This is a genomic window from Streptomyces sp. NPDC046939, assembly GCF_040644575.1.
GTDB lineage: Bacteria > Actinomycetota > Actinomycetes > Streptomycetales > Streptomycetaceae > Streptomyces.
In genome coordinates this window covers 25,901-136,862 of sequence record NZ_JBEYWV010000012.1, presented here as the reverse complement: position 1 = coordinate 136,862, position 110,962 = coordinate 25,901, and the positions used below count along the sequence as shown (strand labels likewise).

Below are 110,962 nucleotides of genomic sequence, written 5' to 3'. Positions count from 1 at the left end.
CCGGGAGCGGCTGGACCGAGCTGGCCGACCGGTGGGGGTTCTCCGTCGTGCTGCCGCAGCAGACGTCCGGCAACAACCTTCAGTCCTGCTTCAACTGGTTCCAGGCCGGGGACATCGCGCGCGGGCAGGGCGAGGCCGCCTCGATCGCGCAAATGGCCGACAAGCAGGTCGCCGACGCGGGCGCCGACCCGTCCCGGGTGTACGTGACCGGGCTCAGCGCCGGGGGCGCCATGACGGCCGTGATGATGGCCGCGTACCCGGAGAAGTTCGCCGCCGGGGGCGTCGTCGCCGGGCTGCCCTACGGCTGCGCGCAGGCCGCCGGGTCCCCGTACGTCTGCATGTATGTCGGGGCCACACAGAGCGCGAGGCAGTGGGGCGACCGGGTGCGGGCCGCGCGGCCCGGGTACGCGGGGCCCTGGCCGAGGCTCACCGTGTTCCAGGGCACCGCCGACTACACCGTGAAGCCCGTCAACATGACGGACCTGATGGAGCAGTGGACCGATGTGCGCGGCGCCGACCAGGTCGCTGACGCGAGCGACACCGTCGCCGGGTATCCGCACCAGGTCTTCCGGGACGCGTCCGGAGCCACCGCCGTGGAGACGTACAGCATCACCGGCATGGGGCACGGCCAGCCCGTCGATCCGGGGAGCGGGCCCACGCAGTGCGGGACCGCCGGGGCGTACCTCCTCGACGTGGACCTGTGCGCCGCGCAGGTGCTCGGGCACTCCTGGGGTCTTGGCTGATCCGTGGGTCTTGGCCGGGCCCCGGGCGTCCGGGATGCTCCTGTGGCATGAGCAGAGCTGACAGCGAACCTCGCAAGGCGTACCGGAGATGGGTCTGGCCCGTCGTCCTCGGTGTGGCCGCCGCCACGCTCTCCTGGGGCGGGAGCGCCGGGGCCGACGCCGACCCCAGCGGGCTGCCCGAGGCTATCGACACGATCCTCGGTGACCCGCGCATGGAGGGCGGCGCGGCCAGTGTCGTCGTGGCCGACGCCGCGACCGGCGAGACCCTGTACCAGCACAACCCGACCGGGCGGCTCATGCCCGCCTCCAACACCAAGCTCGCCACGTCGACCGCCGCCATGGACGTCCTCGGCCCCGGCTACCGGTTCACCACCGACGTGCTCGCCGCCGGGCGCGTGCGCGGCGGCGTCCTGCACGGGGACCTGTATCTGCGGGGGACCGGCGACCCGACCACCCTCGCCGCCGACTACGACGAGCTGGCCGCCGACGTCGCCGCCGCCGGGGTGCGGAGGGTCGACGGCCGGCTGGTCGCCGACGACACCCGGTTCGACGACCGCCGCCAGGGCGACACCTGGGGCGCCGACGACGAGTCCTCGTACTACGCCGCCCAGATCTCGGCGCTCAGCGTCGCGCCCGACACCGACTACGACACCGGGACCGTCATCGTCGAGGTCGCACCCGGGGCGAAGGCCGGGGACAGGCCGCGCGTCACCGTCACGCCGAGGACGGACTACGTGCGGTTCGACGTGCGGGCGCGCACCGTCGCCGCCGGGGGAGCGGACAGCATCGCCGTCGAACGGCAGCACGGCACCAACACGATCACCGTCAGCGGGACCGTGCCGGTCAGCGGGGACACCACCAAGGAGTGGGTCACCGTGTGGGAGCCGACGGGGTACGCCGCCGCCGTCTTCCGCGACGCGCTCGCCGCACACGGCGTACGGGTGAGCGGCGCCACCAAGCCCGGCCGTGCCACCCCGCCCGGCGCCAGGGCGCTCGCCACGCACACCTCCATGGCGCTGAAGGACCTGCTCGTCCCGTTCATGAAGCTGTCCAACAACATGCACGCCGAGTCGCTCACCAAGGCCATGGCGTACGAGGCGACGGGCCGGCCCGGCAACTGGGGCGACGGGATCGCGGCCATCGCCTCCTATCTGAAGGGCGCCGGGGTCGACGCGGGCAAGATCCGGCAGGTCGACGGTTCGGGCCTTTCGCGCAAGAACAACTTCGCCGCCCGGCAGATCGCCGACCTGCTGCTCTCCGTACGGGACGAACCCTGGTACGCCGACTGGTACCGGTCGCTGCCGGTGGCATGCGCCCCGGACCGGTTCGTCGGCGGGACGCTGCGGACGCGGATGTGCGGCACCCCGGCCGCGCTCAACGCCCGCGCCAAGACGGGGTCGCTGACCGGGGCCAGCGCCCTGTCCGGCTATGTGAAGGACGCCGACGGGCGCGAGCTCGTCTACAGCATCGTCCAGAACAACTACCTCGCCGCCTCGGTGAAGCCGCTGGAGGACGCGATCGTCGTGACCCTCGCCAAGTCGACCGCAGAGAAGGCGGCGGCGGGCGTCGCCCCGAAGGCGAGCAGGTCCGCGCCGCACGCGCAGGACGACGCGGACGGTCTGGAGTGCGCCTGGCGCAAGCCCGTCACCTGCTGACGCCGCGCACGCGCAGGTATCCGTAGAGCGCGAGCAGCAGCGCCGTCACCGCCGCCACGACCGGGACGGTGTACGCCGCGGTGGGGCCCCAGTGCTCCACCGCGGCGCCGCCGGTCGCGGAGCCGCACGCGATGCCGCCGAGCAGCCCGGTGACGGCGAGCGTCATGCCCTCGTTCAACTGGGCCGCCGGGGTGCGCTGTTGGACCAGGGTCATGCCGGTCACCATCGTCGGTGCCGTCGCCATGCCCGCGATCAGGAGCGCCCCGCCGAGCACGACGAGCGAACCGGTGAGGGCCGCCGCGAGCAGCGGCAGCGTCATGAGGGCGGCCATCGCGGCGACGCACACGGGGTGGCGGCGGTCGGCCGGGCCCGCCGGTCTCACCGCCCCGTAGACGAGGCCCGCCGCGCACGACCCCGCCGCCTGGAGCGCCAGGACGCCGCCCGCCCACGCCTTGTGCCCCTGCGCGTCCGCGAAGGCGACCGTGACGACCTCCAGGGAGCCGAAGATCGCGCCCGTGGCGAGGAACGCGACGAGGAGTGGCGGCATGCCACGCGCGCGCAGCGGCGTTCTCGTCGCCTCCGTACGGGCGTGCGGCGGGGGCTCCGTGGCGCGCTGCGCGGCGAAGATCAGGACGCCGGTCACCATCAGGACGGCGCTGACCAGCGTGCCCGCCTCGGGGAACAGGGTGCCGCAGAGGAAGGCGGCCACGACCGGGCCGAGCATGTAGCACAGCTCGTCGGCGGCCTGCTCGAAGGAGTTCGCGGTGTGCAGGGCGTCCGCGTCGCCCTTGAGGAGGTGCGCCCAGCGGGCCCGGGACATGCCGCCCGTGTTGGGCGTGGCCGCCGACGCCAAATAGGCGGCGAAGAGGGTCCAGTCGGCCGCGCCGAAGTGCACGCACAGGAGCAGCGCGAGCGATCCGCACGCGGAGACCACGGTCGCGGGGACGGCGACGCGGGCCTGCCCGTACCGGTCGACGAGGCGTGCCGTCCAGGGGCCGACGACCGCGTTGGCGACCAGGCCCGTCGCGGTGACGGCGCCGGCGAGCGCGTACGACCCCCGCGTCCCCGAGATCATGATGACCGCGCTGATGCTGAACATGCCTTGCGGGAAGCGGGCGATGAGGTTGCCGAGGGTGAAGGCGCGGGCGCCGGGCACGGCGAACAGCCGGGCGTAGGTCGTCCTCCGGGCGGTGGGCGCGGTCGCGGGGGCGGACGGGGTGGTTGTCTCAGCCATGCCAAGAGCGTCACCGCAGGTCCTACGTCCGGTCCAACACCTGCTCCGTACTGATTCACGCACCTGTGTTGTAAGTCGTTGTAGGTTCCCCGGATGGCAACCAGCATCGAGCCGCGCCTCCTGCGCGCCTTCCTCGCCGTCGCCGACGAGCTGCACTTCACGCGCGCCGCCGCCCGGCTCTACGTGGCCCAGCAGGCGCTCAGCCGGGACATCCGGCGGCTCGAACGGGAGCTGGGCGCCGAGCTGTTCGGGCGGACCACACGGCAGGTCACGCTCACCGCCGAGGGGGCGCGGCTGCTGCCGTACGCGCGGCGCGTGATCGAGGCGCAGGACGAACTGCTCGCCGCGTTCAAGGGCCCCGTGCCCGAGGTCCGGCCCCTGCTCGTGGACGTCAACAGCCCGGGGCTCGTGCACGAGCGGGTCCTCGCGCGGGCCCGCGAACTCGTCCCCGGGCATGAGCTGATGACGCGCTACGAGAGCGGCCTGACGCATGCCGCCGCCGAACTCCTCGCGGGCCGCATCGACGTCTCCTTCGGCCGGTTCGCGGGGCTCGACCCGGCCGTGCGGGAGCGCCTCGCCCAACAGCCCATGCGCTACGAGCCGATGGCGGTCGTGCTGCCCGAGGACCATCCGCTGGCCGCACTCGACGCCGTACCGCTGGACCGGCTCGCGGGCGAGACGATCTACGCGGGCGCCGGCAATCCCCGGACGCCGGAGTGGACCGATCTGGCCCGGCGGTTGTTCGACGGACGCGGCATCAAGATCGCGCCACCCGCGCCGCTCGCCATCGGCGAGGAAGAATTCCGGCGCATCATGTCGAAATATGGTAACCCGGTATTGACCGGCATCGACTTTCCGGCCATGCCCGGATCAGTGCTCCGCCCCCTCGTCGACCCCGTCCCGCTGTCCCCTGTGTCACTTGTCTGGCGAAAGGGTCAGAAGCACCCCGGCATCGACGCATTGCGAACCGCCGCGGCCGCGCTCGCCGAGGAGGAAGGATGGCTCGAACGCCCCGCGGACGCCTGGATACCGGCCGAGGACGCGCTCGTCATGCTGGACCGCGGGCGAGCCTCACCACCCGTCGCCCGCCCGGGTGAGAGCAACGTTCCCCGGTGGTCATCGCGCGCCACAGTCCGGTAATCCCGGCTTCCTACCGTCGGACGCGGAAGGCAGGAACCGTGACCCTGGAGGCGTGGATGGCAGGCTGGAGCCGGGATCGGGAGTGGGTCGAGCGGTGGGATCCCGAGGACGAGAGGTTCTGGGCGGAGACGGGCGCCAAGGTGGCGCGGCGCAATCTCGTCTTCTCCGTCCTCTCCGAGCACATCGGGTTCTCCGTCTGGTCCCTGTGGTCGGTGATGGTCCTGTTCATGGGGCCCGAGTACGGCATCGACCCCGCGGGCAAGTTCTTCCTCGTCTCGATGGCCACGCTGGTCGGCGCCTTCGCGCGCGTGCCCTACACGTTCGCCGTCGCCGTGTTCGGCGGGCGCACGTGGACGGTGATCTCGGCGAGCCTGCTGCTGGCCCCGGCCGCCTTGGCGTTCGTCGTGATGGAGCCCGGGACCTCGTACAGCACGTTCATGGTGTGCGCGGCGCTCACCGGTGTGGGCGGCGGCAACTTCGCCTCCTCCATGACGAACATCAACTCCTTCTTCCCGCTGCGGAAGAAGGGGTGGGCGCTCGGCCTGAACGCGGGTGGCGGCAACATCGGCGTCCCCGTCATCCAGCTCACCGCGCTCGCCGTCATCGGCGCGGGCGGCGGCCCGCGCGTCCTGCTCGGCGTCTATCTCCCGCTGATCGTCGTCTCGGCGGTCTGCGCGGCGCTGTACATGGACAACCTGGCGACGGTGAAGAACGACACCGGCGCCGCGCGCGACGCCGCCAGGGACCCGCACACCTGGATCATGGCGTTCCTCTACGTCGGCACGTTCGGCTCGTTCATCGGCTACTCGTTCGCCTTCGGTCTCGTCCTGCAGACCCAGTTCGGCCGTACGCCGCTCCAGGCGGCCGGTGTCACCTTCATCGGGCCGCTGCTCGGCTCGCTGGTCAGGCCGGTCGGCGGGCGGCTCGCGGACCGGTTCGGCGGGGCGCGCATCACGCTGGGGAACTTCGTGGCGATGGGCGCCGCGACCGCCGTGGTGATCCTGGCGTCCGTACGGGAGTCCCTGGCCCTGTTCACCGTCGCCTTCATCGTGGTGTTCGTGCTGAGCGGGCTCGGCAACGGGTCCACGTACAAGATGATCCCCGGCATCTTCCACGCCAAGGCGCTCGGCCTCGGCCTCACCGGCGAGGAGGCGGCCGCGTACGGGCGGCGGCTCTCCGGCGCCTCCATGGGGCTGATCGGCGCGGTCGGGGCGCTCGGCGGTCTCGGCATCAACCTCGCGTTCCGCCAGTCGTTCCAGACGGCGGGCACCGGCACCGGCGCCTTCGTCTCCTTCCTCGTCTTCTACGCGGTGTGCACGGCGGTGACGTGGGCCGTATACCTTCGGGGTTCGGCGGCGCGCTATGCGACGCCGCGGCTGAGCTACGCCGAGGTGTGAGCGCCGGGCCCGTAACACGTACGCAATCGCGCCGATCCGGGCCCGTCACGCCGAGTTGGCAGGCTCGGGCGGCACCGACACGACCGTCGAGCGGGACGAGAACCAGCATGGACGACGAACAGCAGGCCCCCGGGGCGGCGCGGGCGCACGGTCCGCTCGCCGGGTTCACCGTGGGCGTCACCGCCGCGCGCCGCGCCGACGAACTGGGCGCGCTCCTGAAGCGGCGCGGCGCCACCGTGCTGCACGCGCCCGCGCTGCGGATCGTGCCGCTCGCCGACGACAGCGAACTCCTCGCCGCGACCAAGGAACTCCTCGACCACGCCCCCGACATCGTGGTCGCCACCACCGCGATCGGCTTCCGCGGCTGGGTCGAGGCCGCCGACGGCTGGGGTCTCGGCGAGGCGCTGCTCGCCCGCCTGCGGGCCGTGGAGATCCTCGCGCGCGGGCCGAAGGTGAAGGGCGCGGTCCGCGCGGCGGGCCTCACGGAGGAGTGGTCGCCGTCGTCGGAGTCGATGGCGGAGGTGCTCGACCGGCTCCTGGCCGAGGGCGTGCAGGACCGGCGGGTCGCGGTCCAGCTGCACGGCGAGCCCCTGCCCGGCTTCGTGGAGGCGCTGCGGGAGGCCGGCGCCGAGGTGGTGGGCGTGCCCGTGTACCGATGGATGCCGCCGGAGGACATCGGCCCCCTCGACCGGCTCCTGGACGCGACCGTGGCCCGGGGCGTGGACGCGCTGACGTTCACCTCCGCACCGGCGGCCGCCTCGTTCCTGAACCGGGCCGAGGAGCGCGGCCGGCTCCCCGACCTCCTCACGGCCCTCGGGCACGAGGTGGTCCCGGCGTGCGTCGGCCCGGTCACGGCGCTGCCGCTCCAGGACCGCGGGGTGCCCACGGTGCAGCCCGAGCGCTTCCGGCTGGGCCCGCTCGTCCAGCTGCTCTGCCACGAACTGCCGTCCCGCGCCCGGACGCTGCCCGTCGCCGGGCACCGCCTGGAGATCCGCGGCCACGCCGTCGTGGTCGACGGCGACCTCCGCCCGGTGCCGCCCGCCGGCATGGCCCTCCTGCGCTCCCTGGCGCGCCGCCCCGGCTGGGTGGTGTCCCGCGCCGATCTCCTGCGCGCGCTGCCGGGCGCGGGCACCGACGAGCACGCGGTGGAGACGGCGATGACCCGCCTCAGGTCGGCCCTCGGCGCCCCGAAGCTGATCCAGACGGTGGTGAAGCGGGGCTACCGCCTCGCGCTCGACCCGGCATCGGCGGACGCCAAGTACGCCGACGGGTGAGCGGGGCGGCCCGGACCCCCGCGCGTACCGTACGCACATGCTGATCACCGACACCGTCGAGCTGCGGCCGGCCGTCCCCTCGGACGCCCAGGCTCTCGCCGACGCCTATCTGCGCAACCGGGAGCACCTGAGCGCCACCGAGCCGCCGCGGCGGCCCGAGTTCTACACGGCGGCCGGGCAGGCCGAGCGGATCACCGAGCCGAACAGCGCGACGTGGCTGCTGGTCGACGGGGAGCGGGTCGTCGGGCGCCTCATGCTGAGCGGGATCGTGCTCGGGCCGCTGTGCAGCGGAAGTCTCGGCTACTGGGCCGACGCCGAGTACACCGGGCGCGGGCTGGTCTCCGCGGCCGTCGAGGAGATCTGCCGCGCCGCCCGCGACGAGCTGGGCCTGCACCGCGTCGAGGCGAGCGCCCTTACCGACAACAAGGCGTCGCAGCGTGTGCTCGCCAAGTGCGGCTTCGTCGAGTACGGCAGGGCGCCCGCCTATCTGTTCATCGCGGGGGAGTGGCGCGACCACCTCCTCTTCCAGCGGCTGCTGCACACGGGCCCGCCCCGGCACCTGCGCACGTAGCCCGCCGTTACCGGGGGTTCCGGCGGGGCGGTGGGGCGGGCACTGTAGAGGGCATGGCAGCAGTACCCACAGGGCCCTCCCTCTCCCCGCTCCCTGAGTTGCGGTTCGACTCCGGACGCCTCTGCCTGGACCTGGTCGCCACCGCACACCCCGGCGAACGCCTCACCTCCCCCGACCGTCTGCGCGCCTGGCTCGTCGGCGCGGGCCTCGTCCCCGATCCCGCCGCGCTCGCCGCGTGCACCCCGGCCTGGCTCGCCGCCTTCCGTGAACTGCGCGTCCACATCGCCCAGTTGGTACGGGGCGAGCTGGCGGGCCGCCCCGCTCCCGCCGCCCTCGAACGCGTCAACCTGCTCGCCCGCGCCGCCCCGCCCGCGCCCCGCGCCGTCCGCACCGCCGACGGCGCCCTCGTCCGCGCCCTGCACGACGCCCCGGGCTGCCCGGCGCTGCTCGCGGCCGTCGCCCGGGACGTCGTGGACCTGCTCACCGACCCGGCCGTCCGCGGCTGCCTGCGTCAGTGCGAGGGCGACAACTGCCCGATCATCTACCTCGACACCTCCCGGGGCCGCAGGCGCCGCTGGTGCTCCAGCGAGGTCTGCGGCAACCGGGAACGCGTGGCCCGGCACCGCCGCAGGGCGGCCCTCGCGCGCGCCTGAGCGCACTTTGTCGAACTGCCCTTGAACGCACGCGCGTTCGTCTACGTATCCCTCCCGTGAACCCAGCCGAAAAAAGACGGCCGGATCGTCGAACCGGGGACACCGGAGGTAGGCGTGCGCAAGGATTCCGCCGTGGCCGATGAACGCCCTCCCCGGGCCCGGCATCGTGCGCCCCGGCCGCCGGAGCCGGACGAGGAGCTGATGCGCGCGCTCTACGCCGAGCACGCGCGGCCCCTCCTCGCCTATGTGCTGCGGCTGGTCGCGGGGGACCGGCAGCGCGCCGAGGATGTCGTGCAGGAGACGCTCATCCGCGCCTGGAAGAACGCCGGTCAGCTCAACCGTGCGACCGGCTCGGTACGCCCCTGGCTGGTGACGGTCGCCCGACGCATCGTCATCGACGGCCACCGCAGCCGGCAGGCCCGGCCGCAGGAGGTCGACGCGTCACCGCTGGAGGTCATCCCCGCGGAGGACGAGATCGACAAGGCGCTGTGGCTGATGACACTCTCCGACGCCCTGGAGGACCTGACCCCCGCGCACCGCGAAGTGCTCGTGGAGACGTACTTCAAGGGGCGTACGGTCAATGAGGCGGCCGAGACGCTCGGCATCCCCAGCGGCACGGTGCGCTCCCGCGTGTTCTACGCGCTGCGCTCGATGAAGCTGGCGCTTGAGGAGCGGGGGGTGACGGCATGACGTCGGCGTACGGGGCGAGCGGTCCGGCCGGGCACGGTCCGGCGGGTGACGTGCACGAGGCGGTCGGCGCGTACGTCCTCGGCGTGCTCGACGACGCCGAGGCGAGCGCCTTCGAGGCCCATCTCGCGGGGTGCGAGGTGTGCGCGGCGCGCCTGGAGGAGTTCGCGGGGATGGAGCCGATGCTCGCGGCCCTCGCCGATCTGCCGCCCCGGCGGGACGCGTCCGCCGTGCGCCGGGTCGGGGAGTCCCTGGCCGCGGCGCCCAGCCACCGGCTCGCGGAGTCGCTGGCCGGTGAGGTCGCGCGCAGGCGCGGGCGCAGGCGGCGCCGCTCCCTGTACCTGGTGGCGGCAGCGGCGGCGCTGATCATCGGCGGCCCGCTGACGGTCATGGCGGTCTCCGACGGCGGCGACTCCCAGAGCGTCGCGGAGCCGCACCCCACGAGCCCCGCCGAGGACGCCTTCTTCCACCACATGGACGAGAAGGTGTCGGGCACGGACGCGACGACGAAGGTCAGCGCGACCGTCGGGATGGAGGACAAGGCGTGGGGGACGCACACGGTCCTCCAGCTCAAGAATGTGAAGGGCCCGCTGAAGTGCAGCCTCGTCGCGGTCGGCAAGAACGGCTCGCGCGAGACGGTCACCACCTGGTCCGTCCCGAAGTGGGGCTACGGCATCAAGGACAGCCCGCACGAGGACGCCACCTACCCGCTGTACGTGCACGGGGGCGCCGCCTTCGACCGCGATCAGATCGCCCGTTTCGAGGTCGAGACGCTCGACGGGAAGCGACTGGTGGAGGTACGCGCGTGACCTCGCCGCCGGGTCGCCGCCCTCCGACGTAGCCGCCCGGCCCCCTTTCGCGTACCTTTGACGGCTGCCCAGCACGTCAGAAGGGGGCCCGGTGGCCGCTCAGGCTCAGCAGGATCCAGCGGTGGATCCGGCGGTGGACTCGGATACGGACTCCGTTCGTGACCGCGAGATCGGTGTCGAACAGCACCATCTCGACGCCGTCTACCGCCGTCTGGAAGAGAAGATCCACGAGGCGGAGTTCCTGATGGACGACGCCGCCAAGCGCGGGCAGGTCGGCACGCCCGGCGCGCTCGCCGAGCGGGACGCCCAGGTCTTCCGCGCCGGCATCCACCTCAGCCGGCTCAACAACGAGTTCGAGGACTTCCTCTTCGGCCGTATCGACCTGCTCCGGGGCAAGGACGGCAAGAAGGGCCCGGACGGCGCGTACACCGCGGTCGAACCGGCCGAGGGCGCCGTCCGCCCGGACAACACGGCCGACATCGCCGAGACGCTGCACATCGGCCGCATCGGCGTCCTGGACGCCGACTACTCGCCGCTCGTCATCGACTGGCGGGCCCCGGCCGCCGCGCCGTTCTACCGCTCCACACCGGTCGACCCGGGCCGCGTCGTCCGCCGCCGCGTGATCCGCTCCAAGGGCCGCAAGGTGCTCGGCGTCGAGGACGACCTGATGCGCCCCGAGCTGACCGCCTACCTGGACGGCGAGCGGCTCCCCGCGATCGGCGACGGCGCGCTGATGGCCGCGCTCGGCCAGGCCCGCTCCCACTCGATGCGCGACATCGTCGCCTCGATCCAGGCCGAGCAGGACCAGGTGATCCGCGCCCCCGCCGCCTCGGTCACGTACGTCGAGGGCGGGCCCGGCACCGGCAAGACGGCGGTGGCGCTGCACCGCGCCGCCTACCTGCTCTACCAGGACCGCCGCCGGTACGCGGGCGGCATCCTCATCGTCTCGCCCACCCCGCTCCTCGTCGCCTACACCGAGGGTGTCCTGCCCTCCCTCGGCGAGGAGGGCCAGGTCGCGATCCGCGCGGTCGGCTCCCTGGTCGACGGCGCCGAGGCCACCGAGTACGACAGCCCGGCCGTCGCCCGCGTCAAGGGCTCCTCGCGGATGCTGAAGGTGCTGCGCAAGGCGGCGCGCGGCGCCTTGGAGTCGGGGCGTCCGGCCCCTGCGGAACAGCTCAGCCTGGACGACTCCGAGGAGCAGGAGGCGGCCCCCGCCGGCACCCCCACCCGCCTCCGCGTCGTCGCCTTCGGCCGCCGCCTGGAGCTGGAGGCCGACCAGCTCAACCGCATCCGCCAGGCCGCCCTCAGCGGCACGGCGCCGGTCAACCACCTGCGCCCGCGCGCCCGCAAGCTCCTCCTCGACGCCCTGTGGGAGCAGTCGGGCGCGGGCAGCCGCCACACGGACCCGGAACTCGCCGCCGAGCTGCGCTCCTCCTTCGACGACGACATCACGGGCGAGGACGACTTCGTACGGTTCCTGAGCGCCTGGTGGCCGGAGCTGACGCCCCGCGCCGTCCTCACCGCCATGTCCGACGAGCGGCGCCTCGGCCGCTGGGCCCGGCGCGTGCTGAACCCGGGCGAGATCCGCAAGGTCGCCAAGTCCCTGCGGCGCGACGCCCTGTCCGTGCACGACGTGGCGCTCCTGGACGAGCTGAACGCCATCCTCGGCACCCCGGCCCGCCCGAAGATGAAGCGCGAGTACGACCCGCTGGACCAGCTCACCGGGCTTGAGGAGCTGATGCCGCAGCGCGAGGAGTCCCAGCGCGAGCGCGCCGAGCGGCTCGCCCAGGAACGTACCGAGTACGCGCACGTCATCGTCGACGAGGCGCAGGACCTCACGCCGATGCAGTGGCGCATGGTGGGCCGCCGGGGGCGCCACGCCACCTGGACCGTGGTCGGCGACCCGGCGCAGTCGTCCTGGTCGGACCCGGACGAGGCGGCCGCCGCCCGCGACGAGGCGCTCGGCACCCGCCCGCGCCGCCGCTTCACCCTGACCGTGAACTACCGCAACCCCTCGGAGATCGCGGAGCTGGCCGCGAAGGTCCTGGCGCTCGCGATGCCGGGCTCCCCGTCCCCGTCCGCGGTCCGCTCCACCGGCGTCCAGCCGCGGTTCGCGGTCGTACGGGACCGGCTCGGCGCCACCGTCCGGGAAGAGGCCCAGCGTCTGCTCGACCGGGTCGACGGCACGGTCGGTGTCGTCGTCGCGATGAACCGCCGCGCGGAGGCGGCCCGCTGGCTGGAAGGGCTCGGTGAGCGGGTGGTCGCGCTCGGCTCCCTGGAGGCCAAGGGCCTGGAGTACGACGCGACGGTCGTGGTCTCCCCGGCGGAGATCGCCGACGAGTCCCCGGCGGGCCTGCGCGTGCTGTACGTGGCGCTGACCCGCGCGACGCAGCAGCTCACCGTGGTCTCCGGGGAACGGGACGAACCGGACGCGAACGGGGTGCCGGACCTGCTGCGCGACTGACTCCGCGACGGACTCTTGTGTCGGGAGCAGCCGGTGTTACCGTTGAAAGCGGCACCGGCCCGATCCAAGCCCCCGGGCCCAACCATCGTCCCTTCGAGGGACCACTTGCCGCGAGGCGAGCATGGCGGGTCGGTGTCATGAACGGAGAGCGAGAGGCTCACGTCACTCAGTGGCGTGAGCCTCTCGTCGTTTCCGGCCCCTCTTCCTCTCCCGCCGCACTTCTCGTATGGTGGAAACTCAATTCCGAAAATACGGTGAACGTAAGGTTCACAATCCGATGCGGCTACCACGTACTCGGCGGTAGGTGGGAGCATCGGACGGCAACAGCTACACGGTGAAAGCAGAGGAAGTCGGCCATGGCAACGGCGCCCAGCGTCTCCTACTCGATGACGGTCCGGTTGGAGGTGCCCGCGAGCGGTACGGCTGTCTCGCAGCTCACCACCGCCGTGGAGTCCTCCGGCGGCTCGGTGACCGGCCTCGACGTCACCGCCTCCGGCCACGAGAAGCTCCGGATCGACGTCACGATCGCGGCCAGCTCCACGAAGCACGCGGACGAGATCGTCACGGAGCTGCGCGAGATCGAGGGCGTCACGCTCGGGAAGGTCTCCGACCGTACGTTCCTGATGCACCTCGGCGGCAAGATCGAGATGCAGTCCAAGCACCCCATCCGCAACCGTGACGACCTCTCCATGGTCTACACGCCGGGTGTGGCCCGCGTCTGCATGGCGATCGCCGAGAACCCCGAGGACGCCCGGCGCCTGACCATCAAGCGCAACACCGTCGCGGTCGTGACGGACGGCTCCGCCGTCCTCGGCCTCGGCAACATCGGCCCGATGGCCGCCATGCCCGTCATGGAGGGCAAGGCCGCCCTCTTCAAGCGCTTCGCCGACATCGACGCCTGGCCGATCTGCCTGGACACCCAGGACACCGACGCCATCGTCGAGATCGTCAAGGCGATCGCCCCCGGCTTCGCGGGCATCAACCTGGAGGACATCTCCGCGCCCCGCTGCTTCGAGATCGAGGCGCGCCTGCGCGAGGCCCTCGACATCCCCGTCTTCCACGACGACCAGCACGGCACCGCCATCGTCGTCCTCGCCGCCCTCACCAACGCCCTGCGCGTGGCGGGCAAGGGCATGGGCGACATCCGCGTCGTCATGTCCGGCGCGGGCGCGGCCGGCACCGCCATCCTCAAGCTGCTGCTCGCGGCGGGCGTGAAGAACGCCGTCGTCGCCGACATCCACGGCGTCGTCCACGCCGACCGCGAGGACCTCAAGGACGCCGACAAGGACTCGCCGCTGCGCTGGATCGCCGACAACACCAACCCCGAGGGCCTCACCGGCACCCTCAAGGAAGCCGTCGTCGGCGCCGACGTCTTCATCGGCGTCTCCGCGCCGAACGTCCTGGACGGTGACGACGTCTCCGCCATGGCCGACGGCGCCATCGTGTTCGCGCTCGCGAACCCGGACCCCGAGGTCGACCCCGCGGTCGCCCGCCAGACGGCCGCCGTCGTCGCCACCGGCCGCTCCGACTTCCCCAACCAGATCAACAACGTGCTGGTCTTCCCGGGCGTCTTCCGCGGCCTGCTCGACGCCCAGTCGCGCACGGTCAACACCGAGATGATGCTGGCCGCCGCGACGGCCCTGGCCGACGTCGTGACCGAGGACGAGCTCAACCCGAACTACATCATCCCGTCCGTCTTCAACGACAAGGTCGCGGGTGCCGTCGCCGGCGCCGTGCGCGACGCCGCGAAGGCCGCCGGGACCGTTGTGACGGGCACCACGACCGCCTGAGGCCCGGCGCGTCGCGGATCACGGGCCCCGCCGGGGCCCTTAGGGTGGCCGGGGAGCAGGCCCGACACGCCCCCGGCCCCCGGGCAATAAGGCTTTCCAGGTGATGCCGTCAGCGCCGGATTGGCTTTACCGCCGCTGGTGGGGGCAGGATGCATCCCCAAGGACGTGGTCCAGGGGGCGCCCCCAGCGGGCGCGAGGGTCCTGCGATACGGACCCCGGGTCCCGGGCCTGACCGAGACCCTGGCAGCATCGGCTTCGCTGTTGCCCCACATACGGCCCGGCCGTATGGCACGCCTCAACGGCAAGAAGAACACGGGAGTACAAACATGAACCGCAGTGAGCTGGTGGCCGCGCTGGCCGACCGCGCCGAGGTGACCCGCAAGGACGCCGACGCCGTGCTGGCCGCGTTCGCCGAGACCGTCGGCGAGATCGTTGCCAAGGGCGACGAGAAGGTCACCATCCCCGGCTTCCTGACCTTCGAGCGCACCCACCGTGCCGCTCGCACCGCTCGTAACCCGCAGACCGGCGACCCGATCGACATCCCGGCCGGTTACAGCGTGAAGGTCTCCGCGGGCTCGAAGCTCAAGGAAGCCGCCAAGGGCAAGTAGCCTTCGGCGATCTTGCGGCGGGCGGTCATCCGGGGTTCCGGGTGGCCGCCCGCCGGTTTTCCGGGGGTGCGTCTGCCGGATTCCGGTTCGATGCCGTCTGCGGCTCCGTCGGGGCTGGTCGCGCAGTTCCCCGCGCCCCTGAGGGCATGCGGCTTCGCCGCAGCCCCATCAGGGCGCGTTCCACGCGCCTTCTGAGATGGCGCACGAAGTGCGCATCTCAGGGGCGCGGGGAACTGCGCGACCAGCCACAGCGCACCCGCAGACGGCCGAGAAAGCCTCTGGGGCATCCTCTGAGCCGCCGGAACGGCGATGGGGCCCACCCGGATGATCCGGGTGGGCCCCATCGCCGTAGAGCCGGGGAACGCGACGACTAGCCGAGCGCCTTGCCAGGAAGTTCGACCTTCGCCCCGAGCTCGATGAGCTTGTCCATGAAGTTCTCGTAGCCCCGGTTGATCAGATCGATCCCGTGCACCCGGGACGTGCCCTGCGCCGCGAGCGCCGCGATCAGGTACGAGAAGCCACCGCGCAGGTCGGGAATGACCAGGTCGGCCCCCTCCAGCTTGGTCGGGCCCGAGACGACCGCCGAGTGCAGGAAGTTGCGCTGGCCGAAGCGGCAGTCGGAGCCGCCCAGGCACTCGCGGTAGAGCTGGATGTGCGCGCCCATCTGGTTCAGGGCCGAGGTGAAGCCGAGCCGGGACTCGTACACCGTCTCGTGCACGATCGACAGGCCGGTGGCCTGCGTGAGCGCCACGACGAGCGGCTGCTGCCAGTCCGTCTGGAAGCCGGGGTGGACGTCCGTCTCCAGCGCGATCGACTTGAGCTGGCCGCCCGGGTGCCAGAAGCGGATGCCCTCGTCGTCGATCTCGAAGGCGCCGCCGACCTTGCGGTAGGTGTTGAGGAAGGTCATCATCGAGCGCTGCTGGGCGCCGCGCACGTAGATGTTGCCGTGGGTGGCGAGGGCGGCCGAGGCCCAGGAGGCCGCCTCCAGGCGGTCGGAGAGCGCGCGGTGCGTGTAGCCGCCGAGCTTGTCCACACCGGTGATGCGGATGGTGCGGTCGGTGTCCATCGCGATGATCGCGCCCATTTTCTGCAGGACGCAGATCAGGTCCTCGATCTCCGGCTCGACGGCCGCGTTCGAGAGCTCCGTCACGCCCTCGGCGAGGACGGCGGTGAGCAGGACCTGCTCGGTGGCGCCCACGGAGGGGTAGGGCAGGCGGATCTTGGTGCCGCGCAGCCGCTGCGGGGCCTCCAGGTACTGGCCGTCGGCGCGCTTCTCGATCGTCGCGCCGAACTGGCGGAGCACCTCGAAGTGGAAGTCGATCGGCCGGCCGCCGATGTCGCAGCCGCCGAGGCCGGGGATGAAGGCGTGGCCGAGGCGGTGCAGCAGGGGGCCGCAGAGCAGGATCGGGATACGGGACGAGCCCGCGTGGGCGTCGATGTCCGCGACGTTCGCCGACTCCACGTGCGAGGGGTCCATCACCAGCTCGCCCGGCTCCTCACCGGGGCGGACCGTCACGCCGTGCAGTTGCAGCAGACCGCGTACGACCCGGACGTCACGGATGTCGGGGACATTGCGCAGCCGGCTCGGAGCGCTGCCGAGCAACGCGGCCACCATGGCCTTGGGCACCAGGTTCTTGGCGCCGCGGACCCGGATCTCGCCCTCCAGCGGGGTTCCGCCGTGGACAATCAGTACGTCGTCAATGCCGGTGACGGTCATGTATCTCGCGTTCCGAAGAGGGTGGGCAGGGGGCCAAGGGACAAGGGTAAGCGCGCGGAGCGCCGCACTTGTCAGCCCGAGGGCGCTCCGGACCGTCATGAATTGGCTACAACACGAACCGTTACGAATAGGGCGCAAGGGGTGACCGCCCCGGTCGCGCACGGCCCGCGCGACCGTGGCCGCGCTGAGCTGCCGTCTTGTCGTTCTCGCGCTTGTCTCCCCGCGGCCGGGGAAAGTGCGGGATCATGTCTGGCATGACCGAGGTGTCCTCGCTCACAGGGCGGTTGCTCGTGGCCACTCCCGCTCTGGCGGACCCGAATTTCGACCGTGCGGTGGTGCTGCTCCTCGACCACGACAAGGAGGGCTCGGTCGGCGTCGTCCTCAACCGGCCCACCCCCGTGGACGTCGGCGACATCCTGGAGGGCTGGGCCGATCTCGCCGGCGAGCCCGGTGTCGTCTTCCAGGGCGGCCCCGTCTCCCTCGACTCGGCGCTCGGCGTCGCCGTCATCCCCGGTGAGGACGGCCCGCTGGGCTGGCGCCGCGTGCACGGTGCGATCGGCCTCGTCGACCTGGAGGCGCCGCCCGAACTGCTGGCGGCGGCGCTCGGCTCGCTGCGCATCTTCGCCGGTTACGCGGGCTGGGGCCCCGGCCAGCTGGAGAACGAGCTGTCCGAAGGCGCCTGGTACGTCGTCGAGTCCGAGCCCGGCGACGTCTCGTCGACCCGCCCCGAGAACCTGTGGCGCGCGGTCCTGCGCCGCCAGCGCGGCGAACTGGCGATGGTGGCGACCTACCCGGACGACCCGTCGCTCAACTGACCAGCTCAGGCGGCGTCGGCGGCGGGCCTTCGTCCTGGGCGCGGGCTTCAGTACCCTTGGCTGCTATGAGCACTCTTGAGCCCGAGCGCGGGACTGGTACGGGGACCCTCGTAGAGCCGACGCCGCAGACGTCGCACGGCGACGGCGATCACGAGCGCTTCGCCCACTATGTCCAGAAGGACAAGATCATGGCGAGCGCTCTCGACGGCACGCCTGTCGTCGCGCTCTGCGGCAAGGTCTGGGTGCCGGGCCGCGACCCGAAGAAGTACCCCGTGTGTCCCATGTGCAAGGAGATCTACGAGTCCATGGGTGCGGGCGGCGACAAGGACGGTGGCAAGGACGGCGGTAAGTAACCCGCTCTCTCCTCGACCTTTCCCCGAAGGCCCTCGAAGGTTCCTCAAGGCCCCTGGTGTGCGGTGACGCACGCCGGGGGCCTTTGTGTCTTCCCTCACGGAAACCATTGCGCTCACTGGTCCAGTCCTTCTAGCCTCCTCCCTGTTGTGCACAGCGAAACAATCATTGCGTATGTTGCAACGACAGCTCGGAGGCGTTCCGTTGAAGCTCCCCGTGAAGTTCCCGCGCAGAACCGCCGCGCCGCTGACGGCACTTGGCGCGCTCGTCCTGGCCGCCGCCACCGCCTGCGCGCCCGGCACCTCCGACAACAGCGGCTCCGCCAAGGACGACAAGAGCGGCACGCTGCGCGTCTGGCTCTTCCAGGAGGTCAACAACGGGCCGAAGCAGAAGTCCGTCGACGCCGCCGTCGACGCCTTCGAGAAGGCTCATGACGGCGCCGAGGTGAAGGTCGAGTACATCCCCGTCGACACCCGCGCCGAGAAGATCAAGGCCGCCTTCAACGACCCGAAGAGCGCGCCCGACGTCATCGAGTACGGCAACACCGACACCGCCGGGTACGTGCGCGACGGCGGACTCGCCGACGTCAGCGCCGAGTTCGGCTCCTGGTCCGAGGCGAAGGACACCGACCCGACCGCCAAGGAATCCGTGACGGTCGACGGAAAGGTCTACGGCGCCCCGTACTTCGTCGGCGCCCGCGCCCTCTACTACCGCACCGACGTCTTCAAGGACCTCGGCATATCCGTCCCCAAGACCCAGGACGAGCTGGCCGCCACCGCCAAGAAGATCCACAAGGAGCGGCCCGAGCTGTACGGTCTCGCGGTCGGCGGCGCGTACACGTACGGCGCGATGCCCTTCATCTGGGCCAACGGCGGCGACCTCGCCGAGAAGAAGGGCGACACCTACACCAGCACCCTGGACTCGCCCGCCGCCCAGAAGGGCATCAAGGCGTACACCTCCCTCTTCGGCGACGCCAACTGTCCCGCCGCCAAGTGCGCGGGCATGGGCGGCAACGACACCGTCACCGCCTTCGCCTCCGGCAAGGCCGCCATGGCGATCGGCGGCGACTTCAGCCACCAGGCCATGGAGGACGGCAAGGTCACGGGCGCGTACGCGGTCGTGCCGCTGCCCGGCGTCAAGGCCGGGGAGATCGCGCCCGCGTTCGCAGGCGGCAACAACATCGGCGTCCTGAAGAGCACCTCGCACCGCACGCTCGCCGTCGACCTCATGAAGCGCCTCGCCGGGAAGGACGCCCAGCGCGCCCTCTTCGACGGCATGGGCTTCCTGCCGACCTTCACCGACGTCCGCGAGGAGGTCGCCAAGCGGGAGCCGTTCGTCGAGCCCTTCGTGAAGACGCTCGGCGCCGGAACCAAGTTCGTCCCCACCTCGCCCGCCTGGGCGAAGATCGACGCCTCACTCGTCCTGCCGACCATGTTCCAGGAGATCATCAGCGGCCGTAAGACCGTGGAGACCGCCTCCGCCGACGCCACAAAGAAAATGAACGAGGCGTTCGGAGCGACCGGGTGAGCTCCGCGCAAACCGGGGACGGCGCCAGGCCCTCCGGTGAGAACCAGGGCGGGCCCGCTGGTGAGATCCGGGGCGGGCCCGGGGGTGGGGTCCGGGGCGAGGCCCGAGGCTGGGTCCCGGGTGAGGCCCGGGGCAGGGGTGAGGCCGGATCCCCAGGCGGAATTCGGGACGGGGGCAAGGCCGGGTCGCCTGACGGAATTCGGGGCGGAGGCAAGACCGGGACCCCGAGCGGAGGCAAGGCTGGATCCCCGGGCGGGACCAAGGCCGGGACCCTGGGCGGGCTCCGGGACGGGATCAAGGCCGGGCCCCCTGGCGGAATCCGGGGCGGAGGCAAGGCCGGGTTCCCGGGCGGAACCCGGGGCGCTGGATGGACCCCCTGGCTTTATCTCGCCCCCGCCCTGGTCCTCCTCGGTGGACTTCTCGTCTACCCGATCTACCAGCTCGGCCTGATCTCCTTCCTGGAGTACACGCAGGCCCAGGTCAGCGGCGGCGAACCGGCTACCTTCCAGGGGCTCGGCAACTACCAGCACCTCTTCTCCGACAGCCAGTTCTGGCAGGTCCTGCTCGCCACCGTGCTCTTCGCGGCGGCCTGCGTCCTGTCGACCCTGCTCGTCGGCTGCGCGCTCGCCGTCCTCCTGACCCGGGTCCGGGCCGTGCCCCGCCTCGCCCTGATGCTGGCCGCGCTCGGCGCCTGGGCCACCCCGGCGATCACCGGGTCCACCGTCTGGGTCTTCCTCTTCGACCCGGACTTTGGCCCCGTCAACAAGGTCCTCGGACTCGGCGACCACTCATGGACGTACGGCCGGTACAGCGCCTTCGCGCTCGTCCTGCTCGAAGTGGTGTGGTGCAGCTTCCCGTTCGTCATGGTCACCGTGTACGCGGGCATCCGCGCGATCCCCGCCGAAGTGCTCGAAGCGGCCTCCCTCGACGGCGCCTCGCAGTGGCGGACCTGGCGCTCGGTCATGGCGCCGATGCTCCGCCCGATCCTCGTCGTCGTCACCATCCAGTCGATCATCTGGGACTTCAAGGTCTTCACGCAGATCTACGTCATGACGAACGGCGGCGGCATCGCGGGCCAGAACCTCGTCCTGAACGTCTACGCCTACCAAAAAGCCTTCTCGGGCAGCGAATACAGCCTCGGCTCCGCGATCGGCGTCGTGATGCTCGTCATCCTGCTCGCCGTCACGCTCGTCTATCTCCGGATCATGCGCAGAGAGGGGCGGGAACTGTGAGCCTTTCCGGTGTCAGGGCGGTACGTGCACTCCGCATCCGGCGCCCCTGGCGGCTCGCCGCCGAGGCCACCGCGCTGCTTGTCGCGATCGCCGTCGCTTTCCCGCTCTATTGGATGGTGCTCAGCGCCTTCAAACCGGCGGGCGAGATCGAATCGACCGAGCCACGCCCCTGGACGTTCTCCCCGTCCCTCGACTCCTTCCGGCGCGTCTTCCAACAAGAGGAATTCGGGCGGTATTTCGTCAACAGCCTCATCGTGGCGGGCACGGTCGTCATCGTCTCCGCGCTCGTCGCATTCCTCGCCGCGACCGCGGTGACCCGCTTCCGTTTCCGGTTCCGTACGACGCTGCTCATCATGTTCCTCGTCGCGCAGATGGTGCCGGTCGAGGCCCTGACCATTCCACTCTTCTTCCTGATGCGGGACTTCGGGCAGCTCAACACGCTCGGCTCGCTGATCCTGCCGCACCTCGCCTTCTCCCTGCCCTTCGCGATCTGGATGCTGAGGGGCTTCGTGAAAGCGGTGCCGGAAGCGCTTGAGGAAGCCGCCTATCTGGACGGCGCGAGCCGCGCCAGGTTCCTGTGGCAGATCCTCTTCCCGCTCGTCTTCCCGGGACTTGTGGCGACGAGCGTCTTCTCCTTCATCTCCACCTGGAACGACTTCCTCTTCGCGAAGTCCTTCATCATCAGCGACACGTCCCAGTCGACGCTGCCGATGGCCCTGCTCGTCTTCTTCAAACCCGACGAGAACGACTGGGGCGGAATCATGGCAGCCTCGACCGTGATGACCATTCCGGTACTGGTTTTCTTCGTACTCGTACAGCGGCGCCTGGTGTCCGGGCTCGGCGGCGCGGTCAAGGACTGAGAGGTCTCCCTCCATGGATCTGTTGGATCTGATTCCGGCACCCCGTCACGTCTCGTCGGACGGAGACGGCTCCTACGTCCTCGACAGCGGTACGGGCATCAGCGCGGGGGCGGGCACCGAACCCACCGCCCGCTGGCTGCGCGGCACCCTCGGCGCCGTCACCGAACTCCCGCTGCCCCCGCAGACCGAGGGCGCCGCCGCCATCCGGCTCGCGATCGACCCGTCCCTGGGCGCGGAGAGCTACCGCCTGCGCGTCACGGAGACCGGCGTCGACCTCGCCGGCGGCGGAGCGGCCGGCGTCTTCTGGGGCGCCCAGACGCTGCGTCAACTCCTCGGCCCGGACGCCTTCCGCCGCGCACCGCTCACCGCCGGCCGGCAGTGGGCCGTCCCGTACGTCACCGTCGAGGACAGCCCCCGCTTCGGCTGGCGCGGCGCCATGCTCGACGTCGCCCGGCACTTCATGCCCAAGGACGGCGTCCTACGCTTCATCGACCTGCTCGCCGCCCACAAGCTGAACGTCTTCCACTTCCACCTCAGCGACGACCAGGGCTGGCGCGTCGAGATCAAGCGGTACCCGAAGCTGACGCAGGACGCGTCTTGGCGCACGCGCACCAAGTGGGGCCACCGCGCCTCCGAACTCTGGGACGACAAGCCCCACGGCGGCTTCTACACCCAGGACGACATCCGCGAGATCGTCGCCTACGCGCACGCCCGCCATATCGCGGTCGTCCCCGAGATCGACCTGCCGGGCCACTCGCAGGCCGCCATCCACGCGTATCCGGAACTCGGCAACACCGACGTCATCGACACGTCCTCCCTCCCCGTCTGGGACACCTGGGGCATCAACCCGAACGTACTCGCCCCCACCGACACCACACTCCGCTTCTACGAGGGCGTCTTCGAGGAGCTGCTCGACCTCTTCCCGTCGACCTTCATCCACGTAGGCGGCGACGAGTGCCCCAAGGACCAGTGGAGGCAGTCACCGACCGCGCAGGCCCGCATCAAGGAGCTGGGCCTCAAGGACGAGGACGAACTCCAGTCCTGGTTCATCCGCCACTTCGACACCTGGCTGAGCGAGCGCGGCCGTCGGCTCATCGGCTGGGACGAGATCCTGGAGGGCGGCCTCGCGCCCGGCGCCGCCGTCTCCTCCTGGCGCGGCTACGGGGGCGGCATCACCGCCGCCAAGGCGGGCCACGACGTCGTCATGTGCCCCGAGCAGCAGGTCTACCTCGACCACCGGCAGGCACCCGGCGACGACGAGCCGGTCCCCATCGGCTTCGTGCGCACCCTGGAGGACGTCTACCGCTTCGAACCGGTTCCGCCGCAGTTGACCGAGGCCGAGGCGCGCCACGTCCTCGGCACCCAGGCCAACCTGTGGACCGAGGTGATGGAGAACCAGCAGCGCGTCGACTACCAGGCGTTCCCGCGCCTGGCCGCGTTCTGCGAGGTGGCGTGGAGCGAGCTGCCCGCGCCCGCCGAACGCGACTACGCCGACTTCGAGCGCCGGATGGCCTCCCACTTCCGGCGACTTGACGCGCTCGGCGTCGGCTACCGGCCGCCGTCCGGCCCCCTGCCCTGGCAGCGTCGACCCGGCGTACTCGGACGCCCGATCGAGGGGGCGCCGCCGAACGTGTGAGGCACGCGCGCGTGGCGGGCCCGGCCCCCTTGGCGGCCCGCCGCGCCCGTCCCGTACGACGCCGCGCCCGGCCCCGTACGACGCCGCAAAGGTCACCGAAGCGGGTCAATCAGAGCCCACCGGCGATCAACCCCGCATAACGGTCATCTCCCAGGTGGAAGGGGCGAATGCCTCCTACCGGACCCCAACTCCGGGTGCCCGCGAAGATGTGCCAGAGTTGCCACGTCCGGCCTGTCAGCACGTACCGTACGGCGGAACAGGCGTAACGGCGGGAACGGCGGTCACGCGAGCGGCGTCAGCCCACGTGAGCACCACCGTGGCCGCCGGGCGCGCGGCCGGGCATCGGGAAGGGGCAGCCGGTTTGACCACGCACGCACCGCAGGCGACACAGGCCGCGGTACTTCCGACCTCGCTCGACGAGGCGGTCGCGGCCCTCGCGGCCATGCCCGCCGCCGTGCCCGTCGCCGGCGGCACCGACCTCATGGCCCAGGTCAACGCGGGTCAACTCCGCCCCGCCGCCCTCGTCGGCCTCAACCGGATCAGCGAGATCCGCGGCTGGCAGTACCAGGACGGCCACGCCCTCCTCGGCGCGGGCCTCACCCACGCCCGCATCGGCCGCCCCGACTTCGCCGCCCTCATCCCCGCCCTCGCCGCCTCCGCGCGCGCGGCGGGCCCGCCCCAGATCCGCAACGCGGGCACCCTCGGCGGCAACATCGCCTCCGCCGCCCCGACCAACGACTCGCTGCCCGTCCTCGCCGCCCTCGAAGCCACGTTGATCATCGCCGGGCCGCAGGGCGCCCGCCGCGAAGTGCCCGTCTCGCACCTGCTCGCAGGGATGGAGATGCTGCGCCCCGGCGAGCTCATCGGCTTCGTCCGCGTGCCGCTGCTGCACGCCCCGCAGGTCTTCCTCAAGGCCACGGGACGCACCGGCCCGGGACGCGCCACCGCCTCCGTAGCCCTCGTCCTCGACCCCGCCCGGCGCGGTGTGCGCTGCGCCGTCGGAGCCATCGCGCCGATGCCGCTGCGCCCCCTGGAGGCCGAGCAGTGGGTGGCCTCGCTCATCGACTGGGACGGCGACCGCGGGGCGCTCGTGCCCGAGGCCGTGCACGCCTTCGGCGAGTACGTCGCCGCGGCCTGCATCCCCGACCAGCCCCCGGCCCCGGACGGCACCCAGGAGGCGCTGCCGCCCGCCGTAACTCATCTGCGGCGCACCGTCGCCGCGCTGGCCCGACGTGCACTTGGGAGGGCGCTGTCGTGACGAACGAGTACCACGGACCGGATCCGGACGCCGCACCGGACGCGGACGGCTGGCAGCCGCTGCCCCAGGGCGACTACGACTCCGACGCCACGGCCTTCGTCCAACTGCCCCCCGACGGCTTCCCGGACGCGCCGCTCGCCGCGCCCGGTCACGGCTACGTGCCCCCGCAGATAACGGTGAGCCCGGTCACGGGTGCCGCCGCGACCGATCCGGCGGCCACGGGGGTGTGGGTGCTTCCGCCGGAGCTGACCGGGGTGGCGGGGGCGCCGTACGGGGCCGGACCCGCGCCTGAGCCGGAGCCCCAGCCCGAGCCGGAACCGCATCAGCAGCCGTACGGGTTCGCGCCGGGCGGTGACACGGGGCAGTGGTCGATCCCCGTCGCCGAGGGCGAACTGCCGGACGAATCGGGCGAGTACACCACTTCTTCACTGGCGTCCCACTGGGGTGACCGCACCCCTCCCGCGACGCTGCCCGGCGGCGCGCCGGCCCCCTGGGCGGCGGAACCGTGGGCGCGGGCGGCCGAGCCTGTCGCGGAGGAGGCGGTGGGGGAGCCGGAGGCGGCTGAGCCCGATCCCGAGCCCGAGGCTCCGGTCGTGCCGGAGCCGGAGCCCCGTTCAGTGGCCGAGGCGGCGCCCGAGCCGGTCGCCCAGGACGTGCCCGAGACCGCGAACGGGGCCGAGCCGGGCCCGGTGGCCGAGCCCAGCCCGGTGGCTGAGGCCGGCCCCATGCTCCAGTCCGGCCCAGTGGTCGAGCCGGGGGGCGTGACTGAGCCTAGCCCGGTCGCCGAGGCCGACCCCGTGGCCCAGTCCGTCCCAGTGGCCGAGCCGGGTCTCGTGGCCGAGCCCGCTTCCGAGGCCGAGCCCGGCCCCGCAGCCGAGCCCAGCTCCGAGGCCGAGCCCAGTCCCGTAGCCGCCCCCGGCGACGACGCCAAGGCCGCGAACTCCGAGAGTGCCGCGGACGCCGCGAACGCCGAGAGCGCGACCGCTGAAGGCACCCCCGCCGACCCCACGCCCGTCGACCCCGAGCCCGCCGCCGAACCCGACGCGGCCCCGGCCCCCCTGCACGACGACCACCCCATGACCAGCTACGTCCTCCGGGTGAACGGCACCGACCGCCCCGTGACGGACGCCTGGATCGGCGAGTCGCTGCTCTACGTGCTGCGCGAACGCCTCGGCCTGGCAGGCGCCAAGGACGGCTGCTCGCAGGGCGAGTGCGGCGCGTGCAACGTGCAGGTGGACGGCCGCCTCGTGGCCTCCTGCCTGGTGCCCGCCGCGACGACCGCGGGCAGCGAGGTCCGTACGGTCGAGGGCCTCGCCGAGGACGGCCGCGCCTCGGACGTGCAGCGCGCGCTGACCGCGTGCGGTGCCGTCCAGTGCGGCTTCTGCGTGCCCGGCATGGCGATGACCGTCCACGACCTGCTCGAAGGCAACCCGAACCCCACCGACCTGGAGGCCCGCCAGGCGCTCTGCGGCAACCTGTGCCGCTGCTCGGGCTACCGGGGCGTGCTCGACGCCGTGCGCCAGGTCGCCGACGCGCGCCAGGCCGCCCAGCAGGCGGCGGCCGAGACGGCGGAGACGGTGGACACGGCGCAGGGCGCGGGGACGGGGGAGGCGGCGGAGCGGACCGCGCCGGACGGGCCCCCGCTCATCCCGCACCAGGGCGGCCCGGCGTCGAGTGAGGACATCCGGGACAGTTGGGACGGAGGCCGAGCGTGACCAGCGAGACGACGGAGACCCCCGCGGCCCCCGCGACGGAGGAGATCCCGCACGGACTCGGCGCGAGCCTGCCGTCCGTGGAGGCCGACGCCAAGGCGGCGGGCACCTTCCCCTACGCCGCCGACCTGTGGGCCGAAGGGCTCCTGTGGGCGTCGGTCCTGCGCTCCCCGCACGCGCACGCGCGCGTGGTCTCCATCGACACCACCCACGCGCGTGAGATGCCCGGCGTCCGCGCGGTCGTCACCCACGAGGACGTCCCCGGCGGCCCGCTCGCGGGGCACCGCACGGCGGACCGCCCGGTCTTCGCCTCCGACGTCGTGCGCCACCACGGCGAGGCTCTCGCCGCGGTCGCCGCCGACCACCCCGACACGGCCCGCATGGCGGCCGCCGCGATCATCGTCGAGTACGAGGTCCTCGAACCGGTCACCGACCCGGAGAAGGCGTTCGCCGCCGAACCCCTCCACCCCGACGGCAACCTGGTCCGCCACATCCCGCTGCGCCACGGCGACCTCGACGCGACCGGCGAGGTCGTCGTCGAGGGCCTGTACCGCATCGGCCGCCAGGACCCGGCCCCCATCGGCGCGGAGGCGGGCCTCGCCGTGCCCCGCCCCGACGGCGGCGTCGAGCTGTACATCGCCTCGACCGACCCGCACGGCGACCGCGACGCGGCGGCCGCCCGCTACGGCCTCACCCCGGATCAGGTGAAGGTCGTCGTCACCGGCGTCCCCGGCGCGACCGCCGACCGCGAGGACCAGAGCTTCCACCTCCCGCTCGGCCTCCTCGCCCTGCGCACCGGCTGCCCGGTGAAGCTGACGGCGAGCCGTGAGGAGTCCTTCCTCGGCCACCCCCACCGCCACCCGACCCTCCTGCGCTACCGCCACCACGCGGACGCGGACGGCAGGCTCGTCAAGGTCGAGGCCCAGATCCTCCTCGACTCCGGCGCCTACGCGGACACGTCCTCGGACGCGCTCGCGGCGGCCGTCGCCTTCGCCTGCGGCCCGTACGTGATCCCGAACGCCTCCATCGAAGGCTGGGCGGTCCGCACCAACAACCCGCCCTCCGGCCACGTACGCGGCGAAGGCGCACTCCAGGTCTGCGCCGCCTACGAGGCCCAGATGGACAAGCTGGCGAAGAAGCTCGGCGTCGACCCGGCCGAGCTGCGCATGCGCAACGTCCTCGCGACCGGCGACGTACTCCCCACCGGCCAGACGGTGACCTGCCCCGCCCCGGTGGCCGAACTCCTCGCCTCCGTACGGGACTTCCCCCTCCCCGCGCTGCCCAAGGACACCCCGGAGGACGGCTGGCTGCTGCCCGGCGGCCCCGAGGGCGCGGGCGAGCCCGACGCGGTCCGGCGCGGCGTCGGCTACGGCATCGGCATGGTGCACGTCCTCGGCGCCGAGGGCGCGGACGAGGTCTCCACGGCCACGGTCAAGGTCCACAACGGCGTCGCCACGGTCATCTGCGCGGCGGTCGAGACGGGTCAGGGCTTCACCACCCTCGCCCGTCAGATCGTCCAGGAGACCCTGGGCATCGACGAGGTCCACGTGGCACCGGTCGACACGGACCAGCCACCGGCGGGCCCGGGCTGCCGGGGCCGCCACACCTGGGTCTCCGGCGGAGCGGTGGAACGGGCGGCGAAGATGGTCCGCACCCAGCTCCTCCAGCCCCTCGCCCACAAGTTCGGTATGTCCACGGAGTTGCTCCAGATCGCCGACGGCAAGATCACGTCGTACGACGGCGTCCTGTCGACCACGGTCGAGGAAGCCATGGACGGCAAGGAGCTCTGGGCCACGGCCCAGTGCCGCCCGCACCCGACCGAGCCGCTGGACGCGTCTGGCCAGGGCGACGCCTTCGTCGGCATGGCGTTCTGCGCGATCCGCGCGGTCGTCGACGTGGACATCGAGATCGGCTCCGTACGGGTCGTGGAGCTCGCGGTCGCCCAGGACGTCGGCCGCGTCCTCAACCCGCGCCAGCTCGCCGCCCGCATCGAGGCCGGCGTCACCCAGGGCGTGGGCGCCGCCCTCACCGAGAACCTCCGCACCCCCAAGGGCATCGTCCGCCGCCCCGACCTCACCGGTTACGCCCTCCCCACTTCCCTGGACACCCCCGACATCCGCATCGTCAAACTCGTCGAGGAACGCGACGTGGTCGCCCCCTTCGGCGCCAAGGCCGCCGGCACCGTCCCGGTCGTCGCCTCCCCGGCGGCGATCGCCTCGGCGGTCCGCGCGGCGACGGGCCGCCCGGTCAACCGCCTGCCGATCCGCCCCCAGGCGGCGGTGGTCACGGAACAGCAGACTCCACCGACACCCAACGGCCCCGAGACGCCCTGACCGCGGCCCGATAGCGACGGTGGTGTCACCTGTGACCCCTGCGCACTGTCAGTGCGGGTGGCTAGAGTTGTCACTCGACCTACTTGTTGTAAAGACGCGCAGTATGTGCTCATGGGGGAACGGGGAGGTGCGGACGCGATGACGCACGACAAGGGCGGGGGCTCGACCGGCCTGGGCGGCTGGCCGTTCGGCGTGGTCGAGGCGGCCAAGGACGCGGTCGGGGACATCGTCACGGAGCTGGAGTCGTTCACCAAGTTCCAGCAGCGGGTCGACCAGTTGATCAAAGACCTGAGCGAATCCCCGGCGGGCCCGAAGAAGGTCGGCCAGGAGGCGCTGGAACGCACCAAGTTCGGCGGCGGCCACAGCAGTTGGCACGAGGCCCACCAGGTCTTCACCCAGTACGACACGGTCATCGCCGACCTGGAGAACCTCTCCAGACTTCTCTCCGACTCCATCGAGGCCATGGGCATCGCCGTCATGGCCTCCCACAAGGGCTACGAGAACGTCGACATGGACGTGCGGCGCCGGATGGCGGCGATCAGCGCGGAGACCACGCATCACTATGGCGGGGAGTACGTGCCGGAGCCCGCGCGGACCAAGTCGTCCGACACCCCCGGCGCGGCGGCGCCCGGAACAGCGGACCCCGGAACAGCGGAGCCCGGGACGGCGAATCACGGCGGCGGACAGGAGACGGGGCTCTGATGGCGGGGCAGAAGAAGACCTCCTTCGACGGCATGACGCACGAGCAGATGCTGGCGTGGCTCGACGCCGCGGACGCGGGCACGGTGCAGGCGGCGGCCGACAAGCTCGCCTCCGCGGCCAAGGAGATCCACAGCATCGCCGACGAGCTCAAAGTGCGCCCGCAGTGGGTGAAGTGGAAGGGCGAGGGCGCCGACTCCTTCCGCCAGTGGGCGGGCAAACTGGCCAACGCGACCGTGGCGCTGGGCGACTACAGCCAGGAGTCGTCGAAGTGGCTCGGCCACGCGGCCCAGGCGATCAGCAAGGCGAAGACCTCGGTCCCGCGCGACGAGAACGTCGACGCCAACATCGACGCGGCACGCTCCGCGCACAACGACCCCGACTCCCAGACGATCCTCTCCAAGAACATGGCGATCCGCCAGCAGACCGCCGACGAGCTGGACAAACTGGGGCAGGCGTACTCACTGTCGACCAGCCAGATGGCGGCGGCGCGGAAGCCGGATCTGCTGAAATTTCCGCCGCCACCGAAGGTCATTCAGGACCCGGCGGCGGGGCAGATCTACGGCGACGGTGAAGACCTGGCCGCAGAGCCCGGCCGTTCGACGACCGGCGGCTCACCGGCTGGGGGTCAGGCCCGGGGAACCGTCACCGGCCCTTCGAGCGCTCCCACGATGGGACACGCTGAGGCAGCCCCGGTCACCGGACACGCGGAGGCACGGCACGTCGCGGTCGAACCCGGCCCGACGCACGCCGACCCCGGAAGTACGCGCCCGACCGTCGTCGACCCCGCTGCGGGGGCCACCCCTGTCGTGCCCGAGGCACCGTCACGGATGGACATCGACTCCGTCAACACGCTGCCCATCGCCCCTCAGTCGCCGAGCACCGCCGTCCCGCCAGGCGCCACGGGCCCGACCGGCCCCGGGGGCGGCGGCCCGGTCAGCCCTGTTCCGGTTCCCCCGACGTACGGCATCACCGGCACGCCCGCCCCGGCCGCACGCGGTACGGGCAATCCACCGGGAGGGCGCCCGGTCAGCGGTCCCCCTGCCGCAGGCCCGCAGGCCAGGCCGGGTACTCCACCGGCCTCCAACGGGTTCGGCCGAGCCACCCAGAGCACCTTGCCCCCGCAGGGCGGGACCGCCACGGGGCGGCCCGCCGGCCCCTCGGCCGGACGAGCCCCCGCCCAGGGCGGAGTCACCGGCGGGCGCCCGCAGCCGACGACGGGCAGGGCAGGAACCGGCGTACCGCGAGGCACCGTCATGGGCTCTGAGAGCCCGAGCGGCTCACGCGGTGCCACAGGGGCGCGCGGACCGTCGGGGCAGCCGTCGGCAGGCATCAGCGGAAGGCCGACGGCCACGAGCGGAGGCACGCGCGGCACGCAGGGCCGGCTGTCCGCCGGGGCCACCGGGGACAAGGGCGTCGTCGGCGGGCGGCCGAGCAAGGAGCAGCGACCGAACTCCCGGGCCTTCACCCGCGGCGGGTCGGGGCTTGTCCGCCCCCAGGGCGCGCCCGGCGGGACGAGCGATGACCGGACCGGTGCGGCGGGCCGCGGCGGCACTGGTGCCGCACCCAGGGGGCCGCGAGGCAACGGACGTCAGGACGACGCGCAGAGCGACCGTCCGGACTACGTGACCGAGGATCAGACGACGTGGCAGCCGGACGGGCGCCGTAATGTGCCCCCTGTTGTCGCGGACCAGACGAAGAACGACGAGAGGTAGTCCCATGCGCCCGATGCCCACCGGAGGCATCCACCGCGGGAGTCTCGGCGCGGCGGCGTCGGCAGCCTTGGGACTGCTCCTGGTGGGCACCCTGGCGGCCACGCCCGCGCAAGCCGCCTCGTTCCGTTCGCAGCAGTGGCACCTGGACGCCATGAAGGCGGACCAGATGTGGCGGACGAGTACCGGCAAGGGCGTCACAGTCGCGGTCATCGACACCGGCGTCAATGCCGACCACCCGGATCTGCGCGGCCAGGTCCTGCCCGGCGAGGACCTGGCCGAGGGACCGGCGGGTGACGAGCACACGGACTACGACGGTCACGGCACCGGCATCGCGGGGATGATCGCCGGAACCGGGGCCGGCAATGGCGGGAACGGTGCCTTCGGGCTCGCGCCGGGCGCCAAGATCCTCCCGATCCGTCTGCCGCAAGCCGAGAAGGCCGCCAACGGCGCGCAATCCGATGAGTGGACCCTCGAAGGTGCCGCGAAAGGCATCCGGTACGCGGCGGACCACGGCGCGAAGGTGATCAACATTTCGCAGGCGGCCACGGGAGAGACCCCGCGACTGACCGAAGCGGTCAGATACGCCTTGGGCAAGGGGTCACTGATCTTCGCGGGTGTGGGCAACGACGGGGCCACCACCAACCTGGTGCAGTACCCCGCCGCCACCCCCGGCGTCGTAGGCGTCGCAGCGATCGACAGGAATGGACGGCGTACGAAGGAGTCCACCTACGGCTCGCAGGTCGACATCGCGGCCCCGGGTATGGACATCGTCCACGCCTGCGGCGGCAAGACCGGCTACTGCAGAACCCACGGCACCAGCGACGCCACCGCCCTCGCCTCGGCGAGCGCGGCCCTGATCTGGTCCAAGCACCCGGACTGGACCAACAACCAGATCCTCCGCGTCATCCTCAACACCATCGGCGGCGTCAAGGACGACAACAACAAACGCAGCGACTACATCGGCTACGGCGCCGTCCGCCCCCGCATCGCCCTGACCGATCCGGGGGACCCGGGGCCGGCGGACGAGTTTCCGATGGCGGATTATCCGGCGGCGGCGAAGACACCGTCTCCCGAAGCGTCAACGGGCACCGGCGACCGCGCCTCCGCCGCCACTGCCCAGGACACGGAGAACACCGCGCAGTCCGACGACAGCAACACGGGGTTGTGGATCGGCGTGGGCGTCGCGGCCGCCGCGGTGATCGGGGGCGCCACCGCGTTCGGCCTGGCTCGGCGCCGCCGCGGGGACGACCGGCAGCTCCCACCACCGGGTGCGCCGATGCAGCCATATGCCGGAAGCCACCACACCACAGCTGACAACCCGTACCGCAACCCCTGAGCTCAGCCGCGAACGGAGGGCGCTGATGCCCGGTTGAGAGGGATGTCGCACCCAGCCTTCTCGTGAGCGTACGAGGCTGCGCTCCGAGCCAGATCGATGAGTTGCGCTCGTGTTGCGGAATCGCCCCGACGCCCGAGTTCGACAGTGAGGCTGATGTTGTACTGGGGGCGCTGTCCGTCCTGCCCGGCAACACAAGGGAGGAAGACGGCCGCGAAGTTGTTGGAGGCGGCGCCCTTGTCACCTGCGGGGAATTGAGTGAAGGCTCGCACGGAAGTTTCGTCGCGCGCCGTCGTCCGCACCCACTTCAGCCAATCTTCCGCAGGCTCGGACGGCATCGACTCCGTTCGCGTCCTGAGCAGAACAGCCTTACTTCGTCCTGTGATCAGGCAGGAAGACCTATAACTGAGCCCCGACTCGTCGACGCCTCCGCTGCCGGTGTCATCGAAGGCGTACGAGGATCTTTCCGGTAGTAGTTTACCCAGAGCGCCGGCCACTTGTTTCGAGTGCCCCAGGGACGCGCATACATCAGCCGTATTGATTTCGCCCTTTTCCCTGAAGGGGGGCCATTTGAGCGCATATGTGAGCGCCCATGCGGTGATGAGAACAGTCACTCCGGCAGCGGCCAGGGTCATGGGCCGGTTCAGTTTCAAGGCTCATTCTTCCGTGTCGAGTTCCTTGGCTTTGCCTTCACCGTCAAGATAGTCGTGCACGTTCTGACCGGCGTCGTCGAAGCCCGTCTTCGCATGTTCGGCAACCGATGCCTCGATCAGGGGATACCGGTGACCTGAATTGACTCCTGCCTTCTTTGTCGCTTCTTCGACCATGGTGAAGGCGGAATCCCTGGTGCCCTCGATGTGCTCACCGTTGCTGTAGACGACATTACCGGAACTGTCTTTCATGGATCCATCGGTGATCGAGCCGATGATTTCACTCGCGGCCGTTCCGGCCAACCCTCCTGCCACGGCTGCGCCGGGGCCGCCGATCGGTGCGGTCCCCAGGCCGACACCTACCCCGACCAGGCTTCCGCCCCAGGTCGATGCGGACTCAATGGCCTCGTTGTAATCGGCGTCCTTCGCGCCGCCCTCCACCTCGCCCTCGAACGCGCGTCCTCCGCCGATCAGTCCCTCAATGTTGCCTGCCGTTCGGGAGACGTGGCCGACCGCCTGTTGCAGGGATTGCTCAGGCGGAAAGTGTGAGTCGGCGGCATACGCATCCGGGTGCTGGAAGTGGTATTGCATCAGATGGCTGGTGTAGCTGGCTTGCCCCAGGTTCACTGCGGCGTACCCCTCTGGATTGCGGCCGACCGTGTAGAGGAACCTGGTGATGTCTTTCTCGCTCAAGCTTGCAGTACTGCCGGCATTGGGGAACAGTTTTTCTTCCCCCGCAGAACCGGCGTGCAGACCCCGGTGAATGTCCGGCATGTATTCTGCGGCAACTTGACCCATGCTGTCCGACATGTAGCTGTTTTTGCTCAGGCGTTCGGGGTCCTCCGAGACGGAAGCGAAGATTCGCTCCACGAGCTTGGTCTGCCCGGAATTGTGAGCAGGCGTATCTGCGGTGGGGTACTCTCCGGCCGGGTGCCCGGTGGTGGCGGCTTCGAGGGCCAACGCCATGTTGTTCTTCCCGGTGTTGAGCTGATCACCGTGGGAGTCGGTCTCCTCGGGCCAGTCCCGCTCTTCGAAGAGGTAGTCGAAGTTGGACAGCGTCCTCCTGCCCATTTTCCCGTCGCCGTCCGTGTCGTGCTCGAACGGGTTGCCGGGATCGTTCTTCGAGATGAATTCCTGGTTGAAGAACTCCGTAGCGACATCGGGGCTGTTGGACAGGCCCTTCAGGTAACCGGTGAAGGGGTCGCTCCCGCTGTCCTCGCCGATGCGATTGAGCATCTGATCAGTGCCCATGTGCTGCCAGGCCAGGTTCGCGTGTTCACCGTTGCCGGTGAGTCGGCGTTCCGTGGCCATGAGCTTCGTGCCGTAGTCCTTCATGAACTGGTCGTCGTAGTCGCCGGTTCGCATCAGGTTGCTCATGACCTGGAAGCCCATGGGGCCGCCCTTATTGCCATAGAGAGGCTTGTCGCCCAGATCGATGACCTGGCGCCGCCAGTCGTCCATGGCCGTCGAGTCGCTCTGCGACGCGTTGGCGAGGGACAAGCCGAGGTTGCGCTGCAGGTCGTCGAGTTGGTCGCGGCGGTCGTGGCCGATGCCCCAGTTCGTGCCGGGATCGTTGATACCGGCCCAGAACTGCATGGTCTTCTTCGGACCGAGCGCGGTGGCGAACCGCTCCGAGAATAAGTCGTCGTCTTTGTACTTCTTCAGCCCGGCATTGATGCGGTCGAAGTCCCTGACCGTGAGGTCCCCAGGGTTCTTCTTGGCGATCTCTGCCAGTTCCTCGGCTTCCTTCATGGCCGCGGCCGCGTCGTCCCGGCTCTTGTAGGTCGCGTCCGAGAAGCCCATCTCGGCCTGGTCGGCAAGGGCCTTGAGGATCTTGCTCGCGGAGGTGTCGCTCTCGTCCGCATCGCGCAGAATCCGTTGGATGTCGTCGCGCAGCGCGTTGATGTCTTTCTGGTTGTTCTTGTCCGCGTGGGCGCGGGCCTCCGGCGGGATGTCCGTGGTGACAGTGAAGCCACCTTCGCGACCGATGACTTTGATGTTCTTCTCGCGACCGCGGGCAACAGCCTCTTTGAGCTGCGTCTGGTAGCCCTTCAGCTCGCCCCGCGTGTCATCGAGGATGCTGTGAATGGTCCGGGACTGGGTGTGGGCGTCGCTGAACTCTCCAGCGGTTTTGCCGATGAATTCCTTGGTCACCTGAGAGTTCATGCCGGTCCAGTCGGCCTTGTTCGCGGCCCTGTGCAGTCCGTCGTCGGCCTGCTTCTTGAGTTCGGCCAAGTGGGAGGCGAGAGCGCGCCAGTCCTCGACGGCGTCGTCGAGCAGCTTGAAGTCGGCGCCGAGGAGATCGTCGAAGTTCATCAGGTGGCCCTCTTCTTCTCGTCCGGCCTGCCGTAGGAGGAGGCATTCGGACGGCCGGGCTCGCCGACACGTTCGTCGAAACCCCTGTCGAGGGTGTCGATGCTGCTCATCTTCCGCCGGATGTAGTGCTCGTCCCCGGCGTGAACCTTCTTCGTGACCTGCATGTGGTTCGAAATGTGTGCGCAGGCGTCCATGAGGGACTTGAGCTGCGCTTCCCATCGGCTCGCCACGTGCCGCAGGCCGGACCCCAGCGAGAAGCCCTGGCCCAGGAGGTTGCCGGCGGCTTTGTCGCTGCTGGCGTCGGCGACTCGGGCCTTGTCCCACAAGCCGTCATAGAGGGCCTGTGCGTGACTGCCGATCTTGGCCAGATCGGCATCTTTGACGGTGAGGTCACCTGTCTTGCCGGGGAGGGGCGGGGCGGCCCCTCCGCCGCCGGCCTGATTCAGTCTCATCCGCGTCGACTGCCGCTCCGCGGCGTCCGTCTTGAGCTGTTCCCACTCGTCCCATGCCATGGGTGAGCACCGTCCCCCGTATGTCTGATGTGGCAGCTGCGCTCAAGTTAGCGATCCGCAATTGTGACAATCACAGGTCGAGGTGGCGGCTTCGCAGGTGTTGACTGCGGTGAATGCCCGATGACGTGCGGACTTCATGGCGAGGGGGAGGCGGGGTGTCGTGAGTGCCGCAGTCGGACGTATGTTGACGCGGCCTGGATGGGCCGCTTGCGTCGACGGGTTCACCGGTGGGTACCCCGACGGGCGAATACGGGGGGAAATGCGTGACCCTGTGTTGGCACTGGTCTCGAAGGCAACGCCTGTCTCACCGGACCGTTTGACGACGAAGGGGCGCCCCGTCGTGACGGGGCGCCCCTTCTTGTTCGTGCAGCCCAGCGCCGTTGGGCTGCCGGAGGCCGTGACCGGAATCGAACCGGTGTGCTTCGCTTTGCAGGCGAATCCCTAAACCACTCGGGCACACGGCCGGGAGTCGGTGTTGCTGACTGCTAAGACCGTAGGGGCGGCGGGGGCGGGTGCTCAAGGGTTTGGGGTGGGCTGCAACGGGACTGCCATATTGCGTTCATGGTCGTACGACCAAGGGACCAGGGCGATGCCGTCGCTGGACAGGGGTCAGTGTGATGTACGGGCCTTACTCTGAGGCGTATGGCCGCCCTTGAAGACGATGTCGCCGTTGTTGCCCCGGACCTTGCCGACCTCGGTGCTGGGGAAGGGGTGCTCGGGCGTAGCTATCGCGCCTTGAGCATCGGGATCGTCACCGTCGTGCTGCTCATCGCCTTCGAGGCGACCGCCGTCGGGACCGCCATGCCGGTCGCCGCGCGGGAGTTGGACGGCGTTTCGTTGTACGCCTTCGCGTTCTCCGGGTACTTCACCACCAGTCTTTTCGGGATGGTGCTCGCCGGGCAGTGGGCCGACCGGCGTGGGCCGCTCGGGCCGTTGGCGGTCGGGATCGGGGCGTTCGCGGCGGGGCTCGTGGTCGCCGGGACCGCCGGGACGATGTGGTTGTTCGTCGGCGGGCGGGCCGTGCAGGGGCTCGGGGGCGGGCTGGTCATCGTCGCGCTGTATGTGGTCGTCAGCCGGGCCTATCCGGAACGGTTGCGGCCCGCGATCATGGCGGCGTTCGCGGCCAGTTGGGTCGTGCCGTCGATCGTCGGGCCGCTGGCCGCGGGGGCCGTGACCGAGCATCTCGGGTGGCGGTGGGTGTTCCTCGGGATCCCCGTACTCGTGCTGCTGCCGCTCGGGCTCGCCCTGCCGCAAATCCGGCGGCGGGCCGGCGGGGCGGCTCCCGGGGCCGGGGGTGACGCCTTCGACCGGCGGCGGATCCGGCTCGCGTTCGGGATCTCGCTCGGGGCTGGGCTGCTGCAGTACGCCGCGCAGGACCTGCGGCCGTTCTCCGTGGTGCCGGGTGTCGTCGGTGCCGCGTTCCTCGTACCGTCCGTGCTCGGGCTGTTGCCGCGCGGTACGTACCGGGCGCGGCGCGGGTTGCCGTCGGTGGTGCTGCTGCGCGGGGTCGCGGCGGGGGCGTTCATCGCGGCCGAGTCGTTCGTACCGCTGATGCTCGTGACCCAGCGGGGGCTGTCGCCGACGCTCGCCGGGTTCTCGCTCGCCGCGGGCGGGGCGACGTGGGCGCTGGGGTCGTGGGTGCAGGCACGTTCCCGGTTCGAGCCGTATCGGGAGCGGCTCGTCGCCGGGGGCATGGTGCTCGTCGCCGCCGCGATCGCTGCCGCGCCGAGTGTGCTGATCGCGGCCGTGCCGGTGTGGGTGGTGGCCGTCGCCTGGGGGTTCGGGTGCCTCGGGATGGGGCTCGTCATCTCCTCCACCAGCGTGCTGCTGCTCCAGCTCTCCGCGCCCGAGGAGGCCGGGGCGAACTCCGCCGCCCTGCAGATCTCCGACGGCCTCGCCAATGTGGTGCTGCTCGCGGCGGGCGGGGCGGCGTTCGCCGCGCTGGGCGGGGGAGCGGTGGGGCAGGCGCATGGGGTGACGCAGGGCGCGAGCGGATCGCATCCGGGGGCCTTCGTCGCCGTCTTCCTGCCGATGGCGGGGGTGGCGTTGGTGGGGGCCTGGGTGGGGACGCGGTTGCGGGAGCGGGGGGAGTAGGGGGTAGGCGGGAGTTCTTGGAGTGGCGGTGTGCGGTGTGCGGTGTGCGGTGTGCTGTGCGTGGCGGGGCGCGGCGCGGGCTGCTGCGGTGCGATGGGTGGGGGTGTGAGCGTGCGGGGTTGGGTGCGGGGTTGCTGTCTGGGGTGGGCCTAGTGCGCTGTGGGGGCCAGTTCGCTGTGGCGAGTGAGGGCAGAGGGTGATGGTGCGCGGACAGGGGTGAGCTCCGGGCGGGGTGGTGCGTCGGGACCAGGCAGGTTGTGGCGGGCGGGGCGGTGAGGGTCTGGTTACGGCCGGGGCGGGGGCGGTGGTTCGTGGTCGGCTGTGGCCTGCGTTCGGCCAGGGGTGCCGTGGCCCGCTGTGACCGGCGTCCGGTCAGGGGGTCCGTGGTCGGTTGTGACCCGCTTTCGGTCAGGGGCGGCGTGGCCCGCTGCGACCCGCATCCGGCCGGGTGTGCCGTAGTCGGCTGTGGCCTGCGTCCGGCCTGGGGTGTCGTGGTCGGCTGTGACCCGCGTCCGGCCTGGGGTGTCGTGGTCCGCTGGGGCCCGCGTCCGGCCAGGGGGCCGTAGTCGGCTGTGGCCCGCGTCCGGTCAGGGGCGGCCTGGCCCGCTATGACCCCCGTTCGGCCGGGGCGCCGTGGTCCGTTGTGACCCGCGTCCCACCCGACCCCCGCCCGGCCTCGCGAACCCGCTTCCGTGACTTCCGCACCGGTAGGGTGGCCCGGTTGTCATACGTCCGTCGAAACTTGAGTAATCGGAGACCGTGACTACCACCGCCGCCACCAACTCCGCGTCCCACCACCTGTCGCCCGCCTTCCCCGGCCGCGCCCCGTGGGGTACCGCCAACAAGCTGCGTGCCTGGCAGCAGGCGGCGATGGACCGGTACATCCAGGAGCAGCCGCGGGACTTCCTCGCCGTCGCGACGCCGGGGGCCGGCAAGACGACCTTCGCGCTGACGCTCGCGTCGTGGCTGCTGCACCACCATGTCGTGCAGCAGGTGACCGTCGTCGCGCCGACCGAGCACTTGAAGAAGCAGTGGGCGGAGGCGGCCGCGCGCATAGGGATCAAGCTGGACCCGGAGTACAGCGCGGGGCCGCTCAGCAAGGAGTACCAGGGCGTCGCCGTGACGTACGCGGGTGTCGGCGTGCGGCCCATGCTGCACCGCAACCGCAGTGAGCAGCGCAAGACGCTCGTCATCCTCGACGAGATCCATCACGCCGGTGACAGCAAGTCGTGGGGCGAGGCGTGCCTGGAGGCGTTCGAACCGGCGACGCGGCGGCTCGCGCTCACTGGTACGCCTTTCCGGTCCGACACCAATCCCATTCCCTTTGTGCAGTATGAGGAGGGGAATGATGGGATTCGGCGGTCTTCTGCTGATTACACGTACGGGTATGGGAGTGCGCTTCAGGATGGCGTCGTCCGGCCCGTTATTTTTCTTTCCTACAGCGGCAATATGCGGTGGCGGACCAAGGCCGGGGACGAGATCGCCGCGCGACTCGGCGAGCCCATGACCAAGGACGCCGTCAGTCAGGCGTGGCGCACTGCCCTCGACCCGCGCGGCGAGTGGATGCCGAGCGTGCTGCGCGCCGCCGACGCCCGGCTCACCGAGGTCAGGAAGGGTATCCCTGACGCCGGCGCCCTCGTCATCGCCTCCGATCAGGAGTCGGCGCGCGCGTACGCGAAGCTCATTCGGGAGATCACCGGCAGCAAGGCCACCCTCGTGCTGTCCGACGACGCCGGGGCCTCCAAGCGCATCGACGAATTCTCCGCCAGTGACGATCGGTGGATGGTCGCGGTGCGCATGGTGTCGGAGGGGGTCGACGTTCCGCGGCTCGCTGTCGGGGTTTATGCCACCACTATTTCCACCCCTTTGTTCTTCGCCCAGGCCGTCGGGCGTTTCGTGCGGTCGCGGCGGCGCGGTGAGACCGCATCGGTATTTCTGCCCACCGTTCCCGATCTGCTCGGCTTCGCCAACGAGATGGAGGTCGAGCGCGACCACGTACTCGACAAGCCGAAGAAGGACGGGGAAGAGGACCCGTACGCCGAATCCGAGAAGGAGATGGAGGAGGCCAACAAGGAGCAGGACGAGGACACCGGGGAGCAGGAACAGTTCTCGTTCGAGGCCCTGGAGTCCGAGGCCGTCTTCGACCGGGTCCTCTACGACGGGGCCGAATTCGGCATGCAGGCCCACCCCGGCAGCGAGGAAGAACAGGACTACCTCGGCATTCCCGGGCTGCTCGAACCCGACCAGGTGCAGTTGCTGCTGCAGAAGCGGCAGGCCCGGCAGATCGCCCACAGCCGCAAGAAGCCCGACACCGAGGCCGACCTCCTCGAACTGCCCGCCGAACGGCGGCCCGTCGTCTCCCACAAGGAGATGATGGAGTTGCGGAAGCAGCTCAATACGTTGGTCGGTGCCTACGTGCATCAGAGCGGCAAGCCGCACGGAGTGCTCCACACCGAACTGCGGCGCGTCTGCGGCGGGCCGCCGAGCGCCGAGGCCACCGCGGGGCAGTTGCGGCAGCGCATCGCCAAGGTGCAGGAGTGGGCCACCCGCATGAAGTGACACGGGGGCCAAGTACGGGCAATCCCTGCCAACCCAGGCTTCCCGCTGACCGGATTCTGGACGGAGTCTTCCGCTCAGCGGGACGACCTCGCTACATTCCCGGCAACGCACACGCCCCGTGGCAGCGCCGCCGCGGAGCGCAGCCGGTACGCACGAAGACAGTCGTCTGCAGCCGTAGAGCCGTATGCAGCATGCAGCCCAGCGCCTGATCACCGACCGGCGGCTCTCACGCGCGTCGCCCATGGGACAGGTGGCGCAACCGCCGCGTAGGAGACCGTCGGCCCTCACCAATAAGGAGTGGGCGTCGTGACCGCGGAGACCTCCCAGACGCTCGACAGAGGACTGCGCGTCCTCAAACTGCTCGCCGACACCGACCACGGGCTGACCGTCACCGAGCTGTCCAACAAGCTCGGCGTCAACCGCACCGTCGTCTACCGCCTGCTCGCCACGCTCGAGCAGCACGCCCTCGTCCGCCGCGACCTCGGCGGCCGCGCCCGGGTCGGGCTCGGCGTGCTGCGGCTCGGGCGGCAGGTCCATCCACTGGTACGGGAAGCAGCGCTGCCCGCGCTGCGGTCACTGGCCGAGGACATCGGGGCGACGGCGCATCTGACGCTGGTCGACGGGTCGGAGGCGCTTGCCGTCGCCGTCGTCGAGCCCACCTGGACGGACTATCACGTCGCCTACCGGACCGGGTTCCGGCATCCGCTGGACCGGGGGGCCGCCGGGCGGGCCATTCTCGCCTCGCGGCGCGGGGTGCTGCCTGAGCCCGGGTACACGCTGACGCACGGGGAGCTCGAAGCGGGGGCCAGTGGGGCGGCGGCGCCTCTGCTCGGGGTGACCGGGATCGAGGGGTCCGTCGGGGTCGTCATGCTCGCGGACGCGGTGCCTGAGCGGGTGGGGCCTCGGGTCATGGATGCGGCTCGGGAGGTTGCGGATGCGCTCCGCTGAGGGCCGGATATTGGTGGGCCTGGGTTGAGCTTGGCTGGGCCTTTTTTGGTGGCCGGGGTGCGGGGTGCTGGCTGATTGCGCAGTTCCCCGCGCCCCTGGGGGCCTGCCGTCCCGTCGTTAGGGTGCAGGTCGCGTCGTGGTTGCTCGCGCAGTTCCCCGCGCCCCTGAAGGCGCCGGCTTCGCCGGGCCTTCCCAGCACCAGAGAAGATGCCGCACGCAGTGCGCATCTCAGGGGCGCGGGGAACTGCGCGACCGGCCACGACGAGACCCGCACCCCGCGCATCACCGGAACCCCCCACACGCCCAGCCCCGCACAACAAACCCCCGCCGCGTTAGATTGGCCCCGTGCTCACCCGCCTCAGTCGTCCCGCTGCCCTCATCCTCTGCGCGCTCCCGGTGATCGCGCTGCTCGCGGTGGCCGTGTTCGCGCCGTTGCCGTTCTCGGTGGCGCAGCCGGGGCCCACGACGAACGTGCTCGGCAAGGACGACGGCAAGCCCGTCATCAAGATCACCGGCGCTCCGACCCGTAAGCCCAGCGGAGCGCTCCGCGCGGTGACGATCGTGGCGACCGGGCCGGAGGCCACCGTGCGCCTGGGTGACGTGCTCGACGGGTGGTTCGCCGACAACCGGGCGATCATGCCGCGCGACTCCGTCTACCCGGAGGGTGACTCCACCAAGGAGATCGAGCAGCACAACAAGCGGGAGATGAAGGGCTCGCAGGACGCCGCCACCGAGGCCGCCCTCAACTACCTGGAGGCCGAGGGCACGACCACCTCGAACATCAAGGTGCGGCTGCAGCTCGGGGATGTCGGCGGGCCCAGCGCCGGTCTGCTCTTCTCGCTCGGCATCATCGACCTGCTCGACGGTGACGGCAGCGGCGCCGATCTGACCGGCGGCAAGTCGATCGCGGGCACCGGCACCATCGACGGCGACGGCAAGGTCGGCGCGGTCGGCGGGGTCTCCCTCAAGGTGCAGGCCGCCGACCGGGACGGCGCCACCGTCTTCCTCGTACCGAAGGCGGAGTGCGGTGACGCGAAGGCGTCGGCGCCGGACTCGATGCGGCTGATCCCGGTGAGTACTCTCAAGGGCACGGTCGCCGCCCTGACGGACCTGCGCAAGGGCTCCGGTTCCGTCCCCTCGTGCTGACCCCGGCCCGCCGGGCGGGCGTCATGTCAGCCCCGACGCCTGTTCCACCAGCGGGATCACCCGCAGCGGCACCGGATTCTCCATGACGATCGCCGTGGACGCCCGCACGATGCCGTCGAACCCGACGACCAGGTCGATCACGCGTTGCAGATCGGCGTTGGAACGGGCGACGAGCCGGCACAGCATGTCCCCGCTGCCCGTCGTCGTGTGCAGTTCGAGGACTTCGGGCACGTCCGCCAGATGGGCCCGGACGTCGGCCCCCTTGCCCTGCCGGATCTGGAGCGTGGCGAACGCGGTGACGGGATAGCCGAGCGCGGCCGGGTCCACCTGGGGGCCGAATCCGCGGACCACCCCGTTCGAGGTGAGCCGGTCGAGCCGGGCCTGCACGGTGCCGCGGGCGACCCCGAGCCGCCGGGACATCTCCAGGACCCCGATCCGCGGTTCCCGCGCGAGCAGCACGATCAGCCGCCCGTCCAGTTCGTCGATCGCCATGCGCGCCTCCGAGAAGTGTGTAAAGGGCCGACAGTGGTGGTCATCCTGTACAGAAAGACCGCTGAACCCGCCCTTCCACTGGTCAGAATGTTCAGCGAATGCGCGAACTATTGCGCACTCTGTGGAACAGCGGGAGCCTCCCACACATGACGCAGACCACACACTCGTCCTCCGCAGACGCTCCCGACACCGCCCGGAAGGCCGATCCCTTCCCGGTGAAGGGCATGGACGCGGTCGTCTTCGCCGTGGGCAACGCCAAGCAGGCCGCGCACTACTACTCCACCGCGTTCGGCATGCAGCTCGTCGCCTACTCCGGACCGGAGAACGGCAGCCGGGAGACCGCCTCGTACGTCCTGAAGAACGGCTCCGCCCGTTTCGTGTTCACCTCCGTCATCAAGGCCTCCACCGACTGGGGCCACTTCCTGGACGAGCACGTCGCCGCCCATGGCGACGGCGTCGTCGACCTCGCCATCGAGGTGCCGGACGCGCGCGCCGCGTACGCCTACGCCGTCGAGCACGGCGCGCGCGGCATCCAGGAGCCGTACGAGCTGAAGGACGAGCACGGCACCGTCGTGCTCGCGGCCATCGCCACGTACGGCAAGACCCGCCACACGCTCGTCGACCGCTCCGGTTACAGCGGCCCCTACCTGCCCGGTTTCGTCTCCGCCGAGCCGATCGTCGAGCCGCCCGCCCACCGCTACTTCCAGGCCATCGACCACTGCGTGGGCAATGTCGAGCTCGGCCGCATGAACGAATGGGTGGAGTTCTACAACAAGGTCATGGGCTTCACGAACATGAAGGAGTTCGTGGGCGACGACATCGCGACCGAGTACAGCGCCCTGATGTCGAAGGTCGTCGCGGACGGCACGCTCAAGGTCAAGTTCCCGATCAACGAGCCCGCGATCGCCAAGAAGAAGTCCCAGATCGACGAGTACCTGGAGTTCTACGGCGAGGCCGGCGTCCAGCACATCGCGCTCGCCACGAACGACATCGTCGCCTCCGTACGGGCCATGCGCGCGGCCGGCGTCCAGTTCCTCGACACCCCGGACTCCTACTACGACACGCTCGGCGAATGGGCGGGCGAGACCCGTGTCCCCGTCGAGATCCTGCGTGAGCTGAAGATCCTCGTCGACCGCGACGAGGACGGATATCTGTTGCAGATCTTCACCAAGCCGGTCCAGGACAAGCCGACCGTCTTCTTCGAGATGATCGAGCGTCATGGCTCCATGGGCTTCGGCAAGGGCAACTTCAAGGCCCTCTTCGAGGCCATCGAGCGCGAGCAGGAGAAGCGCGGCAACCTCTAGGCCGCCCGCCGGGGGCCGCCTACTGTGACCCCATGGCCAGGATGAACGACGTGGGCGGCATGACAGGGTTCGGCGCCATCGACACCACCGATGACGCCGAACCCTTCCACGCGGACTGGGAGGCCCGCGTCTTCGCGCTCCAGCGCGCCCTGATCGTCAAAAAGGTCTTCAACCTCGATGAGTTCCGCGACGCCGTCGAGACGATGCCGCCGCGCGAGTACCTCGCCGCCTCGTACTACGAGCGCTGGTTCCACGCGATCCGTACGCTCCTCGAACGCAAGGGCGTCCTCGCGGAAGGGGCGCTCGATGACGCGTGAACTCGTGTACGTGCCCGGTGACCTGGTCCGTACGTACCTCCACGACCCGCCCCACCACACGCGCCTGCCGCGCTACGCCCGCGGCAAGCTCGGCGTCGTCGTCGAGGCGGAGGGTAGCGCGCCCCTCGCCGATGTGCGCGCGAGCGGCGTGGACGACGCGCCCGTCACCATGATCTACGCGGTGCGGTTCGCGGCGCGGGAGTTGTGGGGCGAGGGCGACCACGACGTCGTCCTCGACCTGTCGGAGAGCTATCTGCGGAAGGCGGGCGAGAGCGATGTCCGGTGACCACCACGACGACGCGCTCCTCTCGCGGCAGGTCCGGCGGCTCGAAACGCTGTTGGAGGAGAAGGGGCTCGTCGGCCGGGACACTGTTGACGAGGTCATCGACGGGTTCCTCGCCGGGGCCTCCCCGGTCAACGGCGCCAAGGTCGTCGCCCGCGCCTGGACCGACCCCGCCTACAAGGCGCGGCTCCTGGAGAACGGCGCCGCCGCCGTCGCCGAACTCGGCTTCGACGCGGGCGGGGTGCAGCCGCAGCGGCTCCGGGTCGTGGAGAACACCGAGTCCGTCCACAACGTCATCGTGTGCACCCTGTGCTCGTGCTATCCGCTCCGGCTGCTCGGGCCCTCGCCGGGCTGGTACAAGAGCGAGGCGTATCGCTCGCGCGTCGTCCGGGATCCTCGGGGGGTGCTCGCCGAGTTCGGGGTGACGTTGGACGACGGGGTGCGGGTCACTGTGTGGGACTCCAGTGCGGAGACTCGGTACATGGTGCTGCCCAGGCGTCCCGCGGGGACCGGGGGGATGGGGGAGGGGGAGTTGGTGGGGGTCGTGTCGCGGAACGGGTTGATCGGGACGGGGTTGGTGTGACGGGGTTGGTGTGATGGGGTTGGTGTGATGGGGTGCGCCCTTTCGTCTGCCTTGTGGCGGGGGGAGGGCGGGTGCGGCTTGCTATGTGGCTGGTCGCGCAGTTCCCCGCGCCCCTGTGATGCGCACTTCGTGCGGCATCACGGCCTCAGCGGCGCGTCACCGTCGCCAGTTCCTGTCGAGCCCGTGGGGCGAACAGTGGGGAGAATTCCGGGTTGATCCGGAGCGCCTCGTCCAGGTGGCGGCGGGCCGGGGCGGGCAGGCCGAGGGCCCGCTCGACAGAGCCGCGGTGGTACGAGAACAAGGCGTCCCGCACCGTTCCGTCCTTCTGCCGGTCCGTGGTCCGGCGGAGCAGCTCGATCGCCTCGCCGTCCCGCCCGTCCCGGTGCAGCGCCCACCCGAGCGCGTCGGCGGTACGCAGGTTCGGGGCCCGGTCCCACTCCGCCCGCAGCCGGACGACCGCGGCCCGCGCGTCGCCGTGGTCCGCCTCGAAGCGGCCGAGGATCAGCGCGTCGTCCACCCCGTTGGCGCCCCGCGCCGCCGCCCACGTGCGCAGCGCGTCGTACTGGGTGCCTGCGGGTCCGGCCAGGCCCTGGGCCTCGTACAGCTCGCCGAGTTCGAGCGCGTACTCGGGCGAGGGATGCTCCGCGAGCGCCCGCCGGTACGCCCGCACCGCCTCGTCCGTACGGCCGAGGGACGCCAGCGCACGGGCCTGTCCGGCGAGCGCGGCGGGGTAGTGGGGGTCCGCCGTGCTCGCGGCGCGGAAGCGGCGCAGGGCGTCCTGCGGTTCGCCGCGTTCCCAGGCGAGGTCGCCGCCGCTGCTGAGCAGCGCGGCCCGTTCGGTCGGGGTCGCGGCGCGGGCCGCCGCGTCGCTGAGGACGGCGGCGGCGTCCTCGCGCCAGCCCCGGTCGCGGTAGACGGCGGCGGTGCGCAGCGTCACCGCCGTGCCGGTGGTGAGCCCGGACAGTTTGTCGAGGCTCTTCCCGGCGGCCGCGTAGTCGCCGAGCCCTCGGTAGGCGTCGACCAGGACGGCGTACGCCCGCCAGCGGTTCGGCGCCAGGCCCACCGAGGCCGCGCCCCATTTGCGGGCGGTGCTCCAGTCGCCGCGCGCGGCGGCGAGCGCGGCGAGGCCGTCGAGGGCGTCCACGTTCCCGTGCGGCCGGGCGGCGAGCGAACCGCGCAGCGCCCGTTCGGCCTTCGGGTAGAACGCCGAGTCGGCCGTGCGCGTGCCGCGCTCGACGTAGGCGGCCCCGAGCGCCGCCCACGTCCGGTCGTTCCCCGGGTTCTCCTGGACCTGCGCCTCGCGTTCGCGGATCAGCGCGGTGAGGTCGGACAGGGACGCGGGCGCCCCCGCCGAGGCGGCGATCACCGCCCGCCCGGCCGGTCCCGGCGAGGCGGCCGGACGTGGCGCGCTCTTGGGGTGCTGCGTCAGGAGGAGCACGCCGCCGACGACGACGCACCCGGCGACGGCGTACGCGCGCAGCGAGCGCCGCCGGCCGGACCACGAGCTCCCGGCCCCCGCGTCCGCGGAAGCCGCGTCCGCCTCGGCCACAGCCATGGAGTTCTCCATGGCGCACACTGTGCGTCAATACGACGAGCACACCCGGCCGCCATCCCGGCACACGACCCACCCCGCAGACGGGTTCACACCGATGGCCCCGAGTGCCAGGCTGTGATCATGAGCCGCACCCTCATCGAACTGCTCGGCGACGGGCTGCCCGCCGAAGCGCTCGTCACCGACCCCGACGTCACCGCCACGTACGCCCACGACATGGCGAGCTTCTGCGCCGCGGGCACCCCCGCCGTCGTCGTCCTGCCACGCACCGTCGAACAGGTGCAGCACGTCATGCGCACCGCCACCGAGCTGCGCGTCCCCGTCGTCCCCCAGGGCGCCCGCACCGGCCTGTCGGGCGCGGCCAACGCCTCCGACGGCTGCATCGTCCTCTCGCTCGTCAAGATGGACCGCATCCTGGAGATCAACCCGGTCGACCGGATCGCCGTCGTCGAACCGGGCGTCATCAACGCGCACCTCTCCCGCGAGGTGGCCGCCAAGGGCCTCTCCTACCCGCCGGACCCGTCGAGCTGGGAGATGTGCACCATCGGCGGCAACATCGGCACCGCCTCCGGCGGCCTGTGCTGCGTGAAGTACGGGGTCACCGCCGAGTACGTGCTCGGGCTCGACGTCGTCCTCGCCGACGGCCGCCTCCTCTCCACCGGGCGGCGCACCGCCAAGGGCGTCGCGGGCTACGACCTGACCCGCCTCTTCGTCGGCTCCGAGGGCAGCCTCGGCATCGTCGTCCGGGCGACCCTCGCGCTCAGACCGCAGCCGCCGCAACAGCTCGTCCTCGCCGCCGAGTTCGCGTCGGCGACCGCCGCGTGCGACGCCGTGTGCCGGATCATGGAGGGCGGACACGTCCCGTCACTCCTCGAACTCATGGACCGTACGACCGTCAAGGCCGTCAACGACCTGGCCCACATGGGGCTCCCCGAGACCACCGAGGCGCTCCTCCTCGCCGCCTTCGACACCCCGGACCCGGCGTCCGACCTCGCCGCCGTCGGCGCGCTCTGCGAAGCCGCGGGCGCCACCCAGGTCGTGCCCGCCGAGGACGCCGCCGAGTCCGAACTGCTGCTCCAGGCGCGCCGGTTGTCCCTCACCGCCCTCGAAGCGGTCAAGGGCACCACGATGATCGACGACGTGTGCGTGCCGCGCTCCAAGCTCGGCGAACTCCTCGAAGGCGTCGAGCGCATCGCCGACAAGTACGCCCTCACCATCGGCGTCTGCGCCCACGCCGGCGACGGCAACACCCACCCCACCGTCTGCTTCGACGCCCAGGACCCCGACGAGGGGCGGCGCGCCCGCGAGTCCTTCGACGAGATCATGGCCCTCGGCCTCGACCTCGGCGGCACCATCACCGGCGAACACGGCGTCGGCGTCCTCAAGAAGGAGTGGCTCGCGCGCGAACTCGGCCCCGTCGGCGTCGACGTACAACGCGCCGTCAAGGCGACCTTCGACCCCCTCGGCCTGCTCAACCCGGGCAAGCTCTTCTGACACCGGCGGCGACCCGGCTCACCGCTCGTCGGACGGGGACGACGACTCGTCCGACGGCCACGGGTCGCACGGAAACAGATCCTCCGCCAACGTCGTGGCCAGCAGCTCGGCGAGACCGTCGTCGATCCCCAGCCGCCCCGCCTCCGAGCCCGGAGGGACCACCCGCAACGTCCGCTCCAGCCACGCCGACACCGGCACGGTCGGCGCCTCGAGGAGCGCGTCGCCCTCCGGGGAGCTCAGCGCCATCAGGACGACGCTGCGCCCCTCCACCTTCGTCGGCCAGATCCGCACGTCCCCGTGGCCGCACGGCCTGAACACCCCCTCCACCAGCAGATCACGGGCGAACGTCCAGTTCACCGGGTGCTCCGAGCCCAGGTGGAACGTGACGTGCACGGCGTACGGGTCGTCGGTCCGGTACGTCAGCCGGGCCGGTACGGGGATGCTCCGCTCGGGCGACAGCACCAGCTTCAGCTCCAGTTCGCGTTCCACCACGGTGTGCATGTCGTGCGCTTCCTTTCCTCCTGTACGAGGCCCAGGGCGGGCCCGCGCGAGGAGAGAGCGCGCAAGGGCGCCGCCATTACGCGGGTTCGGGAAAGTTTTTCGGTCCTCTGTGCCTCTCCTTGCCCGGAAAGTGGGGCGTAACGGCGGACCGGCGCGGGCGGGGGCGGCCGTCTGATAGATGTGGACGCCACAACAAAACCCCCGAGCAGATACGGGACGACGGACATGAGCGCCCCAACCCCGGCCCCCGGCGACGACAGGCCCCGCGAAGGCTACTACCCCGACCCGTCCATTCCCGGATATGTCCGGTACTGGAACGGAGCCGCCTGGGTCCCCGGCACCAGCCGCCCCGCCCCGTCCGAGGGGGAGACCCTGCCGACCCCGGCGGGCGCCGCGCCCCCCGCCGCCTCCGTGGAGGAGACCGGTCCCGTCTTCCTTGACGAGGAGCCCTCCGTCCACACGGAGACGGGCCCCGCCGAACCGGCCTCCGCGTGGGCTGCCGCCACGACCCACCAGTCCGGCTTCGGCGGCGACCAGGACCGCCGCATCTCCTGGGGCGCGGACCCGGACCCCCGAGCGGCCCAGCGCATCGACACCCCGGCCACGGACGGCACCCCGAGCGACCCCGGCGCCGGTCCCACCGCCCCGGCGGGCTTCGGCGCGTCACCGGGGGCGTTCGACGCGGAGGCTCCGCGGGGTGCCGGTGCCCCGGGCAACCCGGATTCTGGGCGCGGCCCGGCGGCCTCTGCGACCGACCAGGGGGCCTCGGCGGGTCCGGATGGCTCCGGGGGCCCGGGTGCGTCAGGGGGTACGTCTGCTTCGGGTGCCCCGGGTGCCTCTGCTGCTCCCGGCGCCCCGGCTGGCCCGGGCGGTTCCGGTGTTTCAGCTAGGCCGGGTGGTTCGGGTGCGTCCGCCGGTTCGTCAGCTCCGGGTACCTCGGCCGCTTTCGGCGCCCCGGCGGGTCTGAGCGGTGCCGGTGTTTCGGCTGGGCCCGGCGCTCCGGGTGCGCCCGCCGGTTCGTCAGCTCCGGGTACCCCGGCCGCTTCCGGCGCCCCGGCCGGTCCGGGCGGGCCCGGCACCCCAGCCGGGCACCCCACCCCCGGCACCCCGGCCGGTTCAGCCACCCCCGGCGCCCAACCTCCCCCCTCCGAAGGCACCGTCACCATCCGTGCCGTACGACCCGGGAAGGCCGCAGCGGCGGCTCCGCGCAGTGAAGGCACCATGACGATCCGGCCGGTGCCCCAGCAGGGGCCCGTGCAGGCCCCGGCCCAGGCCGCCCGGCCCGCCGGCACCACCCCGGCGGCCGACCCCCGCGCCGCCGCCCCGGCCCCGGCCCCCGCCCCGAGCAGCCCCAGCCCTGGCTACGGCTACCCGCAGCAGGCCCAGCCCGCGCCCGCCCCGGCCCCCGCGCAGAACGCCCCCGGCTACGGCTACCCCCAGCCGAACCAGTCCGCCCCCGCGCAGAGCGCCCGCCCCGGTTACGGCTATCCGCCCGCACAGAACTCCCCCGTGACCCAGGGCCCGGGCGGTGGCGCCGCGTCGTGGGCGCAGCAGGTGCACCAGTTGGCGGACCCGGACGCGCCGGTGACACCGTTCAAGCCGGTGAACAACGACCCGTTCCTCGCGGCAGCGCAGGCGCAGGCGTCGGCGCGCCCGGCGGGCCTCGGCAAGCGGTTCGCGGCGCGGCTGATCGACACCCTGGTCCTGGGCACGGTCACCGCGGCGGCAGCCGTCCCGCTCGGCGTCCGCGCCGCCGACCACATCAACGGCAAGATCGACGCGGCGAAGGCCTCGGGTCGCCAGGTCACGGTCTGGCTGCTCGACGGCACGACGGCGACTTACCTGGGCATCGTCCTCGCCGTACTCCTCGTCGTCGGCGTCCTGTACGAGGCGCTGCCGACCGCCAAGTGGGGCCGCACCCTCGGCAAGAAGCTGATGGGGCTGACCGTGCGGGAGATCGAGGGCGGCGACTCCCCGTCGTTCGGCAAGTCCCTGCTGCGCTATCTCGTCTACGTGGTGCCGTGCCTGCTCGGCATCGGGATCCTCGGCGTGCTGTGGGGCCTGGTGGACCGCCCGTGGCGCCAGTGCCTGCACGACAAGGCGGTCCGTACGTTCGTCGCCCGGTAGCGGACGGGCCGGACGCGACCATGGCCGGATGGCGCCGTCCGGGTCATCCGGACGGCGGCCCGCCGGGTGCGTGCGTCCGGCGTTCGCGGTCCACTCGGGCCATGAGTAGCGAACCGCCGCCCAACGGATCCGGCCAGCCGCCGGACGACGACCCGTTCCGCAAGCCGCCCCCGGCCTCGCCCGGCGGCGGCTCCCCGTACGACTCCCCGCAGAACCCCTACGGTTCGGCGCCCCCGCCGGGCGGCGGCACCCCGCCCCCGTACGGCGGCGGCACGCCTCCTCCGTACGGCGGTGACCCGTACGGAGGAGGGGGCGGGTACGGCGCCCAGGACCCCCTCGCCGGGATGCCCCCGCTCGCCGACGGCGGCAAACGCGTCCTGGCCCGCATCATCGACCTGATCCTGGTCGGGATCGTCGTGGGCCTGCTGTCGTGGGCGTTCGGCACGTCCGAGTACGAGACCGACCCGGACAAGATCCAGTACGGCCGGCAGTTCGGGCAGTCGTTGCTCGCGGCCGTGCTGTACATCGGCTACGACACGTTCATGATGGCGCGGACCGGCCAGACGCTGGGCAAGAAGCTGATGAAGCTGCGCGTGGCCAACCTCGACAACGGGGCGACGCCGAGCGTGCAGACGAATCTGGTCCGCGCCGTCGTGCTCTGGATTCCGGCCGTCTTCTGCTGCGCCTGCATCTGGACGGCGATCTGCGGCGGCTGGAGCTTCTTCGACAAGCCCTACAAACAGGGTCTGCACGACAAGGCCGCGAAGACGGTGGTGGTCAGCACGGCCTGACCCGTGCGTCCGTCGGTCAGGCGGGTCCGTCGCTCACGGGCCCGCCGGTTCCCGTTCCCGTACGGACCGGGCGGAGCGTACGGACCGCGCCGAGCGGGACGGGGCGTACGCGCGGTCGCTCCCGGCGGCGCGCTGCGCGGGCACCCGCTCGGGGGCCCGGCCCTCCGCCTCGGCGGGCTCGGCGGCGGCGGACGGCTTGCGCGCGGGCACGGAGAGGGCCACCAGGAGTCCGAGGGCGAGCGCCGACACGGCGATGACCGCGACGCCGGGGCCCGAACTCGTGCGGGACAGCAGCAGCATGGCGAGGGTGGAGCAGATGACGGTGGCCGAACCGTAGAGGTACTGCGGGACAGTCGGGCGAGGCATGGCGGTATCCGTCCTCGTGACATCGGGGGAGCGCGAGCGAGACCGACCGGTGGGTCCCACCGTCAGGCCCCGACTCTAATCCGACGTGTGCCCGAGTGGAACCGCCAGTAAGCATGACCTAACCCACAGTGCCGATGCATGGGGGGCGCACGGAATCATCCGGTCCGTCACCCGAGCCGTCCGGCGCACCGCGAGTATCGACGGGCTTGTCCGGATAACGGATCCGCCCCCCTGCATAGTGCAACGCAAACGTCATCGTCAAGGACTGTTATTTCTCCTCTACCTCCGGTCAAATGGCGTCACTTGTGACACGTGGCCAGCGCGCCACGGAGGAGGAGATCACTCAAGTGACCACCAAGAGACGGGCGTTGAGAGCCGCCGCGGTGCTCGTGACCCTGGCCGCCACCGCCGCCACCGGGTCGCTCGCTGCGACGGCGGCCCAGGCCGACACGCCGGCCGCGACGAGCACGACCTCCGGCAAGACGTACGGGGGCAAGGGCCATGTCATGGACGGCCCGTTCACCAAGCAGCAGGAGCAGCAGCGCCAGACGGCTCTGCAGAACGTGCTGCAGGGCAAGTCGAAGGTCCAGGAGCGGCACGGCTCCAAGGTCGTCGACCTCGGCAAGGGCAAGTACGTCGAGCTGGGCCGTGAGCGCACGGACAAGATCTTCACGATCCTGACCGAGTTCGGCGACAAGGTCGACAACACCACTCTGGTGGACCGCGCGGACGACGACACCCCGGAGCTGAAGCCGAAGTACGGCGGCACGCCGGGCCCGCTGCACAATCAGATAGCCGAGCCGGACCGCTCGAAGAACAACAGCACGGAGTGGCAGGCGGACTACAACGCCAAGCACTACCAGGACCTGTACTTCGGCTCCGGCAAGGGTGTCGACTCCCTCAAGACCTACTACGAGAAGACGTCCTCGGGCCGTTACTCGGTCGACGGCGAGGTCTCGGACTGGGTCAAGGTGCCGTGGAACGAGGCCCGTTACGGCTCCAACTACTGCGGCGCCGACAACTGCCCGAACGTCGAGGACCTGGTCCGCGACGGCGTGACCGCCTGGGTCGAGCAGCAGAAGGCGGCCGGCAAGTCCGACGCCGACATCAAGGCCGACCTGGCCCAGTACGACCAGTGGGACCGTACGGACCACGACAACGACGGCAACTTCAACGAGCCCGACGGCTACATCGACCACTTCCAGATCGTCCACGCGGGCGAGGACGGGTCGGCGGGCGGCGGCGCGCAGGGCGGCGACTCCCTGTGGGCGCACCGCGGTTACGTCTACAGCCGTGACGACGGCGACACCGGCCCCTCGGGCTTCAAGGCGGGCGGCACCCCGATCGGTGACACCGGCATCTGGGTCGGCGACTACACGATGCAGCCGGAGAACGGCGGCCTCGGCGTCTTCGCCCACGAGTACGCCCACGACCTGGGCCTGCCCGACCTGTACGACACCTCGTACGCGGGCGAGAACTCGGTCGGCTTCTGGTCGCTGATGTCGGCGGGTTCCTGGCTCGGCACCGGCAAGGACGCCATCGGTGACATGCCGGGCGACATGACGGCCTGGGACAAGCTCCAGCTCGGCTGGCTCAACTACGACAAGGCGAAGGCGGCGACGCGGTCGACGCACAAGCTGGGTGTCGCGGAGTACAACACCAAGCTGAAGCAGGCGCTCGTCGTCGAGCTGCCGAAGAAGCACGTCACCACGGAGATCGTGAAGCCCGCAGAGGGCTCCAAGCAGTGGTGGTCGGACTACGGCGACGACCTCGACAACACCCTGTCGCGCACGGTCGACCTGAGCGGCAAGTCGAAGGCCGCCCTGGAGCTCGACGGCTGGTGGAACATCGAGAAGGACTACGACTACCTGTACACGCAGGTCTCCACCGATGGCGGCGCGAGCTGGAAGGCGATCGACGGCACCGCCGACGGCGTCACCATCCCGCGCGACGGCGGCGACAAGCCGGCCCTCACCGGTGACTCCACCAAGTTCCAGCACCTGGTCTTCCCGCTCGACGAGTTCGCGGGCAAGAAGATCGACGTCCGCTTCCGCTACAAGACGGACGGCGGCGCGGGCGGCATGGGCTTCACCGCCGACAACCTCAAGGTCGTCGCGGACGGCTCGACCCTCTTCTCCGACAACGCCGAGGGCGACGACAACGGCTGGACCGCGCGCGGCTTCTCCCGCGTTGGTGCCTCCATCAGTGGCGACTTCCCGCAGTTCTACATCGCCGAGAACCGCCAGTACGTCAGCTACGACAAGACCCTCAAGGTCGGCCCGTACAACTTCGGCTGGCGCGACGGCGGCGCGAAGAACGACTGGGTCGAGCACTACTCCTACCGTCCGGGCCTGATGATCTGGCAGTGGGACACCTCGCAGCGCAACAACAACGTCGGCCAGCACCCCGGCAAGGGTCTGATCCTGCCGATCGACGCGCACGCGAAGCCGCTGAAGTGGGCGGACGGCAAGCTGATCACCAACAAGATCACGCCGTACGACGCCGCCTTCGGCTGGTACCCCGTGCCGGGCATGAAGCTCCACAAGCTGGGCGTCGAGACGAAGATCCCGGCGCAGCTCGGCAACCCGGTCTTCGACGACCACAAGGGCACCTACTGGTACAAGGAGAACCCGACCGGCAGCGTGCAGACAACTGACACCAACACCCGGATCGCGATCGTGAGCCAGCCGCTCACCGGCTCGTCGATCACGGTCCAGGTCGGCCCCTCGACGAAGTAACGAGGAAAACCGCAGGTCAGAAACGTATCGGCCGCGACCCCCTGGCGGGTCGCGGCCGATCGTGTTTGAGTGCGTCCTGTGGGTTCCTTATTGACACCATGTCTCAGAGGGGTGTGACCGCCGTGTCCGCAGGAGGGTTCTGCAAGCTGCCCGGAGGCAGCGTCGTGGTCGCGCTGACCCTACCCGCGCCGGGCCCCCGCGAGCGCGCCGTCCGCGTCCTCGTGCACGCCGCGAACCGCCCCCGGGCCCTGACCCGCCTGCGCAACCTCGGCCTGCGCGCGGTCTACCTCCGCGGCAACGCCCACCCGCCGACCCCGGACGAGATCACCGCGGTCCTGCACCACCCGGACGGCCTGGTCTGGCGCGAGGCCCCGAACGCGACGGCGGGAGAGCTGTGGCACCCGATCCGCACGCTGCTGAGACCGGTTAGCCCCGCCAAAATAAGCCCCTCCGGCGCTTGAGGAGCGGGGTCCGGGGCAGAGCCCCGTGACCTAGGCGACAGCGGGCTTCCCGGTGAGCTCGATCCCGTTCAGCCGCATCTCCTCGATCGCCGCCTCGGTCGATTCGGCGGCCACCCCGGCGGTCAGGTCGAGCAGCACCTGCGTACGGAACCCCTCCTGAACCGCGTCGAGCGCAGTGGCCCGCACACAGTGATCCGTGGCGATCCCGACGACGTCCACCTCCGTGACCCCCCGGGCGCGCAGCCACACCGCGAGGGAGACCCCGTTCTCGTCGGCGCCCTCGAAGCCGCTGTACGCCGCCGCGTGCGCCCCCTTGTCGAAGACCGCGTCGACGGCCCCCGAGGCGACGGCGGGCGCGAAGTTCGGGTGGAAGCCGACGCCCTCGGTCCCGGCGACGCAGTGCGCGGGCCACGAGTGCCGGTAGTCGGGCGTCTCGGAGAAGTGGTCCCCGGGGTCGACGTGGTGGTCCCGGGTGGCGACGACGTGCTGGTACCCGACGCCACCGCCCGACTGTCCGATGAGATCGGTGACCGCGGCAGCGACATCGGCACCCCCCGCCACCGCGAGGCTGCCGCCCTCGCAGAAATCGTTCTGCACGTCAACGACGATCAGGGCGCGGCGCATGGTCGGTGTCCTTCTGCTTGGAGACTACGAGCGTAGGAGTTTCCGGTACGGAGCGGGAAGGGGGCACCAGGGGCGCTCCGCCGCTCGCCCGGCTCACACGTACTCGGTGGGGATGACGGCCTCGCCGCGGGAGAGCTGCGTCGCCGACAGCGGGAGGCCGTCGCGGGCCGCGATGTGCCGCTCGCGCACGGCGTCCAGGGGCTCGCGGGAGAGCACCTCGCCGTCCTTGACCAGCTGTACGAGGAGCTGGCGGTCGGCGAGCTCCTGCGGCACCTCGCCCGTGCCGACGACCTCCGCCTCCGCGATGCCGTCCGCGTCGAGGCGGCGCGCCGCCCACTTGCGGCCGCCGACGGAGGTCTTGCCGCCCGCGGACTTCTTCGCGACGGGCCGCAGCGGCGCCTTCGGGTCGGCGGTCTCGGCGCGGGCCACCAGCTTGTAGACCATCGAGGCGGTCGGGTGCCCGGAGCCGGTCACGAGCTGTGTGCCGACGCCGTACGCGTCCACGGGCGCGGCCCGCAGCGAGGCGATGGCGTACTCGTCGAGGTCTGAGGTGACGACGATCTTGGTGTCCTTGGCCCCGAGCTCGTCGAGCTGCTGCCGCACCCGGTGCGCGACGAGCAGCAGGTCGCCGGAGTCGATGCGGACGGCGCCGAGCTTCGGGCCCGCGATCTCGACGGCCGTGCGGACCGCCTCGGCCACGTCGTAGGTGTCGACGAGCAGGGTCGTTCCCTCGCCGAGCGAGTCGACCTGGGCGCGGAAGGCGTCCCGCTCGGAGTCGTGGACCAGGGTGAAGGCGTGCGCGGAGGTGCCGACGGTGGGGATGCCGTACCGGAACCCGGCCGCGAGGTCGGAGGTGGTGGCGAACCCGCCGACGTACGCGGCGCGGGCGGCGGCGACGGCGGCCAGCTCGTGCGTGCGCCGGGCGCCCATCTCGATGAGCGGCCGGTCCCCGGCGGCCGAGGACATGCGGGAGGCCGCGGCGGCGATGGCGGAGTCGTGGTTGAGGATGGAGAGGATCACCGTCTCCAGGAGCACGCACTCGGCGAACGAGCCCTCGACGCGCAGGATGGGCGAGCCGGGGAAGTAGACCTCGCCCTCGGGGTAGCCCCAGATGTCGCCGGAGAAACGGTACTGCGCGAGCCATTCCAGCGTCGGCTCGTCTACGACGCCCCGCTCGCGCAGGAAGCCGAGGACGCCCGCGTCGAAGCGGAAGTTCTCCACGGCGTCCAGGACGCGCCCGGTGCCCGCGACGACGCCGTAGCGGCGGCCCTCGGGGAGCCGGCGGGTGAAGACCTCGAAGACCGAGCGGCGGTCGGCCGTGCCCCCGCGCAGGGCGGCCTGGAGCATCGTCAGCTCGTAGTGATCGGTGAAGAGGGCTGTCGACGGAACGTCCACCGGCAGGCCAAGGTCCGCTGTGTTCATAGGCTGGATGCTACCCCCTATTAGCGTCAAGGTGACGATTTCTGGGGTCCGTTTGTGCGAACGCCCGAGCGGCCCGTTTGTGCGGTTGACGCCCGGTGGTGGCAGCATGGGCCGTGTGACGGCTCCAGCACCCCTTGAGATCGAAAGCCCCGAGACCACGGAGGATTCCTCCGTGGTCCCCGAGCCGGACGTCCCCTGGATCACGCTGGTCCACAACGACCCGGTCAACCTCATGAGCTATGTGACGTACGTCTTCCAGAGCTACTTCGGCTACTCCAAGGAGAAGGCCACGAAGCTGATGATGGACGTCCATCACAAGGGGCGCGCGGTGGTCTCCACCGGCAGCCGCGAGGAGATGGAGCGGGACGTCCAGGCCATGCACGGATACGGCCTGTGGGCCACGCTGCAACAGGATCGGAAGTAGATGCCCGGGCACTTCGAGCCGATCCCGGGCGGCGGCGCGGCCGTCGCCCTCGACGACGTCGAGATCTCCATCATCCGCTCGCTCGCCGTCCAGCTCCTGGAGCTGATCGGCCCCGGGCCCGGCGGTGAGGTCTCCGACGACCCGCTCGCCGAACTCTTCGCCGACGGCCCCACCGAGCCGCCCACCGACGCGGTCCTGCGCCGTCTCTTCCCGGACGCCTACGGCGGCCCGGCCGCCGAGGAGACCGCGAGCGCCGCCGACGCGGACGAGCTGCGCGCCTATTCGTCGGAGTTCCGCCGCTTCACCGAGAACGACCTGCGGGCCGGCAAGCGCGAGGACGCCCTCGCGGTGGTCCGCTCCCTCGACTCGCTCGCCTCCGCCGCGGGCGACGGTGGCGCGGTCCTCAAGCTCTCCCCGGACGAGTCCATCCAGTGGATGCGCGCCCTGAACGACCTGCGCCTGGCCATCGGAACCCGCCTCGACATCACCGACGAGGAGGACACCGACATCCTCTACCGGCTCCCCGACGAGGACGCGCGCAAGCCGATGGTGATGGCGTACCTGTGGCTCGGCGGGCTCCAGGAGACCCTGGTCGACACGCTGCTGCCGTGAAACTCCAGGCGTTCGCTCAGCGGTGTCTCAAATCCGCATAACGATCGCGTCACCGAGGTGACCCCCATTGCGGTCGTTGGCTCCTTTTGTCCCGTTTTTCTGGTGGTCCCTGTCACACGCGCCCCGGTGATGCACCGTGAACGGCGTGATAAATCTTCACGACCGCCCGACGGACGCCACCCCTGTCCGCCGGGGGCGCCCTTACCGGCCGACCGCCGGTAGGCACAGCTCCATCCATCCAGGGCCCCTGGCCCCAAGGATCGTCACAGTCGATCCGAGCCGCGCACGGCACGGATCGGCATGGAGAAAGGCGCACCATCATGACCTCAGTGCAGGTCGACAAGCACAACGCCGGCAATGAGGCCGTGAGCGAGACCGGTGAGGGCGAGGGCTACCAGCGGGGTCTCGGCTCCCGGCAGATCCAGATGATCGCCATCGGCGGCGCCATCGGGACCGGCCTCTTCCTCGGCGCGGGCAAGGGCATCTCCAAGGCGGGCCCCAGCCTCATCCTCGCGTACGCCATCGCGGGCCTCGTCATCTTCTTCATCATGCGGGCGCTCGGCGAGCTCCTCATGTACCGGCCCGTCTCCGGCTCCTTCTCGGAGTACGCGCGCGAGTTCATCGGCCCCTTCGCGGGCTTCGTCACCGGCTGGACCTACTGGCTGTTCTGGGTCATCACCGGCATGACCGAGGTGACCGCCGCCGCCACCTACATGACGTACTGGTGGGACATCCCCCAATGGGTGTCCGCCCTCGTCTTCACCGTCATCCTCTACGGCGCCAACCTGATCTCCGTGAAGCTCTTCGGCGAGCTGGAGTTCTGGTTCTCCATGGTCAAGGTCACCGCCATCGTCGGCATGATCCTGATCTGCGCCGGCATCCTCACCCTCGGCTTCTCCGACGCCGGTGACACCGCCTCCGTCACCCACCTGTGGGACGAGGGCGGCTTCTTCCCGCACGGCATCGGCAACACCCTCATGACCCTCCAGATGGTCATGTTCGCCTTCCTCGCCGTCGAGCTGGTCGGCGTCACCGCCGGAGAGTCCAAGGACCCGAAGAAGGTCCTGCCCAAGGCCATCAACACCGTGCCGTGGCGCATCGCCGTCTTCTACGTCGGCGCCCTGATCATGATCCTCTCGGTCGTGCCGTGGACCAACTTCCAGCCCGGCGTCAGCCCCTTCGTCGCCGCCTTCGAGAAGATGGGCCTGGCCGCGGGCGCGGGCATCGTCAACTTCGTCGTGCTGACCGCCGCCCTGTCCTCCTGCAACTCGGGCATGTACTCCACCGGCCGCATGCTGCGCGACCTCGCGCTCAACGGCCAGGGCCCGGCGTTCTTCACCAAGCTCACCAAGAACGGCCTGCCGCTCATCGGCACGTCCGTCTCCGCCGCGATGATGCTGGTCGGCGTCTGGATCAACTACCAGTGGCCCGGCGAGGCGTTCAACTACGTCGTCTCCTTCGCCACCATCTCCGGCATGTGGGCCTGGATCGTCATCCTCATCTGCCAGATCCGCTACCGCCTGAAGTCCGACCGCGGCGAGCTGCCGAAGTCCGAGTTCCGCGCCCCGGGCGGCATCTGGGCCAGCGCCTTCTCGCTCGCGTTCATCGCGATGGTCATCGTCATGATGGGCATCGACAAGGACGCCCGGGTCTCCCTCTACGCGGCCCCGGTCTGGGGCGTCCTGCTCGGCGTCTCCTACTTCTTCCTGCGCAAGCGCAACCCGCAGGGCGCCGCGTTCGCCAAGCGCGCGTAGCTCCTGCCGCACCCGCATCTCACCAGGTGGGCCGTCGCGTACCGGACTCCGGTACGCGACGGCCCACCTGCTTATCCTGGCCGCATGCTGACGATTTCCAAGGACCTCTACGACCGGATCGTGGAACACGCCCGCGCCGACCACCCCGACGAGGCGTGCGGCGTCGTCGCGGGACCGGTCGGCGAAGGCCGCCCCGAGCGCTTCATCCCCATGCTGAACGCGGCCCGCTCGCCCACGTTCTACGAGTTCGACTCCGGCGACCTGCTCAAGCTCTACCGCGAGATGGACGACCGCGACGAGGAGCCGGTGATCATCTACCACTCCCACACGGCGACCGAGGCGTACCCGTCCCGCACCGACATCACCTACGCCAACGAACCCGGCGCGCACTACGTCCTCGTCTCCACCGCCGACACCGACGGCGCGGGCCCCTTCCAGTTCCGCTCCTTCCGCATCGTCGAGGGCGAGGTCAGGGAGGAAGAGGTCGAGGTCACGGCCTGAACCGGCGGCCGTCTCGACTTCCGGACGGATTCCGGCCGCATGGTGAGACCGCACTCGGGGATCCGGACCGGGAATCGTTACGATGAACGCATGGTTTCCCACGACGTGAGCGAAAAGACGCCGGGCATGCTGCTCGTGGCGCGGCTGCACGTCGACCTGTGCCGCCTCGCCAGCGCCATCTGTCCGCGCTGAACCGCGCACCCTTCCGCACGGCCGGCCCGCCGGTACTGGGCGCCCCGGCGCGCCCGCCCACACGACTTTCCGACTCCTGACAGGAGCACCAGCATGGCCATCGAGGTCCGCATCCCGACCATCCTCCGCACCTACACCGACGGCGCCAAGGCCGTCGAGGGCAGCGGGGACAACCTCGCCGAGCTGTTCGCCGACCTGGACACCCGGCACGCCGGGATCGCCGCCCGCATCGTGGACGGTGGCCAGCTGCGCCGCTTCGTGAACGTCTACCTCAACGACGAGGACGTGCGCTTCCTCGACGGCATCGACACCAAGCTCACCGACGGCGACAACGTCACGATCCTGCCGGCCGTCGCCGGCGGCTCGCGCTGAGCCGGACGCGACGACCCATGCGCTACGACAGTCCGCTGGCCGCGGTGGGCAACACCCCCCTGGTGCGCCTGCCGCGGCTCTCGCCGTCCGAGGACGTACGGATCTGGGCGAAGCTGGAGGACCGCAACCCGACCGGCTCCGTCAAGGACCGGCCCGCGCTCCACATGATCGAGCAGGCCGAGAAGGACGGGCGCCTCACCCCCGGCTGCACCATCCTCGAACCCACCTCCGGCAACACCGGCATCTCCCTCGCGATGGCCGCCCGCCTCAAGGGCTACCGCATCGTCTGCGTCATGCCGGAGAACACCTCCCAGGAGCGGCGCGACCTCCTCGCCATGTGGGGCGCCGAGATCATCCCCTCGCCCGCCGCGGGCGGCTCCAACACCGCCGTCCGCATCGCCAAGGAACTGGCCGCGACGCACCCCGACTGGGTGATGCTCTACCAGTACGGCAACCCGGACAACGCGGGCGCGCACTACGCCACGACCGGCCCCGAGATCTTCGCGGATCTGCCCTCGGTCACCCACTTCGTGGCGGGCCTCGGCACCACCGGCACCCTCATGGGCGTCGGCCGCTACCTGCGCGAACAGAAGCCCGACATCAAGATCGTCGCGGCCGAGCCGCGCTACGACGACCTGGTCTACGGCCTGCGCAACCTCGACGAGGGCTTCGTCCCCGAGCTGTACGACGCCTCCGTCCTCACCACCCGCTTCTCGGTCGGCTCCGCCGACGCGGTCACCCGCACCCGGGAACTCCTCCAGCTGGAGGGCATTTTCGCGGGCGTCTCCACGGGCGCGGCGCTGCATGCCGCGATCGGGGTCGGCAAGAAGGCGATCAAGGCGGGGGAGTCCGCCGACATCGTCTTCGTGGTCGCGGACGGCGGCTGGAAGTACCTCTCGACGGGCGTCTACACAGCCGCGTCCACGGAAGAGGCCATCGAGGTGCTGCACGGGCAGTTGTGGGCGTAACGAGCCCCTCCGGCGCTTGAGGAGCGGGGTCCGGGGCAGAGCCCCGTGACCTCGCCCCCAGCCGCCAGGGCCGAGCCGCTACCCGAGACGCCGCACCCGGCGCCACAGCGCCGAGTCCACCACCCCGGCCCGCCGCCGGAAGTCCCCCACGAACACGTCCCGCAGCTCATCCGTCTCCAGATAGCTGCGCCGCCCCCGTACGTCGTCCACCGCGCCGGGCGGCAGCGCGATCACCCCGGGCCGCTCCTCGTGATGCCGGCTGGTGATCTTCGCGACCAGGGCCGTGTCGCCGCGCAGGGAGAGGACGAGACAGGGGCGGTCCTTGCCGCCGGGCCCGTCCTCGTACGGCACGAACGCCCACCAGATCTCGCCCGGCCGGGGCCCGCCGGGCACCCCCGCCGACGGGGAACGAAGTCGTCGCCGTCGCGAACCCCGGCCCCATCCGTCGATCAGCGTCGCGATCAGCGCGAGCAGCACGACGGCCGCGAGCGCGAGCCACCAGGACGTGTCCATGGCCATGACGGTACCGGTGGGGCGCGCGGGGCCGCGCACCGGGCGCCGCGCCGCCCGAACCGGTGACAGCGCAGGTGAGTTCGCCCACAACGGCCCGCGACGGAGGAGCGACCCGCCGTTTCGCGCCTTACGCTCGACGGACCCTCAGTCCCGCACCCCACCCGCTTTCCGACCGCCAGCGCGGAGGTTCCGGCTCTTATGAAGCTCACCGTCGTCGGCTGCTCGGGGTCGTTCCCGTCCGCGGATTCGGCCTGCTCGAGCTACCTCGTCGAGGCCGACGGCTACCGGCTGCTTCTCGACATGGGCAACGGCGCCCTTGGCGAGCTGCAGCGCCACTGTGGTCTCTACGACCTCGACGCCATCTTCCTCAGTCATCTCCACGCGGACCACTGCATCGACATGTGCGCGTACTTCGTCGTCCGCTACTACCGCCACGAGGGCGGCCGTTGCGACCCGATCCCGGTCTACGGTCCGGAGGGCACCGAGCAGCGGCTGACGACGGCCCACGCCGACACGCCCTCGGCCTCCGCGTTCAGCGAGGTCTTCGACTTCCACACCGTGAAGCCGGGCGCGTACGAGATCGGGCCCTTCTCCGTACGGATGGAGAAGGTCTGCCACCCGGTCGAGTCGTACGCGATCCGCGTCGAGCACGGCGGGCGCTCCCTGACGTACTCCGGGGACACGGGCCCGTGCGCGGCGCTCGACGAACTGGCCACGGACAGCGACCTGTTCCTGTGCGAGGCCGCGTTCACGCACGGCAAGGAGAACATCCCCGAGCTGCACCTCAACGGGCGGGAGGCGGGGGAGTCCGCGCAGCGCTCCGGCGCCCGCAAGCTGGTGCTCACGCACATCCCGCCGTGGACGGACCCGCAGGTGAACCTGGCGGACGCCCGGGGCGTGTACGACGGCCCCGTGGAGCTTGCGGTGGCGGGGACCACGTACGAGCTCTGAGCCGACCGCCACGGACACGGCGAAGGCCCCGAACGACCGGTGCGGTCGTTCGGGGCCTTCGTGATGCGTGGGCGGCAGAACCTACTTGGCCTCGGCCTTCTGCAGCTCGGCCAGCTCCTCGTCGGACTCGCGGCCCGGCGTCGGCAGGTTGAACTTGAGAATCGCGAACCGGAAGATCGCGTAGTACAGGGCGGCGAAGCACAGGCCGACCAGGACCAGCAGCCACGGCTTGGACGCGATGCCCAGGTTCAGCAGGAAGTCGACCAGTCCGGCCGAGAAGCCGAACCCGTCCTTCATGCCGAGCGCCCAGGTCAGGGCCATGGAGACACCGGTGAGCACCGCGTGGATCGCGTACAGGACCGGCGCGATGAACATGAAGGTGAACTCGATGGGCTCGGTGACACCCGTGACGAACGAGGTCAGGGCGAGCGAGAACATCATGCCGCCGACGACCTTGCGGCGCTCCGGGCGGGCGCAGTGCACGATCGCGAGGCAGGCCGCGGGCAGCGCGAACATCATGATCGGGAAGAAGCCGGTCATGAACTGTCCGGCGGTCGGGTCACCGGCGAGGAAGCGATTGATGTCGCCGCTCTTGCCCTCGTACGAACCGGCCTGGAACCAGGGGAAGGAGTTCAGCAGGTGGTGCATGCCGATCGGGATCAGCGCACGGTTGGCGACACCGAAGATGCCCGCGCCCACGGCGCCCGAACCGACCAGCCACTCACCGAAGTTGTGCAGACCCGTGCCGAGGACCGGCCAGATGTAGCCGAAGACGATGCCGAGCAGCAGGCCCGCGAAGGCGGAGAGGATCGGCACGAGGCGGCGGCCGCCGAAGAAGCCCGCCCAGTCGGGCAGCTTCGTCCGGTAGAAGCGCTGGTAGAGCAGGGCGACGACGATGCCCATCACGACACCGCCGAGGACCTTGGCGTCCACGGGGGCGTCGACCATGACGACCTTGCCGTCGACGGCCGTGGCCACCTTCGGCAGGTTCTTGTCGGTGAACGTGGCGAGCACGTTCTTGAAGACCAGGTAGCCGGTCACGGCCGCGAGGGCGGTGGAGCCGTCCGACTTCTTGGCGAAGCCGATCGCGATGCCCACGGCGAACAGCAGCGCCATGTTGTCGAGGATGGCGTTGCCGCCCGCCGCCATGAAGCTGGCGATCTTCGTCAGGAACGCGGGGAACGACTCGCGGCCCAGCATGTCGTCGTTGCCGAGGCGAACGAGCAGCGCGCCGGCGGGCAGCACGGCGACCGGCAGCATGAGGCTGCGGCCGATGCGCTGCATGACAGCCATCGCGCCTGCGCCCTTCTTCTTCTTGTCCGCCGCGGGCGCGGCACTAGCCGTGGACACAACTTCCTCCAGTAGGCAGGCGCCGCCTGGGGGAAAGGGGGGACGGCGGCGTCTCGGGAACGCGGCGCTCAGGCACGCGTGGTCTACACCACCCCAGTGGTGTAGACCTGTTGTAACACGGTGAAGGCGAGATAAGGAACCCGCGCTTTCTGTGGTGTGGAACATATGGGTCCGCTTCGGCTCAGACGTGTACGAGGGCATGGCAAAGGCCCCCGGACCGATGATCTGGGGGCCTTGCGAGGCGGCTACTTCGTCACGTCCTCGACCTCTTCCTCGGGCTCGCGCCCCGGCGTCTTCAGATCGAACTTCTTGATCGCGAACCGGAAGACCGCGTAGTACACGACGGCGAAGCACAAGCCGATCGGAATGATCATCCACGGCTTCGTCGCCAGGCCCCAGTTGATGACATAGTCGATGAGCCCGGCCGAGAAGCTGAACCCGTCCTTCACCCCGAGCCCCCACGTCACCGCCATCGAGACACCGGTGAGCACCGCGTGGATCGCGTAGAGCACCGGCGCGATGAAGACGAACGAGTACTCGATCGGCTCGGTGATGCCCGTGACGAACGAGGTCAGCGCCAGCGACAGCATCATGCCGCCCACCGCCTTGCGCCGCTCCGGCCGTGCGCAGTGGTACATCGCCAGGCACGCCGCGGGCAGCGCGAACATCATGATCGGGAAGAATCCGGTCTGGTAGATGCCCGCGGACGGATCACCGCTCAGGAACATGTTGATGTCGCCGTGCGCCACCGTGTGGTCCGGCTTCGTGTACGAGCCGAACTGGAACCACAGCGGCACGTTCAGGAACTGGTGCAGACCGATCACGAGCAGCGCCCGGTTCGCGACGCCGAAGATGCCGGAGCCGATCGCGCCCAGATCCTGCAGCCAGTTCGAGAAGCTCTCCAGGCCGTCACCGATCGGCGGCCACACCCACAGGCACAGCACCGCGAAGACGATGCCGACGAACGCCATGATGATCGGGACGAGCCTGCGCCCGTTGAAGAAGCCGAGCCAGGACACCAGCTTCGTACGGTGGTAGCGGACCCAGAAGAACGACGCCAGGAACCCCATGATGATCCCGCCGAACACCCCGGGATTCTGGTACGTGAACGCGGCGACCACCCCGTCCGCGCCCTGACAGCCCGTCTCCACCGCCTTCGCCCCGCTCGGACAGTCCTGCGGGAACTGGTGCAGCACCCCCCGGTACACCAGGAACCCCGCCACCGCCGCGAGCGCCGTCGACCCGTCCGCCTTCTTCGCCATGCCGATCGCGACACCGATGCAGAACAGCAGCGGCAGACCCAGATCGGCGTCGAGCAGCGCGCCGCCCGCACCCGCGAAGACCTTCGCCACGTCCGTCCAGCCGAGCCCGTCGTCGCCGAAGACGTCCGGCTGGCCGAGCCGGTTGACGATACCGGCGGCCGGCAGCACCGCGATCGGCAACTGGAGGCTGCGCCCCATCTTCTGCAACCCCTGGAAGAACCTCCCCCAGGGGCTCGGCCCGGACGCGGCGGCAGCGTTCGCACTCATGGGCGTCCTCCTGGAACGAACCACGCTTGGCGGGCGTGGGAAGCTGGTGTAGACCAGTCGCGGAACGGGTCCGTGGTCGTCGCTCGCCATCTTTCGGCACGGGTGGGACCAACGCCCGCGAAGATGGGCCAACCGTGGGTTACCGTGACAAAGCGGCCCACACGGCGGGCCAGGAACAACAGGGAGAACGAAATGGCCACCAAGGCTGAGAAGATCGTTGCCGGGCTCGGCGGCATCGACAACATCGAAGAGGTCGAGGGCTGCATCACCCGCCTGCGCACCGAGGTCAAGGACCCGGACCTCGTCGACGAGGCCGCCCTGAAGGCCGCCGGCGCCCACGGCGTCGTGAAGATGGGCACCGCCATCCAGGTCGTCATCGGCACCGACGCCGACCCGATCGCCGCCGACATCGAAGACATGATGTGACCCGACCCCTCCAGGACCACTGAGGGGCCCGCGCACGGGTCACCGCGAAGGCCGCCGCCCCGCCGCTGCGTGGGCAGGCGGCCTTCCGCACGTCCCCGCCCGGCGGGCCGATAGGCTCGGCCCATGTCTCGCATCGACGGCCGCACGCCCGAACAGCTCCGCCCGATCACCATCGAACGCGGCTGGAGCAAGCACGCCGAGGGCTCCGTCCTCGTCTCCTTCGGCGACACCAAGGTGCTCTGCACCGCCTCCTTCACCGAGGGCGTCCCCCGCTGGCGCAAGGGCAGCGGCGAAGGCTGGGTCACCGCCGAGTACGCGATGCTGCCCCGCGCCACCAACACCCGCGGCGACCGCGAATCCGTCCGCGGCAAGATCGGCGGGCGCACCCACGAGATCAGCCGTCTCATCGGCCGCTCCCTGCGCGCCGTCATCGACTACAAGGCGCTCGGCGAGAACACCGTCGTCCTCGACTGCGACGTCCTCCAGGCCGACGGCGGCACCCGCACCGCCGCCATCACCGGCGCCTACGTCGCCCTCGCCGACGCCGTCTCCTGGGCCCAGTCCAAGAAGCTGATCAAGGCCGGGCGCAAGCCGCTCACCGGCACCGTGGCCGCCGTCTCCGTCGGCATCGTCGGCGGCGTCCCGCTCCTCGACCTCCGCTACGAGGAAGACGTGCGGGCCGACACCGACATGAACGTCGTCTGCACCGGCGACGGCCGCTTCGTCGAGGTCCAGGGCACCGCCGAGGCCGAACCGTTCGACCGCGCCGAACTCAACTCCCTCCTCGACCTGGCCGCCGCGGGCTGCGACGAACTGGCGGCGGCGCAGCGCAAGGCGCTGGAGCAGTGACGCACCGCTGAGACGGCCGCTCAGGTGAAGACCCACAGGTAAAGAACGCCCCAAACGGGGTGGCAACCAGCCCGCCACCGCCTGCGTCACTACGGATGGATGGACGGCACACGCCGACCGCCGTCCATCCGTCCGTACACCAGGGGAGGACCGTTCCATGGCCGCGCGCCGCCACCGCCGAATCGCCGTAACCGTCGCCGCCGCGGCGCTGATCGCGGTCCCGGCCGCCGTCGGCTGCTCCGCCGTCGACAAGGCCCTGGACTGCGTCCAGACCGCCGACGCCATCGCCGACAGCGTCACCGACCTCCAGCAGGCCGTCGAGAACGCGGCCAACGACCCCGGCCAGGCGGACGAGGCCCTCGCCTCCATCGACAAGAACCTCGACAGAATCGGCGACAAGACCGACAACGCCGACGTCTCCAAGGCCGTCGACCACCTCAACAAGGCCGTGAACAACGTCCGTACGGCCATCGACAACGGCGACGCCACCCCCGACGTCACCCCGGTCACCGACGCGGCGGGCGAACTGACGAAGGTCTGCACGCCGTAGCCCGCCGGCGGCGACGGCGATACTGGACGGCATGACCCGCCTCATCCTCGCCACCCGCAACAACGGCAAGATCGTCGAACTCCGCTCCATCCTCGCCGACGCCGGCCTCTCCCACGACCTCGTCGGCGCGGACGCCTACCCCGACATCCCCGACGTCCGCGAGACCGGTGTCACCTTCGCCGAGAACGCCCTCCTCAAGGCGCACGCCCTCGCCAAGGCCACCGGCCTGCCCGCCGTCGCCGACGACTCCGGCCTCTGCGTCGACGTCCTCGGCGGCGCCCCCGGCATCTTCTCCGCCCGCTGGGCCGGCCGCCACGGCGACGACCAGGCCAACCTCGACCTCCTCCTCGCCCAGCTCGGCGACATCGACGACGACCACCACCGCACGGCCCACTTCGCCTGCGCGGCCGCCCTCGCCCTCCCCGACGGCACCGAACGCGTGGTCGAGGGCCAACTCCGCGGCACCCTCCGCCACGCCCCCTCCGGCACGAACGGCTTCGGCTACGACCCGATCCTCCAGGTAGAGGGCGACACCCGAACCTGCGCGGAACTGACCCCATCGGAAAAGAACGCGATCTCCCACCGCGGCAAGGCGTTCAGGGCGCTGGTACCGGCGGTGCGTGAGCTGGTGGGCTGAGACAGCGAAACGGCCTGCGTCTCGAACCTTCGAAACGCAGGCCGTCAGGGGTGCGGCGGAAGGGATTCGAACCCTCAAGCCCGATCAAGGGCCACAGATCCTAAGTCTGCTGCGTCGCCGTTGCGCCACCGCCGCTCGGCGGACATGCTACCGGGCCCGGCTCCCGCCACGACACCAGGTTCGGGTGAACGCATGGCAGTTGGGGCACAGGTGCCGCAGGTTCTCCCGCCGGTCGTCGAGCGGATCACCGTTGATGTGGTCGATCTCCAGAACCAGCCGTCTCCTTCGCCACACCTCGCCCTGCCCGCACTCGGCGCACACACGCGGCACACCGAGGTCATCGAGCGCCCGGCGCAGGAGATGCGTACGCGTGCGGTGCGAACCCGGCGGCCTGCGGACCAGGATGTCCGCGGCGCCCCTCCGCTTGGGCGACGTGGTCCCCGCCCGATGCGCCTGTCCGGCGAAGTGCTCCGTCGAGAGCCCGTAGACGTCGATGCTCCGCTTGGCCTTTGCTCGCGCGCTGCTGTCGTACGGGGGCTCGCCCAGTTCGCGCAGCAGCCCGGCGAGGCTGCGCGAGGCGGCGACGGCCAGGGTGAACTCCTCCTCCGGGAAGAGAGTCGAGGCGGTGCTCCCACGGGCGGGACCGAAATGACGCGTGTCGATGCCGAACCTGACCAGCTTCTGCTTGATGAGCGCGTACGGACCGTCCTCCGGTGGGACGCCCATGTGGAGGAACATCTCCCGGATGCTCGAGGACCTGGCCGCGGCGTCCGCCAGTACCTCTGCGGAGTACGACCGTCTCGGACGTTCCGGCAGTGGCTCATCCGTGAAGTGGGAGGTGTCGATTCCGTAATGGGCGAGGCGTTTGCGGAGATAGCCGGCGGGACCGCCGCCCATGGGGGCGCCGACCCGGCGCATCAGGTCGACCAGGCTGCTCGACTCCGCGGCGGCCGAGGTCAGCATCTCGCGGGGGTACTTGCCGCTCATGCCGTCCTCCGCTTGCGACCCCGGTAGGTGTCCGTGACCGCGTGACAGTTGGGGCACAGCAGGCGCAGGTTCTCCACGCGGTTGTCCCACCATTCCCCGCTGAGGTGATCGACCTCCAAAGCGATGGGCCGCCCGCGCCACTCCGAGCGGCCGCAGGACGCGCACCGATCGGCGACACCGAGGCGGACCAGTTCCCGACGGATGCGGACTCCGTGGACACGTCCCTCGTCGGGGGAGCGGAGGATCAGAATGTTCGCCCGGTCCTCGCCCGGTTTCGTCTTCGACTTCGGCCGTTCCCGAGGTGTGAAGTGTGAGGTGTCGACGCCGAGCGCCGCGATCCGACGGCCGATGTGCGCCTGGTTGCCACCGACGTTGTGGATGCCCAGGCGCCGCACCACCTCCCGGATGCTGTGCGACTCCGCGACGGCCGCGCGCAGCGCATCGTCCGTGTGGCGCACCGACCCGTGCCGGAAGTGCGAGACGTCGATCCCGGCCTCGGTCATCTTCTGGTGCAGGTACCGCTTGCTGTGCCGGTTCGGCTCGCCCCCGCACCACCGCACCGCCTCGTCCCAGGAAGCCGTCTCCCGGGCCGCCTCCTCGGACCGTCACGCATGACATGCGGAACGGTCCGATCCGGAAGGGATGGGGGGAGGAGGGGAGAGGGGGGCGAGGTCAGAACCTCGGTGCCTGGGCCTGGGATTCGACCATTTTCGCTGCCTCTTCGTGGGTCTCCACCGAGGGTGGGGAGCCTTCCAGGGGCTTCTGGGCCGTCTCCTTCATGCAGGCGACCGCGATGACGCCGACGAGGGCCGCGGCCATCGCGTAGTACGCGGGCATCATGTCGGTGCCGGCCCAGGAGATGAGGGCCGTGATCACCAGCGGGGTCGTGCCGCCGAAGATCGAGGCGGAGAGGTTGTAGCCGACCGAGAGGGAGCCGTAGCGGACCTGGGTCGGGAAGAGCGCGGGGAGCGCCGCGGACATGGTGCCGAGCATGCAGACCAGGGAGAGGCCGAGGAGCAGCATGCCGACCGCGACGGCCCACAGGGCGCCGTTCTTGACGAGGAGGAACGCCGGGATCGAGGTGATGAGGAAGCCGAGCATGCCGGTCATGAGGAGCGGCTTGCGGCCGTAGCGGTCGGAGAGCTTGCCGACCTGGCTGATGACGCACATCAGGACGATCATCGTCGCGATGAGGATGAGGAGGCCGTGCGCCTCGGAGTAGCCCAACTCGTCCGACAGGTAGGTCGGCATGTAGGAGAGGAGCATGTAGTCGGTGATGTTGTACGCGCCGACGAGGCAGATGCAGAGGATGAGCGTCGGCCAGTAGTCGCGGAAGATCTTGGCGAGGTCGCCCTTGGCGGTGGTCTCCACCGTGGTCGCCGCCTCCGTCGCCTTGTGCGCGGAGTTGTCCTCCAGCTTCTGGAAGGCGGGGGTCTCGTCCAGCTTCAGTCGCAGGTAGAGGCCGACGAGGCCGATCGGGCCCGCGACGAGGAACGGGACGCGCCAGCCCCAGGACTCCATGCCGTCGCTGCCGAGGAGGGAGGTCAGGAGGGTGACCAGGCCCGCCGCGCCGACGTAGCCGGCGAGCGTGCCGAACTCCAGGAAGCTGCCGAAGTAGCCGCGCCGCTTGTCGGGCGCGTACTCGGCGATGAAGGTGGACGCGCCGCCGTACTCGCCGCCGGTGGAGAAGCCCTGGACGAGGCGGAAGAGGATGAGGAGGACCGGGGCCCAGAAGCCGATGGTGGCGTAGGACGGGATGAGGCCGATGGCGAAGGTGCCGATCGCCATCAGGATCATCGTCATGGCCAGGACCTTCTTGCGGCCGATCTTGTCACCCATCGGGCCGAACACCATGCCGCCGATCGGGCGGACGAGGAAGGAGACGGCGAAGGTCGCGAACGACGAGATGAGCTGGACCGTGTCGTTCCCGGAAGGGAAGAAGACGTGGCCGATGGTGACCGCGAGGTAGGAGTAGATGCCGAAGTCGAACCACTCCATGGCATTGCCGAGCGAGGCCGCCTTGACCGCCCGCTTCACCGCCGCGTCGTCGGTGACGGTGATGTCGGTGCGGCGCAGGGGCGGGTTCTTGCGCCGTCTGACGGCGCGGAACAGCGCCCTGTGACGCTTGACCGCCTCCGGGTCGGGCAGTGTCTGCCCTTCCTCGGCGTCGGTGGACATGGCGGTTGTTCCCTTCTGTGGACTTCACACATTTCCGAAGGGATCACTTGCTCGATGGTGACGATCGCAAACGGAAGTCCCCGGTGAGGGGACTTTCGTCACAGCGCGGGTGCGGGCCGGGTACCCCGGGCGGGCCGCCCGGAATCAGCCGGCCGCGTGTCAGATGCCCAGATCCTTGATGATCTTCGCCACGTGGCCGGTCGCCTTCACGTTGTAGAAGGCGTGCTCGACCTTGCCGTCCTCGTCCACGACGACCGTGGAGCGGATGACTCCGGTGACGACCTTCCCGTACAGCTTCTTCTCGCCGAAGGCCCCGTACGCCTCCAGGACCCTCTTCTCCGGGTCGCCGACCAGCGTGACCTTGAGGTTCTCCTTCTCGCGGAACTTGGCGAGCTTCTCCGGCTTGTCGGGGGAGACGCCGATGACGTCGTAGCCCGCCTCGGCGAGGAGGTCGAGGTTGTCGGTGAAGTCGCAGGCCTGCTTGGTGCAGCCGGGGGTGAGCGCGGCCGGGTAGAAGTAGACGATCGTCTTGCGGCCCTTGTGGTCGGCGAGGGAGACCTCGTTGCCGTCGGCGTCGGGCAGGGTGAAGGCGGGCGCGGTGTCGCCCGGCTGCAGTCGCTCGCTCATGTCGCTCGTGATCTCCTCACGGATGGGGTTTCGCACGAGGGTAATAGGGGTGCCGTGGGGTGGTGTCGGCGCTTAGCTGACAGACTGTCCCTCAGCCGTAACTCAGGACAGCAAACGGATGCACAGCGACCACGGAGGCAGCGCGGTGTCGGACACGTCAAGGACGTCGGATACGCCGGACACGCGGACGTCGGCGCAGATCGAGGCGGACATCAAGCGCCGCCGCGAGACCCTGGCCGAGACGCTCGACGAGATCGGGGTGCGGGTGCACCCGAAGACGATCGTCGGCGACGCGAAGGCCAAGCTGGCGTCGAACGTCGATCACACCCTCGGACGGGCGTACGTCGGCGCGAACCGGCTCGTCTCCGACCTGAAGAGCCAGTTCGTGGCCGAGGACGGCGCGCCGCGTCTGGGCCGGATCGTGCCGGCCGCGCTCGTCGTGGTGGGGGTCGTCGGCCTCCTCACGGTGAACTCCAAGCGCCGCAAGGACTGACCCGGAGGCGTACGCGGAGCCGTGAGGCAGGTAGGTTCATCGCCGTGAGCCCCCAGAAGGATTTGCCCAAGCCCCATCACGACGACAAGCTGCCGATCCGCATGCTGCACGACCGCGTGCTCGTCCGCCAGGACACCTCGGAGGGCGAGCGGCGCAGCGGCGGCGGCATCCTGATCCCCGCGACGGCGGCGGTCGGCCGGCGCCTCGCCTGGGCGGAGGTGGTCGCCGTCGGTCAGAACGTGCGGACGGTGGAGCCCGGTGACCGGGTCCTGTTCGATCCGGAGGACCGGGCGGAGGTCGAGGTGCGCGGGACCGCGTACGTGCTGATGCGCGAGCGTGACCTGCACGCGGTGGCTGCCGACCGTTTCGAGGGCTCGGAGGACTCGACGGGGCTGTATCTGTAGCCGCATCTGTAGCCGCGCGGGTTGTCCCGAGCCGCCTTTTTGTGTGCTTTGTCCGTTCCTGCCTGTGCTTTGCTATCGTGGAACGGACCCGACGAGACGCGCCGTACCGGGCTACGCAAAGACGACGCACCCCTGTTGAGAACCACTGACGGAGGTGCCAGTCATGGCCTGGATCCTGATCGTGATCGCCGGACTCCTCGAGGTCGCCTGGTCGATCGGTATGAAGTACACGGACGGCTTCACACGGCTGTGGCCGAGTCTGTTCACCGGCGCCGGGATCGTCGCCAGCATGTTGCTGCTGTCCTACGCGGCGAGGACCCTGCCCATCGGTACCGCGTACGGCGTCTGGGTCGGCATCGGCGCCGCGGGTGCGGCTGTCGTCGGGATGCTGGTGCTCGGTGAACCGGCGACGGCCGCCCGCGTCTTCTTCATCGCGCTGCTCATTGTGGCCATCGTCGGCCTGAAGGCGACGTCAGGTCACTGAACGGTCCCGCGCTGCCGTCGGGGGCGCCGCCCTCGCCGGTGACGCCGCCGAGGTCGGCGCCGTCGGCGTCGGGCCCGCCGTCGAAGGTGTCGCCGCCGCCGTCCGTCGCCCCGCCGTCGGGGCTTCCGCCGTCCGTGGTGTCCTCCGTCCGGTCCTGTGTGGGGCTGCCGGTCTTGCCCTGTGTCGCGCCTTGGTCCCGGCCCTCGTCCGCGCTGTCCGTGCTGCTGGGGCTCGAGGTGCCGGTGTCGGTCTCGTCGGGGGAGGAGGCGGGCGCGGAGTCGGTGGCCGAGGGCGCGGTCTCGGACGGGGACGTGGTCTGGTCCGGGTCCTCGTCCACGCCGGCCAGGTCGAAGTCGGCCGGTGCGCTGCCCGCCAGGGCCTTCTTGGTGAACTGGGCCCAGATCTCAGCGGGGTAGCCGCCGCCGTTGACGCGGGGCTGGCCCCCGACCCCGTAGAGCGAGGTGTGCGCGCCGGTCCTGGGGTCCTGGCCCATGACGGAGACGACGGTCGCCAGGTCCGGGGTGTATCCGGCGAACCAGGCGGCCTGGTCCTCCTCCGCGGTGCCGGTCTTTCCGGCGGCGGGCCGTCCGGCGGCGCGCGCGGCGGTGCCGGTGCCGCCCTCGACGACGGAGCGCAGGACGGAGGTGGTGGTGTCGGCGGCCTCCCGGTCGACGGCCTGCCGGGTGGCCGGCTTCGGCAGTTCGACGGCGGTGCCGTTCTTGGTGATGGAGTGGAGCAGCGTGTACGTGGTCGCCCTGCCGTGGTTGGCGAGCGTGGCGTACGCCTTGGTCATGTCGAGGACGCTGGCGGTCGCCGTGCCGAGCGCGATGGAGGGGTACGGGTTCAGGTCGGGCGTGTCGCGGGGCAGGCCGAGCGAGATCGCCGTCCGCTTGACGGCCGCTGGGCCGACGTCGACGGCCATCTGCGCGTACACCGCGTTCACGGACTTGTCGGTGGCGGTGCCGACGGTGATCTGGCCGTAGCTGCGGCCGTCCTCGTTCTCGGGCGCGTACGGGCCGCCCTTCCAGCCCTGCACGGGCCGCTTGTTCGTGCCGTCGTACTCGGTGTCCGGGGTGATGGCGCGGCCGTCCTGGGTGGTCGCGCCGTTCTGCGTGGCGGAGGTGAACACGAACGGCTTGAAGGCGGATCCGACCTGGTAGTCGCGGCGTGTCGCGTTGTTGACGTACTGCTTCGTGTAGTCGATGCCGCCGTAGAGTGCGACGACCTTGCCGGTGGCGGGGTCGATGGCGGCGCCGCCCGCGCGCACGTTCCGGTCGGCCTTGCGGGACTTCTTGTCGAGCTTCGACATCAGCCGGTCGTCGACGGCGGCCACGAACGCGTCCTGCTTCTTGCGCTCCAGGGTCGTCGTGATGCGGTAGCCGCCGAGCGCGAGCGTGTCCTCGTCGAGGATGCGTTGGCTGGTGATGGCGTCCTTCACGGCCTGGACGACGTAACCCCGTTGCCCGGACAGGCCCGCCGCCCCCTTCTCCTCGTCCGGTGTCGGGAACTCCATCGCGGCGCGCTCGGTGGTCGTCAGCCACCGCTCCTTCACCATGCCGTCCAGGACGTAGTTCCAGCGGGCGACGGCGCGCGCCTTGTTCTCGGGGTGCGCGACCACGTCGTACGAGCTGGGGGCGTTCAGCAGGGCGGCGAGGTAGGCGCTCTGGGCGGCCGTCAGCTTCTCCACGTCGACGCCGTAGTACGCCTGGGCCGCGGCCTGGATCCCGTACGCGTTGCGGCCGAAGTAGCTCGTGTTGAGGTAGCCCTCCAGGATGTCGTCCTTGGACTGCTCCCGGTCGAGCTTGATGGCGATGAAGAACTCCTTCACCTTGCGGGTGACCGTCTGCTCCTGCGCCAGGTAGTAGTTCTTGACGTACTGCTGGGTGATGGTCGAGCCGGACTGCTTGCCCTTGCCGGTGGCCGTGTTCCAGGCCGCGCGCAGCATCGCCTGCGGGTCGACGGCGGACTCGCTGTAGAAGTCGCGGTCCTCGGCGGCGAGCACCGCGCGCTGGGTCCGCTTGGGGACCTGCGCGAGCTGGACGTTCTCCCGGTTGACCTCGCCGTCGCGGGCGATCTGGGTGCCGTCGGCGTACAGGTACACGTTCGACTGGGCGGTCGCGGCCGTGTTGGCGGGCGGGATGTGCACGAGGTGGTAGCCGAGCGCGAAGAGGCCGACGCACAGCAGGACGGCCACGATGAGTGTGCCGAGCAGCGTCCGCCAGGTCGGGACGAGGCGGCGCCAGCCGGTGCGCCTGGGCCGCCGCTTGCCTCTGACCTTCCCGCTCTCCGGGCTCTCCGGGTTCTCCTTCTCCGCTGTGTCCTCCGGCGGGGACGCGTCGCTGCTCATGCCCTGGGGAACTCCTGATTCGCGTCGTACGTCACGTTCGCCACGTATGACACATAAGCCTCCTACATCCCACGGAAAATGCATGGCAGGCGGAGCCCGCGCTGGACTAAGCTCCTGCGCTTCGGCCGAATCCGAGGGGGCGAGGTGCACGCAGTACGGCTGTACGCCGCCGTCGCCGCCGGGGCGTTCCGGCGCTACGCCACCTATCGCGGGGCGACCTTCGCCGGGGTCTTCACCAACACCGTCTTCGGGCTGATCATCGCCTGCACCTACATCGCCCTGTGGGACGAGCGACCGCACCTCGGCGGCTACGACCAGGCGCAGGCGCTCACCTTCGTCTGGGTCGGGCAGGCCATGTTCTCCGTGATGATGCTCGGCGTGCCCTCCGGGTTCGAGGCCGAGCTGGCGGCGCGGATCCGCACCGGTGACATCGCCGTCGACCTCTACCGCCCGGCCGATCTGCAGTGCTGGTGGCTGGCGCAGGACCTCGGACGCGCCGCGTTCCAGTTGCTCGGGCGCGGTGTCGTCCCCATGGCGATCGGCGCCCTCGTCTTCGACCTGGCGCTGCCCGCCGACGCGGGGACCTGGCTCGCCTTCCTCGTCTCGGTCGTCCTCGGCATCCTCGTCAGCTTCGCCCTGCGCTACCTCGTGGCGATGTCCGCGTTCTGGCTCATGGACGTCAGCGGTGTCGCCCAGATGTACGGCATCACCGCCACGTTCTTCTGCGGGATGCTGCTCCCGCTCAACGTCTTCCCCGGCGCCATCGGCGACATCGCCCGCCTCCTGCCCTGGTCGGCGCTGCTCCAGGTGCCCGCCGACGTCCTGATGGGCACGCACGGCGGGCGCGGGGTGCTCGGCAGCTGGCTGTTCCAGGCGGTGTGGGCCGCCGCGCTGCTCGCCGTGGGACGCCTCCTCCAGGCGACGGCGACACGACGGGTGGTGGTGCAAGGTGGCTGACACGCGCATCGCGCAGAGCGGCCGGGTGCGGGACGGTGTGCGCGCCTTCCGTCTGATCGCCGCCATGTGGATCCGCTCCACGATGGCCTACCGCGCCTCCTTCCTCATGACGGCCTTCGGCAACTTCGCCCTGACCGGCCTGGAGTTCGTCGGCATCCTGCTGATGTTCTCGCAGGTGGACCGGCTCGGCGGCTACACCCTGCCCGAGATCGCCTTCCTGTACGGGACCGCGGGCGCCGCCTTCGGGCTCGCGGACCTGCTCGCCGGGTCCCTCGGCCGGCTCGGCGACCGGGTCCGCGACGGCACCCTCGACGCGTTCCTGGTCCGGCCCGCGCCCGTCCTCGCCCAGCTCGGCGCGGACCGGTTCGCGCTGCGCCGCCTCGGCCGGGTCACGCAGGGCGTCCTCGTGACGGTGTGGGCGCTGCTCGCCCTGGACGTGGCCTGGACCCCGCTGAAGGCGCTCCTCGTCCCCGTCCTCGTGGTCAGCGGCGCCGGGATCTTCTCCGCCGTGTTCATGGCGGGCGCGGCCTTCCAGATCGTGGCGCAGGACGCGGCGGAGGTGCAGAACGCGGCGACGTTCGGCGGCAACGCCATGCTGTCCTACCCACCGACCGTCTTCGGCGACAACCTGCTGCGCGGCGTCACCTTCGTCCTGCCGCTGGCCTTCGTGAACTGGGTGCCCGCGCTCTACATCCTCGGCCGCCCCTACCCGCTCGACCTGCCGCGGTGGTGCGCGTTCGCGCCGCCGCTCGTCGCCGCCCTCTGCCTGGGGGCGGCCGGGTTCGCGTGGCGCGGGGCGCTGCGCGCGTACCGCAGTACCGGAAGCTGAAGTCGAAGGGTGGCAGGGTGACGGACGACGAGGCGTTCATCGAGGTGGACGGCGTGGAGAAGGTCTTCGACGTACGCCGCAAGGCGGGCTTCATGCGGCGCGAGCGGCGCACCGTGCGGGCCGTCGACTCGCTGAGCTTCACGGTGCCGCGCGGCGAGATGGTCGGCTACATCGGGCCGAACGGGGCCGGGAAGTCGACCACGATCAAGATGCTGACCGGCATCCTGACGCCGAGCGCGGGGCGGCTGCGGGTGGCCGGTATCGACCCGTCGCGCGAACGCCAGCGCCTCGCGCACCGCATAGGGGTCGTGTTCGGGCAGCGGACGACGCTGTGGTGGGACCTGCCGCTGATCGACTCCTACCGGCTGATGCGCCGCATGTACCGGATCCCGGACGCGCGGTACGAGGAGAACCTGGCCCGCTGCGTCGAACTGCTCGAACTGGCCGACCTGTTGGAGGTCCCCGTACGGCAGTTGTCGCTGGGTCAGCGGATGCGCGGCGACATCGCGGCGGCGCTGCTCCACGACCCCGAGGTGCTGTACCTGGACGAGCCGACCATCGGCCTCGACGTCGTCTCTAAGGTCAAAGTGCGCGCCTTCCTGCGGGACCTGAACGCCGAGAAGGGCACCACCGTCCTCCTGACCACCCATGACCTCACCGACATCGAGCAGTTGTGCCGCCGCGTCATGGTCATCGACCACGGGCGGCTCATGTACGACGGTGAGCTGGAGGGGCTGCACCAGGCGGCCGGCGGCGGCGCGGTCGAGCGGACCCTCATCGTCGACCTGGAGCGCGAACTGCCGCCCCTGGAGGTCGAGTTCGCGCGGGTCGTGAAGGTGGAGGGGGCCCGGCAGTGGCTGGCGTTCCCGGCGGACCGGTCGGCGGCGCCGCTCGTCGCCGCGATCGCCCAGCGCTGCCCGCTCGTCGACCTCTCGGTGCGGGAGCCCGACATCGAGGCCGTGATCGCACGGATGTACGCCAGGGACGCTTCCGTGACGGGCCCGCGCCCGTAGGCTGAGACGTATGACCGACGAATCGCTGCCCGAGCGTGCGAAGCCGCCCGCCGCGCCCGATCTGCGGGCCTCCGACGCCGACCGCGAGCAGGTCGCCGAGCGGCTGCGGGACGCGCTCGCCGAGGGGCGGCTCGACATGGAGGAGTTCGGGGAGCGGCTGGAGGCGACGTACAAGGCGCGTACGTACGGGGAGCTGGAGCCGATCACCCACGACCTGCCCGGGGCCGGGGTCGCCGCCCCGGTGAACCTGGTCAAGGAGCCGCTGCCCGAGGGCGCCGTGGACTGGCCCGCGCGGATCGGCGGCGAGGCGACCTCCACGTGGGGCGTCGGCATCCTCTCCGGGTTTCAGCGCAAGGGGCGCTGGACGGCGCCGCGCCGCTTCACCTGCTTCGCCTTCTGGGGCGGCGGCGAGATCGACCTGCGCGAGGCGAACTTCGAGGCGGGCGAGGTCGTCGTCAACTGCGTCGCGATCATGGGCGGGGTCAACGTGGTGGTGCCGCCCGGCGTCGAGGTCGTCGTCCGCGGCATCGGCATCATGGGCGGCTTCGACCACGGCCAGGAGGGCGTGCCCGGCGATCCCGGAGCGCCGCGCGTGGTGCTGACCGGGTTCGCGTTCTGGGGCGGCGTCGGCGTCGACCGCAAGCTCACGCGCGCGGAGCAGCAGCGCCGCAAGGAGGAGCGCCGCCGCGAGAAGCTGGAGCGCAAGGCGGAGCGCCGCGAGGAGCTGGAGTCCCGCCGCGACCGCCACTACGGCCCGCACGCCGACCGCATGGACCGCCACCGCCGCCGCGCCGAGGACCACCTGGACCGCCTGGAGGAGCGGCGGGAGCGGCGGGACCGTCACCGGGGCCGGGACTGACGGGGCCCGGCCTGCACCGGGCCCCGGCGCGGCGGGTTAGAGCTCGGCGCCCGTGGACCCCTTGAGGGCCGACAGGTCCAGCGCCTCCGCCATCCGGGCGTACCCGGCGTCGCTCGGGTGCAGATGGTCGCCCGAGTCGTAGCGGGGCAGGAGCTTGCGCGGGTTGTACGGGTCGCGCAGGGCCTTGTCGAAGTCGACGTGGGCGTCGAAGACCTCGCCGGAGCGGATCGCCGCGTTCACGCCCTGGCGGACGGCTTCGAGGTGGGGCTCGTAGCCGCGGTGGCCCTGGAACGGCATGAGGGTCGCGCCGATGACGCGCAGGCCCCGCGTGTGGGCCTGGCGGGTCAGCTCGCGCAGGCCGCCGAGGATCTCGTCGGGGTCGGTGACGTGCGGGTTGCGCAGGATGTCGTTGATGCCGAGGTCGATGACGACGGCGCGGGCCCCGGCGCGGCCGAGCACGTCACGGCCGAAGCGGGACAGGCCGCTCGGGTTGTTGGCGGGGCGGCCGAGCCCGTCGGACAGGACGCGGTTGCCGCTGATGCCCTGGTTCACGACGCCGTAGCGCGGGGCACCCGGTTCGGTGCGCAGCCGGTCGGCGAGGACGTCCGGCCACCGCACGTTCGCGCCCATCGTGGAGGTGATGCCGTCGGTGAGCGAGTCGCCGAGGACGACGACGGTGCCCTCGGCGTCATTGCTGAGCACGTCGAGCGCGGTCAGGTACCGCCAGTACGGGCTCTGCTCGGTGTACCGCGCGCCGCTCGGGTCCTCGGTGCGGTCGCCCTGGGCCACGTACGAGATCTGCCGGGCCTGCGGGTGGTAGGTGACGGGGCCGGACGGCGTCGGCGAGTAGGTGGTGACGAGCATGTCGGCGTCGCGCGGCACGGGCAGGCGGGCGGGGTCGCTGATGACCTGTCGGCCGGCCGGGATGACGACGGAGGTGCTTCCGGCGAACGTGAGCCGTCGCACCGTCCCGTCCAGCGCCGTCGGGCTGCCCGGCGCGGAGGCGACCGCGAGGGAGGCGTGGGTGATGCTGAGGGGCTGCTGCCCGTACAGGTTGGAGAGGGTGATGCGGGCGCCGGTGCCGCCGACGCTGGTGTGCACGATGTTGCGCAGGGAACGGCCGAAGTACCCGGCCTCTTCCGTGCCCGGCTCGGCCCCCGCCGGGGACGCGGACCAGGTGCCGACCCACGTGCCGGTCGAGGCGGGTGCGGCGGAGCCGTGCGGACGGGCGCCACCCGCCTGCACGGAGCTTTCGTCGCCGCGCGGGACGCCGGAGAAACCGACGTATATGGCGGACGAGATCACGATGACGACCGCGATGAGCGCGGCCAACAAGGCATAACCGTGACGCCTGGTCATGCGGTGTGTGTCTCCTCGAGCAGGGGGAGCCGCCGGGCTCCGGTGTGATGAACCCATGATGCGTCATGGGGCGGGCTGAGGCCGACACTGCCCCCCGCCGTTCCCTCAGACGCCGGGAACTCTCGCTTTGTTCCAGTAGTAGGTCGGAAAGGGACAATGTGTGAGGGGAATGACAGACGATGTGGAGTCGACGATGAGCGGGACGGGCGCGGGCGAGGACGCGGACGAGCAGGGCGGAGCCACTGTGGAGAAAACGGGTAAGTCGGGTCAAACGGTCACCGGGCAGTATGCCCGACCAGCCCCGGGCCAACCCGACCCGGCCCCGCCGTCCACCGCCCGGCCGCGCGCCCCCCGCCGCTTCACCGGCGAGTTCAGCGCCGCCGACGAGGAGAAGCAGCGCGGCGTGCGCCGCATGAAGCTGACGGCGACCGGCCTCCTCGCCCTGGTCGCGCTCGTCTACGTACTGGCGACGTGGGCGGAGCACTCCGGGGCGGGCGCCTGGGCCGGTTACGTCGCGGCCGCCGCCGAGGCCGGCATGGTCGGCGCCCTCGCCGACTGGTTCGCCGTCACCGCCCTCTTCCGCCACCCCCTCGGCCTGCCCATCCCGCACACCGCGATCATCCCCACCAAGAAGGACCAGCTCGGCGTCTCCCTCGGCGAGTTCGTCGGCGAGAACTTCCTCTCCGGCGACGTCGTCCGCGACCGGCTGCGCGCCGTCGGCATCGGCTCCCGGCTCGGCGCCTGGCTGGCGGAGCCCGCCCACGCCGACCGGGTGACGGCCGAACTGGCGACGGCGCTGCGCGGCGCCCTCACCGTCCTGCGCGACTCCGACGTCCAGGCCGTCGTCGGTGAGGCCATCACGCGCCGCGCCGACAACGCCGAGATCGCGCCCGGCATCGGCAAGATGCTGGAGAAGGTCGTCGCCGACGGCGGCCACAAGCGCGTCGTCGACCTCGTGTGCGCCCGCGCCCACGACTGGCTGGTCCTGCACTCCGACTCCGTCATGGACGCGGTGCAGGGCGGCGCCCCCGGCTGGACCCCCCGCTTCGTCGACAAGCGCGTCGGCGAACGCGTCTACAAGGAGCTGCTCCGCTTCGTCACCGAGATGCGGGACATGCCCGAGCACCCGGCGCGCGGCGCCGTCGACCGCTTCCTGAAGGACTTCGCGGGCGACCTCCAGTCCGACACCGACACCCGGACCCGGATCGAACGCCTGAAGTCCGAGGTCATCGCCCGCCCCGAGGTGCAGGACCTCATCGCCTCCACCTGGTCGGCGGTCCGCTCGATGATCGTGGCCGCCGCCGAGGACGAGCGCAGCGAACTGCGGCTGCGCGTGCGGGCCTCGCTGCTCTCCCTCGGACAGCGCATGGCGACCGACCCGAAGGTGCAGGCGAAGGTCGACGGCTGGGTGGAGGGTGCCGCCGTCTACGTCGTGACGACGTACCGCGCCGAGATCACCTCCCTGATCACCGACACCGTCGCCGGCTGGGACGCCGAGCACACCTCCCGCAAGATCGAGGCCCACATCGGCCGCGACCTCCAGTTCATCCGGATCAACGGCACGGTGGTGGGATCACTGGCGGGGCTTCTGATCTACACGGTCTCGCGAGCTTTTGGGGCGTAACCGGATCAAGCCCCGCTTTGCATCAGCCCCTCCGGCGTTTGAGGAGCGGGGTCCGGGGCGGAGCCCCGCGGCGGTGACCGTGATGCCGGGCGCCTGACGGGGCACATGTACGAGGTCAATCCCCTCAACGAGGAGGGCGTACATGTCCCTGAAGCACCAAGAACCCGGCCCACCGGCGACCGGCACCGGCACCGTCAGCACAGCCGTCCCCGCCCGCCTCGACCGCCTGCCCTGGTCCCGCTGGCACTGGACGATCGTCATCGGCCTCGGCACCGTCTGGATCCTGGACGGCCTCGAAGTCACCGTCGTCGGCAACATCGCGGGCCGCCTCTCCGAGTCCGGCAGCGGCCTGCCGATCTCGTCGGCGCAGGTCACCGGCGTCGCCGCCGCCCTCTACGTCGCGGGCGCCTGTTCCGGCGCCCTCTTCTTCGGCTGGCTCACCGACCGCTTCGGCCGCAAGAAGCTGTTCCTGCTCACCCTCGCGGTCTACCTCCTGGCGACGGCCCTCACCGCCCTCTCCTTCTCCACCTGGTGGTTCTTCGTCTTCCGCTTCCTCACGGGCTTCGGCATCGGCGGCGAGTACGCGGCCATCAACTCCGCGATCGACGAACTCATCCCCTCCCGCTTCCGCGGCCGCGTCGACCTGATGATCAACGGCAGCTTCTGGCTCGGCGCGATCGGCGGCTCCCTCCTGTCGATCGTCGCGCTCGACACGGACCTGTTCCCCGCGAACGTCGGCTGGCGCCTCACCTTCGGCCTCGGCGTCGTCCTCGGCCTGGTCATCCTCCTCGTCCGGCGCAACGTCCCCGAATCCCCCCGCTGGCTGTTCATCCACGGCAGGGGAGAGGAGGCCGAAGCGCTCGTCTCGGACGTCGAGGAGAAGGTGCGCGCACAACACGGCGGGGACGCGCTCCCGGAGCCCGAGGGCGAGATCACCATCCGCCAGCGCAAGAGCATCGGCTTCGGCGAGATCGCCCGTACGGTCTTCACCAAGTACCCGCGCCGCGCCACGCTCGGCCTCGCCCTCTTCATCGGACAGGCGTTCCTCTACAACGCGGTGACCTTCGGCTTCGGTGCCATCCTCACCACGTTCTTCGACGTGCCGACCGGTTCGACCGGCTACTACTTCGCGGTCATCGCCGCCGGTAACTTCATGGGCCCGCTGCTCCTCGGCAAGCTCTTCGACACGGTCGGCCGCCGCATCATGATCTCGTCGACGTATCTGCTCTCCGGCGTGCTGCTGTTCGGCACGGCCTGGCTGTTCGACCGCGGCTCGCTGAGCGCGACGACGCTCACCGCCTGCTGGTCGGTGGTCCTCTTCTTCGCCTCGGCGGGCGCCTCCAGCGCGTATCTGACGGTCTCCGAGATCTTCCCCATGGAGACCCGCGCCATGGCCATCGCCTTCTTCTACGCGGTCGGCACCGCGGCCGGCGGCATCAGCGGCCCGCTGATCTTCGCCGACCTCACCGAGAGCGGAAAGGTCGGCGACACCGTCCTCGCCTTCCAGATCGGCGCGTCCCTGATGTGCCTGGCGGGCCTGGTGGCGGTCTTCTTCGCCGTGCGGGCGGAGAACCGCTCCCTGGAGGACGTGGCGCGTCCGCTGTCGGCGGTGTGACGCGAGGCGGGGGCCGGGGCGCGTCCCCTGGCCCCGCCCACCATTTCCTGGGGGCGCTGGGTGTGTCGCCGGGGGCGTACCGGGCGACGTTACGGGGACGATGAACCGCATGACCGATATGAACGAGGCGCCGATGGAGCCGGTGGGCGAAGCCCCCATGAACGAGGCGCGCAGGGCCGTACCCAACGTGGCCGTGGACGGCGAGGAGTCCCTCGCGGCCAACCGCGCCTTCTACGGCGCGCTCGGCTTCGAGGAGGTCATGGACCTCGGCTGGGTCATGACGATGGCGTCCCCCGCCCAGCCGACGGCCCAGATCAACTTCGTCGAGCAGGGCGGCCCCGCGCTCGTCGTCCCCGACATGAGCGTCGAGGTCAGCGACGTCGACGCGGCGTACGCGGCGATGGTCGCGGCGGGCGCCGACATCGTCCGCGAACTCCAGGACGAGACGTGGGGCGTCCGCCGCTTCTTCGTACGGGACCCGCAGGGGAAGGTGGTGAACGTGGTGGCGCACACGCCTGTGGGCGGGTGAGCCGTACGCCCGCGGGTCCGGGCTGCTGAAGGGCGCCGCCGCTCAGGCGCCCCGCCGGTCCACGAGCACGTACGACGCGGCGGCCACGACCCCGGCCACCCCGAGGACGGCCGGCCAGGCCCCGACCTTCTTGGCCAGCGGGTGCGACCCGGCGAACGCGGCGACGTACGCCCCGGTCAGCGCCCCCGCGACCGGCCCGCCCGCGGCCCGCTTCCACCGCGTCGCGGCGGCGGCCCCGGCGGCGGCGAGCACGACGCCGCCCAGCGGCCGCTTCTTGGTGAAACGGGCGGTGGCATACCCACCGACGAGACCGGCGGCGGCGATGGGGGCGGTGGGAAGGGAGCGGGCCATGGATTCTCCTCGGTCGGTCTGTTGTTCGTGAGGCTACGCCGAGGCCCGGGCGGGGGAGATGTGGGGGTTCGGTGGGTTCCGCCCGCCCGGCGCGCGTTGGCTGTCGGCGTTCTATAGGCACCGCTGACCGAACTGTCGCCGATATGTCGGCGAACGCGCTGAGGATGAGGCATCACTGATCCGTTGGTCAAGGAGTTGCCGTGCCGAAGCCCACCCCCGCCGAGCCCCACTGGAACGTCAACGCCCTGCCCCCCGCGCCGAACCGTTCCTTCCTCATCACCGGCGGCAACGCGGGGATCGGCTACTTCGTGGCGGAGCAACTGGCCGCGACCGGCGCACTCGTCATCCTGGGCAGCAGAACCGCCCGCAAGGCGGAGGCGGCGACGACCGCGATACGGGCCCGCGTACCGCAGGCCAGGCTGCGCCACATACCCCTGGACCTGGCCGACCTGGCATCACTGGAATCGGCGCCCCGGCACCTGGCGGACCTCGGCCTGAACCACCTGGACGCGCTGATCGCGAACGCCGGCGTCGCCCTGGACGCCCCGCCCCGCCGCGAGACGAACGACGGCCACGAACTCATGCTCGCCACCAACCACCTGGGCCACTTCGCCCTCACCCACTGGCTGGCCCCGCTCCTGACGGCGGCCCCGGCCGCGCGCGTGGTGACGGTCGGCAGCTTCGCCGCCCGCTCGGAACGGCTCGACCTGAGCGACCTCCAGTCGACGCGCGACTACCGGCCGAAGCGCACGTACGGCCGCTCAAAATTGGCCCAGATGTCGTTCGCCTTCGAACTCGACCGCCGCCTGCGCGCGGCGTCCAGCCCCGTACGCAGCCTGGTCGCGCACCCGGGCGGCGCACTGGACGCCCTGACCCCGCCGCGCCCGCCCGTCCACACCGGCTCGACGGCCGCCCGCGTACGAGCCCTGCCGGCCGCGGCGATGGTGCAGGGCAAGGACCACGGGGCATGGCCGATCGTCCGCGCGGCCCTGGACCCGGCGGCGGAGGGCGGCCAGATGTGGGGCCCGCGCATGTTCGGCCTGCGCGGGGCACCGGTCCTCGAACAGCCCAGGCCGCACATGACGGACCCGGGCACGGCGGCCCGCCTCTGGGAGGCGAGCCTGACCCTCACCTGCCCGTACTTGATCGGGGCTCAGCCGAACATGCCGGGCTGGTAGTCCCCGGCGGGCTGCTGAACGATGACGTTGAGCCGGTTGTACGCGTTGATGAGCGCGATCAGCGAGACGAGCGCGGCGAGCTGGTCCTCGTCGTAGTACTTGGCGGCGTTCGCCCAGACCTCCTCGCTCACACCACCGGCCGCGTCGGCCAGCCGGGTCCCCTCCTCGGCAAGCTCCAGGGCGGCACGCTCGGCGTCGGTGAAGACGGTGGCCTCGCGCCAGGCGGCGACGAGGTTCAGGCGCTGCGCGGTCTCCCCGGCGTGAGCGGCGTCCTTGGTGTGCATGTCGGTGCAGAACCCGCACCCGTTGATCTGGCTGGCCCGGATCTTCACGAGCTCCTGCGTGGCGTGCGGCAGCCCGGAGTCGGTGAGGACCTTCCCGGCGGAGTTGATGTGCCGCATGAACTTACCCGCGACCGCGTTCCCGAAGAGGTTGAGACGAGCTTCCATGGTGATCTCTCCCTGAGCCGTTCCTTTGTGGTTACACCCCTCTGACGGAGCGGCTCGGGAAAGTGTGACGAGACTGCGTACGTGACCTGAGTCACGCGGGCTGGAGCCTCGCTGAAGGCCCGCCGACCCACTGCGGTCCGGCTGGATCACTGCACTCCTGAGATCGACACACCCCCGTCTCCTGCCCCCAAGGCAACGGATCACGGCACACCGGACACTCGAAGACCCGCCGCCAGGCCCGCTTCCGCGCGGGCCGCTTGCGCGTGAGCCGATCCCGGACGAGCCGCACGACTGAGTACACCTTTCCGGGCAGCCCGGCGGAGACGGCATCGATCACCTCGGCGGCGGACGCCCCCCGCTCCAGCCACACCCTGACCTCGGGCACGAGCTCCCGCACCCCGCGCTCGCTCAACGTAAGCCGCGAGTCAACGACGCCGAGCCGCCGCAGAATACGGGCGCTTTCATCGTCGTACGCCTCCACGCCGACGGCCGGGGCCTGCGGGACCTGCGCGGGAGGGAGGGGAGGGTTCTTCTCCCCGTGGTCATAGGGGTTGTTGTCCCCGCCAGGGGAAAACGCGCCCGAGTCCCCGGTTCCCACCCGCCCGGGAACCGGCTCACCGGCAACCGGCTGACGGGCAGCCGGCTTGGGGCTAGTGCCGGGCACCTCGTAGACATCGACACTCGACAAGATCCGCCGGGTAAGGGGCTCCCGCTCAGTCCGAGTCACCCAATACCCGAACTCCCGCAGCTCCTTGACGGCTTTGGACACAGCAAGCCGCCCTTGCGGAAACATGTCGCTGAGGGTCCGGACATTGACCTTCGCACCACTGGGCAGCGACAGGACATAGACGAGGATGCCGCGCGCAGTATGGGACAAACGTGGGTCGCGAAGGGCCTTGTTGTCGATGACGGTGAAGCCCCGCTCATGTCGAGGCATACGATGAATCTGCATCGGGAGTTCCTGCTCCTTGTGCCGGGCCCCCGGAGGTTGCAGCCTCGCGGGGGTCACCTGTGAGTAAAGCTCTGTATGCGGACAGTGACACACGCATACCGAACCAAGCAAACTCTGGCCAACGCCCCCAACGACACTTCACGTAACCAGAGTTGCGCGCGCCACCCCCACGAAGCCCGCACACGCCCCACCACAGGAAGCGGCGCCGCACACCGAAGGACGTTCCCAGCACAACTGACACGCGCCCCTTCCCCAACGAAACCTCAACCCACGAAAGCCAGCCCCCACCGGCCAGTCACCCAACACCGAAAGGGCGGCAGGGCACAGCAGCTCCCACCGCCCTCAGCCACGCATCCCAAGAAAAACCCACCGGCCCGCACCCGACTCGAACCTCCACAACCACCCCACCGGCGCAGGCGCCGGACCCAAAGCCCCACCGGCCCCACGACCGGCAACGAACTCGCACCGGGGGCACCCGCGTAGCCGCGCTACTTCCGATGGGAGCGGAGCACGTTGGAGGGTTCGTCAAGCCACAGGTGATCGCCGCAGTCATCGAAGGTCAGGCCGAACCGCGTGTAGTGCGGTTGCCCGGAGTGGCGCCAGGCCCCGTACACACCGACCAGCTCGGCCCACAGATTCCTGCGGCCGTAGAGCGTCACCGCACCGGGTCGCCACCACTGGCTGTAGTTCACCACGGCGACAGATGTCCCGGCCGCGTCCCAGAGTTGAACCTGCCGCTCCTCGCCGCTTCCCCTGTGCGAGAAGGCGACATCGGGCAGGTGAAGCCCAAGGGCGTACTGCTGATCCCACCCGCCCGCGAAGACCTCGTCGGGGTCGATGACCGAGGCGTCCTTGCGACTGTCGTCCGGCGGGCTGAGCTGATTGACGGGCCGATGGCTACGCACCCACATGTAGCAGGCGCCACCGACGAACCGACCGGTTGCCGCGCCGCCTCGCACGGTGAGCTTCAAGAGACCACCGGTGCAGAAAAGGGTGTTGTACGGGGCCAGGATGACCGCTTGCTCGGCGGCCTGGTCCCGCCACGCCTTGGGGATGCCGCGCACCGCTGCCGTCGCGATGATCCGGTCGTAGGGCGCGTTGTGCACCCAACCTCCCAGACCGTCACCCCAGCGGACGGTGGGCGCATACCCGGCCGCCTCCAGATTGGCGGCGCCGCGTGCGGCCATGGTGCCGTCGTACTCGATCGTCGTGACGTTCTCGCTGCCGACGCCCTCGCACAACAGGGCCGAGTCGTACCCCGACGCGGTCCCGATGTGAAGGACCCGCTGTCCAGGTTGCACATCAAGCTGGTTCAGCTTCTCGAAGACGATGTCGAGGGCGGAGATGGAGGACGTGAAGACGCCCTTCGCGGGCCCGTGCTCCGGCAGCACTGAGTCATCCATCTGCATGATGAGCGACCGATGCGTATCCCAGACGGCACGCCGCCAGGCTTCTTCATCAACGTCCCTGTCGATGACAAGATGCAGCCCCTCGGCATCGGTGTCGTACCCCCAGAACCGAACAGGAGCGAAGGCTTCTCTGTCGACCGCATCGAAGGCCGGCCGAAGCCAGGGGGCCCGGAAGGCCCCCATGACTTCGAGCTCCTTGCGACTGATCTCTTGGTAGTCGTCCATTGCCCCGCTACTTCGGTCGGCTCCCGTCGGGGCTGGGCGGCTGCGGCGGCGGTGTCCACGGCTTGTCGTCCGGCGCACCGCCGTGCTTGCCGGACATGCTGATGGCGACGTTGCTGAGTTTCATTTAGCGCTCCTTGTCGTTCTTCGGGGGGAGTGGGCTGCCGGGACGGTCCGGACCGGGAGCAGGAGGGGTGCTCATGACGCTTCCTTTTCGTCGTCTGGCTGGTGCCGTCACTCTGGCGCTACAACAGGCTGAGGCGCTTCCCCGGCGGAGGTATCCCCCTCATGGGTAGGCTGCGCGACCACTTCACAGGAACACTGAGCAGCACTAGCAGGCGCGACGGGGCACCGGATGACTGAGTACCGACCACCAACTGCTTTGCCAGGTGTGGTCCTGGAGTTGCCGGAGATGCGGGCGGCGATCCGCTCCCATGACTTCGGCACGGTGTTCCGTCTTGCCCGCTCCCGGGCGGGCATCAGCTATTCCAAGCTTGCGTCGGAGTGCGATATCAAGCCGGAACGCGTCGGCTCTTTGGCCAGGGGAATCGGAAGCGTCACTAGCTTCGAGAAGATCGCAATCATCGCGGACGCCTTGCGCATCCCCGGGCGTCTGCTGGGACTCGCCGACCGTCAGTGGGAGACGGACAGGACACGGCAGGATGGGGCAACGTCAGTGAGACGCAGGGACTTCGTCCGGGCGACCACGGGCGGTCTGACGGCCATCGCCCCGCTTGAAGCAGGACGTCACCTCTCGTCCAAGCTGCCTGACCAGCTGCGCAAACGCACCGTCCGGCTCCGGAAGCTCGATGAGGTACTCGGCGGAGGCGACACCTTCAAGATGTACCTCAGCGAGTTCCAGATGACGCGGGGCCTGCTACGCGGCCACGCCTATACGGAAGCCACCGGACGTGCCCTCAACGGAGTCCTCGCCGAACAAGCACAACAGGCAGGTTGGGCGGCGTTCGACTCCGGGCGGCAAGCCGAAGCCCAGGGCCTGTACGAAGCGAGCAAGAAGGCGGCTCAGGCTGCCGGGGATGATGCTCTGGCGGGCAACGCTCTTGCCTTCCTGGCGTACCAGCACGCCATAACGGACCGGTCCAAGGCAGCGGCGATGGCCGCCGAGTCATGCCGGACCGCTGGACCGCATGCACCGGCCGGGGTCCGGGCGCTGCTCCAGGAACGCAGGGCGTGGGCGTGTGCCGTTGCCGGGCAAGCGCGGGAGACCGAGACCGCGCTAGAGCTGGCCGAGCAAGCTCTGCTGGAAACGGGTGGCGCCCCCGCACCAGACTGGGCGGCATGGGTGGACCGCGATGAGCTGGAAGTCATGAAGGGCCGGTGCTGGACCGAGCTGCGGCGGCCCCTGCGCTCTGTGCCTGTACTGGAATCCGTATTGGCACGTTTTGACGACACGCGCGCACGAGACAAAGCCCTGTACATGTCGTGGCTCGCGGAGTCCTACCTCGCGGCGGGTGAGGTCGAGGCGGCTGCCGCGACGGCATGCCAGGTATGGGATCTGTCTGCCGGGGTCGCGTCGGTGCGCCCCCGGCAGCGCCTGCAGTCCACCGTTTCGTCCCTCCTAGACCACCGAGGTGTGCCAGAGGTAGATGAGCTTGTGGAGCGGATGGAGGTCTAGCCGAGTGTCTTGTCGGTCCACTCTCGGAACGAAGGAGAAGTCTCGACGAACTCAACGGCGTTCAACTCTGGCCGCTGCCAAGGGTGATGTTCCAGAACGAACGCTTCCAGCGCTGGGTACTTGTCCGCGCGGGTCTTGAGCAGAATGCGGTACTCCTCGCCCGTGCCGAACTCTCCGTCGTGCCAGAAGGCGGAGACGACTGGGCCGATGACCTGGGCGCCAGCGGCCAAGCGCCCTCTCACGACAGCCTCAACGAGCTGGACCGCTTCATCCCGAGTGGCGGTGGCGGTGGCAACTTGCAGGTAGGTGGTCATGCGCGGAACCCTAGGCGCGGCCTCGCACGCACGGTAGAGCGGCGTGACTCACGCAGGGCCTATGTGGCGCGGACTCAGCAGAAAGTCGGTCCATGCCTGGCCCGCGACTCTGAGATACGGGCCGTCAGGGTTCTTGGAGTCCCGGATGAGTATGGCCTGGGCAACGAACGCGGCTTCCACACACTCGGTGGTGTTGGCACCGCTGTACGACGACTTGAACCAGGCAAGTCCGGTGGCTTCAACAGACGGGGACCGTCGGCCTTCAACAGACATCACAGCTCCTTGCGCACGCGATGGATCATGGAGGACGAGGATTCCACGTCCAACGCTTGTGCGCGGAGGTACTCGAAGGCAAGCCGGTAGCGCTCCAGCTCCTGGTCCTTCTCCAGGAACAGCGAGCCGGTATGGAAGTCGACGTACACGACATCGAGCGCGGCCTCGGTGCCGCCGATGATGACGAAGCTGCCAAGAGCGGCCCCATGGGCGCCCTTGGAGAAGGGCAGTACCTGAAGGGTGATGTTGGGCGCTTCATTGGCTTCGAGGAGCCGACCGAGCTGTTCCTTCATGACCGCGGGGGACCCGACGACCCTTCGGATGACGGACTCGTCCAGGATTGCCCACAACCGGGGCGGCTCGGGGCGGTCCAAGATTTCCTGCCGCTTCATCCGGATGTCCACGAGCCGTTCGATTTCCGCAGGTGCGAGGCGAACCTCGTTGGCCCGTTGCAGAGCGGTGCTGTAATCACGCGTCTGGAGCAGCCCCGGAACGTACACGCAGGCGAAGTGATCCTCGCGGGTCGCGTCGTCTTCGAGCGTGAGCAGAAGGTTCATGGTCTCGGGGATCGAATCGGCGAAGGAACTCCACCAACCCTGCTGCTTAGCGTCTTTGGCGAGGCTGACCATGGCCTTCTGCTCGGCTTCCGTTGCCCCGTAGGCCCTGCAAAGCCCCTCCACCACCAACCACTTGACCGGCCCGGCCTGAGTCTCGTACCGGCTGACGGTGGCCTTGGAAACGCCGACGAACTGCCCCGCTTCCTCAAGCGTCAGGCCCTTACGGGCCCGCAGCTTGCGCAGCATGGCGCCGAGTTGCCGTCGGCGGGTCGTGGTCTGTACGGACATGGGGTCCTTCCGTGCGAGTGCCGGGAGGAGCCGGCCTGGTGAGCTCAACCAGGCTAGGCAGCGCGGCAGTTCGGCTACTACCGGATTCACTCGATGGATATCCGTGAGAAGTTACACAGTGAGAGTTCTCTGTGCCATGCTCGGTTACAGATCGCTACGTAGTGCAGTCGTGCGGACACGACGTGTGCAGTGCTGCGTGGCCGGGAGGGAGGACGGCTGTGGCCGACTGTGGATTCTCTGAGCCTCAACTGCGATGCGTGACCCCCTTCAGGGCGGAAGCACAAGAGATTCGACGGCTGCGCGGAACGGTGGCAGCGCAGCTCGAACGCTGGGCGAGGCCAAGCATCACTGACGAAGCTGAGCTGATCGTCACGGAGCTAGCAACGAACGTGTTGAAACACGTAGGTGCCGGAGCCGCCGGCGTGCTGATCCTTGAGGCGCGCCGCGAAGTGCTCCGTATGGAGATCCATGACCGGAGCTACGTGACACCGGCCCCGGCCGGGCTGGCATGCGACAGCGAGTGCGGACGCGGGCTGCATCTCGTGGCAAACATGGCGGCGGACTGGGGGACGGTCGTCACCGCTTCCGGCAAGGCGGTCTGGTGCGAGCTGGCGGTGACTGCAATGCGTGAGCCACATGCCTCAGCGCACACCCACGCCAAGGCTCCGGGTAACGGCAAAGATGCACCCGGACCCGTTGGCGGTGGAGGCAACAGTTCCCCAGAACGGACTCCGGCGGCAGCAGAAGCTCCCATGGGATTGATCACTGACCTCATGGGATGGGCGCGTGCGCGCTACGAATCTGTGCCGGATGTGACGTGACCGAAACCGTCACCTGGAGCGGATCGCATCACTGCCCGTACGGCGTCTGGTGTGCGCCACGATTCCCCTTGATGGCTCTTGTGGCACATGCGGTGGCAGTTGGCGCACAAGATGGCGAGGTCCCGGAGCCTAGTGTCCGTCGGCCCAGATATGTGGAGTGGAAGCTTGTGGTGGACTTCGATGTAGCCGGTCCCGAGCTCGCCGTAAACCCGCGCGAAGTCGAAGCCGCAGACCTCGCACCGGAGCGCCCGCCCCTCTTGCCGGACCTGTTGGATCTTCCGTTGCCGCAGTCCGCGATCACGCTCACGGTAGATTGCCCACCTTGCCAGCAGTTGTCCCTCGGAAGCAGGCGTCTTCCCGTCGTCTCCCGCCTCGCCGGGTTGGGGCGGTATGCGGTGCAGTTCGCCCGAAGCGATGCCGTCCCGGATGCCCTGGGCCGCAGCCTTCATTTCGTCCGGACGCGCGAGGAACTCGGCAACGACGTCCCGCGTCGGCTGACCGCCACGCGTTGCCCTGCCGGTGTAGTCCGGGTGGACGGTGGCGATGTCTGTCGTCTTGCGGCTGACGCTGTCGGGCGACCGGAAGCGGGGCGTGGCCGAAGCCGCATCCCGGTTGATCGGAAGAGACCTGAGCAGCTCAGAGAGTTCGATCACGTCTGGATCGCCTTGGCGAAGCTCGTGCCAGTTGTTCCGCGCGACAAGTGCACAGGCCAGAAGGAGTTCATCGCGGGTCCACGGGATCCTCTTCACGCGGGATATCGTACGAGCATTCGATGGCGTGTCGGGAGTGGCTGGAGACGGGCGCGTGATGGCGCAGACTGGTGGAGGCTGCGATATCAGCCGCGATGTCAGTGGCGTCTGTCACCCTCTGTAATGGCTGGCGGTACGGGGCGTCAGCGAGGCTTGTGTAAGAGGAGGGACCATGACGGTCACTGACAAGGACTACACGTCCATCGAGATCTGTGCAGGAGCAGGTGGACAGGCCATCGGCCTGCACCATGCGGGTTTCAGGCACCTCGCGCTTGTCGAAATTGACGCCTACGCCGCGGCGACGTTGCGTACCAACATCGACGTGCACCCGAAGTGGGATTGGGAGCGCGACAACTGCGATGTGCTGTGCAAAGACGTCCTGGAGTTTGACCCGGCGACGGACTTGCAGAAGAGCAAGGACCTGTACCGCAAGGGTGAGCTAGACCTGCTCGCCGGCGGAGTGCCTTGTCCTCCCTTTTCACATGCGGGGAAGCAGCTAGGCGAGCACGATGAGCGAGACCTCTTCCCGCGCATCCTTGAGCTGACGGAACTCATCCGGCCGCGCGCCGTCATGATCGAGAACGTGCGTGGCCTCATGGACGCCAAGTTCGATGACTACCGGAAGCGTATCCGGGCGCAGCTTGAGGGCATGGAGCCCGACGGCGAGGGGCTGCCCGGCTACGAAGTCGTTGGGTGGGACGTGTACCACGCAGAGAAGTTCGGTGTTCCGCAGCTCAGGCCGCGCTCCATCCTGGTCGCGTTCCGTAAGGACGTCCTCAAAGACCTCAAATACGAGGCTCCCGCCCCCAGTGCGCAGCGCGTCACAGTTTTCGACGCGTTGGAGAAGACCATGAGGGAGCGCTTCGAGCCGTTCGAGGCCGGGGCTCGTGCCGCCGAGGCGAAGCGGGTGTTCGACTCGTGGGCGAACGCCGCGAAGAAGGACATTGCGCCGACCCTCGTAGGCGGCTCCAAGAAGCACGGGGGTGCCGACCTCGGACCGAGCCGGGCAAAGAAGGCGTGGCGGGAACTAGGGGTATCTGGTCTGGGAGTGGCGAACGAGCCCACGACCAAGGGCGAGCCGACCGGCACCGAAAACAGGGATTTGTTCGGGCCGGATGGGCCAATGCTCACCGTGCGGCAGGCGGCCATCATCCAAGGCTTCCCAGTGAACTGGGAGTTCAGTGGACGTAAGACAGCTCAGTACCGGCAGGTCGGAAACGCGTTCCCGCCGCCTGTCGCACAGGCAATCGGCGAGACGATTATTGGGGTTCTTGCGGCTGACCGTGAGCGCAAGGGGAATCGTCGCTGATATCCGCAACCGGTGTCAGTGCCGCACGCCTCTTCCTGACCTCCGCTGCGATCCGCTCAGCGCACTCCTCGGATGGCTCGTGTTCCCAGAACCGGAGCACGAGCCATCCGGCTTCCTGTAGCTGCTCGTCCGTGTCGCGGTCGCGTGCCATGTTGCGGGCGACTTTGTCCGACCAGTAACCGGAGTTGGTTCGAGGCGCTACATAATGCTCGGGGCAGCCGTGCCAGTAGCAGCCGTCAATGAATACGGCAACCTTGGTCGGGCGGAACACGAGATCAGCGGTCCTGCGCAGATGTGTAAGAGGTCTCGCAGCAACGCGATACCGGAGGCCCTGGGCATGCACGAGCCGACGGATCAGCTGTTCGGGCTTGGTATCGCGGCTGCGAATGGCCTGCATATTCCGACGACGGGCTGCGGAAGATGCCCAGGAACCTGCGGGCGGGGTCCAGGAGTCGAAGCGCTCATTCATCCGTAGCGGGCCTCTCGTGCATGTCCGTCCTCGGCCTAGGGTCAGGCGTCTTCCTCTCCAGTAACTTTGGGGAGGAGCGGGGCTGTCTCAATGGGATCTTCGGGCCTAGCCAATACCCATTGTTGGCCGTCCAACTCAACCCGGGGACGGCCTTCATGATGTGGCTTGGCTACGGCAACTCGGAAGCTTACGAACTCACCCCGGCCCGGCACTGCCGCACCGATCTCACGGGCGATCGCCCGGTGCTTCTGGTATGGGCCGACAATTAGTATGCCTTCTTCGCGAAGTACAGTTCTCGCCCTGCCGGCGCCCTCACGCAGTCGTGCCAAATAGTCGAGTTGCTGGGCCGCAGTGCGCACGGCTCCACGGCCGATCGGCCGGTTTTGCACGCGGCGAAACAGCTCAATGACGCGGCGTTGTCCTTTGCGGGGGCCATCGAGCAGGATTTGCTTTCTTGTCTCTTCGGGAAGGTGTAGCAGTACATTCTCCGGTAGTGGTGCATCTTTCCACAACCACAGAATTTTGTCCCTCCGGTGTTCGGCCTTCACCGTGATCTTCCTGTCACGGTTCCCTCCGGAGTTCAGCCATTCTTGTCGCGCCCGCATGATGCCGGCGCTCCATTTGCTCTGGTAGTCATCGGCCCATACCAGTAGACATAGATGCCCGACGGCTTCCGGAGGGATCATCCAACCTCCGAAGTCTTGAGAAAACTTGCAATCGACATCGAAGCCGAGAATCCGATAGTCCATTGGGTGGCCACCCGCAAGATCCCGTCCGTCTTCGAACTTGAATTCTCGCTGTAGGTTAATTTCTACGAGTGTTCCGGCGTGCGTTTTCTCTGTCTTGTACAGGGATTGCCAGGCGAATCGGCCGGTCACTTCTCCATTAAGTAGCTGATCTATAGTGTCACGGAGAACCCGGGCGAACCGTTCCCCTGAAGGATCAAGTGACCATATGTGCTTGGCTACCGAGACGAGAGGGGAGTCTTGTTGGGCGTCGCTTTGGCTTGCGAACCAAGAGGCGGAAGTCTCATTGCTTTCAAAGGCTAACAACTAGGTGCTCCTGTTAGTTGGTGAAGTCAAGCGGAAATGCATCGTGAGGCTCTCCATGGCCGGGCCCTCTGTGGCTTAGCGTTGCGTAAGCCGACTTTGGATAGCCTCGGGGCGGTGCGGTGCTTAAAGGAGCGACCCACCGCCGCCCCGGTCGTCAGGGGTAGCGGCAGGTCGTGTCCTCGTTTAGAGGCAGCCCGGCCTGTAGTCAGGCGTCCCCATGGCACCCCGAGTAAGCGCTCCCCGACCCGCACCAGCACCCCGCCCCCGCCTCCGGCGGCCAAGCCACGGCCCGCCCCCGCGCCGCCAGCGTCGTCGCGTACTGCGGTAGCAGCGACGCCTCGGCCGGTGATGAAGCCTCCGAGGCCGCGAACGCCTCGTAGGACGGGACCGTGCCTGTGACGATGCCGAGGTTGCCCGTTCCGGACGAGGCCAGTTCACGGAGCGACGCCTCTATCGACGCCAAGTGGGCCTCGTACGACGGGTATTCGGAGGCGAGGCTCGGGTACGCCGACAGCAGCTCCGCGTATTCGTCCGACGGCCAGTGCAGAACCGCCACCGGGAACGGGCGGGAGAGGGCCTCTCGGTAGGAGCCGAGTTCGGCCTGGAGGCGGCCGATCTCCGCACGGAGTTCCGCCGGATTGTTGGAGCCCAGAGACCAGAGGCGTTTGGGGTCGTGGAGCTCGTCGAGGGAGACCGAGGTGCGGTTGACGCGGTCGGCCAAGGCGTCCCACGCGTCGTGCTCGGCGCCGAGGAGGCGGCGGACGCGGTGGCGGCCGAGGACGAGGGGATGCGCGGCGTACGGGAGGTCGCCCGAGTCGCGCTCCGACGGCGCGATGAGGAGTTCGAGGGCCTCGGTGAACGTCTCGTGCGCCGGTTCCAGCTCGTCGTGCGCCTCGAGGGACTCGGCGACGATCACCCAGGGCGCGGGCTCGCGCGGGGCCGTGGCGCGCAGGCCCGCGATGATCGCCCGGGCCTCGGCCTCGTGACCGTACTCCCAGAGGTTCGCGGCCTTGAGGGCGCGGATCAGGGCCGGGTCGCGCACGTCGGCCGAGGCCAGCAGGGCGTCGTAGTGGGCCGTGGCGCGCTCGCGGGCGTCGGCCAGTTCGTAGTGGGCGGCCGCCTGGAGGAGCAGCGCTTCCGCGTCCTCGGGGTACATGGCCGCCGTGCGTTCCAGGCGCTCGGCTTCCGCTACGTGGTCGGCGTTCTCGTTCTCGGCGGGCGTGGCAGGCGTGTCGGGGCGCATGAGTCACACCGTACTGCCGGATCGGCCCGGTGGGACCGCCCCCATACCGTCCGTCCCCACGGCGTCCCCAGGACACCCGCAAAGCGCCGGCGGACGCCCCGTGGCGCGCGGTCGCAGGGCGGCCACCGGTGACCCGGGCGGGCGCGGGCCCGGTCGGTCCCGGGCCCGTTCCCGGCGCCCCGATAGGCTCATCGGCCGTGATCAAGCCACCGCCCCCCTGGGCTCGACGACCGCACCTCCTCTATCTCCTCGTGCCCTTCGTGCTGTACATCGGCGCGCTGCCGTTCGTGAACCGGGTCGAACCCGTGCTGCTCGGGTTGCCGTTCCTCTTCGTGTGGCTGCTCGCCGCGACGCTGCTCACGCCCGTCGCCGTATGGCTGACCTGGCGCGGAGACCGCAAGGGGGGCCGGGGCCATGAGTGACGGGGCGGTCGCCAGCGGCCTGTTCGGCGTGTTCATGGTCGTGACGCTCGTCCTCGGGCTGCTCGCCGTGCGGGGGAAGGGGCGCGGCGGCGGGCTCGCCGAGTGGTCGGTGGGCGGGCGGTCGCTCGGGGCGGTGTTCATCTGGGTGCTGATGGCGGGAGAGGGGTACACCAGCTTCAGTTATCTGGGCGCTGCCGGGTGGGGGTACAACTTCGGCGCCCCGGTCCTCTACGTCGTCGCGTACATGTCGTGCGGATACGCCGTGGGCTACGTGGTCGGGCCGATGCTCTGGGCGTACGCGCGGCGGCACGGCCTGGTCAGCATCACGGACATGGTCGCGCACCGGTTCGGGCGGCCGTGGCTGGGCGCGGCGGTCGCGGTCCTCGTCACCGTCTTCCTGCTGCCGTACATCCAGTTGCAGATCACGGGGATGGGCGTCGTCGTGTCGACCATCTCCTACGGCGCCATCAGCCTGAACTGGGCGTACTTCATCGGCTTCGCCGTCACCACCGTCTTCGTCGTGGTGAGCGGACTGCGCGGCAGCGCGTGGGTGTCGGTCCTGAAGGACGGGCTGGTCATCGTCACGCTCGCCTTCCTCGCCGTCTACGTGCCGCTGCACTACTTCGACGGCTACGGGGACTTCCTCGGGCGGCTCGTCGACGAGAAGAGCGCGTGGCTGACGCTGCCGGGGAGCGGCGGCAGCCCGTACGGGACGGGGTGGTTCGCCACGACGACCTTCCTCAACGCGCTCACCGTCGTGATCTTCCCGACCACCGTCGCCGGGTACCTCGGCGCGCGGAGCGCGGACGCGCTGCGGCGCAACGCGATGTGGCTGCCCGCCTACAACGTCCTCCTGTTCGTGCCGATGCTGCTCGGCATGGCCGCGCTGTTCGTCGTGCCGGGGCTGACGGGGGCCGGGTCGAACCTCGCGCTGCTCAAACTCGTCGTCGACTCGCTGCCGGCGTGGGCGGTCGGGCTCGTCGGGGTCGCCGCCGCGCTGTCGTCGATCGTGCCGATGGCGGTGTTCATGCTGGTCATCGGCACGATGTGGGGGAGCAGCGTCTTCTCGCTCGTACCGCGCTGGCGGGAGTCGTCGCAGGCGCAGAAGACCTGGTCACAGGTGGTTGTCGTGGTCGCGGGCGGCGTCGCGCTCGTCCTGACGTACGCGGCACCGAACACTCTCGTCCGGCTCTCCCTCATCTCCTACGAGGGCATGGCGCAGCTCGTGCCGATGCTGCTCGTGGGGCTGGTGTGGCGGCGGCTGAGTCTGGTCGGGGCGCTGAGCGGGCTCGTCGTCGGGGTGGGGGTCGTGTGCGGGCTCGTGTTCAGCGAGCACGATCCGGTTCTCGGGATGAACGCGGGGATCGTCGCCCTCGCCGCCAACCTCGCCGTGACGCTCGTGGTCACGTACGTGTGCGCCGCCGACCGGGACGAGCGCGCCGACGACGAGATCCTGGCGCGGGACCCGATCGACACCGGGACCGTACGCGCCGATCCCGTTCAAGCCGACCCTGTATAAAGGGGAGGGAAACGTACGTACGAGTACGGGGCGAAGGAAGGAGGAGCGCGCGCCATGAACCGCGACCACCGCAGGCACGCCGTGCTCCTGCTGTTCCTCCTCGTCCAGACCGTCGTGCAGACCCTCCTGGTCGACACCGGCACCCTCGCCGGAGCCGTCGCGCTCGCCGCGACCGCCGCCGCGGGCTCCGCGCTCGCCGCCTGCGCCCTGCTCGCCGCGCGCAGCGCGCCCGCCGTGCCGCGCCACCGGGTGCGTACGGCGATGCGCGACCGCGAGCAGCGCACCGCCTTCCTGCCACAACGCGACCCCGACGCCTCGGGGCGCACCAGGCCCCGGGCACCGGGCCGTCTCGCCCCGACGGCCTGCTGAACCCAGCCCCTCCCGCGACACCCGCGCGCCGGGTTCTCAGTCCGTCACGCCGTTGAACCGTCTCCTGTTCCGGCACGACGAGACCCCCCGGAGGGCTCACCCATGTCGTCGTTCATGTCCGTCTTCGCGAGCCTGGTGGAGCACCTCGCCACCCTGCTCCAGCCGCTGTTCGCCGCCTCGGCGACGGCCGCCGCGATCATCCTGTTCACCGCGCTCGTACGACTCCTCGTCCACCCCCTGTCGCGGGCCGGCGCCCGGGGCCAGCGCGCGCGGCTCGAACTGCAGCCGCGCATCGCCGAGCTGCGCAAGAAGCACAAGAAGAACCCGGAGGCGCTGCAGAAGGCGATCCTCGAACTGCACCGGGCGGAGAAGGTGTCCCCGCTCTCCGGCTGCCTGCCGATGCTGGCCCAGATGCCGGCGTTCTTCCTCCTGTACCACCTGTTCTCCAGCGGCAGCATCGGCGGCGAGCCCAACGCCCTGCTCGGCCACACCCTGGCCTCGGCCCCGCTGAGCGGGAACTTCCGGGACGCGCTCGCGCACGGCGGGCTGTTCGGCGCGCAGGGTTTGGTCTACGTGGCGCTGTTCGCCCTCGTCGCGACGGTCGCGACGTTCAACTACCGGCGCACCAAGCGGCAGATGGCGGCCTCGGCGGCGGCCGCGCCCAGCGGTGACCAGCCGCAGGTGCCGGGCATGGCGGCGATGACGAAGTACATGCCGCTGATGTCGTTCATGACGCTGTTCTCGGTGGCGTTCGTGCCGCTGGCCGCCGCGCTGTACATCATCACGTCCACGACGTGGAGCGCGGTCGAGCGGGCCGTCCTGTACCGGGACATGCCGTACGGGGCCGCGGCCTCCATGCCTGCCCTCTGATCGGGCGGCACCGAAGATCAGGCGGCGCCGACGCATATGCGGCGCCGACCGGCGCGGGTCCAGTCCGTGAACGGGGTATTGCGGACTGGACCCCGCTCTTGGAGGATCGACCAGTCCTCCGATGGCTGCTGGCCGCACCGCGCCATGGGAGGCTCCTCCGATCAGAGGGAGTTACCGCATGAAGCTGCTGCGAGTCGGACCGGCCGGAGCCGAGCGCCCCGCGCTCCTGGACGCCGGCGGCACCCTGCGTGACCTGTCCGCACTGGTCGCGGACGTCGACGGAGCGCTGCTCGCCGACGACGCCGCGCTCGACCGGATCCGCTCCGCCGCCGCCTCCGGCGACCTGCCCGTCCTCGACGACACGGGGCTGCGCGTCGGCCCGCCGCTGGCCCGCATCGGCAAGATCGTGTGCATCGGCCTGAACTACCACGACCACGCCGCCGAGACCGGCGCGGAGCCGCCCGCCGAACCCGTCATCTTCTTCAAGGCCGCCGACACCGTCGTCGGGCCGAACGACACGGTGCTCGTGCCGCGCGGCTCCGCCAAGACGGACTGGGAGGTCGAACTGGCCGTGGTCATCGGACGTACGGCCCGCTACATCGAGTCCCACGAGGCCGCGCTCGCCTGCGTCGCCGGGTACGCCGTCGCCCACGACGTGTCCGAGCGGGAGTTCCAGATCGAGCGCGGCGGCACCTGGGACAAGGGGAAGAACTGCGAGACGTTCAACCCGCTCGGGCCGTGGCTCGTCACCGCCGACGAGATCCCCGACCCGCAGGCGCTCCGGCTCAAGCTGTGGGTCAACGGGGAGCTGAAGCAGGACGGCACCACGGCTGAGCAGATCTTTTCCGTGGCCGAAGTGGTGCGGTACGTCAGTCAGTTCATGACCTTGTACCCCGGGGACGTCATCAATACGGGGACGCCGGCGGGGGTTGCCATGGGGCGGCCCGATCCCAAGCCGTATTTGCGGGCCGGGGATGTGGTGGAGCTGGAGGTTGAGGGGCTGGGGCGGCAGCGGCAGGTGTTGAAGTCGGCGTAGGGCTCCGCCCGGGGGCCTGTCGCGCCTTCGCGCCGTTGCCGGTCGCTGCCTCGTGGCGAGGTGCGCGCCGTCGTGGCTGGTCGCGCAGTTCCCCGCGCCCCTGAGGGATGCGCACTTCGTGCGGCATCCCTCAGGGGCGTGCCCGTCAGGGCGTTCCCACAAAGCGCTCCAGCGCCTCCACCACCAGGGCGTGGTCCGCCACCTGGGGGAGGCCGGAGACCACGATCGCGCCGATCACGCCCGCGCCCCGGACCCGGATCGGGAAGGCGCCGCCGTGGGCCGCGTACGTGTCCAGGTCCAGGCGGGAGGAGTCCTCGAACGTCGTGCCCTTGGCGCGGAAGCGGCTGCCGACCAGGTAGGACGAGGCGTGGTAGCGCTCGACGACGCGGCGCTTGCGGGCGATCCAGGCGTCGTTGTCGGGTGTGGAGCCGGGCAGCGCCGCGTGGAAGAGCTGCTGGCCGCCGCGTGTGATGTCGATGGCGACGGGTGCCTGGCGCTCGCGGGCCAGTTCGACCAGGAGGGTGCCGAGGGCCCAGGCGTCGTCGTACGTGAACGAGTCGAGGATCAGGCGGCGCTCCTGCTCCTCCAGCGTCGGGATGTCCGGCGTTTCCATGTTCGACTCCATGCCCGTCTTCCTGTCCGTCTTCGTGTCCGTCTTCCTGTCCGGGGCGGCGCTCACAGCGTCACCGTCACACCGTCGCGGGCCGAGCGGCGCGCCGCCTCCAGGACGTCGAGCGCGTCGGCGGCCTGGGTGGCGGGGACCGGGTTCGGGGCGCCGTCGTGGAGGGCGGCGGCCACGGCGGCGTAGAACGCGGGGTAGTCGCCGTCGAGCGTCGGCTGGGGACGGCCGCCGCCGGTCAGCGGGGACTCGCCCGCGCCGACGTGGCCCCACATCGACTCGGGCTCCACACCCCACGGCTTCCCGGCGACCGGGCGCTCGCCGTCGCGCAGGGCCGCCTCCTGCGGGTCGAGGCCGTACTTCACGTAGCCCGCCTTCGAGCCGAGGACGCGGAAGCGGGGGCCGAGCTGGGCCGTCGTCGCGGAGACGTAGAGGTGGGAGCGGACGCCGTTCGCGTGGGTGAGCGCGAGGAACGTGTCGTCGTCGGCCTCGGCGCCCGCGCGGCGCACATCGGACTCCGCGTAGACGGAGACGACCGGGCCGAACAGGACCAGCGCCTGGTCCACGACGTGGCTGCCGAGGTCGTAGAGGAGACCGCCGATCTCCTGCGGGTCGCCGGACTCGCGCCAGCCGCCCTTGGGCTGCGGGCGCCAGCGCTCGAAGCGGGACTCGAAGCGGTACACGTCACCGAGTTCGCCGTCCCGCAGCAGGGCCTGGAGGGTGCGGAAGTCGTTGTCCCAGCGGCGGTTCTGGAAGACGGAGAGCAGCAGGCCGCGCTCGTCGGCGAGCGCCGCGAGGTCGCGGGCCTCGGCCGCCGTGCCCGCCACCGGCTTGTCCACGACGACCGGCAGACCCGCCTGGAGGGCGGCCGTCGCGATGGGCACGTGCGTCTTGTTGGGGGAGGCGATGACGACGAGGTCGAGGTCGCCGGCGCGCTCCCACAGCTCGTCGGGGGAGGCCGCGAAGCGCAGCGCGTCGCCGTGCTCGGCGCGGGCCTGGGCCTGGCGCTCCGGGTTGGAGGTGACGACCGTGTCGAGGGCCAGGCCCTCGGTCGCGGCGATCAGCGGGGCGTGGAAGACGGAGCCCGCGAGGCCGTAGCCGACGAGGCCCACCCTGAGCGGGGAGCGGCTGCCCGCCGAGCTGTCACCGGAGCTGCCGGAGCTGTTGCTTGCACTGCTGCCTGCGCTGTTACCAGTCATGCGCTCCATGGTGCCACTTAAGCAACGCTGTTGCCAAAGGATCGCCGCGAGGGACAATGGAGAGGTGAACAGCGACGCAAGGCCCACCGTGGGCGGTACCGCGGGCGCCAACCTGGCCGCCCTGCGCGGGCACAACGCGGCTCTCGTGCTCGACCTCCTGCGCACGGCCGGTGAGGGCGGGATCAGCCGCCTGGAGCTCGCGGAGCGCACCGGGCTCACCCCGCAGGCCGTCAGCAAGATCACGGCGCGGCTGCGCGGTGACGGGCTCGTCGCCGAGGCGGGCCGCCGGGCCTCCACCGGGGGCAAGCCGCGCACTGTCCTGCGCCTGGTCGCCGGTGCCGGACACGCGGTCGGCCTCCACCTGGACCGCGACGAACTCCGCGCTGTCCTGACCGACCTCACCGGCACCGTCGTCGCGAGCCGCCGCTCACCGCTCGACCTGGGCGCGGGCGCCGACGCGGTGCTCACCGCCACCGCCCATGAGGTCGACGCGCTGCTCGACGCGGGTCCCGCCGGGGGTGGCGGAGGGGGCGGCGAGAGGGCCGCGCTGGGTGTCGGGGTCGCCGTGCCGGGGCCGCTCGACCATGCGGGCGGGGTGCTGCACCGGGTCACCGGGTTTCCGCAGTGGGACGGATTCCCGCTGCGGGACGCGCTCGCCGAACGGCTCGGGCTGCCGGTCGTCGTCGACAAGGACACCAACGCCGCCGCCCTCGGACTCGCCCTCGCCGCCGAACCCGCCGTCGGCGCCCTCGCCTCCTCCTTCGCCTACCTCCACCTCGGGACGGGGCTCGGCGCCGGGCTCGTCCTCGACGGCGCGCTGTACCGCGGGGCGCGCACGGGCGCGGGCGAGTTCGGCCACCAGGTGATCCAACTGGACGGCCCCCTGTGCAGTTGCGGCAACCGGGGCTGCATCGAGGCCCTCTGCCTCGCCGCCGTCGCGGACGGCACCCCGGCGGGGACCGACGAAGCGGCGCGCGTCCTCGGCGAGGGCGCCGGAAACCTGGTCAGCCTGCTCGACATCGACGCCGTCCTGCTCGGCGGCCGGGTCGTCGCCGCCGCGCAGGACCAGTTCGTACGGGGCGTCACCGCCGTCCTCGACACCCGCGCTCACCGCGAGGGCCACGCCCCCGCGATACCGGTACGGGCGGCCCCCGGCGCCTCGACCCTCGTCGTCGAGGGCGCCGCACAACTGATCCTGGCGCCACTGTTCGGACGGGGGGAGGGGGCGGGGGCCGGCCGGCGCCGCTGAGTTCGGGGGACCGGGGTGGGTGCGGTGGTCTCGGGCACATCATCTGATCGAACGGTCCTCCTACGGCCATTGGGCCGTACGGGGTGTGGCGCGGGCGGGCGGTGCGCGGCCGCGTGGCAAATTGCCGGGCATGGTTGTCGCTGCCCGGGGACTTGGCCCGTTGCCGCTGTTCGTGGCCGCTGTCGTGCTCACGGTCAGCGGGCCGGCACCGGCTGTCGCCGCGCCCCGGCAGGCCGCCTGCGAAGCCGCCACCGGCAGTCACGAGTTCCCCGTCCGGGCCGTGATGCGCGACGGGCCCGACACCTACCGGCCCGGTGGGCAGCGGCAGTCCTGGGCGATCGGGCTCACCAACGCGACCCGCGCCACGTGCGGCGCCCTCCACCCGGTCCTGGTCCTCGTCGCCGGGAAGCGGGCCCTGCGCCCGGAGCAGATCCGGCTCGACTTCTCCGGCCCCACCGGTCACCGCTCCGTCCCGATCCCGTTCGAGCGGACGGACCACCGTGAGAACGTCGGCGTGTTCGACAAGCACGGCCCGGGCCTCACACTCGGCCCCGGTGAGACGGTCACCGTGCGGGTCCGGCTCGCGTTCACCGCCGACACACGCCCCGACCGCGTCGTGGCGAGCGCCGCGCTCGTGCATCGCCGTACCGCCGACGACGGCGACTGGGTGGGGCAGTCCCGCGACTACCGCTTCACCATCGTGCCCGGCAATGGCGACGGTGAGGCTTCAGCGTCCTTGCCGGACGCCACCCACCACCGCGACGCCCCGCGCGACCCCGGCTCCCGCCGCACGGACGAACTCGCGGCGACGGGCCCGGCCGGTCCGGCGGCGGGCCCGAGCGACGCGCTGCTGCGACGGCTCGGCACCCTCGCGGCGTGCCTGGTCACCGCCGGGGCGGCGCTGATGCTCGGCTCCCGGCGGCGGGGCCGGGCCGGACGCTGACGGCGCGCGTCGGCGACCCGGTGCTCAGACCCGTTCGACGAGGTCCGCGATCGAGTTGACGACCTCGGTCGGCCGGAACGGGAACCGGTCCAGCTCCGCCTCGCTGGTCAGCCCGGTCAGGACGAGGAACGTCGTCATCCCCGCCTCCAGTCCGGCGAGGACGTCCGTGTCCATCCGGTCGCCGATCATCGCGCTGGACTCGGAGTGCGCCCCGATGGCGTTGAGCCCCGTACGCATCATCAGCGGGTTGGGCTTGCCGACGAAGTAGGGCTCCTTGCCGGTCGCCTTGGTGATGAGCGCGGCGACGGAACCGGTGGCGGGCAGGACGCCCTCGGTGGACGGGCCGGTGTTGTCCGGGTTGGTGGCGATGAACCGGGCGCCGCCGTTGATGAGCCGGATCGCCTTGGTGAGCGCCTCGAAGGAGTACGTGCGGGTCTCGCCCAGGATGACGAAGTCCGGGTCGGAGTCGCTGAGGATGTACCCGGTCTCGTGCAGGGCGGTGGTCAGGCCCGCCTCGCCGATGACGTACGCGGTGCCGTTCGGGCGCTGGCTGTCGACGAAGCGGGCGGTGGCGAGCGCCGAGGTCCAGATGTTCGCTATCGGCACTTCGAGGCCGATGCGGTTGAGCCGGGCGTGCAAATCGCGTGCCGTATACATCGAGTTATTGGTCAGGACCAGGAACGGCTTCCCGGAGTCGCGCAGCTTCTTGATGAACGCGTCCGCGCCCGGGATCGGCACACCCTCGTGCATGAGGACGCCGTCCATGTCGGTCAGCCACGACTCGATGGGCTTGGGCTCAGTCATGAGGGCGGGCTCCTGCCGGTGTCGAACTCGATCTACGGGACGGCCATCGTATGCATGGTTCCCCCACGGGCTGCCAGGCTTCGCCCCCGGCTCTCAGGATGCGAAAAGCGGCCGGACGCGTGAACCTTCGAGTGTCAGGAGGTTCACGATGCGTGCAGGACTGTTTGCTCTGGGTGCCGCGTCCGCGGCCGTCGTCCTGGGGGCCGCGCCGGTCACCATCGCGCAGGCCGGTGGCTCTGGCGGGCCCGGTGGGCCGGGAGGCCACGGTGGGCCCGGTGATCCGAGAGGTTTCGTCACCGTCGTGCCCGCCACCGTACGGGCGGGGTCCGAGGTCGAGCTGCGGGTCGGCGGCTGTGACGGCACCACGGGACAGGCCCGCTCCACCGCGTTCGTCGCGCCCGGCGTCCTCGCACCCGCCTCCGACGCGAGCGCGCTCGCCGCCGACGGGACCTTGCTCGTCGCCGAGGCCCGTGTGAAGTCGACGCTCGCTCCCGGGACCTACCGGGTCGAGGTGACGTGCGCCGTCGCGGACGCCGTGAACGCCGGGCACGCCGAGGACGTCCGCGCCGACGGCGTCGTCCGGGTCGCCGCCGAGAGCGGGGCGCCCGCTCCCGCCCCGACGCCGACCGCGCTGGTGCACGCCGGAGGCGGCGGCGCCGCCGCGCGGCTCGCCGCACGGGACGACAGCGCGCGGGTGGCCGTCCCGGAAGGGCCCGGCACGCGGCACGCCGTGATCGGGCTGGCCCTCACCGCGATGGCGGCGGTCGCCGTCGCCTTCCGCACCGTCCGGCGCCGACGCGCCCCGCGACCCCCGCGGTCCGCGCGGTAGGGGCCCGCCATGAGCGACCGTTCGCACGGCGTGGGGCGGCTGGTCACGGGCGTGGTCTGGGCCGTGGTGCTGCTCGGCCTGTGGCTGTGGGGCCGCGGCATCACCGACCTCAACCTCTCCGCACCGACCACCGGGGACGCGGCCGCCGTCGGCCGGCCCTTCGCGATCCAGTTGCCGGCCCCGCACGTACCCGTCGGGGCGGCGAAACCGCGGAGCGTCGACATCGCGGCGCTGCGCATCCAGGCCCCCGTCGTGGCCCGCGGCCTGGACGGCGGGGGTGCCGTCGACCCGCCGCCCTACGAGCAGGCGGGCGTCGTCGGCTGGTACGGGGGAGGGGCCCGGCCGGGTGAGCGCGGCACGGCCGTGTTCGTCGGGCACGTCGACACGGAGAAGCGGCCCGCCGTCTTCTACCGGCTCAGCCAGGCCCGCTCCGGCGACACGGTGCGGGTGGTGCGCGACGACGGCTCCGTCGTCCGCTTCACCGTCGACGACGTGCAGGTCTTCTCCCGCCGGACGTTCGACGCGCACAAGGTGTACGGGCAGCATCGCGAGGGGCGTGCGGAGCTTCGGCTCATCACCTGTGGCGGCACGTTCGACAAAACGTCGCGGACGTACACCGCGAACGTGGTCGTCTCCGCCTATCTGACCGGAGTGGACGAGCCGTCCGGAAAACCCTCCTGACATATGCGGCACCTGGCCCGGTCGGCGGCCCGCTCCCCCCGGAGCCGCCGACCGGGCTGGTCCTCGACCGCGCGCGCTGCGGATTGCGGGAGTAACCCGGCGTCGGCGCGGGAGGTTCGGAAAGATCCGTCCGGTCCTGAAGGTCCTGCGAGGCCGAGGTCTGGGGCCACTGCCACCGACTGTAGAACGGATGTGCCCTCCAGCCTAGGGGGCATTTGACGCCACGTGCGAATTCCGTCGCTCTGCGTGGTCACCGCAGGTGGCGGTGGGTGTGCGGGCGCTTTCCCCTGCGCCGCCGCGCGCGGGGCCCGTAGCCCGGTTCGCGGCGTGATGCGCCCCGCCCGCGCCCGTGCGGAACGTGGCCGGTATCCAGCCCCGCACCGCCTCGACCTCGCACGGACGCGTCCGGAGTGCGTACGCGCGACTCCGCTCAGCAGGCTGTCCGCCCGCTCGCCCCCGCTGCGTCTGGCACATGCCTCTGACATCTGCCATCTCCTCGCCCTGTACAGCGCGTGAGCAAAGTGACGGCGGACACAGTGTCGAGTGGGCGGGGTGGGAGCGTATGCGTTCGCCAATGTGCGGGGGTGCGCGAGAGTGTCCGGGCGCGCACGCGGACCGAGTCGTCGTCCTACGAGGCCGGGGCCCTGCCGGGCTGCTACTGGCGTGGGGTCGCGGCCAGCCGGAGGCGGATGTTGGAGAAGTGGTCGCGTATGGCCCGCTCCGCGCGGATCACCTCGCCGGAGCGCACCGCGTCCAGGATCTCCCGGTGCTGACGGCACGTCACCTCGGGGTTCTGCGGCACCTCCACCAGATCCGTACGCACCCGGTGGAACGCCTCCCAGAACGCCTCCATCACCTCGACCAGCAGCGGGTTGCCCAGGCCCCTGTAGAGCGTGGCGTGGAACGCGCGGTCGGTCGCTGCGCTCACCGCGCCCTCCGGCGACCCGGCCTCCTTCTCCATCTGGCCGACCAGGGCGTCGAGTTCGGCGAGGTCCGTCTCGGGCACGCGCCCGGCGAGCCGCGCGACGAGCCCCGTCTCCACGGCCTCCCTCAGCTCCAGGAGTTGCAGCAGGCTGTCCTCGCCCCGGTAGTGCCCGGCGACCGTACGGAAGGCGAGCCCCTCGATCATCGGCGCCATCGACATCGGGCCCACGTAGGTCCCGAAGCCGTGCCGGATCTCCACGATGCCCATCGCCTGAAGCGCCTTCAACGCCTCCCGCACCGAGTTCCGGCTGACCCCGAGCAACTCCATCAACTCGGGCTCCGTGGGCAAGGAGGCCCCCGGCGGCAGCCGCCGCTCGACGATCAGCCTCTTGATCCGCTCCTGAAGGTCACGCGCCATGGGGCAACGTTAGCGGCAGGCCCCGTACCTGAGACCCACCTCACAGCAACCCCACAGGCCACACACAGGAAAGCGCGGCGCCTTGCGGCGGGCTGCTTGGGCAACGCGAAAGGCCCCCCGTTCTCACGGAGGGCCTTTCGTTGTCGGTGCGCCGCCAGGGACTCGAACCCCGGACCCGCTGATGCTGCATCTCCCGGGGGGTAACCCCCGGACCCCCAGCCGACAGCGGCGCCCTTGCGACGGGCCGCTTGAGGAACGCGAGAGGTCCCCCGTTCTCACGAGAGGGCTTTCGTTGTCGGTGCGCCGCCAGGGACTCGAACCCCGGACCCGCTGATGCTGCATCTCCCGGGGGGTAACCCCCGGACCCCCAGCCGACAGCGGC

At 70.6% G+C, this 110,962-nt stretch carries 107 protein-coding genes, 2 tRNA genes, 1 pseudogene and 1 riboswitch (1 of these 111 only partly in view); of the genes and pseudogenes, 73 read left to right on the top strand and 37 right to left on the bottom strand.

Annotation, left to right across the window (positions count from 1 at the left end; translation table 11 throughout):
• A protein-coding gene (locus ABZ877_RS15710; protein ID WP_361070328.1) for a PHB depolymerase family esterase crosses the window boundary here: on the top strand, positions 1–743 show its 3' portion. Its footprint begins 238 nt before the window's first position; only the last 743 of its 981 coding nucleotides appear in the window; its start codon lies off the left edge, out of view; it ends in the stop codon at positions 741–743.
• Between the two features lie 47 nt (positions 744–790).
• Positions 791–2,398, top strand: coding sequence for a D-alanyl-D-alanine carboxypeptidase/D-alanyl-D-alanine-endopeptidase (dacB, locus tag ABZ877_RS15705; RefSeq protein ID WP_361070325.1), 1,608 nt, complete (start codon positions 791–793; stop codon positions 2,396–2,398).
• On the opposite strand, the gene ABZ877_RS15700 is transcribed toward dacB, so the two are convergent.
• Positions 2,388–3,632 (bottom strand): MFS transporter, encoded by a 1,245-nt coding sequence (locus ABZ877_RS15700; RefSeq protein WP_361070322.1) that lies wholly within the window; start codon positions 3,630–3,632, stop codon positions 2,388–2,390. The genes dacB and ABZ877_RS15700 overlap by 11 nt on opposite strands.
• 93 nt (positions 3,633–3,725) lie before the next feature.
• On the opposite strand from ABZ877_RS15700, the gene ABZ877_RS15695 reads away from it, so the two are divergent.
• The 10 genes from ABZ877_RS15695 (at position 3,726) to ABZ877_RS15650 (ending at position 15,025) form a co-directional block, all read left to right on the top strand.
• Positions 3,726–4,772 carry a LysR family transcriptional regulator gene (locus ABZ877_RS15695; protein ID WP_361070319.1) on the top strand — a complete coding sequence of 349 codons (1,047 nt, stop codon included), beginning with the start codon at positions 3,726–3,728 and terminating at the stop codon, positions 4,770–4,772.
• Positions 4,773–4,828: 56 nt separating this feature from the next.
• The gene (locus tag ABZ877_RS15690; protein ID WP_361070317.1) at positions 4,829–6,169 is read left to right on the top strand and encodes a nitrate/nitrite transporter; all 1,341 of its coding nucleotides are present in this window, start codon (positions 4,829–4,831) and stop codon (positions 6,167–6,169) included.
• A 107-nt stretch (positions 6,170–6,276) separates the two neighbouring features.
• Positions 6,277–7,443: a uroporphyrinogen-III synthase gene (locus ABZ877_RS15685; protein ID WP_361070314.1), complete on the top strand. Its 1,167-nt coding sequence runs from the start codon at positions 6,277–6,279 to the stop codon at positions 7,441–7,443.
• A gap of 37 nt (positions 7,444–7,480) precedes the next feature.
• Positions 7,481–8,014, top strand: a complete 534-nt coding sequence (locus tag ABZ877_RS15680; protein ID WP_361070311.1) for a GNAT family protein — start codon at positions 7,481–7,483, stop codon at positions 8,012–8,014.
• A gap of 53 nt (positions 8,015–8,067) precedes the next feature.
• Positions 8,068–8,667, top strand: a complete 600-nt coding sequence (locus ABZ877_RS15675) for an ABATE domain-containing protein (RefSeq protein WP_361070308.1) — start codon at positions 8,068–8,070, stop codon at positions 8,665–8,667.
• Positions 8,668–8,781: 114 nt separating this feature from the next.
• Complete coding sequence (locus ABZ877_RS15670; protein ID WP_324774160.1) at positions 8,782–9,357, top strand: sigma-70 family RNA polymerase sigma factor; 576 nt, start codon at positions 8,782–8,784, stop codon at positions 9,355–9,357.
• Complete coding sequence (locus ABZ877_RS15665) at positions 9,354–10,163, top strand: zf-HC2 domain-containing protein (protein ID WP_361070304.1); 810 nt, start codon at positions 9,354–9,356, stop codon at positions 10,161–10,163. Before ABZ877_RS15670 ends, ABZ877_RS15665 begins: the two co-directional genes overlap by 4 nt.
• 91 nt (positions 10,164–10,254) lie before the next feature.
• Positions 10,255–12,627, top strand: coding sequence for a UvrD-helicase domain-containing protein (locus ABZ877_RS15660; protein ID WP_361070301.1), 2,373 nt, complete (start codon positions 10,255–10,257; stop codon positions 12,625–12,627).
• A gap of 356 nt (positions 12,628–12,983) precedes the next feature.
• Positions 12,984–14,417: an NAD-dependent malic enzyme gene (locus tag ABZ877_RS15655; protein WP_361070299.1), complete on the top strand. Its 1,434-nt coding sequence runs from the start codon at positions 12,984–12,986 to the stop codon at positions 14,415–14,417.
• Between the two features lie 326 nt (positions 14,418–14,743).
• Positions 14,744–15,025, top strand: coding sequence for an HU family DNA-binding protein (locus tag ABZ877_RS15650; RefSeq protein ID WP_006374476.1), 282 nt, complete (start codon positions 14,744–14,746; stop codon positions 15,023–15,025).
• A 370-nt stretch (positions 15,026–15,395) separates the two neighbouring features.
• On the opposite strand, the gene murA is transcribed toward ABZ877_RS15650, so the two are convergent.
• Positions 15,396–16,742: a UDP-N-acetylglucosamine 1-carboxyvinyltransferase gene (murA, locus tag ABZ877_RS15645; protein WP_361070296.1), complete on the bottom strand. Its 1,347-nt coding sequence runs from the start codon at positions 16,740–16,742 to the stop codon at positions 15,396–15,398.
• A 254-nt stretch (positions 16,743–16,996) separates the two neighbouring features.
• On the opposite strand from murA, the gene ABZ877_RS15640 reads away from it, so the two are divergent.
• From ABZ877_RS15640 to mycP, 12 genes are all read left to right on the top strand, one after another.
• Positions 16,997–17,557 (top strand): YqgE/AlgH family protein, encoded by a 561-nt coding sequence (locus tag ABZ877_RS15640; protein WP_361070294.1) that lies wholly within the window; start codon positions 16,997–16,999, stop codon positions 17,555–17,557.
• 65 nt (positions 17,558–17,622) lie between these two features.
• The gene (locus tag ABZ877_RS15635) at positions 17,623–17,910 is read left to right on the top strand and encodes a DUF3039 domain-containing protein (RefSeq protein ID WP_361070292.1); all 288 of its coding nucleotides are present in this window, start codon (positions 17,623–17,625) and stop codon (positions 17,908–17,910) included.
• Positions 17,911–18,082: 172 nt separating this feature from the next.
• Positions 18,083–19,435 (top strand): extracellular solute-binding protein, encoded by a 1,353-nt coding sequence (locus tag ABZ877_RS15630; protein ID WP_361070290.1) that lies wholly within the window; start codon positions 18,083–18,085, stop codon positions 19,433–19,435.
• A gap of 317 nt (positions 19,436–19,752) precedes the next feature.
• Complete coding sequence (locus ABZ877_RS15625; RefSeq protein ID WP_361070507.1) at positions 19,753–20,667, top strand: sugar ABC transporter permease; 915 nt, start codon at positions 19,753–19,755, stop codon at positions 20,665–20,667.
• The gene (locus tag ABZ877_RS15620; RefSeq protein WP_361070288.1) at positions 20,664–21,527 is read left to right on the top strand and encodes a carbohydrate ABC transporter permease; all 864 of its coding nucleotides are present in this window, start codon (positions 20,664–20,666) and stop codon (positions 21,525–21,527) included. The genes ABZ877_RS15625 and ABZ877_RS15620 overlap by 4 nt, the downstream gene beginning before the upstream one ends.
• Positions 21,528–21,540: 13 nt before the next feature.
• On the top strand, positions 21,541–23,163 hold the full coding sequence (locus ABZ877_RS15615) for a beta-N-acetylhexosaminidase (RefSeq protein ID WP_361070285.1): 1,623 nt from the start codon (positions 21,541–21,543) through the stop codon (positions 23,161–23,163).
• 361 nt (positions 23,164–23,524) lie between these two features.
• Positions 23,525–24,421 (top strand): FAD binding domain-containing protein, encoded by an 897-nt coding sequence (locus tag ABZ877_RS15610; RefSeq protein WP_361070282.1) that lies wholly within the window; start codon positions 23,525–23,527, stop codon positions 24,419–24,421.
• Entirely contained in the window at positions 24,418–26,136 is a 1,719-nt protein-coding gene (locus ABZ877_RS15605) for a 2Fe-2S iron-sulfur cluster-binding protein (protein WP_361070279.1), read from the top strand. Before ABZ877_RS15610 ends, ABZ877_RS15605 begins: the two co-directional genes overlap by 4 nt.
• A complete protein-coding gene (locus ABZ877_RS15600; RefSeq protein WP_361070276.1) occupies positions 26,133–28,466 on the top strand; it encodes a molybdopterin cofactor-binding domain-containing protein in 2,334 nt (777 codons plus the stop codon). The genes ABZ877_RS15605 and ABZ877_RS15600 overlap by 4 nt, the downstream gene beginning before the upstream one ends.
• 138 nt (positions 28,467–28,604) lie before the next feature.
• The gene (locus ABZ877_RS15595; RefSeq protein ID WP_361070274.1) at positions 28,605–29,168 is read left to right on the top strand and encodes a hypothetical protein; all 564 of its coding nucleotides are present in this window, start codon (positions 28,605–28,607) and stop codon (positions 29,166–29,168) included.
• Positions 29,168–30,880 carry a hypothetical protein gene (locus tag ABZ877_RS15590; RefSeq protein ID WP_361070271.1) on the top strand — a complete coding sequence of 571 codons (1,713 nt, stop codon included), beginning with the start codon at positions 29,168–29,170 and terminating at the stop codon, positions 30,878–30,880. Before ABZ877_RS15595 ends, ABZ877_RS15590 begins: the two co-directional genes overlap by 1 nt.
• Positions 30,881–30,884: 4 nt before the next feature.
• Positions 30,885–32,216 carry a type VII secretion-associated serine protease mycosin gene (gene mycP, locus ABZ877_RS15585; RefSeq protein WP_361070269.1) on the top strand — a complete coding sequence of 444 codons (1,332 nt, stop codon included), beginning with the start codon at positions 30,885–30,887 and terminating at the stop codon, positions 32,214–32,216.
• Between the two features lie 653 nt (positions 32,217–32,869).
• Here the strand turns inward: mycP and ABZ877_RS15580 are convergent.
• From ABZ877_RS15580 to ABZ877_RS15570, 3 genes are all read right to left on the bottom strand, one after another.
• Positions 32,870–35,179: a hypothetical protein gene (locus ABZ877_RS15580; protein WP_361070266.1), complete on the bottom strand. Its 2,310-nt coding sequence runs from the start codon at positions 35,177–35,179 to the stop codon at positions 32,870–32,872.
• Positions 35,179–35,691: a hypothetical protein gene (locus ABZ877_RS15575; protein ID WP_361070264.1), complete on the bottom strand. Its 513-nt coding sequence runs from the start codon at positions 35,689–35,691 to the stop codon at positions 35,179–35,181. The genes ABZ877_RS15580 and ABZ877_RS15575 overlap by 1 nt, the downstream gene beginning before the upstream one ends.
• Positions 35,692–36,083: 392 nt before the next feature.
• Positions 36,084–36,155 (bottom strand) — tRNA-Cys (locus ABZ877_RS15570).
• A gap of 178 nt (positions 36,156–36,333) precedes the next feature.
• Here ABZ877_RS15570 and ABZ877_RS15565 point away from each other — a divergent pair.
• The 4 genes from ABZ877_RS15565 to ABZ877_RS15550 all read left to right on the top strand — a co-directional run bounded on the left by ABZ877_RS15565 (position 36,334) and on the right by ABZ877_RS15550 (position 42,438).
• Entirely contained in the window at positions 36,334–37,785 is a 1,452-nt protein-coding gene (locus ABZ877_RS15565) for an MFS transporter (RefSeq protein WP_361070262.1), read from the top strand.
• 759 nt (positions 37,786–38,544) lie between these two features.
• Positions 38,545–40,344: a DEAD/DEAH box helicase gene (locus tag ABZ877_RS15560; protein WP_361070259.1), complete on the top strand. Its 1,800-nt coding sequence runs from the start codon at positions 38,545–38,547 to the stop codon at positions 40,342–40,344.
• Positions 40,345–40,650: 306 nt separating this feature from the next.
• Entirely contained in the window at positions 40,651–41,292 is a 642-nt protein-coding gene (locus ABZ877_RS15555) for a helix-turn-helix domain-containing protein (protein WP_361070256.1), read from the top strand.
• A gap of 345 nt (positions 41,293–41,637) precedes the next feature.
• A complete protein-coding gene (locus tag ABZ877_RS15550) occupies positions 41,638–42,438 on the top strand; it encodes a S16 family serine protease (protein WP_361070254.1) in 801 nt (266 codons plus the stop codon).
• A gap of 21 nt (positions 42,439–42,459) precedes the next feature.
• Here ABZ877_RS15550 and ABZ877_RS15545 read toward each other — a convergent pair whose 3' ends face one another.
• Entirely contained in the window at positions 42,460–42,930 is a 471-nt protein-coding gene (locus tag ABZ877_RS15545) for an Lrp/AsnC family transcriptional regulator (RefSeq protein ID WP_361070252.1), read from the bottom strand.
• 146 nt (positions 42,931–43,076) lie between these two features.
• On the opposite strand from ABZ877_RS15545, the gene hppD reads away from it, so the two are divergent.
• Genes hppD through nthA form a run of 4 tightly spaced genes read left to right on the top strand, consistent with a single transcriptional unit; the run spans position 43,077 to position 45,417 of the window.
• Entirely contained in the window at positions 43,077–44,234 is a 1,158-nt protein-coding gene (gene hppD, locus ABZ877_RS15540; RefSeq protein ID WP_361070249.1) for a 4-hydroxyphenylpyruvate dioxygenase, read from the top strand.
• Between the two features lie 32 nt (positions 44,235–44,266).
• Positions 44,267–44,551: a hypothetical protein gene (locus ABZ877_RS15535; protein WP_361070246.1), complete on the top strand. Its 285-nt coding sequence runs from the start codon at positions 44,267–44,269 to the stop codon at positions 44,549–44,551.
• Positions 44,541–44,837: an SH3-like domain-containing protein gene (locus tag ABZ877_RS15530; RefSeq protein ID WP_361070243.1), complete on the top strand. Its 297-nt coding sequence runs from the start codon at positions 44,541–44,543 to the stop codon at positions 44,835–44,837. Before ABZ877_RS15535 ends, ABZ877_RS15530 begins: the two co-directional genes overlap by 11 nt.
• Entirely contained in the window at positions 44,827–45,417 is a 591-nt protein-coding gene (gene nthA, locus ABZ877_RS15525) for a nitrile hydratase subunit alpha (RefSeq protein ID WP_361070241.1), read from the top strand. The genes ABZ877_RS15530 and nthA overlap by 11 nt, the downstream gene beginning before the upstream one ends.
• Positions 45,418–45,562: 145 nt before the next feature.
• On the opposite strand, the gene ABZ877_RS15520 is transcribed toward nthA, so the two are convergent.
• On the bottom strand, positions 45,563–46,984 hold the full coding sequence (locus tag ABZ877_RS15520; protein WP_361070238.1) for a tetratricopeptide repeat protein: 1,422 nt from the start codon (positions 46,982–46,984) through the stop codon (positions 45,563–45,565).
• 108 nt (positions 46,985–47,092) lie between these two features.
• On the opposite strand from ABZ877_RS15520, the gene ABZ877_RS15515 reads away from it, so the two are divergent.
• A complete protein-coding gene (locus ABZ877_RS15515) occupies positions 47,093–48,463 on the top strand; it encodes an FAD-linked oxidase C-terminal domain-containing protein (RefSeq protein ID WP_361070235.1) in 1,371 nt (456 codons plus the stop codon).
• Between the two features lie 18 nt (positions 48,464–48,481).
• Here the strand turns inward: ABZ877_RS15515 and ABZ877_RS15510 are convergent, their stop codons facing one another.
• Entirely contained in the window at positions 48,482–48,964 is a 483-nt protein-coding gene (locus ABZ877_RS15510) for an SsgA family sporulation/cell division regulator (protein ID WP_361070232.1), read from the bottom strand.
• A 225-nt stretch (positions 48,965–49,189) separates the two neighbouring features.
• On the opposite strand from ABZ877_RS15510, the pseudogene ABZ877_RS15505 reads away from it, so the two are divergent.
• A pseudogene (locus tag ABZ877_RS15505) lies at positions 49,190–49,282 on the top strand (DUF2510 domain-containing protein); the annotation flags it as partial.
• Here the strand turns inward: ABZ877_RS15505 and ABZ877_RS15500 are convergent.
• Positions 49,240–49,569, bottom strand: coding sequence for a hypothetical protein (locus tag ABZ877_RS15500; protein ID WP_361070515.1), 330 nt, complete (start codon positions 49,567–49,569; stop codon positions 49,240–49,242). The pseudogene ABZ877_RS15505 and the gene ABZ877_RS15500 overlap by 43 nt on opposite strands.
• A 616-nt stretch (positions 49,570–50,185) precedes the next feature.
• Here ABZ877_RS15500 and ABZ877_RS15495 point away from each other — a divergent pair.
• Entirely contained in the window at positions 50,186–51,091 is a 906-nt protein-coding gene (locus tag ABZ877_RS15495) for an RDD family protein (RefSeq protein ID WP_361070504.1), read from the top strand.
• A 101-nt stretch (positions 51,092–51,192) separates the two neighbouring features.
• On the top strand, positions 51,193–51,882 hold the full coding sequence (locus tag ABZ877_RS15490; protein WP_361070229.1) for an RDD family protein: 690 nt from the start codon (positions 51,193–51,195) through the stop codon (positions 51,880–51,882).
• A gap of 33 nt (positions 51,883–51,915) precedes the next feature.
• Here ABZ877_RS15490 and ABZ877_RS15485 read toward each other — a convergent pair whose 3' ends face one another.
• Positions 51,916–52,248: a hypothetical protein gene (locus tag ABZ877_RS15485; RefSeq protein WP_361070227.1), complete on the bottom strand. Its 333-nt coding sequence runs from the start codon at positions 52,246–52,248 to the stop codon at positions 51,916–51,918.
• A 347-nt stretch (positions 52,249–52,595) separates the two neighbouring features.
• Here ABZ877_RS15485 and ABZ877_RS15480 point away from each other — a divergent pair, with 347 nt between their 5' ends.
• A complete protein-coding gene (locus ABZ877_RS15480; RefSeq protein WP_361070224.1) occupies positions 52,596–54,986 on the top strand; it encodes an immune inhibitor A domain-containing protein in 2,391 nt (796 codons plus the stop codon).
• Positions 54,987–55,108: 122 nt separating this feature from the next.
• Positions 55,109–55,447 (top strand): hypothetical protein, encoded by a 339-nt coding sequence (locus ABZ877_RS15475; protein WP_361070222.1) that lies wholly within the window; start codon positions 55,109–55,111, stop codon positions 55,445–55,447.
• A gap of 30 nt (positions 55,448–55,477) precedes the next feature.
• Here the strand turns inward: ABZ877_RS15475 and ABZ877_RS15470 are convergent, their stop codons facing one another.
• Both ABZ877_RS15470 and ABZ877_RS15465 read right to left on the bottom strand, forming a co-directional pair.
• Positions 55,478–56,071, bottom strand: a complete 594-nt coding sequence (locus tag ABZ877_RS15470) for an isochorismatase family protein (protein WP_361070220.1) — start codon at positions 56,069–56,071, stop codon at positions 55,478–55,480.
• A 93-nt stretch (positions 56,072–56,164) separates the two neighbouring features.
• Complete coding sequence (locus ABZ877_RS15465; protein WP_361070217.1) at positions 56,165–57,493, bottom strand: nicotinate phosphoribosyltransferase; 1,329 nt, start codon at positions 57,491–57,493, stop codon at positions 56,165–56,167.
• 106 nt (positions 57,494–57,599) lie between these two features.
• Between ABZ877_RS15465 and clpS the strand changes: the two genes are divergently transcribed.
• From clpS to ABZ877_RS15430, 7 genes are all read left to right on the top strand, one after another.
• Positions 57,600–57,917: an ATP-dependent Clp protease adapter ClpS gene (clpS, locus tag ABZ877_RS15460; RefSeq protein WP_361070215.1), complete on the top strand. Its 318-nt coding sequence runs from the start codon at positions 57,600–57,602 to the stop codon at positions 57,915–57,917.
• Entirely contained in the window at positions 57,918–58,529 is a 612-nt protein-coding gene (locus ABZ877_RS15455; RefSeq protein WP_361070213.1) for a DUF2017 domain-containing protein, read from the top strand. It begins immediately after the preceding gene.
• Positions 58,530–58,849: 320 nt separating this feature from the next.
• The gene (locus ABZ877_RS15450; protein WP_361070210.1) at positions 58,850–60,283 is read left to right on the top strand and encodes an amino acid permease; all 1,434 of its coding nucleotides are present in this window, start codon (positions 58,850–58,852) and stop codon (positions 60,281–60,283) included.
• Positions 60,284–60,367: 84 nt separating this feature from the next.
• The gene (locus ABZ877_RS15445) at positions 60,368–60,784 is read left to right on the top strand and encodes a M67 family metallopeptidase (protein ID WP_361070207.1); all 417 of its coding nucleotides are present in this window, start codon (positions 60,368–60,370) and stop codon (positions 60,782–60,784) included.
• 90 nt (positions 60,785–60,874) lie between these two features.
• Entirely contained in the window at positions 60,875–60,976 is a 102-nt protein-coding gene (locus ABZ877_RS15440; RefSeq protein ID WP_323179532.1) for a putative leader peptide, read from the top strand.
• 93 nt (positions 60,977–61,069) lie between these two features.
• Positions 61,070–61,348 (top strand): MoaD/ThiS family protein, encoded by a 279-nt coding sequence (locus tag ABZ877_RS15435; protein WP_361070203.1) that lies wholly within the window; start codon positions 61,070–61,072, stop codon positions 61,346–61,348.
• Positions 61,349–61,365: 17 nt separating this feature from the next.
• Complete coding sequence (locus ABZ877_RS15430) at positions 61,366–62,316, top strand: cysteine synthase (protein ID WP_361070201.1); 951 nt, start codon at positions 61,366–61,368, stop codon at positions 62,314–62,316.
• A gap of 78 nt (positions 62,317–62,394) precedes the next feature.
• On the opposite strand, the gene ABZ877_RS15425 is transcribed toward ABZ877_RS15430, so the two are convergent.
• A complete protein-coding gene (locus tag ABZ877_RS15425) occupies positions 62,395–62,829 on the bottom strand; it encodes a type II toxin-antitoxin system PemK/MazF family toxin (protein WP_361070198.1) in 435 nt (144 codons plus the stop codon).
• A gap of 198 nt (positions 62,830–63,027) precedes the next feature.
• On the opposite strand from ABZ877_RS15425, the gene ABZ877_RS15420 reads away from it, so the two are divergent.
• Positions 63,028–63,780 carry an MBL fold metallo-hydrolase gene (locus ABZ877_RS15420; protein ID WP_361070195.1) on the top strand — a complete coding sequence of 251 codons (753 nt, stop codon included), beginning with the start codon at positions 63,028–63,030 and terminating at the stop codon, positions 63,778–63,780.
• A gap of 81 nt (positions 63,781–63,861) precedes the next feature.
• On the opposite strand, the gene ABZ877_RS15415 is transcribed toward ABZ877_RS15420, so the two are convergent.
• Together ABZ877_RS15415 and ABZ877_RS15410 are read right to left on the bottom strand one after the other, a co-directional pair.
• Positions 63,862–65,130 carry a PTS transporter subunit EIIC gene (locus tag ABZ877_RS15415; RefSeq protein ID WP_361070192.1) on the bottom strand — a complete coding sequence of 423 codons (1,269 nt, stop codon included), beginning with the start codon at positions 65,128–65,130 and terminating at the stop codon, positions 63,862–63,864.
• 245 nt (positions 65,131–65,375) lie between these two features.
• On the bottom strand, positions 65,376–66,659 hold the full coding sequence (locus ABZ877_RS15410; protein WP_361070190.1) for a PTS transporter subunit EIIC: 1,284 nt from the start codon (positions 66,657–66,659) through the stop codon (positions 65,376–65,378).
• A gap of 192 nt (positions 66,660–66,851) precedes the next feature.
• On the opposite strand from ABZ877_RS15410, the gene ABZ877_RS15405 reads away from it, so the two are divergent.
• From ABZ877_RS15405 to rdgB, 4 genes are all read left to right on the top strand, one after another.
• Positions 66,852–67,085, top strand: coding sequence for a PTS glucose/sucrose transporter subunit IIB (locus ABZ877_RS15405; protein ID WP_361070187.1), 234 nt, complete (start codon positions 66,852–66,854; stop codon positions 67,083–67,085).
• Positions 67,086–67,208: 123 nt separating this feature from the next.
• The gene (rph, locus tag ABZ877_RS15400) at positions 67,209–67,934 is read left to right on the top strand and encodes a ribonuclease PH (RefSeq protein WP_361070185.1); all 726 of its coding nucleotides are present in this window, start codon (positions 67,209–67,211) and stop codon (positions 67,932–67,934) included.
• A 157-nt stretch (positions 67,935–68,091) separates the two neighbouring features.
• Complete coding sequence (locus tag ABZ877_RS15395; protein WP_361070182.1) at positions 68,092–68,484, top strand: hypothetical protein; 393 nt, start codon at positions 68,092–68,094, stop codon at positions 68,482–68,484.
• 31 nt (positions 68,485–68,515) lie between these two features.
• The gene (gene rdgB / locus ABZ877_RS15390; protein WP_361070179.1) at positions 68,516–69,121 is read left to right on the top strand and encodes an RdgB/HAM1 family non-canonical purine NTP pyrophosphatase; all 606 of its coding nucleotides are present in this window, start codon (positions 68,516–68,518) and stop codon (positions 69,119–69,121) included.
• Positions 69,122–69,172: 51 nt separating this feature from the next.
• On the opposite strand, the gene ABZ877_RS15385 is transcribed toward rdgB, so the two are convergent.
• The 5 genes from ABZ877_RS15385 to bcp all read right to left on the bottom strand — a co-directional run bounded on the left by ABZ877_RS15385 (position 69,173) and on the right by bcp (position 72,913).
• Positions 69,173–69,256 (bottom strand) — tRNA-Leu (locus ABZ877_RS15385).
• A gap of 12 nt (positions 69,257–69,268) precedes the next feature.
• Positions 69,269–70,108, bottom strand: a complete 840-nt coding sequence (locus tag ABZ877_RS15380; RefSeq protein ID WP_361070177.1) for an HNH endonuclease — start codon at positions 70,106–70,108, stop codon at positions 69,269–69,271.
• Positions 70,105–70,668: an HNH endonuclease gene (locus ABZ877_RS15375; RefSeq protein WP_361070174.1), complete on the bottom strand. Its 564-nt coding sequence runs from the start codon at positions 70,666–70,668 to the stop codon at positions 70,105–70,107. Before ABZ877_RS15375 ends, ABZ877_RS15380 begins: the two co-directional genes overlap by 4 nt.
• 112 nt (positions 70,669–70,780) lie before the next feature.
• Positions 70,781–72,286, bottom strand: coding sequence for a glycine betaine/L-proline transporter ProP (gene proP, locus ABZ877_RS15370; RefSeq protein WP_361070172.1), 1,506 nt, complete (start codon positions 72,284–72,286; stop codon positions 70,781–70,783).
• Between the two features lie 159 nt (positions 72,287–72,445).
• Positions 72,446–72,913, bottom strand: coding sequence for a thioredoxin-dependent thiol peroxidase (gene bcp, locus ABZ877_RS15365; protein ID WP_361070169.1), 468 nt, complete (start codon positions 72,911–72,913; stop codon positions 72,446–72,448).
• Positions 72,914–73,031: 118 nt separating this feature from the next.
• Here bcp and ABZ877_RS15360 point away from each other — a divergent pair, with 118 nt between their 5' ends.
• The 3 genes from ABZ877_RS15360 (at position 73,032) to sugE (ending at position 74,294) form a co-directional block, all read left to right on the top strand.
• On the top strand, positions 73,032–73,406 hold the full coding sequence (locus tag ABZ877_RS15360) for a DUF3618 domain-containing protein (protein WP_361070166.1): 375 nt from the start codon (positions 73,032–73,034) through the stop codon (positions 73,404–73,406).
• 101 nt (positions 73,407–73,507) lie between these two features.
• Positions 73,508–73,810: a co-chaperone GroES gene (locus ABZ877_RS15355; RefSeq protein ID WP_199293027.1), complete on the top strand. Its 303-nt coding sequence runs from the start codon at positions 73,508–73,510 to the stop codon at positions 73,808–73,810.
• Positions 73,811–73,871: 61 nt separating this feature from the next.
• Positions 73,872–73,941: riboswitch (guanidine-III (ykkC-III) riboswitch) on the top strand.
• A gap of 32 nt (positions 73,942–73,973) precedes the next feature.
• Entirely contained in the window at positions 73,974–74,294 is a 321-nt protein-coding gene (sugE, locus tag ABZ877_RS15350; protein WP_361070163.1) for a quaternary ammonium compound efflux SMR transporter SugE, read from the top strand.
• Here sugE and ABZ877_RS15345 read toward each other — a convergent pair.
• Positions 74,251–76,641: a transglycosylase domain-containing protein gene (locus ABZ877_RS15345; RefSeq protein WP_361070160.1), complete on the bottom strand. Its 2,391-nt coding sequence runs from the start codon at positions 76,639–76,641 to the stop codon at positions 74,251–74,253. The genes sugE and ABZ877_RS15345 overlap by 44 nt on opposite strands.
• A gap of 144 nt (positions 76,642–76,785) precedes the next feature.
• Between ABZ877_RS15345 and ABZ877_RS15340 the strand changes: the two genes are divergently transcribed.
• The 4 genes from ABZ877_RS15340 to ABZ877_RS15325 all read left to right on the top strand — a co-directional run bounded on the left by ABZ877_RS15340 (position 76,786) and on the right by ABZ877_RS15325 (position 80,299).
• Entirely contained in the window at positions 76,786–77,598 is an 813-nt protein-coding gene (locus tag ABZ877_RS15340) for an ABC-2 family transporter protein (protein WP_361070157.1), read from the top strand.
• A 64-nt stretch (positions 77,599–77,662) separates the two neighbouring features.
• Positions 77,663–78,427, top strand: a complete 765-nt coding sequence (locus ABZ877_RS15335) for an ABC transporter permease (RefSeq protein ID WP_361070500.1) — start codon at positions 77,663–77,665, stop codon at positions 78,425–78,427.
• A gap of 17 nt (positions 78,428–78,444) precedes the next feature.
• Positions 78,445–79,440, top strand: a complete 996-nt coding sequence (locus ABZ877_RS15330) for an ATP-binding cassette domain-containing protein (RefSeq protein ID WP_361070154.1) — start codon at positions 78,445–78,447, stop codon at positions 79,438–79,440.
• A 10-nt stretch (positions 79,441–79,450) separates the two neighbouring features.
• A complete protein-coding gene (locus ABZ877_RS15325; RefSeq protein WP_361070151.1) occupies positions 79,451–80,299 on the top strand; it encodes a DUF1707 domain-containing protein in 849 nt (282 codons plus the stop codon).
• Between the two features lie 36 nt (positions 80,300–80,335).
• Here the strand turns inward: ABZ877_RS15325 and ABZ877_RS15320 are convergent, their stop codons facing one another.
• The gene (locus ABZ877_RS15320; RefSeq protein WP_361070149.1) at positions 80,336–81,658 is read right to left on the bottom strand and encodes an SGNH/GDSL hydrolase family protein; all 1,323 of its coding nucleotides are present in this window, start codon (positions 81,656–81,658) and stop codon (positions 80,336–80,338) included.
• Between the two features lie 412 nt (positions 81,659–82,070).
• On the opposite strand from ABZ877_RS15320, the gene ABZ877_RS15315 reads away from it, so the two are divergent.
• The 3 genes from ABZ877_RS15315 (at position 82,071) to ABZ877_RS15305 (ending at position 85,426) form a co-directional block, all read left to right on the top strand.
• On the top strand, positions 82,071–83,282 hold the full coding sequence (locus tag ABZ877_RS15315) for a DUF445 domain-containing protein (protein ID WP_361070498.1): 1,212 nt from the start codon (positions 82,071–82,073) through the stop codon (positions 83,280–83,282).
• A 142-nt stretch (positions 83,283–83,424) separates the two neighbouring features.
• The gene (locus ABZ877_RS15310) at positions 83,425–84,897 is read left to right on the top strand and encodes an MFS transporter (protein WP_361070146.1); all 1,473 of its coding nucleotides are present in this window, start codon (positions 83,425–83,427) and stop codon (positions 84,895–84,897) included.
• Between the two features lie 118 nt (positions 84,898–85,015).
• Positions 85,016–85,426 (top strand): VOC family protein, encoded by a 411-nt coding sequence (locus ABZ877_RS15305; protein WP_361070495.1) that lies wholly within the window; start codon positions 85,016–85,018, stop codon positions 85,424–85,426.
• A gap of 42 nt (positions 85,427–85,468) precedes the next feature.
• On the opposite strand, the gene ABZ877_RS15300 is transcribed toward ABZ877_RS15305, so the two are convergent.
• Complete coding sequence (locus ABZ877_RS15300) at positions 85,469–85,777, bottom strand: hypothetical protein (RefSeq protein ID WP_361070143.1); 309 nt, start codon at positions 85,775–85,777, stop codon at positions 85,469–85,471.
• 200 nt (positions 85,778–85,977) lie between these two features.
• On the opposite strand from ABZ877_RS15300, the gene ABZ877_RS15295 reads away from it, so the two are divergent.
• Positions 85,978–86,955: an SDR family NAD(P)-dependent oxidoreductase gene (locus ABZ877_RS15295; RefSeq protein ID WP_361070141.1), complete on the top strand. Its 978-nt coding sequence runs from the start codon at positions 85,978–85,980 to the stop codon at positions 86,953–86,955.
• Here the strand turns inward: ABZ877_RS15295 and ABZ877_RS15290 are convergent.
• The 3 genes from ABZ877_RS15290 to ABZ877_RS15280 form a co-directional block, all read right to left on the bottom strand.
• On the bottom strand, positions 86,931–87,404 hold the full coding sequence (locus tag ABZ877_RS15290) for a carboxymuconolactone decarboxylase family protein (protein ID WP_361070138.1): 474 nt from the start codon (positions 87,402–87,404) through the stop codon (positions 86,931–86,933). The two genes, ABZ877_RS15295 and ABZ877_RS15290, sit on opposite strands and share 25 nt — an antisense overlap.
• A 91-nt stretch (positions 87,405–87,495) precedes the next feature.
• Complete coding sequence (locus ABZ877_RS15285; RefSeq protein ID WP_361070136.1) at positions 87,496–88,356, bottom strand: hypothetical protein; 861 nt, start codon at positions 88,354–88,356, stop codon at positions 87,496–87,498.
• A 488-nt stretch (positions 88,357–88,844) separates the two neighbouring features.
• Positions 88,845–89,990 (bottom strand): protein-L-isoaspartate O-methyltransferase, encoded by a 1,146-nt coding sequence (locus tag ABZ877_RS15280; protein WP_361070133.1) that lies wholly within the window; start codon positions 89,988–89,990, stop codon positions 88,845–88,847.
• A 352-nt stretch (positions 89,991–90,342) separates the two neighbouring features.
• Here ABZ877_RS15280 and ABZ877_RS15275 point away from each other — a divergent pair, with 352 nt between their 5' ends.
• Positions 90,343–91,623, top strand: coding sequence for a helix-turn-helix transcriptional regulator (locus ABZ877_RS15275; RefSeq protein WP_361070130.1), 1,281 nt, complete (start codon positions 90,343–90,345; stop codon positions 91,621–91,623).
• Here ABZ877_RS15275 and cutA read toward each other — a convergent pair.
• Genes cutA through ABZ877_RS15260 form a run of 3 tightly spaced genes read right to left on the bottom strand, consistent with a single transcriptional unit; the run spans position 91,620 to position 93,055 of the window.
• Positions 91,620–91,937 carry a divalent-cation tolerance protein CutA gene (cutA, locus tag ABZ877_RS15270; RefSeq protein WP_361070127.1) on the bottom strand — a complete coding sequence of 106 codons (318 nt, stop codon included), beginning with the start codon at positions 91,935–91,937 and terminating at the stop codon, positions 91,620–91,622. The two genes, ABZ877_RS15275 and cutA, sit on opposite strands and share 4 nt — an antisense overlap.
• Before the next feature lie 48 nt (positions 91,938–91,985).
• Complete coding sequence (locus tag ABZ877_RS15265) at positions 91,986–92,210, bottom strand: DUF397 domain-containing protein (protein WP_361070124.1); 225 nt, start codon at positions 92,208–92,210, stop codon at positions 91,986–91,988.
• Positions 92,210–93,055, bottom strand: coding sequence for a helix-turn-helix transcriptional regulator (locus ABZ877_RS15260; protein WP_361070122.1), 846 nt, complete (start codon positions 93,053–93,055; stop codon positions 92,210–92,212). Before ABZ877_RS15260 ends, ABZ877_RS15265 begins: the two co-directional genes overlap by 1 nt.
• A 257-nt stretch (positions 93,056–93,312) precedes the next feature.
• Here ABZ877_RS15260 and ABZ877_RS15255 point away from each other — a divergent pair, with 257 nt between their 5' ends.
• Complete coding sequence (locus ABZ877_RS15255) at positions 93,313–93,876, top strand: ATP-binding protein (RefSeq protein WP_361070119.1); 564 nt, start codon at positions 93,313–93,315, stop codon at positions 93,874–93,876.
• Here ABZ877_RS15255 and ABZ877_RS15250 read toward each other — a convergent pair.
• Positions 93,849–94,625: an HNH endonuclease gene (locus ABZ877_RS15250; protein WP_361070116.1), complete on the bottom strand. Its 777-nt coding sequence runs from the start codon at positions 94,623–94,625 to the stop codon at positions 93,849–93,851. The genes ABZ877_RS15255 and ABZ877_RS15250 overlap by 28 nt on opposite strands.
• Positions 94,626–94,797: 172 nt before the next feature.
• On the opposite strand from ABZ877_RS15250, the gene dcm reads away from it, so the two are divergent.
• Positions 94,798–95,934: a DNA (cytosine-5-)-methyltransferase gene (gene dcm / locus ABZ877_RS15245; protein ID WP_361070113.1), complete on the top strand. Its 1,137-nt coding sequence runs from the start codon at positions 94,798–94,800 to the stop codon at positions 95,932–95,934.
• Here the strand turns inward: dcm and ABZ877_RS15240 are convergent.
• The 3 genes from ABZ877_RS15240 to ABZ877_RS15230 all read right to left on the bottom strand — a co-directional run bounded on the left by ABZ877_RS15240 (position 95,885) and on the right by ABZ877_RS15230 (position 98,698).
• Positions 95,885–96,403: a very short patch repair endonuclease gene (locus ABZ877_RS15240; protein ID WP_361070111.1), complete on the bottom strand. Its 519-nt coding sequence runs from the start codon at positions 96,401–96,403 to the stop codon at positions 95,885–95,887. The two genes, dcm and ABZ877_RS15240, sit on opposite strands and share 50 nt — an antisense overlap.
• A 41-nt stretch (positions 96,404–96,444) precedes the next feature.
• Entirely contained in the window at positions 96,445–97,455 is a 1,011-nt protein-coding gene (locus ABZ877_RS15235; RefSeq protein WP_361070108.1) for a NaeI family type II restriction endonuclease, read from the bottom strand.
• A gap of 205 nt (positions 97,456–97,660) precedes the next feature.
• Positions 97,661–98,698 (bottom strand): hypothetical protein, encoded by a 1,038-nt coding sequence (locus tag ABZ877_RS15230; protein ID WP_361070106.1) that lies wholly within the window; start codon positions 98,696–98,698, stop codon positions 97,661–97,663.
• Between the two features lie 197 nt (positions 98,699–98,895).
• Between ABZ877_RS15230 and ABZ877_RS15225 the strand changes: the two genes are divergently transcribed.
• The 5 genes from ABZ877_RS15225 (at position 98,896) to ABZ877_RS15205 (ending at position 102,914) form a co-directional block, all read left to right on the top strand.
• Entirely contained in the window at positions 98,896–99,120 is a 225-nt protein-coding gene (locus tag ABZ877_RS15225; RefSeq protein WP_361070104.1) for a DUF3311 domain-containing protein, read from the top strand.
• On the top strand, positions 99,113–100,639 hold the full coding sequence (locus ABZ877_RS15220; RefSeq protein ID WP_361070101.1) for a sodium:solute symporter family protein: 1,527 nt from the start codon (positions 99,113–99,115) through the stop codon (positions 100,637–100,639). Before ABZ877_RS15225 ends, ABZ877_RS15220 begins: the two co-directional genes overlap by 8 nt.
• Positions 100,640–100,693: 54 nt before the next feature.
• Positions 100,694–101,008, top strand: coding sequence for a DUF6412 domain-containing protein (locus tag ABZ877_RS15215; protein ID WP_361070098.1), 315 nt, complete (start codon positions 100,694–100,696; stop codon positions 101,006–101,008).
• A 102-nt stretch (positions 101,009–101,110) separates the two neighbouring features.
• The gene (locus ABZ877_RS15210) at positions 101,111–101,878 is read left to right on the top strand and encodes a YidC/Oxa1 family membrane protein insertase (RefSeq protein WP_361070096.1); all 768 of its coding nucleotides are present in this window, start codon (positions 101,111–101,113) and stop codon (positions 101,876–101,878) included.
• Between the two features lie 178 nt (positions 101,879–102,056).
• On the top strand, positions 102,057–102,914 hold the full coding sequence (locus tag ABZ877_RS15205; RefSeq protein ID WP_361070093.1) for a fumarylacetoacetate hydrolase family protein: 858 nt from the start codon (positions 102,057–102,059) through the stop codon (positions 102,912–102,914).
• A 145-nt stretch (positions 102,915–103,059) separates the two neighbouring features.
• Here the strand turns inward: ABZ877_RS15205 and ABZ877_RS15200 are convergent, their stop codons facing one another.
• The gene (locus ABZ877_RS15200) at positions 103,060–103,539 is read right to left on the bottom strand and encodes a heme-degrading domain-containing protein (protein WP_361070493.1); all 480 of its coding nucleotides are present in this window, start codon (positions 103,537–103,539) and stop codon (positions 103,060–103,062) included.
• Between the two features lie 50 nt (positions 103,540–103,589).
• Positions 103,590–104,732 carry a Gfo/Idh/MocA family oxidoreductase gene (locus ABZ877_RS15195; RefSeq protein ID WP_361070090.1) on the bottom strand — a complete coding sequence of 381 codons (1,143 nt, stop codon included), beginning with the start codon at positions 104,730–104,732 and terminating at the stop codon, positions 103,590–103,592.
• Positions 104,733–104,796: 64 nt separating this feature from the next.
• Here ABZ877_RS15195 and ABZ877_RS15190 point away from each other — a divergent pair, with 64 nt between their 5' ends.
• Together ABZ877_RS15190 and ABZ877_RS15185 are read left to right on the top strand one after the other, a co-directional pair.
• Positions 104,797–105,981, top strand: coding sequence for an ROK family transcriptional regulator (locus tag ABZ877_RS15190; protein ID WP_361070088.1), 1,185 nt, complete (start codon positions 104,797–104,799; stop codon positions 105,979–105,981).
• 130 nt (positions 105,982–106,111) lie between these two features.
• Positions 106,112–106,924: a hypothetical protein gene (locus ABZ877_RS15185; RefSeq protein WP_361070085.1), complete on the top strand. Its 813-nt coding sequence runs from the start codon at positions 106,112–106,114 to the stop codon at positions 106,922–106,924.
• Between the two features lie 24 nt (positions 106,925–106,948).
• On the opposite strand, the gene ABZ877_RS15180 is transcribed toward ABZ877_RS15185, so the two are convergent.
• Positions 106,949–107,728, bottom strand: a complete 780-nt coding sequence (locus ABZ877_RS15180; protein WP_361070083.1) for an HAD-IIA family hydrolase — start codon at positions 107,726–107,728, stop codon at positions 106,949–106,951.
• Positions 107,729–107,876: 148 nt separating this feature from the next.
• On the opposite strand from ABZ877_RS15180, the gene ABZ877_RS15175 reads away from it, so the two are divergent.
• Positions 107,877–108,557 carry a hypothetical protein gene (locus ABZ877_RS15175; protein ID WP_361070080.1) on the top strand — a complete coding sequence of 227 codons (681 nt, stop codon included), beginning with the start codon at positions 107,877–107,879 and terminating at the stop codon, positions 108,555–108,557.
• Positions 108,558–108,566: 9 nt separating this feature from the next.
• Entirely contained in the window at positions 108,567–109,238 is a 672-nt protein-coding gene (locus ABZ877_RS15170; RefSeq protein ID WP_361070077.1) for a class F sortase, read from the top strand.
• A gap of 655 nt (positions 109,239–109,893) precedes the next feature.
• Here ABZ877_RS15170 and ABZ877_RS15165 read toward each other — a convergent pair.
• Positions 109,894–110,580 carry a FadR/GntR family transcriptional regulator gene (locus tag ABZ877_RS15165; RefSeq protein WP_361070074.1) on the bottom strand — a complete coding sequence of 229 codons (687 nt, stop codon included), beginning with the start codon at positions 110,578–110,580 and terminating at the stop codon, positions 109,894–109,896.
• Positions 110,581–110,962 lie beyond the last annotated feature (382 nt).

Bases quoted from the DNA above. Each gene is read 5' to 3' on its own strand.
- dacB (WP_361070325.1), top strand. From the start codon at position 791: ATGAGCAGAGCTGACAGCGAACCTCGCAAGGCGTACCGGAGATGGGTC.
- ABZ877_RS15700 (WP_361070322.1), bottom strand. From the start codon at position 3,632: ATGGCTGAGACAACCACCCCGTCCGCCCCCGCGACCGCGCCCACCGCC.
- ABZ877_RS15695 (WP_361070319.1), top strand. From the start codon at position 3,726: ATGGCAACCAGCATCGAGCCGCGCCTCCTGCGCGCCTTCCTCGCCGTC.
- ABZ877_RS15690 (WP_361070317.1), top strand. From the start codon at position 4,829: ATGGCAGGCTGGAGCCGGGATCGGGAGTGGGTCGAGCGGTGGGATCCC.
- ABZ877_RS15685 (WP_361070314.1), top strand. From the start codon at position 6,277: ATGGACGACGAACAGCAGGCCCCCGGGGCGGCGCGGGCGCACGGTCCG.
- ABZ877_RS15680 (WP_361070311.1), top strand. From the start codon at position 7,481: ATGCTGATCACCGACACCGTCGAGCTGCGGCCGGCCGTCCCCTCGGAC.
- ABZ877_RS15675 (WP_361070308.1), top strand. From the start codon at position 8,068: ATGGCAGCAGTACCCACAGGGCCCTCCCTCTCCCCGCTCCCTGAGTTG.
- ABZ877_RS15665 (WP_361070304.1), top strand. From the start codon at position 9,354: ATGACGTCGGCGTACGGGGCGAGCGGTCCGGCCGGGCACGGTCCGGCG.
- ABZ877_RS15655 (WP_361070299.1), top strand. From the start codon at position 12,984: ATGGCAACGGCGCCCAGCGTCTCCTACTCGATGACGGTCCGGTTGGAG.
- ABZ877_RS15650 (WP_006374476.1), top strand. From the start codon at position 14,744: ATGAACCGCAGTGAGCTGGTGGCCGCGCTGGCCGACCGCGCCGAGGTG.
- murA (WP_361070296.1), bottom strand. From the start codon at position 16,742: ATGACCGTCACCGGCATTGACGACGTACTGATTGTCCACGGCGGAACC.
- ABZ877_RS15640 (WP_361070294.1), top strand. From the start codon at position 16,997: ATGACCGAGGTGTCCTCGCTCACAGGGCGGTTGCTCGTGGCCACTCCC.
- ABZ877_RS15635 (WP_361070292.1), top strand. From the start codon at position 17,623: ATGAGCACTCTTGAGCCCGAGCGCGGGACTGGTACGGGGACCCTCGTA.
- ABZ877_RS15630 (WP_361070290.1), top strand. From the start codon at position 18,083: ATGTTGCAACGACAGCTCGGAGGCGTTCCGTTGAAGCTCCCCGTGAAG.
- ABZ877_RS15615 (WP_361070285.1), top strand. From the start codon at position 21,541: ATGGATCTGTTGGATCTGATTCCGGCACCCCGTCACGTCTCGTCGGAC.
- ABZ877_RS15595 (WP_361070274.1), top strand. From the start codon at position 28,605: ATGACGCACGACAAGGGCGGGGGCTCGACCGGCCTGGGCGGCTGGCCG.
- ABZ877_RS15590 (WP_361070271.1), top strand. From the start codon at position 29,168: ATGGCGGGGCAGAAGAAGACCTCCTTCGACGGCATGACGCACGAGCAG.
- mycP (WP_361070269.1), top strand. From the start codon at position 30,885: ATGCGCCCGATGCCCACCGGAGGCATCCACCGCGGGAGTCTCGGCGCG.
- ABZ877_RS15580 (WP_361070266.1), bottom strand. From the start codon at position 35,179: ATGAACTTCGACGATCTCCTCGGCGCCGACTTCAAGCTGCTCGACGAC.
- ABZ877_RS15575 (WP_361070264.1), bottom strand. From the start codon at position 35,691: ATGGCATGGGACGAGTGGGAACAGCTCAAGACGGACGCCGCGGAGCGG.
- ABZ877_RS15565 (WP_361070262.1), top strand. From the start codon at position 36,334: ATGGCCGCCCTTGAAGACGATGTCGCCGTTGTTGCCCCGGACCTTGCC.
- ABZ877_RS15545 (WP_361070252.1), bottom strand. From the start codon at position 42,930: ATGGCGATCGACGAACTGGACGGGCGGCTGATCGTGCTGCTCGCGCGG.
- hppD (WP_361070249.1), top strand. From the start codon at position 43,077: ATGACGCAGACCACACACTCGTCCTCCGCAGACGCTCCCGACACCGCC.
- ABZ877_RS15535 (WP_361070246.1), top strand. From the start codon at position 44,267: ATGGCCAGGATGAACGACGTGGGCGGCATGACAGGGTTCGGCGCCATC.
- ABZ877_RS15530 (WP_361070243.1), top strand. From the start codon at position 44,541: ATGACGCGTGAACTCGTGTACGTGCCCGGTGACCTGGTCCGTACGTAC.
- nthA (WP_361070241.1), top strand. From the start codon at position 44,827: ATGTCCGGTGACCACCACGACGACGCGCTCCTCTCGCGGCAGGTCCGG.
- ABZ877_RS15520 (WP_361070238.1), bottom strand. From the start codon at position 46,984: ATGGAGAACTCCATGGCTGTGGCCGAGGCGGACGCGGCTTCCGCGGAC.
- ABZ877_RS15515 (WP_361070235.1), top strand. From the start codon at position 47,093: ATGAGCCGCACCCTCATCGAACTGCTCGGCGACGGGCTGCCCGCCGAA.
- ABZ877_RS15510 (WP_361070232.1), bottom strand. From the start codon at position 48,964: ATGCACACCGTGGTGGAACGCGAACTGGAGCTGAAGCTGGTGCTGTCG.
- ABZ877_RS15495 (WP_361070504.1), top strand. From the start codon at position 50,186: ATGACGATCCGGCCGGTGCCCCAGCAGGGGCCCGTGCAGGCCCCGGCC.
- ABZ877_RS15490 (WP_361070229.1), top strand. From the start codon at position 51,193: ATGAGTAGCGAACCGCCGCCCAACGGATCCGGCCAGCCGCCGGACGAC.
- ABZ877_RS15485 (WP_361070227.1), bottom strand. From the start codon at position 52,248: ATGCCTCGCCCGACTGTCCCGCAGTACCTCTACGGTTCGGCCACCGTC.
- ABZ877_RS15470 (WP_361070220.1), bottom strand. From the start codon at position 56,071: ATGCGCCGCGCCCTGATCGTCGTTGACGTGCAGAACGATTTCTGCGAG.
- ABZ877_RS15465 (WP_361070217.1), bottom strand. From the start codon at position 57,493: ATGAACACAGCGGACCTTGGCCTGCCGGTGGACGTTCCGTCGACAGCC.
- clpS (WP_361070215.1), top strand. From the start codon at position 57,600: ATGGGCCGTGTGACGGCTCCAGCACCCCTTGAGATCGAAAGCCCCGAG.
- ABZ877_RS15455 (WP_361070213.1), top strand. From the start codon at position 57,918: ATGCCCGGGCACTTCGAGCCGATCCCGGGCGGCGGCGCGGCCGTCGCC.
- ABZ877_RS15450 (WP_361070210.1), top strand. From the start codon at position 58,850: ATGACCTCAGTGCAGGTCGACAAGCACAACGCCGGCAATGAGGCCGTG.
- ABZ877_RS15445 (WP_361070207.1), top strand. From the start codon at position 60,368: ATGCTGACGATTTCCAAGGACCTCTACGACCGGATCGTGGAACACGCC.
- ABZ877_RS15440 (WP_323179532.1), top strand. From the start codon at position 60,875: ATGGTTTCCCACGACGTGAGCGAAAAGACGCCGGGCATGCTGCTCGTG.
- ABZ877_RS15435 (WP_361070203.1), top strand. From the start codon at position 61,070: ATGGCCATCGAGGTCCGCATCCCGACCATCCTCCGCACCTACACCGAC.
- ABZ877_RS15430 (WP_361070201.1), top strand. From the start codon at position 61,366: ATGCGCTACGACAGTCCGCTGGCCGCGGTGGGCAACACCCCCCTGGTG.
- ABZ877_RS15425 (WP_361070198.1), bottom strand. From the start codon at position 62,829: ATGGACACGTCCTGGTGGCTCGCGCTCGCGGCCGTCGTGCTGCTCGCG.
- ABZ877_RS15420 (WP_361070195.1), top strand. From the start codon at position 63,028: ATGAAGCTCACCGTCGTCGGCTGCTCGGGGTCGTTCCCGTCCGCGGAT.
- ABZ877_RS15410 (WP_361070190.1), bottom strand. From the start codon at position 66,659: ATGAGTGCGAACGCTGCCGCCGCGTCCGGGCCGAGCCCCTGGGGGAGG.
- ABZ877_RS15405 (WP_361070187.1), top strand. From the start codon at position 66,852: ATGGCCACCAAGGCTGAGAAGATCGTTGCCGGGCTCGGCGGCATCGAC.
- rph (WP_361070185.1), top strand. From the start codon at position 67,209: ATGTCTCGCATCGACGGCCGCACGCCCGAACAGCTCCGCCCGATCACC.
- ABZ877_RS15395 (WP_361070182.1), top strand. From the start codon at position 68,092: ATGGCCGCGCGCCGCCACCGCCGAATCGCCGTAACCGTCGCCGCCGCG.
- rdgB (WP_361070179.1), top strand. From the start codon at position 68,516: ATGACCCGCCTCATCCTCGCCACCCGCAACAACGGCAAGATCGTCGAA.
- ABZ877_RS15380 (WP_361070177.1), bottom strand. From the start codon at position 70,108: ATGAGCGGCAAGTACCCCCGCGAGATGCTGACCTCGGCCGCCGCGGAG.
- proP (WP_361070172.1), bottom strand. From the start codon at position 72,286: ATGTCCACCGACGCCGAGGAAGGGCAGACACTGCCCGACCCGGAGGCG.
- bcp (WP_361070169.1), bottom strand. From the start codon at position 72,913: ATGAGCGAGCGACTGCAGCCGGGCGACACCGCGCCCGCCTTCACCCTG.
- ABZ877_RS15360 (WP_361070166.1), top strand. From the start codon at position 73,032: ATGCACAGCGACCACGGAGGCAGCGCGGTGTCGGACACGTCAAGGACG.
- ABZ877_RS15355 (WP_199293027.1), top strand. From the start codon at position 73,508: ATGCTGCACGACCGCGTGCTCGTCCGCCAGGACACCTCGGAGGGCGAG.
- sugE (WP_361070163.1), top strand. From the start codon at position 73,974: ATGGCCTGGATCCTGATCGTGATCGCCGGACTCCTCGAGGTCGCCTGG.
- ABZ877_RS15345 (WP_361070160.1), bottom strand. From the start codon at position 76,641: ATGAGCAGCGACGCGTCCCCGCCGGAGGACACAGCGGAGAAGGAGAAC.
- ABZ877_RS15335 (WP_361070500.1), top strand. From the start codon at position 77,663: ATGTGGATCCGCTCCACGATGGCCTACCGCGCCTCCTTCCTCATGACG.
- ABZ877_RS15325 (WP_361070151.1), top strand. From the start codon at position 79,451: ATGACCGACGAATCGCTGCCCGAGCGTGCGAAGCCGCCCGCCGCGCCC.
- ABZ877_RS15320 (WP_361070149.1), bottom strand. From the start codon at position 81,658: ATGACCAGGCGTCACGGTTATGCCTTGTTGGCCGCGCTCATCGCGGTC.
- ABZ877_RS15315 (WP_361070498.1), top strand. From the start codon at position 82,071: ATGAAGCTGACGGCGACCGGCCTCCTCGCCCTGGTCGCGCTCGTCTAC.
- ABZ877_RS15310 (WP_361070146.1), top strand. From the start codon at position 83,425: ATGTCCCTGAAGCACCAAGAACCCGGCCCACCGGCGACCGGCACCGGC.
- ABZ877_RS15305 (WP_361070495.1), top strand. From the start codon at position 85,016: ATGAACGAGGCGCCGATGGAGCCGGTGGGCGAAGCCCCCATGAACGAG.
- ABZ877_RS15300 (WP_361070143.1), bottom strand. From the start codon at position 85,777: ATGGCCCGCTCCCTTCCCACCGCCCCCATCGCCGCCGCCGGTCTCGTC.
- ABZ877_RS15290 (WP_361070138.1), bottom strand. From the start codon at position 87,404: ATGGAAGCTCGTCTCAACCTCTTCGGGAACGCGGTCGCGGGTAAGTTC.
- ABZ877_RS15285 (WP_361070136.1), bottom strand. From the start codon at position 88,356: ATGCAGATTCATCGTATGCCTCGACATGAGCGGGGCTTCACCGTCATC.
- ABZ877_RS15280 (WP_361070133.1), bottom strand. From the start codon at position 89,990: ATGGACGACTACCAAGAGATCAGTCGCAAGGAGCTCGAAGTCATGGGG.
- ABZ877_RS15275 (WP_361070130.1), top strand. From the start codon at position 90,343: ATGACTGAGTACCGACCACCAACTGCTTTGCCAGGTGTGGTCCTGGAG.
- cutA (WP_361070127.1), bottom strand. From the start codon at position 91,937: ATGACCACCTACCTGCAAGTTGCCACCGCCACCGCCACTCGGGATGAA.
- ABZ877_RS15265 (WP_361070124.1), bottom strand. From the start codon at position 92,210: ATGTCTGTTGAAGGCCGACGGTCCCCGTCTGTTGAAGCCACCGGACTT.
- ABZ877_RS15260 (WP_361070122.1), bottom strand. From the start codon at position 93,055: ATGTCCGTACAGACCACGACCCGCCGACGGCAACTCGGCGCCATGCTG.
- dcm (WP_361070113.1), top strand. From the start codon at position 94,798: ATGACGGTCACTGACAAGGACTACACGTCCATCGAGATCTGTGCAGGA.
- ABZ877_RS15240 (WP_361070111.1), bottom strand. From the start codon at position 96,403: ATGAATGAGCGCTTCGACTCCTGGACCCCGCCCGCAGGTTCCTGGGCA.
- ABZ877_RS15230 (WP_361070106.1), bottom strand. From the start codon at position 98,698: ATGCGCCCCGACACGCCTGCCACGCCCGCCGAGAACGAGAACGCCGAC.
- ABZ877_RS15220 (WP_361070101.1), top strand. From the start codon at position 99,113: ATGAGTGACGGGGCGGTCGCCAGCGGCCTGTTCGGCGTGTTCATGGTC.
- ABZ877_RS15215 (WP_361070098.1), top strand. From the start codon at position 100,694: ATGAACCGCGACCACCGCAGGCACGCCGTGCTCCTGCTGTTCCTCCTC.
- ABZ877_RS15210 (WP_361070096.1), top strand. From the start codon at position 101,111: ATGTCGTCGTTCATGTCCGTCTTCGCGAGCCTGGTGGAGCACCTCGCC.
- ABZ877_RS15205 (WP_361070093.1), top strand. From the start codon at position 102,057: ATGAAGCTGCTGCGAGTCGGACCGGCCGGAGCCGAGCGCCCCGCGCTC.
- ABZ877_RS15200 (WP_361070493.1), bottom strand. From the start codon at position 103,539: ATGGAGTCGAACATGGAAACGCCGGACATCCCGACGCTGGAGGAGCAG.
- ABZ877_RS15195 (WP_361070090.1), bottom strand. From the start codon at position 104,732: ATGACTGGTAACAGCGCAGGCAGCAGTGCAAGCAACAGCTCCGGCAGC.
- ABZ877_RS15185 (WP_361070085.1), top strand. From the start codon at position 106,112: ATGGTTGTCGCTGCCCGGGGACTTGGCCCGTTGCCGCTGTTCGTGGCC.
- ABZ877_RS15180 (WP_361070083.1), bottom strand. From the start codon at position 107,728: ATGACTGAGCCCAAGCCCATCGAGTCGTGGCTGACCGACATGGACGGC.
- ABZ877_RS15175 (WP_361070080.1), top strand. From the start codon at position 107,877: ATGCGTGCAGGACTGTTTGCTCTGGGTGCCGCGTCCGCGGCCGTCGTC.
- ABZ877_RS15170 (WP_361070077.1), top strand. From the start codon at position 108,567: ATGAGCGACCGTTCGCACGGCGTGGGGCGGCTGGTCACGGGCGTGGTC.
- ABZ877_RS15165 (WP_361070074.1), bottom strand. From the start codon at position 110,580: ATGGCGCGTGACCTTCAGGAGCGGATCAAGAGGCTGATCGTCGAGCGG.